The organism is Streptomyces sp. NPDC031210 (assembly GCF_055570395.1).
The window spans coordinates 90,047-202,850 of record NZ_JBVIHH010000014.1 but is presented as its reverse complement, the minus strand read 5'-3'; the positions used below and the strand labels follow the sequence as shown (position 1 = coordinate 202,850).

General features: G+C 69.5%; 104 protein-coding genes and 5 pseudogenes (2 of these 109 cut by a window edge). 57 read left to right on the top strand and 52 right to left on the bottom strand.

The window, feature by feature from the left end:
* A protein-coding gene (gene helR, locus ACZ45Z_RS25040; protein WP_468366414.1) for an RNA polymerase recycling motor ATPase HelR crosses the window boundary here: on the bottom strand, positions 1-418 show its 5' portion. 1,745 nt of this gene lie to the left of the window's left edge; the window shows 418 of its 2,163 coding nt (coding positions 1-418); the start codon lies at positions 416-418; its stop codon lies beyond the left edge, outside the window.
* Positions 419-734: 316 nt separating this feature from the next.
* The gene (locus ACZ45Z_RS25035) at positions 735-989 is read right to left on the bottom strand and encodes an ArsR/SmtB family transcription factor (RefSeq protein ID WP_468366527.1); all 255 of its coding nucleotides are present in this window, start codon (positions 987-989) and stop codon (positions 735-737) included.
* A 368-nt stretch (positions 990-1,357) separates the two neighbouring features.
* On the opposite strand from ACZ45Z_RS25035, the gene ACZ45Z_RS25030 reads away from it, so the two are divergent.
* Positions 1,358-2,458, top strand: a complete 1,101-nt coding sequence (locus ACZ45Z_RS25030; protein ID WP_468366412.1) for a M20 family metallopeptidase — start codon at positions 1,358-1,360, stop codon at positions 2,456-2,458.
* Between the two features lie 193 nt (positions 2,459-2,651).
* Here ACZ45Z_RS25030 and ACZ45Z_RS25025 read toward each other — a convergent pair whose 3' ends face one another.
* Positions 2,652-3,125, bottom strand: coding sequence for a carboxymuconolactone decarboxylase family protein (locus tag ACZ45Z_RS25025; protein WP_468366409.1), 474 nt, complete (start codon positions 3,123-3,125; stop codon positions 2,652-2,654).
* Positions 3,126-3,313: 188 nt separating this feature from the next.
* On the opposite strand from ACZ45Z_RS25025, the gene ACZ45Z_RS25020 reads away from it, so the two are divergent.
* On the top strand, positions 3,314-4,414 hold the full coding sequence (locus ACZ45Z_RS25020) for a phospholipid scramblase-related protein (protein ID WP_468366406.1): 1,101 nt from the start codon (positions 3,314-3,316) through the stop codon (positions 4,412-4,414).
* An 855-nt stretch (positions 4,415-5,269) separates the two neighbouring features.
* On the opposite strand, the gene ACZ45Z_RS25015 is transcribed toward ACZ45Z_RS25020, so the two are convergent.
* Entirely contained in the window at positions 5,270-6,646 is a 1,377-nt protein-coding gene (locus tag ACZ45Z_RS25015) for an LCP family protein (RefSeq protein WP_468366403.1), read from the bottom strand.
* Between the two features lie 398 nt (positions 6,647-7,044).
* Positions 7,045-9,054 carry a bifunctional polysaccharide deacetylase/glycosyltransferase family 2 protein gene (locus ACZ45Z_RS25010; RefSeq protein WP_468366524.1) on the bottom strand — a complete coding sequence of 670 codons (2,010 nt, stop codon included), beginning with the start codon at positions 9,052-9,054 and terminating at the stop codon, positions 7,045-7,047.
* Positions 9,055-10,163: 1,109 nt separating this feature from the next.
* Here ACZ45Z_RS25010 and ACZ45Z_RS25005 point away from each other — a divergent pair.
* On the top strand, positions 10,164-10,859 hold the full coding sequence (locus tag ACZ45Z_RS25005) for a hypothetical protein (protein ID WP_468366399.1): 696 nt from the start codon (positions 10,164-10,166) through the stop codon (positions 10,857-10,859).
* Positions 10,860-11,093: 234 nt separating this feature from the next.
* Here the strand turns inward: ACZ45Z_RS25005 and ACZ45Z_RS25000 are convergent, their stop codons facing one another.
* The 3 genes from ACZ45Z_RS25000 to ACZ45Z_RS24990 form a co-directional block, all read right to left on the bottom strand.
* Positions 11,094-11,789 carry a hypothetical protein gene (locus ACZ45Z_RS25000; protein WP_468366397.1) on the bottom strand — a complete coding sequence of 232 codons (696 nt, stop codon included), beginning with the start codon at positions 11,787-11,789 and terminating at the stop codon, positions 11,094-11,096.
* Positions 11,790-11,925: 136 nt separating this feature from the next.
* Positions 11,926-13,008 carry a WD40 repeat domain-containing protein gene (locus tag ACZ45Z_RS24995; RefSeq protein ID WP_468366394.1) on the bottom strand — a complete coding sequence of 361 codons (1,083 nt, stop codon included), beginning with the start codon at positions 13,006-13,008 and terminating at the stop codon, positions 11,926-11,928.
* Between the two features lie 273 nt (positions 13,009-13,281).
* Positions 13,282-14,565, bottom strand: coding sequence for a vanadium-dependent haloperoxidase (locus tag ACZ45Z_RS24990; protein WP_468366391.1), 1,284 nt, complete (start codon positions 14,563-14,565; stop codon positions 13,282-13,284).
* Positions 14,566-15,290: 725 nt separating this feature from the next.
* Here ACZ45Z_RS24990 and ACZ45Z_RS24985 point away from each other — a divergent pair.
* Entirely contained in the window at positions 15,291-15,587 is a 297-nt protein-coding gene (locus ACZ45Z_RS24985; protein WP_468366389.1) for a hypothetical protein, read from the top strand.
* Between the two features lie 284 nt (positions 15,588-15,871).
* Here the strand turns inward: ACZ45Z_RS24985 and ACZ45Z_RS24980 are convergent, their stop codons facing one another.
* A complete protein-coding gene (locus tag ACZ45Z_RS24980) occupies positions 15,872-17,374 on the bottom strand; it encodes a SulP family inorganic anion transporter (RefSeq protein WP_468366387.1) in 1,503 nt (500 codons plus the stop codon).
* 436 nt (positions 17,375-17,810) lie between these two features.
* Between ACZ45Z_RS24980 and ACZ45Z_RS24975 the strand changes: the two genes are divergently transcribed.
* Complete coding sequence (locus ACZ45Z_RS24975) at positions 17,811-18,224, top strand: MerR family transcriptional regulator (RefSeq protein ID WP_468366384.1); 414 nt, start codon at positions 17,811-17,813, stop codon at positions 18,222-18,224.
* 176 nt (positions 18,225-18,400) lie between these two features.
* Here ACZ45Z_RS24975 and ACZ45Z_RS24970 read toward each other — a convergent pair whose 3' ends face one another.
* Positions 18,401-18,868: a DUF2690 domain-containing protein gene (locus ACZ45Z_RS24970; RefSeq protein WP_468366381.1), complete on the bottom strand. Its 468-nt coding sequence runs from the start codon at positions 18,866-18,868 to the stop codon at positions 18,401-18,403.
* Between the two features lie 242 nt (positions 18,869-19,110).
* Between ACZ45Z_RS24970 and ACZ45Z_RS24965 the strand changes: the two genes are divergently transcribed.
* From ACZ45Z_RS24965 to ACZ45Z_RS24915, 11 genes are all read left to right on the top strand, one after another.
* The gene (locus ACZ45Z_RS24965) at positions 19,111-19,284 is read left to right on the top strand and encodes an ABC transporter substrate-binding protein (RefSeq protein ID WP_468366378.1); all 174 of its coding nucleotides are present in this window, start codon (positions 19,111-19,113) and stop codon (positions 19,282-19,284) included.
* Position 19,285: 1 nt separating this feature from the next.
* The gene (locus ACZ45Z_RS24960; RefSeq protein WP_468366522.1) at positions 19,286-19,867 is read left to right on the top strand and encodes an ABC transporter substrate-binding protein; all 582 of its coding nucleotides are present in this window, start codon (positions 19,286-19,288) and stop codon (positions 19,865-19,867) included.
* 1,171 nt (positions 19,868-21,038) lie between these two features.
* On the top strand, positions 21,039-21,281 hold the full coding sequence (locus tag ACZ45Z_RS24955; protein ID WP_468366519.1) for a tyrosine-type recombinase/integrase: 243 nt from the start codon (positions 21,039-21,041) through the stop codon (positions 21,279-21,281).
* Positions 21,282-21,364: 83 nt separating this feature from the next.
* Positions 21,365-22,552, top strand: a complete 1,188-nt coding sequence (locus tag ACZ45Z_RS24950; protein WP_468366375.1) for a hypothetical protein — start codon at positions 21,365-21,367, stop codon at positions 22,550-22,552.
* Positions 22,516-23,076 (top strand): hypothetical protein, encoded by a 561-nt coding sequence (locus tag ACZ45Z_RS24945; protein ID WP_468366538.1) that lies wholly within the window; start codon positions 22,516-22,518, stop codon positions 23,074-23,076. The genes ACZ45Z_RS24950 and ACZ45Z_RS24945 overlap by 37 nt, the downstream gene beginning before the upstream one ends.
* Positions 22,962-23,291, top strand: coding sequence for a tyrosine-type recombinase/integrase (locus ACZ45Z_RS24940; protein ID WP_468366373.1), 330 nt, complete (start codon positions 22,962-22,964; stop codon positions 23,289-23,291). Before ACZ45Z_RS24945 ends, ACZ45Z_RS24940 begins: the two co-directional genes overlap by 115 nt.
* Before the next feature lie 875 nt (positions 23,292-24,166).
* Positions 24,167-24,328 carry a lasso RiPP family leader peptide-containing protein gene (locus ACZ45Z_RS24935; protein WP_468366370.1) on the top strand — a complete coding sequence of 54 codons (162 nt, stop codon included), beginning with the start codon at positions 24,167-24,169 and terminating at the stop codon, positions 24,326-24,328.
* Positions 24,329-24,383: 55 nt separating this feature from the next.
* Positions 24,384-26,276, top strand: coding sequence for an asparagine synthase-related protein (locus ACZ45Z_RS24930; RefSeq protein WP_468366367.1), 1,893 nt, complete (start codon positions 24,384-24,386; stop codon positions 26,274-26,276).
* Positions 26,273-26,584 (top strand): lasso peptide biosynthesis PqqD family chaperone, encoded by a 312-nt coding sequence (locus ACZ45Z_RS24925; RefSeq protein WP_468366365.1) that lies wholly within the window; start codon positions 26,273-26,275, stop codon positions 26,582-26,584. Before ACZ45Z_RS24930 ends, ACZ45Z_RS24925 begins: the two co-directional genes overlap by 4 nt.
* On the top strand, positions 26,581-27,012 hold the full coding sequence (locus tag ACZ45Z_RS24920) for a lasso peptide biosynthesis B2 protein (protein ID WP_468366362.1): 432 nt from the start codon (positions 26,581-26,583) through the stop codon (positions 27,010-27,012). Before ACZ45Z_RS24925 ends, ACZ45Z_RS24920 begins: the two co-directional genes overlap by 4 nt.
* Positions 27,009-28,811, top strand: a complete 1,803-nt coding sequence (locus ACZ45Z_RS24915) for an ABC transporter ATP-binding protein (RefSeq protein WP_468366359.1) — start codon at positions 27,009-27,011, stop codon at positions 28,809-28,811. The genes ACZ45Z_RS24920 and ACZ45Z_RS24915 overlap by 4 nt, the downstream gene beginning before the upstream one ends.
* Positions 28,812-29,108: 297 nt before the next feature.
* Here the strand turns inward: ACZ45Z_RS24915 and ACZ45Z_RS24910 are convergent, their stop codons facing one another.
* Positions 29,109-29,315: a hypothetical protein gene (locus ACZ45Z_RS24910; protein ID WP_468366357.1), complete on the bottom strand. Its 207-nt coding sequence runs from the start codon at positions 29,313-29,315 to the stop codon at positions 29,109-29,111.
* A 428-nt stretch (positions 29,316-29,743) separates the two neighbouring features.
* Here ACZ45Z_RS24910 and ACZ45Z_RS24905 point away from each other — a divergent pair, with 428 nt between their 5' ends.
* The 4 genes from ACZ45Z_RS24905 to ACZ45Z_RS24890 all read left to right on the top strand — a co-directional run bounded on the left by ACZ45Z_RS24905 (position 29,744) and on the right by ACZ45Z_RS24890 (position 34,413).
* Positions 29,744-30,937 (top strand): methyltransferase domain-containing protein, encoded by a 1,194-nt coding sequence (locus ACZ45Z_RS24905; protein WP_468366355.1) that lies wholly within the window; start codon positions 29,744-29,746, stop codon positions 30,935-30,937.
* Positions 30,938-31,262: 325 nt separating this feature from the next.
* The gene (locus ACZ45Z_RS24900; RefSeq protein WP_468366353.1) at positions 31,263-32,444 is read left to right on the top strand and encodes an aminotransferase class I/II-fold pyridoxal phosphate-dependent enzyme; all 1,182 of its coding nucleotides are present in this window, start codon (positions 31,263-31,265) and stop codon (positions 32,442-32,444) included.
* Positions 32,441-33,403, top strand: coding sequence for a formyltransferase family protein (locus ACZ45Z_RS24895; protein ID WP_468366350.1), 963 nt, complete (start codon positions 32,441-32,443; stop codon positions 33,401-33,403). Before ACZ45Z_RS24900 ends, ACZ45Z_RS24895 begins: the two co-directional genes overlap by 4 nt.
* Complete coding sequence (locus ACZ45Z_RS24890) at positions 33,400-34,413, top strand: bifunctional UDP-4-keto-pentose/UDP-xylose synthase (RefSeq protein WP_468366347.1); 1,014 nt, start codon at positions 33,400-33,402, stop codon at positions 34,411-34,413. Before ACZ45Z_RS24895 ends, ACZ45Z_RS24890 begins: the two co-directional genes overlap by 4 nt.
* A 339-nt stretch (positions 34,414-34,752) precedes the next feature.
* Here the strand turns inward: ACZ45Z_RS24890 and ACZ45Z_RS24885 are convergent, their stop codons facing one another.
* Positions 34,753-35,259: a GNAT family N-acetyltransferase gene (locus ACZ45Z_RS24885; RefSeq protein ID WP_468366345.1), complete on the bottom strand. Its 507-nt coding sequence runs from the start codon at positions 35,257-35,259 to the stop codon at positions 34,753-34,755.
* 326 nt (positions 35,260-35,585) lie between these two features.
* Between ACZ45Z_RS24885 and ACZ45Z_RS24880 the strand changes: the two genes are divergently transcribed.
* From ACZ45Z_RS24880 to ACZ45Z_RS24870, 3 genes are all read left to right on the top strand, one after another.
* Entirely contained in the window at positions 35,586-35,795 is a 210-nt protein-coding gene (locus tag ACZ45Z_RS24880) for a hypothetical protein (protein WP_468366343.1), read from the top strand.
* Between the two features lie 198 nt (positions 35,796-35,993).
* Positions 35,994-36,278: a hypothetical protein gene (locus tag ACZ45Z_RS24875; protein ID WP_468366341.1), complete on the top strand. Its 285-nt coding sequence runs from the start codon at positions 35,994-35,996 to the stop codon at positions 36,276-36,278.
* 76 nt (positions 36,279-36,354) lie between these two features.
* Positions 36,355-36,840, top strand: a complete 486-nt coding sequence (locus ACZ45Z_RS24870; protein WP_468366338.1) for a GNAT family N-acetyltransferase — start codon at positions 36,355-36,357, stop codon at positions 36,838-36,840.
* Between the two features lie 32 nt (positions 36,841-36,872).
* Here ACZ45Z_RS24870 and ACZ45Z_RS24865 read toward each other — a convergent pair whose 3' ends face one another.
* On the bottom strand, positions 36,873-37,031 hold the full coding sequence (locus ACZ45Z_RS24865; protein ID WP_468366335.1) for a hypothetical protein: 159 nt from the start codon (positions 37,029-37,031) through the stop codon (positions 36,873-36,875).
* A 250-nt stretch (positions 37,032-37,281) separates the two neighbouring features.
* Here ACZ45Z_RS24865 and ACZ45Z_RS24860 point away from each other — a divergent pair, with 250 nt between their 5' ends.
* Positions 37,282-37,812 carry a hypothetical protein gene (locus tag ACZ45Z_RS24860; RefSeq protein ID WP_468366333.1) on the top strand — a complete coding sequence of 177 codons (531 nt, stop codon included), beginning with the start codon at positions 37,282-37,284 and terminating at the stop codon, positions 37,810-37,812.
* A 55-nt stretch (positions 37,813-37,867) separates the two neighbouring features.
* Positions 37,868-38,530: pseudogene (locus tag ACZ45Z_RS24855) on the top strand (short-chain fatty acyl-CoA regulator family protein); the annotation flags it as partial.
* On the opposite strand, the gene ACZ45Z_RS24850 reads toward ACZ45Z_RS24855, so the two are convergent.
* On the bottom strand, positions 38,516-39,958 hold the full coding sequence (locus ACZ45Z_RS24850) for an oxygenase MpaB family protein (RefSeq protein WP_468366329.1): 1,443 nt from the start codon (positions 39,956-39,958) through the stop codon (positions 38,516-38,518). The pseudogene ACZ45Z_RS24855 and the gene ACZ45Z_RS24850 sit on opposite strands and share 15 nt — an antisense overlap.
* Positions 39,959-40,418: 460 nt before the next feature.
* Here ACZ45Z_RS24850 and ACZ45Z_RS24845 point away from each other — a divergent pair, with 460 nt between their 5' ends.
* A complete protein-coding gene (locus ACZ45Z_RS24845; RefSeq protein ID WP_468366326.1) occupies positions 40,419-41,012 on the top strand; it encodes a hypothetical protein in 594 nt (197 codons plus the stop codon).
* A gap of 170 nt (positions 41,013-41,182) precedes the next feature.
* Positions 41,183-42,682, top strand: a complete 1,500-nt coding sequence (locus ACZ45Z_RS24840; RefSeq protein ID WP_468366324.1) for a PepSY-associated TM helix domain-containing protein — start codon at positions 41,183-41,185, stop codon at positions 42,680-42,682.
* 349 nt (positions 42,683-43,031) lie between these two features.
* On the opposite strand, the gene ACZ45Z_RS24835 is transcribed toward ACZ45Z_RS24840, so the two are convergent.
* Together ACZ45Z_RS24835 and ACZ45Z_RS24830 are read right to left on the bottom strand one after the other, a co-directional pair.
* Entirely contained in the window at positions 43,032-43,766 is a 735-nt protein-coding gene (locus ACZ45Z_RS24835) for a DUF2470 domain-containing protein (protein ID WP_468366322.1), read from the bottom strand.
* Positions 43,767-43,929: 163 nt separating this feature from the next.
* Positions 43,930-44,795: pseudogene (locus tag ACZ45Z_RS24830) on the bottom strand (AraC family transcriptional regulator).
* A gap of 571 nt (positions 44,796-45,366) precedes the next feature.
* On the opposite strand from ACZ45Z_RS24830, the gene ACZ45Z_RS24825 reads away from it, so the two are divergent.
* Both ACZ45Z_RS24825 and ACZ45Z_RS24820 read left to right on the top strand, forming a co-directional pair.
* Complete coding sequence (locus ACZ45Z_RS24825; protein ID WP_468366320.1) at positions 45,367-46,887, top strand: serine/threonine-protein kinase; 1,521 nt, start codon at positions 45,367-45,369, stop codon at positions 46,885-46,887.
* 342 nt (positions 46,888-47,229) lie between these two features.
* Positions 47,230-47,721, top strand: a pseudogene (locus ACZ45Z_RS24820) (SCO2400 family protein); the annotation flags it as partial.
* 161 nt (positions 47,722-47,882) lie between these two features.
* On the opposite strand, the gene ACZ45Z_RS24815 reads toward ACZ45Z_RS24820, so the two are convergent.
* Positions 47,883-48,071, bottom strand: a complete 189-nt coding sequence (locus ACZ45Z_RS24815; protein WP_468366535.1) for a hypothetical protein — start codon at positions 48,069-48,071, stop codon at positions 47,883-47,885.
* Positions 48,072-48,546: 475 nt separating this feature from the next.
* Between ACZ45Z_RS24815 and ACZ45Z_RS24810 the strand changes: the two genes are divergently transcribed.
* Positions 48,547-49,050 (top strand): type II toxin-antitoxin system HicB family antitoxin, encoded by a 504-nt coding sequence (locus ACZ45Z_RS24810; protein ID WP_468366317.1) that lies wholly within the window; start codon positions 48,547-48,549, stop codon positions 49,048-49,050.
* Between the two features lie 34 nt (positions 49,051-49,084).
* Here ACZ45Z_RS24810 and ACZ45Z_RS24805 read toward each other — a convergent pair whose 3' ends face one another.
* The 8 genes from ACZ45Z_RS24805 to ACZ45Z_RS24770 form a co-directional block, all read right to left on the bottom strand.
* The gene (locus ACZ45Z_RS24805) at positions 49,085-50,065 is read right to left on the bottom strand and encodes an ATP-grasp domain-containing protein (protein ID WP_468366315.1); all 981 of its coding nucleotides are present in this window, start codon (positions 50,063-50,065) and stop codon (positions 49,085-49,087) included.
* A gap of 259 nt (positions 50,066-50,324) precedes the next feature.
* Entirely contained in the window at positions 50,325-51,707 is a 1,383-nt protein-coding gene (locus ACZ45Z_RS24800; protein ID WP_468366312.1) for a SufS family cysteine desulfurase, read from the bottom strand.
* A 157-nt stretch (positions 51,708-51,864) separates the two neighbouring features.
* Positions 51,865-53,250, bottom strand: coding sequence for a family 2B encapsulin nanocompartment shell protein (locus ACZ45Z_RS24795; protein WP_468366310.1), 1,386 nt, complete (start codon positions 53,248-53,250; stop codon positions 51,865-51,867).
* A 1,177-nt stretch (positions 53,251-54,427) separates the two neighbouring features.
* Positions 54,428-55,414, bottom strand: coding sequence for a hypothetical protein (locus ACZ45Z_RS24790; RefSeq protein WP_468366308.1), 987 nt, complete (start codon positions 55,412-55,414; stop codon positions 54,428-54,430).
* Positions 55,415-55,435: 21 nt separating this feature from the next.
* Positions 55,436-56,038, bottom strand: a complete 603-nt coding sequence (locus ACZ45Z_RS24785; RefSeq protein ID WP_468366305.1) for a PadR family transcriptional regulator — start codon at positions 56,036-56,038, stop codon at positions 55,436-55,438.
* A 234-nt stretch (positions 56,039-56,272) separates the two neighbouring features.
* Positions 56,273-56,806, bottom strand: a complete 534-nt coding sequence (locus ACZ45Z_RS24780; protein WP_468366302.1) for a DUF4396 domain-containing protein — start codon at positions 56,804-56,806, stop codon at positions 56,273-56,275.
* Positions 56,807-57,501: 695 nt separating this feature from the next.
* On the bottom strand, positions 57,502-58,368 hold the full coding sequence (locus tag ACZ45Z_RS24775; protein WP_468366299.1) for a dienelactone hydrolase family protein: 867 nt from the start codon (positions 58,366-58,368) through the stop codon (positions 57,502-57,504).
* 943 nt (positions 58,369-59,311) lie between these two features.
* Entirely contained in the window at positions 59,312-59,725 is a 414-nt protein-coding gene (locus ACZ45Z_RS24770; RefSeq protein WP_468366297.1) for a hypothetical protein, read from the bottom strand.
* A gap of 398 nt (positions 59,726-60,123) precedes the next feature.
* On the opposite strand from ACZ45Z_RS24770, the gene ACZ45Z_RS24765 reads away from it, so the two are divergent.
* Together ACZ45Z_RS24765 and ACZ45Z_RS24760 are read left to right on the top strand one after the other, a co-directional pair.
* Positions 60,124-60,750 (top strand): hypothetical protein, encoded by a 627-nt coding sequence (locus ACZ45Z_RS24765; RefSeq protein ID WP_468366295.1) that lies wholly within the window; start codon positions 60,124-60,126, stop codon positions 60,748-60,750.
* Between the two features lie 30 nt (positions 60,751-60,780).
* Positions 60,781-61,056 carry an NUDIX hydrolase gene (locus ACZ45Z_RS24760; RefSeq protein ID WP_468366516.1) on the top strand — a complete coding sequence of 92 codons (276 nt, stop codon included), beginning with the start codon at positions 60,781-60,783 and terminating at the stop codon, positions 61,054-61,056.
* Positions 61,057-61,282: 226 nt separating this feature from the next.
* Here ACZ45Z_RS24760 and ACZ45Z_RS24755 read toward each other — a convergent pair whose 3' ends face one another.
* Positions 61,283-61,549, bottom strand: a complete 267-nt coding sequence (locus tag ACZ45Z_RS24755) for a hypothetical protein (RefSeq protein WP_468366292.1) — start codon at positions 61,547-61,549, stop codon at positions 61,283-61,285.
* A gap of 31 nt (positions 61,550-61,580) precedes the next feature.
* The gene (locus ACZ45Z_RS24750) at positions 61,581-61,901 is read right to left on the bottom strand and encodes a hypothetical protein (RefSeq protein WP_468366290.1); all 321 of its coding nucleotides are present in this window, start codon (positions 61,899-61,901) and stop codon (positions 61,581-61,583) included.
* Between the two features lie 507 nt (positions 61,902-62,408).
* Here ACZ45Z_RS24750 and ACZ45Z_RS24745 point away from each other — a divergent pair.
* Together ACZ45Z_RS24745 and ACZ45Z_RS24740 are read left to right on the top strand one after the other, a co-directional pair.
* Positions 62,409-63,416, top strand: a complete 1,008-nt coding sequence (locus tag ACZ45Z_RS24745) for a GNAT family N-acetyltransferase (protein WP_468366287.1) — start codon at positions 62,409-62,411, stop codon at positions 63,414-63,416.
* 326 nt (positions 63,417-63,742) lie between these two features.
* Positions 63,743-64,192 carry a hypothetical protein gene (locus ACZ45Z_RS24740; protein ID WP_468366284.1) on the top strand — a complete coding sequence of 150 codons (450 nt, stop codon included), beginning with the start codon at positions 63,743-63,745 and terminating at the stop codon, positions 64,190-64,192.
* Between the two features lie 203 nt (positions 64,193-64,395).
* On the opposite strand, the gene ACZ45Z_RS24735 is transcribed toward ACZ45Z_RS24740, so the two are convergent.
* A complete protein-coding gene (locus ACZ45Z_RS24735; protein WP_468366512.1) occupies positions 64,396-64,815 on the bottom strand; it encodes an arsenate reductase ArsC in 420 nt (139 codons plus the stop codon).
* Between the two features lie 75 nt (positions 64,816-64,890).
* Between ACZ45Z_RS24735 and ACZ45Z_RS24730 the strand changes: the two genes are divergently transcribed.
* From ACZ45Z_RS24730 to ACZ45Z_RS24720, 3 genes and pseudogenes are all read left to right on the top strand, one after another.
* Positions 64,891-65,199 (top strand): ArsR/SmtB family transcription factor, encoded by a 309-nt coding sequence (locus ACZ45Z_RS24730; RefSeq protein ID WP_468366281.1) that lies wholly within the window; start codon positions 64,891-64,893, stop codon positions 65,197-65,199.
* Complete coding sequence (arsB, locus tag ACZ45Z_RS24725; protein WP_468366278.1) at positions 65,196-66,317, top strand: ACR3 family arsenite efflux transporter; 1,122 nt, start codon at positions 65,196-65,198, stop codon at positions 66,315-66,317. Before ACZ45Z_RS24730 ends, arsB begins: the two co-directional genes overlap by 4 nt.
* Before the next feature lie 58 nt (positions 66,318-66,375).
* Positions 66,376-66,576 (top strand): annotated as a pseudogene (locus ACZ45Z_RS24720) (NAD(P)-binding domain-containing protein); the annotation flags it as partial.
* 96 nt (positions 66,577-66,672) lie between these two features.
* On the opposite strand, the gene ACZ45Z_RS24715 reads toward ACZ45Z_RS24720, so the two are convergent.
* Positions 66,673-67,032: an ArsR/SmtB family transcription factor gene (locus ACZ45Z_RS24715; RefSeq protein WP_468366274.1), complete on the bottom strand. Its 360-nt coding sequence runs from the start codon at positions 67,030-67,032 to the stop codon at positions 66,673-66,675.
* 197 nt (positions 67,033-67,229) lie between these two features.
* Between ACZ45Z_RS24715 and ACZ45Z_RS24710 the strand changes: the two genes are divergently transcribed.
* Both ACZ45Z_RS24710 and ACZ45Z_RS24705 read left to right on the top strand, forming a co-directional pair.
* A complete protein-coding gene (locus ACZ45Z_RS24710) occupies positions 67,230-68,591 on the top strand; it encodes an NAD(P)-binding domain-containing protein (RefSeq protein WP_468366271.1) in 1,362 nt (453 codons plus the stop codon).
* A 5-nt stretch (positions 68,592-68,596) separates the two neighbouring features.
* On the top strand, positions 68,597-69,817 hold the full coding sequence (locus ACZ45Z_RS24705; protein ID WP_468366268.1) for an MFS transporter: 1,221 nt from the start codon (positions 68,597-68,599) through the stop codon (positions 69,815-69,817).
* A gap of 231 nt (positions 69,818-70,048) precedes the next feature.
* Here ACZ45Z_RS24705 and ACZ45Z_RS24700 read toward each other — a convergent pair whose 3' ends face one another.
* Complete coding sequence (locus ACZ45Z_RS24700) at positions 70,049-72,988, bottom strand: AfsR/SARP family transcriptional regulator (protein ID WP_468366265.1); 2,940 nt, start codon at positions 72,986-72,988, stop codon at positions 70,049-70,051.
* A 303-nt stretch (positions 72,989-73,291) separates the two neighbouring features.
* On the opposite strand from ACZ45Z_RS24700, the gene ACZ45Z_RS24695 reads away from it, so the two are divergent.
* Positions 73,292-74,278: an alpha/beta hydrolase gene (locus ACZ45Z_RS24695; RefSeq protein ID WP_468366263.1), complete on the top strand. Its 987-nt coding sequence runs from the start codon at positions 73,292-73,294 to the stop codon at positions 74,276-74,278.
* A gap of 173 nt (positions 74,279-74,451) precedes the next feature.
* Here the strand turns inward: ACZ45Z_RS24695 and ACZ45Z_RS24690 are convergent, their stop codons facing one another.
* The gene (locus ACZ45Z_RS24690; RefSeq protein ID WP_468366260.1) at positions 74,452-75,408 is read right to left on the bottom strand and encodes a LysR family transcriptional regulator; all 957 of its coding nucleotides are present in this window, start codon (positions 75,406-75,408) and stop codon (positions 74,452-74,454) included.
* Between the two features lie 88 nt (positions 75,409-75,496).
* Between ACZ45Z_RS24690 and ACZ45Z_RS24685 the strand changes: the two genes are divergently transcribed.
* A complete protein-coding gene (locus tag ACZ45Z_RS24685) occupies positions 75,497-75,934 on the top strand; it encodes a tautomerase family protein (RefSeq protein WP_468366257.1) in 438 nt (145 codons plus the stop codon).
* 80 nt (positions 75,935-76,014) lie between these two features.
* On the opposite strand, the gene ACZ45Z_RS24680 is transcribed toward ACZ45Z_RS24685, so the two are convergent.
* The 3 genes from ACZ45Z_RS24680 to ACZ45Z_RS24670 all read right to left on the bottom strand — a co-directional run bounded on the left by ACZ45Z_RS24680 (position 76,015) and on the right by ACZ45Z_RS24670 (position 78,319).
* Entirely contained in the window at positions 76,015-76,725 is a 711-nt protein-coding gene (locus ACZ45Z_RS24680; protein ID WP_468366255.1) for a hypothetical protein, read from the bottom strand.
* A 251-nt stretch (positions 76,726-76,976) separates the two neighbouring features.
* The gene (locus tag ACZ45Z_RS24675; protein WP_468366252.1) at positions 76,977-77,417 is read right to left on the bottom strand and encodes a hypothetical protein; all 441 of its coding nucleotides are present in this window, start codon (positions 77,415-77,417) and stop codon (positions 76,977-76,979) included.
* Positions 77,418-77,644: 227 nt separating this feature from the next.
* Entirely contained in the window at positions 77,645-78,319 is a 675-nt protein-coding gene (locus ACZ45Z_RS24670) for a hypothetical protein (RefSeq protein WP_468366249.1), read from the bottom strand.
* A gap of 671 nt (positions 78,320-78,990) precedes the next feature.
* Between ACZ45Z_RS24670 and ACZ45Z_RS24665 the strand changes: the two are divergent.
* The 3 genes and pseudogenes from ACZ45Z_RS24665 to ACZ45Z_RS24655 form a co-directional block, all read left to right on the top strand.
* Positions 78,991-79,326, top strand: a pseudogene (locus tag ACZ45Z_RS24665) (GTP-binding protein); the annotation flags it as partial.
* A gap of 41 nt (positions 79,327-79,367) precedes the next feature.
* Positions 79,368-79,667 carry a GTP-binding protein gene (locus tag ACZ45Z_RS24660; protein WP_468366247.1) on the top strand — a complete coding sequence of 100 codons (300 nt, stop codon included), beginning with the start codon at positions 79,368-79,370 and terminating at the stop codon, positions 79,665-79,667.
* 243 nt (positions 79,668-79,910) lie between these two features.
* Positions 79,911-80,222 carry a 4a-hydroxytetrahydrobiopterin dehydratase gene (locus ACZ45Z_RS24655; protein ID WP_468366244.1) on the top strand — a complete coding sequence of 104 codons (312 nt, stop codon included), beginning with the start codon at positions 79,911-79,913 and terminating at the stop codon, positions 80,220-80,222.
* Between the two features lie 138 nt (positions 80,223-80,360).
* Here the strand turns inward: ACZ45Z_RS24655 and ACZ45Z_RS24650 are convergent, their stop codons facing one another.
* The 6 genes from ACZ45Z_RS24650 to map all read right to left on the bottom strand — a co-directional run bounded on the left by ACZ45Z_RS24650 (position 80,361) and on the right by map (position 85,957).
* A complete protein-coding gene (locus ACZ45Z_RS24650; RefSeq protein WP_468366241.1) occupies positions 80,361-81,026 on the bottom strand; it encodes a potassium-transporting ATPase subunit C in 666 nt (221 codons plus the stop codon).
* Between the two features lie 7 nt (positions 81,027-81,033).
* Positions 81,034-83,154 (bottom strand): potassium-transporting ATPase subunit KdpB, encoded by a 2,121-nt coding sequence (gene kdpB / locus ACZ45Z_RS24645; protein ID WP_468366509.1) that lies wholly within the window; start codon positions 83,152-83,154, stop codon positions 81,034-81,036.
* Between the two features lie 32 nt (positions 83,155-83,186).
* On the bottom strand, positions 83,187-84,851 hold the full coding sequence (kdpA, locus tag ACZ45Z_RS24640; protein WP_468366506.1) for a potassium-transporting ATPase subunit KdpA: 1,665 nt from the start codon (positions 84,849-84,851) through the stop codon (positions 83,187-83,189).
* A gap of 7 nt (positions 84,852-84,858) precedes the next feature.
* Positions 84,859-84,948: a K(+)-transporting ATPase subunit F gene (gene kdpF / locus ACZ45Z_RS24635; RefSeq protein ID WP_468366238.1), complete on the bottom strand. Its 90-nt coding sequence runs from the start codon at positions 84,946-84,948 to the stop codon at positions 84,859-84,861.
* Positions 84,945-85,100, bottom strand: a complete 156-nt coding sequence (locus ACZ45Z_RS24630) for a hypothetical protein (protein WP_468366235.1) — start codon at positions 85,098-85,100, stop codon at positions 84,945-84,947. The genes kdpF and ACZ45Z_RS24630 overlap by 4 nt, the downstream gene beginning before the upstream one ends.
* Before the next feature lie 89 nt (positions 85,101-85,189).
* A complete protein-coding gene (map, locus tag ACZ45Z_RS24625; RefSeq protein ID WP_468366232.1) occupies positions 85,190-85,957 on the bottom strand; it encodes a type I methionyl aminopeptidase in 768 nt (255 codons plus the stop codon).
* A 63-nt stretch (positions 85,958-86,020) separates the two neighbouring features.
* Here map and ACZ45Z_RS24620 point away from each other — a divergent pair, with 63 nt between their 5' ends.
* Together ACZ45Z_RS24620 and ACZ45Z_RS24615 are read left to right on the top strand one after the other, a co-directional pair.
* Positions 86,021-86,296, top strand: a complete 276-nt coding sequence (locus ACZ45Z_RS24620) for a helix-turn-helix domain-containing protein (RefSeq protein ID WP_468366229.1) — start codon at positions 86,021-86,023, stop codon at positions 86,294-86,296.
* 214 nt (positions 86,297-86,510) lie between these two features.
* Positions 86,511-87,629, top strand: a complete 1,119-nt coding sequence (locus tag ACZ45Z_RS24615; RefSeq protein WP_468366226.1) for an amidinotransferase — start codon at positions 86,511-86,513, stop codon at positions 87,627-87,629.
* 83 nt (positions 87,630-87,712) lie between these two features.
* Here the strand turns inward: ACZ45Z_RS24615 and ACZ45Z_RS24610 are convergent, their stop codons facing one another.
* Both ACZ45Z_RS24610 and ACZ45Z_RS24605 read right to left on the bottom strand, forming a co-directional pair.
* On the bottom strand, positions 87,713-89,062 hold the full coding sequence (locus ACZ45Z_RS24610) for an FAD-dependent oxidoreductase (RefSeq protein WP_468366223.1): 1,350 nt from the start codon (positions 89,060-89,062) through the stop codon (positions 87,713-87,715).
* Positions 89,063-89,371: 309 nt separating this feature from the next.
* On the bottom strand, positions 89,372-90,088 hold the full coding sequence (locus tag ACZ45Z_RS24605) for a TetR/AcrR family transcriptional regulator C-terminal domain-containing protein (RefSeq protein ID WP_468366221.1): 717 nt from the start codon (positions 90,086-90,088) through the stop codon (positions 89,372-89,374).
* Positions 90,089-90,325: 237 nt separating this feature from the next.
* On the opposite strand from ACZ45Z_RS24605, the gene ACZ45Z_RS24600 reads away from it, so the two are divergent.
* The gene (locus ACZ45Z_RS24600; protein ID WP_468366503.1) at positions 90,326-92,005 is read left to right on the top strand and encodes a CocE/NonD family hydrolase; all 1,680 of its coding nucleotides are present in this window, start codon (positions 90,326-90,328) and stop codon (positions 92,003-92,005) included.
* Here the strand turns inward: ACZ45Z_RS24600 and ACZ45Z_RS24595 are convergent.
* Positions 91,984-92,484, bottom strand: coding sequence for a hypothetical protein (locus tag ACZ45Z_RS24595; protein ID WP_468366218.1), 501 nt, complete (start codon positions 92,482-92,484; stop codon positions 91,984-91,986). The two genes, ACZ45Z_RS24600 and ACZ45Z_RS24595, sit on opposite strands and share 22 nt — an antisense overlap.
* Before the next feature lie 263 nt (positions 92,485-92,747).
* Between ACZ45Z_RS24595 and ACZ45Z_RS24590 the strand changes: the two genes are divergently transcribed.
* The 3 genes from ACZ45Z_RS24590 (at position 92,748) to ACZ45Z_RS24580 (ending at position 96,417) form a co-directional block, all read left to right on the top strand.
* Positions 92,748-93,242, top strand: a complete 495-nt coding sequence (locus tag ACZ45Z_RS24590) for a hypothetical protein (protein ID WP_468366215.1) — start codon at positions 92,748-92,750, stop codon at positions 93,240-93,242.
* A 767-nt stretch (positions 93,243-94,009) separates the two neighbouring features.
* Positions 94,010-95,122 (top strand): PLP-dependent cysteine synthase family protein, encoded by a 1,113-nt coding sequence (locus ACZ45Z_RS24585; protein WP_468366212.1) that lies wholly within the window; start codon positions 94,010-94,012, stop codon positions 95,120-95,122.
* Entirely contained in the window at positions 95,119-96,417 is a 1,299-nt protein-coding gene (locus ACZ45Z_RS24580) for an MDR family MFS transporter (protein WP_468366209.1), read from the top strand. Before ACZ45Z_RS24585 ends, ACZ45Z_RS24580 begins: the two co-directional genes overlap by 4 nt.
* A gap of 138 nt (positions 96,418-96,555) precedes the next feature.
* Here ACZ45Z_RS24580 and ACZ45Z_RS24575 read toward each other — a convergent pair whose 3' ends face one another.
* A complete protein-coding gene (locus tag ACZ45Z_RS24575; RefSeq protein ID WP_262928305.1) occupies positions 96,556-96,684 on the bottom strand; it encodes an LPFR motif small protein in 129 nt (42 codons plus the stop codon).
* Between the two features lie 587 nt (positions 96,685-97,271).
* Here ACZ45Z_RS24575 and ACZ45Z_RS24570 point away from each other — a divergent pair.
* The 3 genes from ACZ45Z_RS24570 to ACZ45Z_RS24560 all read left to right on the top strand — a co-directional run bounded on the left by ACZ45Z_RS24570 (position 97,272) and on the right by ACZ45Z_RS24560 (position 99,487).
* Entirely contained in the window at positions 97,272-98,126 is an 855-nt protein-coding gene (locus ACZ45Z_RS24570) for a caspase family protein (protein ID WP_468366205.1), read from the top strand.
* 379 nt (positions 98,127-98,505) lie between these two features.
* Complete coding sequence (locus ACZ45Z_RS24565; protein ID WP_468366202.1) at positions 98,506-98,985, top strand: peptidoglycan-binding protein; 480 nt, start codon at positions 98,506-98,508, stop codon at positions 98,983-98,985.
* 115 nt (positions 98,986-99,100) lie between these two features.
* Positions 99,101-99,487, top strand: a complete 387-nt coding sequence (locus ACZ45Z_RS24560) for a UBP-type zinc finger domain-containing protein (RefSeq protein WP_468366199.1) — start codon at positions 99,101-99,103, stop codon at positions 99,485-99,487.
* Between the two features lie 63 nt (positions 99,488-99,550).
* On the opposite strand, the gene ACZ45Z_RS24555 is transcribed toward ACZ45Z_RS24560, so the two are convergent.
* Positions 99,551-101,809 (bottom strand): endonuclease, encoded by a 2,259-nt coding sequence (locus tag ACZ45Z_RS24555; RefSeq protein WP_468366197.1) that lies wholly within the window; start codon positions 101,807-101,809, stop codon positions 99,551-99,553.
* A 419-nt stretch (positions 101,810-102,228) separates the two neighbouring features.
* Here ACZ45Z_RS24555 and ACZ45Z_RS24550 point away from each other — a divergent pair, with 419 nt between their 5' ends.
* Positions 102,229-102,438, top strand: coding sequence for a hypothetical protein (locus tag ACZ45Z_RS24550; RefSeq protein WP_468366195.1), 210 nt, complete (start codon positions 102,229-102,231; stop codon positions 102,436-102,438).
* 1,545 nt (positions 102,439-103,983) lie between these two features.
* The gene (locus ACZ45Z_RS24545) at positions 103,984-104,832 is read left to right on the top strand and encodes a PucR family transcriptional regulator (RefSeq protein WP_468366192.1); all 849 of its coding nucleotides are present in this window, start codon (positions 103,984-103,986) and stop codon (positions 104,830-104,832) included.
* A gap of 69 nt (positions 104,833-104,901) precedes the next feature.
* Here the strand turns inward: ACZ45Z_RS24545 and ACZ45Z_RS24540 are convergent, their stop codons facing one another.
* Complete coding sequence (locus ACZ45Z_RS24540) at positions 104,902-105,294, bottom strand: hypothetical protein (RefSeq protein WP_468366189.1); 393 nt, start codon at positions 105,292-105,294, stop codon at positions 104,902-104,904.
* 419 nt (positions 105,295-105,713) lie between these two features.
* Here ACZ45Z_RS24540 and ACZ45Z_RS24535 point away from each other — a divergent pair, with 419 nt between their 5' ends.
* Complete coding sequence (locus ACZ45Z_RS24535) at positions 105,714-106,211, top strand: AAA family ATPase (RefSeq protein WP_468366186.1); 498 nt, start codon at positions 105,714-105,716, stop codon at positions 106,209-106,211.
* A gap of 281 nt (positions 106,212-106,492) precedes the next feature.
* Complete coding sequence (locus tag ACZ45Z_RS24530; protein ID WP_468366183.1) at positions 106,493-107,470, top strand: SDR family oxidoreductase; 978 nt, start codon at positions 106,493-106,495, stop codon at positions 107,468-107,470.
* Positions 107,471-107,589: 119 nt separating this feature from the next.
* Here ACZ45Z_RS24530 and ACZ45Z_RS24525 read toward each other — a convergent pair whose 3' ends face one another.
* The 6 genes from ACZ45Z_RS24525 to ACZ45Z_RS24500 all read right to left on the bottom strand — a co-directional run.
* Entirely contained in the window at positions 107,590-107,718 is a 129-nt protein-coding gene (locus ACZ45Z_RS24525) for a hypothetical protein (RefSeq protein ID WP_468366180.1), read from the bottom strand.
* Between the two features lie 219 nt (positions 107,719-107,937).
* The gene (locus tag ACZ45Z_RS24520) at positions 107,938-108,666 is read right to left on the bottom strand and encodes a DUF2267 domain-containing protein (protein ID WP_468366177.1); all 729 of its coding nucleotides are present in this window, start codon (positions 108,664-108,666) and stop codon (positions 107,938-107,940) included.
* A gap of 59 nt (positions 108,667-108,725) precedes the next feature.
* Positions 108,726-109,571, bottom strand: a complete 846-nt coding sequence (locus tag ACZ45Z_RS24515) for an alpha/beta fold hydrolase (protein ID WP_468366174.1) — start codon at positions 109,569-109,571, stop codon at positions 108,726-108,728.
* 18 nt (positions 109,572-109,589) lie between these two features.
* Positions 109,590-111,014, bottom strand: coding sequence for a hypothetical protein (locus ACZ45Z_RS24510; RefSeq protein WP_468366172.1), 1,425 nt, complete (start codon positions 111,012-111,014; stop codon positions 109,590-109,592).
* 199 nt (positions 111,015-111,213) lie between these two features.
* Positions 111,214-112,056, bottom strand: a complete 843-nt coding sequence (locus ACZ45Z_RS24505) for an SMP-30/gluconolactonase/LRE family protein (protein WP_468366169.1) — start codon at positions 112,054-112,056, stop codon at positions 111,214-111,216.
* Positions 112,053-112,804, bottom strand: the 3' portion of a protein-coding gene (locus ACZ45Z_RS24500) for an IclR family transcriptional regulator (RefSeq protein ID WP_468366166.1). It continues 19 nt past the right edge of the window; the window shows 752 of its 771 coding nt (coding positions 20-771); its start codon lies beyond the right edge, outside the window; it ends in the stop codon at positions 112,053-112,055. Before ACZ45Z_RS24500 ends, ACZ45Z_RS24505 begins: the two co-directional genes overlap by 4 nt.

Here is a 112,804-nt window from a genome sequence, read left to right as displayed (position 1 = left end):
CCAGGCCCATGGGGTTGGCGTGGGTCGCCGCGAAGAACGGCTCGGCCGCGGGGGAACGCCAGTCGAGCAGCAGCCGACGCCCCGCGCTGTCGGTGAGGCCAAGGCGCCCGATGTACACGGGCTCGGAGCCGTCCGTACGGACGATGTGTCCCAGGCACAGGTCCAGGCCGAAGCGACGCAAGGCGCGCAGGCGGCCGGTCAGGCGGTGGATTTCCGTATCCCGGTCCATCGCCGCCCGGCCGACGCCGCCGGGTGCCCGGCGTTCGGCATCCAGACGGTCGGACAGTTCGGCGATCGCCTGTTCCAGGCTCTCCGCGATGGCCGCGAAGTGCCGCTCGTCGCCGTCGATCAGCGCCGGGTCGGCTTTGGGAGAGAGGTGGTCGGGAAGGTCGAACGCGCTGGTGGTCAGGGGGTTCATGTCCTCAGCTCCGGTCCGCGGTCGCTGCCGCGACGTCCGCCGGCGCGCACATCCGCATCTCGGTGCCGAGCGCCCGCACCCGCGGTGCGCGTCCCACCACGGGCTCGACGTCATCGCACGACCCATAAACCGACAGCAAAACACGCACTTCGTGAATCTCCCGTTTCCGCAGGTTCCGGCGTAGGCCAGCGATTCTGCGGCACGACCGGGGCCTTGCCGCAAGCCCCCCAGTGCGCTATAAGTTGAAAGTGGCAAGGAGTGGGTAGACCTCTTTTGCCCTTACCGTCCAGCGTTCCCTATACGACGGTCTGTACGTCTACGGCGGTCTGTACGTCGGTCTATACGTCGGTTCCGTCGCCCCAGGAGCATCTCGCAGGGCCTCCATGCGGCCGCGGCTGCGGAACGAGCGCTTCTCGTACCCCGCAGTGGTCAAGATCTTCAAATGCCGGCTGACGGCGGACTGGCTCAAGGCCAGACAGTCGGTGAGGTCGCATACGCACGCCTCACCTTCGGGAGCCTGGCGTATGAGGTGCAATATCTGTAGTCGCGTCGGGTCGGCGATGGACTTCACTCTGGCGGCGAGCTGATCGACCGCATCGCGATCGATCAGCTGGAGGCTGAACTTGGGCTGCACGAAGCCTTGTTGGTGTTCTCCGGTGGTAGTCCAGTTGGTAGCGCAGTCGTTGCAATGGCCGTTCGCACACACTACGGTCCGCCAACTCCGGCCCGTAAAAGGTCAAGGCTTTCCTCGGCCAGCTCTTCGCCGCTCGTTCCCCTACCCCGGACCACCGACCCGGCGACGGCGACCACGCATGCCAAGATTCACGCGCCACGCTTCGTTCCACCGCCCACTCCACCGCGTGGAAAAACGCGATGGACCCGGGGCAGGCAAACTCTCGAACTCCATAGCCGCCACCGGGCACCAAGTACCCTTGCGACATGACCATGCGCAAGACCGTCGATGTGAGCGTCGACGCGATGCTTGAGGACTTGAGGACACTCGTCGAAATCGAGTCTCCCTCGCGTGATCTCGACGCCTTGAGGGCCTCGGCCAAAGCCGTCGCCGCCGTCATCGAGAACCGCCTTGGCGGGCAGGCCGTCCTCGTTGAGAGTGACGGCGGGCCGCACGTCCACTGGTCAGCCGGTGGCGATCCCAAAGTGCTGATTCTCGGTCACCATGACACCGTGTTTCCGCTCGGCACCCTTGAGCGGCGCCCGTTCATGGTCGCAGACGGGCATGCAACCGGCCCCGGGGTCTTCGACATGCTGGGCGGTCTGGTACAGGCCGTTCACGGCCTGGCGACGCTCGAGGACCGGTCAGGCGTCGAAATCCTGATGACCGCCGACGAAGAGGTCGGCTCCCGCTCCTCTCGCGCTCTCCTCGAAGAACGCGCCCTTGCCTGCGGCGCCGTGCTCGTGCTGGAGGGCGCCGCTGACGGCGGAGCACTGAAGACCGGCCGTAAAGGCTGCGGCTCGTTCCAGGTCTCCATCGCGGGCCGGGCGTCACACGCCGGCCTTGAGCCCGCAGCCGGCGTCAACGCCCTGATCGAAGCCTCACATCAGGTACTGGATATCGCAGCGCTCGGCCGACCCGAGATCGGCACGACTGTCACCCCGACCGTCGCGTCCGCAGGCACCCTGGAGAACGTCGTTCCCGCAGAGGCGACCGTCATCGTCGACGTCCGGGTCGAGTCGGCCGACGAGAAGGAACGCGTCGAGTCCGCGTTCGCGACATTGGCTCCCCATCTCGATGAGGCGGCGATCACGGTTCAGGGCACTGTCGGCCGTCCCCCGATGCCTGAGTCCGCGTCGACCGAGCTTTTCGCGGTGGCGCGGCAGTTGCTTCCCGACCTCGAAGGCAAGGCGGTCGGCGGCGGAAGCGACGGCAACTTCACGGCCGCACTGGGGGTGCCCACACTCGATGGTCTTGGAGCGGTCGGCGGCGGCGCCCACGCCGACCACGAGTACGTGGTGATCGAAGCCATGGCGGAGCGGGCGAAGCTTGTCGCTGGACTGGTGAACGCGATCCAGAAAGAGTAGGGCGGCGGGTTGGGGGGGGCCGGTGGCGGCAAGGGTCCGACCCACTCACCTGCACCGCACTTCTCAGTCCGCCGTGCGCGGCCTTCGGCAGGCGGCCGGGGCCCGCGAACAGGCCCCGGCCGACGAGCCGGCCGATGACGATCACGCCCTCGGCCGGTCCCGGCCTTCCCGGCCAGGCACTCCTCGCTCCCCGTTATCCGAACTGGCCGATCTGGTAGTCCCCGGCGGGCTGCTGAACGATGACGTTCATACGGTTGAAGGCGTTGATGACAGCGATGAGCGACACCAAGGCGGCGAGCTGGTCCTCGTCATAGTGCTTGGCGGCATTCGCCCACGCCTCGTCCGTGACACCGCCGGCCGCGTCGGCGATGCGCGTGCCCTGCTCCGCCAACTCCAGCGCAGCACGCTCGGCATCGCTGAACACCGTGGCCTCCCGCCAAACCGCGACCAAGTTGAGGCGGGTGGAGGTCTCACCGGCGTGCGCGGCTTCCTTGGTGTGCATGTCGGTGCAGAATCCACAGCCATTGATCTGACTGGCGCGGATCTTCACCAGCTCCTGCGTCGCAGCCGGCAGCGACGCGTCCGACACCACCTTGCCCGCCGAGACGAGGTGCCTCAGGAACTTGGCCGCGACCGGGCTACCGAAGAGATTCAAGCGAGCGTCCATCGTGCACTCCTTGCCGTTGTTCGTGTGCGTGGTTACACCTCCTTGACGGAACAGCTCGGCACGATGCGACAGCCGCGAATGTGATGTGCGTCTCCCCTCCCCCGCAATGACCCCGCCTTCTTCTCCGCGTCGAGCCGCACCCCCACCCTCGCCTCGATGTTCGCGAGAGGGGTGGCTAGGGTTGCGGAGTGACGCAGAACATGGTTCCCCAAGGCTGGTACCAGGATCCTTACGGCACACCGGTTTTGCGCTGGTGGGACGGATATCGCTGGACCGAGCACACACAGCCGACTCCCGCCCAGGCGGCCCCCGCTCCCGCCCCGGCCCACCCGCCGGCGCCGCAGCCCCAGGCGTATCCGCAGGCGCCGCAGCAGCAGGGCTACCCACAGGCACCGGCTCAACAGGGCTACTCGCAGGCTCCGGCCCAGCAGGGCTACTCACAGGCTCCGGCCCAGCAGGGCTACTCGCAGGCTCCGACCCAGCAGGGCTACTCGCAGGCGCCGCAACAGCAGCAGCCCGCTCAGCCGTACCCGCAGGCCCAGCAGCCGTACCCGCCGCAGGCCCAAACTCCGGCCCAGCAGCCGTACCCGCCGCAAGCCCAAACCCCGGCCCAGCAGCCCTACCTCCCGGCCCAACAGCATCAGCCGCAGCACCAGTTCCAGCCCCCTCAGCAGATGGGCGGCGGGCCCGAGGCGGTGCTCTCTGCCGACCTGCTGCTGGTCGAGCAGGACTTCAAGTGGGTCGACATCACCACCAGTTATGGAGTGCGGGACCGCAACGGAACCGAAGTAGGCTCAGTCGCCGAGACCGGCCAGAACGCAGCACGCAAGGCCCTGCGGTTCGTCAGCACCATGGACCGATACCTCTCGCGGCGCTTCGAGATCCGCGATCCCGCCGGTGTGCCCTTCCTGGTACTACGCCGGGGCACGAAGGTGATCAAGGCCCGGGTGAACGTCGAGCGCCCGGACGGGACACCGGTCGGCGAGATCGTCCAGGACTCGGTGATCGGCCACGTCAGCTTCGACCTGATCGCGGGCGGCCAGACGCTTGGGCAGATCAAGGCGGAGGGCTGGTACGCCTTCACCTTCACGATCACCGACCACACCGGCGCCGAGGTGGCCCGGATCGGCCGGGGCGTGCTGGATCTCGTCCTGGACATCATCGGCGGTTCGGACTTCTACCATCTCCGGGTCCTGCGCCCGCTTCCGGAGCCCCTGCGCACCCTCGTCGTAGCGGCCGCGCTCACCGTGAACACCATGCTGCGCCCGGACAAGGACGGGAACGCCTGAGGGCAGCGATCCCGTGGGCCCGTCCTCGGCGCGAACCCTCGCCAGTTCTTCGGCGCGCTTCTCCTGGCCGCACCGGGCAAGGAGAAGGGAGCGCCGCTCCAGGGCGCCCCAGGCCTCTTGGCCGCCGGCCTCTTGCAGGGCGTACCGAAGGGTGCGCATCGTGTCCCAGTCACCCGCCTCCGCGGCGGCGAGGCACTGCTTCGTCAGCCGTTGCACGGCCCTGTCCGGATCCCACTCGTCCAGCAGGCGGACCGCGTCCTCGCTGCCCTCGCGCGCCGCCTCATGCAGCAGGGCCTCCGCTTCGTGCGGTCGGCGCACTGGCCGGGTTGGCGGTGCTGTTCGAGGCGTGGCACCGGCGCGGCGCCCGGAAGTAACCGCGTGCGGATGGTGAGCCGCGCTGCTCCTACGGGGTGTACGGGACCAGCGTCACGCGCGTTGCTCTCCCCAAACCGCAGCGGGTGGCTTCGACGCCATCATAGGCGCCGAAGTCGCCTGCTTTCGGGAGGTGCCACCAACGGGAGGGCACCGCCAAGTACGCAAGGAAAAGCCCCGTTCAGGACCGGCGGTGTGTCCTGCGACGGCGTCAACGGGTTCGGCCGGGTGTGGCCATGCTTGGATCTCTCTGCTCGTGGCGGCCCCGGCTGTGCCGAGGCCGCCGGTTTGGTCATGACGACCGCGTGTCGGTGCGCGCGCCGTGCGACAGTCCGCTGGGCGGTCTGCTCCAGCAGACGCCACGTTCCCACGACCGTCTCAGACGGTTCGCCCGCCAGCCCTCACCTTCCTCGCCGGACGATGGACCGGCTGACCACACCAGGCAGACAGGAAGGTAGTCAGGCTCGGCTCTTCCGGCTCCGATCAGGGCTTGGCGGGGATCGTTACCGGCTGGTCGTCGCGCAGTTCGTTGAAGAGCTTCTTCGCCTGGCGCAGGTTCCACTTCACGGCGCTGCCCTTGGAGGTCTGGAAGGCGGTGTCGGACACCGGGACGTTGAGGCGCTTGCCGTTGCCCGACGTGACGTTCTTCATGGCTTCGAAGAGCGACGTCAGGTTCCGCAGGCCCATGTCCTTGTCCACGATGAGCGTGTCCAGTCCCGCGCTCATCGTCGGGTAGACCGTGGACGGGTCGAGCAGCACGCCCGGGGTGGCGGCCTTCTCCGCGAGGGCGGCCAGAAACTTCTGCTGGTTCTGGCTGCGGCCCAGGTCGCCCTCGGCCTCCTGGTGGCGCTGGCGGACGAACGCCAGCGCCGTGCGGCCGTCGAGCGTGTGGCAACCCTTCTTCAGGTCCGCACCCGACTTCTCGTCCTTGACATCCTTGTCGAGGCACATCCGCACACCGCCGACGGCATCGACGAGGCCCACGAAACCGGCGAACCCGATCTCGGTGTAGTGGTCGAGGCGCAGGCCCGTGTTGTGCTCGATGGTCCGCACGAGGAGGTCGGGGCCGCCGAGCGAGAACGCCGCGTTGAGTTTGTTCTTCGACGCGGCGTAATGCTTGCCGGTCTCGGGACGGATGTACGGCGGGATGGTCACCCAGGAGTCGCGGGGCAGGCTCGTCATCGTGGTGCCGTGGGCGCCGGTGTGCAGCAGGATCATCGAGTCGGTGCGGCGGCCGGCGTCGGCCGAGCCGCCGGCGTGCAGGTCCTTCTTGGCCTTTTCGGAGAGGCCCGCACGGCTGTCGGAGCCCACGATCAGGTAGTTGGTTCCCGCGCCCGGCGCCGGGCGGCCCGCGATGTCCGTGAGGTCGACCTCGCGGTTGAGCTTCGTGTCAGCCCAGACATACGTGCCACCGGAAGCGACGAGGAGCACGCCGACCACGAGGATCGCTGCCCGCGTGAGCCGGCGGCGTCGGCTGGGGCGGGCGGGGGCGGAGCGCCGCCTGGGGGTGCGGCGACCTGTGCCCGGGCCGCCGCCCGCTCCCCTCACCGGGCGTATGGATTTGTCTCGGCCTACGTGACCGTCTTCGCCTATGTGACCGTCGAGTTGGGCCGGGAAGCCCGGGGCGTACGCATCGACGCCGAGCGGAGCGCTCTGGGCAGAACCGGGCGGAAGGTTGTGGGCAGAGCCCGGCGGAAGGTTGTGGGCAGAGCCGGGCGGAGAGTTGTGCGGTGACTGCGGCGGCGGACCCGGGTGAGACGGGTACGCGGCCTGGCTCCACCGCTGCCCGGTGCTGACGTGCGCCGTCTCCTCGTCGCCTCGCCGGTCCCCGTTGGGCGACCCCTCCAGCCAAAAAGTCATGGGCGGCAGTCTGCATGCTCACGCCCTGTTCACCAAACAGTCCCTAGTCCTGCACCAGGAGAAATGCCCGGTGAAGGCGGTTCGGGGCGACCTACGGTGATCCAGTTCACTTCCGCGGCCGCCCCGTACGCCACGGAGTGAGGGCGGGCCTTCGCGTAGGGCGAGGCGGCCGTCCGACGAACGCCGTCCCGGCGCGCGCCCGTTCGGGTGTGCCCGGCACAACGACGAGGACGCCCACCGAGCCCGGCAGGCTCGGCAGGCGCCCCGTAGGTGAGCGGCTCAGTCTTCCACTGAGTCTTCCACTGCATCTTCCAGTCGGTCGTCCGCTCGTTCGTCCACTCGGTCTTCCACTCGGTCTTCCACTCGGTCTTCCACTCGGTCTTCCGCTCCGCCTTCCGTCACCGCGAGGACAGGCTCTCGTACGCGACCGGTTGCCCGATTTCCTGGGCGGCGGTGCCGGAGCGGTGCATGCGGTGCCACTTCAACCGGGTGCCGAGCAGGAAGGCCACCACGGACTGAATGACCACCAGGTACATCAACTGCCGGTAGACGAAGAGCTGGAACGGCATGGCCCACAGCGCCCCCACCCGCTCCCCGTCGAGCCGCAACGCGTAACCGGCGGCGGCCAGTTGGAGGACGAGGAAGCCGACCCACACGCCGGCCGACAGCACCGGCCCGCGGAAGAGTGCCCCGTACAGGGCGAAGACGTCGACGATCGGCGCCAGCAGCGGCAGGGCGACCTGGAAGAGCGCGAGATAACTCAGGCCACGGCGGCCGAAGCGACCGGCCGGCCCTACCTCGACAGCGGCGTGGCGGTGCTTCCACATGGCCTGGAGCGTGCCGTAGCACCAGCGGTAGCGCTGCCGCCAGAGCTGGCTGAGCGAGGTCGGCACCTCGGTCCAGGCGACGGCGGTCTCCTCGTAGACCACCCGCCAGCCCGCCTGCCACAGGGCCATCGTCAGGTCGGTGTCCTCCGCGAGGGTGTCCTCGCTGACCCCGCCGACGCCCATCAACGCGTCCCGGCGGAAGGCGCCGATGGCTCCGGGGACCGTCGGCATGCACTCCAGCACCTCGAACATCCGGCGGTCGAGATTGAAACCGAAGACGTATTCGAGATGCTGCCACCGGCCCAGGAGGCGGCGCCGGTTGCCGACCTTGGTGTTGCCGCTGACCGCGCCCACGGCCGGGTGGGAGAGCGGCTGGACGAGCCGGTAGATGGCGTCCGGCTCGAAGACCGTGTCGGCGTCGACCATCACCACGATGTCGTGCCTGGCGTTCGCCAGACCGGTGTTGAGGGCGGCGGCTTTGCCCGCGTTGGCCTGCCGGATGACCACGACCCGGGGGTCGTCGATCCTGGTGGCGATGTCCGCCGTGCGGTCCGTGGACCCGTCGTCGATCACGATGACCTGCAGGTGCGGGTGCGTGGAGGCGAGCAGCGAGCGAACGGTGGACTCGATACCGGCTTCCTCGTTGTACGCGGGTACGAGGACGGTCACCGGGTCGAGGACCTCCCGCAGCCACGGCGCGCGGGGGCGGACCCGCGTCAGACGCCGGACGTGGGCACGGGCGAAGAAGATCAGCAGCACCAGCCGCAGCACACCCAGCCCGCCGGCGATCCCCAGCACCCAGGTCATACCGCGTACGAACGCGTGCCCGAGGGCCTTGACCCAGATCAGGGCCGTGCCCTCCCATCGCTCGAAGGTCGAGACCGGCTCGTTGGTCGAGGGCACCCCGATGCCGGAAGTGACGGTCGTGAACTTGTCGACATGCCGGTTGTTGAGCAGCTTTTCCGTCTCTTTGTAGGCGGTGTCGGTCTGGCTGTACTGCCGGATCGCGCCCAACCACGGCTTGCGGAACCACTGATCGGCGGCAACCAGCGTGTAGCCCTGCGCGGCGGCGTGCCGCGCGGCCCGCCACTCGGCGCCGCACATGGTGTCCGCCGTGGTCGTCTGCGGCATCCGGAGCAGCCCGGTGTGGACTCCCGCGGAGCCCGCCAGCGCCTTCTGAGTGAGCGCCAGCTCCAGCCGGGTGCGGACCCCCGACGACGAGCCCATGGAGGCTCCCGTGTAGGTGTTCGACCCGATCTCATGGCCCTCGGCCCGGATCCGCCGCACCAAATCCGGATATCTGGCCGCTTCGGCGCCGTGGAGGAAGAAGGTGGCGTGCGCGTGGTGCTTGCGCAGCAGGTCCAGCAGACGCGGCGTCCATACCGGGTTGGGCCCACCGTCGTAGGTCAGCGCCACGGTCCGGGCCGGCATCCTGGCGGAGCGCACCCGGCCCTCGTTGATGTTCAGCACCGGGCCGCCCTCTTCCACCGCCTTGGGCACCGGGGTGGTGCAGTCCTGCCGCGTCTTCGCGGCATCGACCTCATGGGTGGTCCAGCCCTCGAAGAGCAGGGCTCCGAACATCACGGGGAGCACGAGGACCAACAGCAACCAGTGCCCGCGAGGGTCCCGGGACTGCGCGTGCCGTCCTCGGTTCGCGCGGCGCCTCACGTCACCACCGCGGTGTCATCGGCGACGGCTGACGGATTGTGTCTTGGAGGGGAGGCGGAGGCGGGGCCGGAGGCGGGGGTCGTCGCGGCGGCGGTGGCGTACACCGTGCCGGGGGGCGGGGCGGTGGCGTAACCCGCGCCGAGGGTGGAGCTGCTCAGGACCCTTCTGCGCCGACCCGAAGCGTCGACACATAACTGATGAACGCGTATTTTCTGCCGTTTTCTGATCCGGCTGGCCTCACACATGGTGGGCGAGTGTACCCATCGTCGAATCGAGGTAGACGCCGCCGACGAGAAGCAGCCGGCCTTCGCACACGTCGACGACGAGGCTCCGCCGCCGGGCCGCACCGATGCACTCCCGCCACGTTTGTGCAGGTGAGAGAGCCAGTCGAGCAAGGATACGCTCTCGACGCCCGGCTTCGCGCCGCGACGTTCGGGAGACGTTCCGGTCGAGGGCCGATGCGGGAGTTGTCACGCCGGACCGGATTTCGGCGCAGCGACGAGTAGCGGAGAGTGCACGGTGTGGGGACGGCCCCCACACCGCCCTACGACCTGTCAATCTCCCGTCGACCCGTCAATCGTCGACCTGTCAATCTCCCATGGCCGGGTACCCGTATGGACCCTGCCGAATCGCGCGTGAAGCGCCATGCCCGTAGGTTCGCTGTTGCGGCCTGATCGGCTCGTGCACGGCTGCGGCGCACCGCCTAGGACGGAGGTGCGCCGCAGCCCATTGAGCAACCAGGGTGCAGGTGCCCACGCAGTCACGCCGCCCGGCACGTCACTGACGCATGCGTTCCGCACAGACCACCCGTCGTACAAGCTTCCGACGCAATGTCTTCAGCGCGACATTGAACCGCACGCTTGAGCTTCCACATATGCCTGAATCACTTCCGAACTCCGACTCATCAGGGCCGTGAACGTGCGCAGCCGAAAGACTGTGTCCCCTCGTCCCCTGCCTGGCGGCTGACGAAGACGGTACGGTGACTGGCAACCACCACCTTCGCTGTGAGGTTAGGAAAGCCCATGACTGACTCCCTTCTCCACCAGACCATCGAAAACCTCGAAAGCGCCCTTCCCGAACTCGAGGATCAGGAAAGGCGGTTGCGCGGAGAACTGGAAGAGGTGGTCCAACGCGTTACTTCCGCCCGCCACGCCCTGGAGCACCTGCGCGTCCTGACCGGCGCCGCCGCTGCCCACGGATCGTCCCCGGCTCCCGCCGCAGCGACGACGGAACCGTCGTCCGCGGGGTCTGAAACAGTCGCGGCAGCAGATGTCAGCGCAGGCCAGGACTCCCCCAAGCCGGAAGCCCCCGCCGCTCCCGTGGCAACCGCCGCGCCGGAACGAGCGGCGGCCGCGGTGCCGCAGCCGCGGGCGGCAGCGTCTTCACGCGCCAAGGCCGGTACGGCGAAGAGGCGCGCCGGCACGAAGACCGCGGAGAAGAAGACCGCTGCGCCCGCGAGGCCGAAGGCGAAGAAGGCGGCCTCGAAACGAGCCGCTGCCGCGCAGCCGACGGCCAAGGACACCGGAAAGCTCATCGATGCCGCGCTTGACGTCCTCAAGAACGCCGGCACGCCGATGCGCGCCCAAGAGGTCAACGCCGCCCTGGGCCGGGAGGCCACGCCGGGACAGATCGAATCTGTGCGCAACACCCTCGACCGTGTGGCGAAGCAGAACAAGCTGGTGACACGTCCCGGGCGAGGCACCTACGCCGCGCTCTGACTGAGGTCACGCAGCCGCAGGCCGGCTTGCGGAAGGCTTTCCTGCACGTCGTCGCGGATCTCCCAGCGGATCCGCGGACGACGGCATTTCTCCAAGTCGTAGCCACGGCCGACGAACAGGCCCGTTTGGGGGGCGCCCCGACGGGGCTGCTCCGATGGCGAAACCGGTGGCCGGCTGAAGCGGATGGGTCCAACTCCCGTCCGCGTCCCGACGGACACGCCCCAGGCCCCCGCGCTACCGCCAGATCGCCGTACGCCAGCGGAGGCCGGGGGTGAGGTGTTTCAGGTAGCGGGCGTCGGTCACCGTGAATCTGATGTCTGCGTACGGGCGCTCCTCGAAGGGGCGGTTGTTGATCAACTCCCAGCCCTCGTCGTACAGGTCCACCTCCCCCTCCTCGAACTCTTCCTGTGCCAGTTCCGCGTCGGTCAGCGGATCCCCGTCGTTGAACCGGACGACCTCGCTGGCCAGCGGCACATTCAGCAGCGGGCCGACCTCGTAGGAAGTGACGATCGAGGGAGCGTGATGGACGAGGTCCTCCTCCGGGACTTCCACGGAAAAGTACTTGGAGATCCCGTCTCGCCCGGAGGAGCTGCGGTTGCCGGGCACGGTCTCGGCGTGCCGGCGTGGTTCCAGCAGGGTCTGACCGTCGTCCGAAAGGACGTAGCCGTCCTCGTTGACGCGTATCTTCCGCCGGCAGTAGATCATCGCCTCCATCTCGGGGCGCTGCGCGGTGACGAAGGGGTCCTCGTCACCGAGTTGGGCGGTGCTGGGCGCCTCGTCGTCCTCCGGGAACCAGGTCTCGAAGATCAAGGACACGGGGAAAGTACGGCCCTTGGGGACGGAGGCGGCGTCGGGATTGATGATGTGGACCCGCCCGCGGAGGGTTGTGCCCTCCACCGCGTCGACGGAGATGGTGAAAAGATCAGTCACGGGGTGCGCTTTCTCTTGTGAACGGCCGCCTGTGGAGCGGGAGTTGCGGATAAGGGTGCTGCCCGTCATGTTCTCGGCGGCGCGAGAGGCAGCCGGGGTGTGGCGGTTGTCTGTCCGATGACAGGTGACTGACAGGTCAGTGGACGGCGCGCGTGAGATCCCACAGGCGGACATCGTCATCGTCCGACGAGGTCACGGCGACCGGGGTTCCCGCGATCTCGGTGACGGCTTCGAGAGAGCCGGGAAGCGGGAGACCGAGTTGTTCGCCACGCGCCAGATCCCATATCCGACTGGTGCCGTCGTCGCTGCCGGTGACCGCGATCGCGCGTCCGGCGATCCGTGCGGTTCCCATCGTGGAAATGGTCTGGGTGTGGCCGGTCAGAGGCTCTCCCAGCGCCTTTCCGCTGTCCAGGTCCCACCGGTGGAGGACATGCCCGTCTCCCCCTGCCGCCACCAGTTTCCGGCCGTCGCCCTCCGCTACCGCGAGAGCTCTGACGGCAGGCTCGATACCGGTCAGTGTCTGTCCTACCTGCTGACCGTCCATGAGGTCCCAGACCTGTACGAAGTCGTCGTGTCCGCCGGTGACGGCGACGGGACGGCCGGCGAGGAGACCCGCTCCCATGCCCCCGTTGTAGCTGGCGTCCAGCGCCGTCACGCGTTCACCGCGCGTCAGGTTCCAGGCCCGCAGCCTCCCCTCCTCACAACAGCTCACCGCGAGCACCCCCGAGTCGCTCGTCACTGTGGTGAGCGAGGCGACGCCGAGGCCATGACCGGTGAGCGTCTTCCCGATCTTGCGACCGGTGCGCAGATCCCAGACCCGCACCGCCCCGCCCACGGTCCCCAGGTCCGGGCCGGACAGATCGAAACGTCCGCCGCCGGTGATGACCACGGGCCGGCAGCCCAGACGCGCAACCGCAACCTCGGAAGCGATCTCCCAGGCATCCACCTGACACCGGGGGCGCTCTCCCTCTCCGTCCTCCTCGGTGGCGTCGTCGTCCCATTCACCGACCTCGTAGTACCACTCGTCGTCGGGGCCGGCGGCGTCGAGTTCAAGGGGACGCCGGGTGCACGTCCCGTTGAGAAGGTCGCACACCCACAGCGTCGCGTCAGCGTCGACGCTGACAGTGGCGGGAGCGCCCTCCACCTCCATGACGGGGGTGCTGTCGTGGCGGGCATGGGTGTGGCCGCGAAAGCGCGCGATCTTTCGATCATCAGTCATGGCGGGAGCCTAACTTCGCCCACTGACAGTCGAGTTGTCGCCCCAAGCTGCCAGGCAGGGCAGCTTCACGAGTGGATCCGTGCGGTTCCCGCGCGCAAGCACCGCGACCGCTGTCCGCCGGTCACCGATGTGCCCATACGGAACGACCGGAGTCTCCGACCACGTTTGCGAAGCCGGCGCCGCGACCTGTCAGGGAACCTGCCACTGGCGTCAATCGTGTGGAGTTGGGCCCCCTCGCCCGATGGGTCGTTCGGGCGAGGGGACCTCATGTGCTCACAGGTCGCCGAACAGCCGCCCCGCGTTGCGCAGCGCGTGGGCGGCGACGCGATTGCCGAGGGTGAGGCCGGCCTGGTCCGCGGAGCGGGTGTGGATGCCCGAGAAGACTCGGGCGTCCTCGTTCTCCCTGGAGAGGCTGCGCCAGGCCGTGTACGTACGGGTCACTCCGGGCGCTGTGGGACTCGTCAGCTCGAACGGGGCGGTGCGAGGCCCGGCCAGCGCCGAGAGAACGACTTCCGCGGCCCCCGAGTAGGTGTTGTGGCCGCTGGGGTAGTCGGGGTGGGCCGGCGTGGCGTGCAGCGGCGCCCACGACGGGTCCGGGTCGACCGTGCCCGTGCCGGTGCGGATGGCGGTGACCGGGCGCCAGCACTGATACGCGTACTTGCTGTCGGAGGTGGCGATCTGCGTGTCCACCTCTGCCACGTGGAACAGCGCCACCAGCCTCGCCCGTTCGGCGAGGGACTGCGGCGACCTCGACAGGGCGACCCGCAGCGGTGCGGTGTACAGCGTCAGCGAGGAACCCAACCAGAAGTTGGCGGTCTCGGTCTGGTGCGCCGTGCGCACCGCGCTGTTCACGGCCCCGTACGCACGCACCTCGGCCAGATCAGAGCGGTAGCGCGCGGAGTCCAGGGCGGGCGGCCTGGGAAGCCGGTACTGGTCGGCGCTGCTCAGCAGGAAGGGTCTGGCCAGCCGGTTTCCGTACTGCGTAGCCGGGGCGTAGGCGGGCGGAGTAGGCCGCCACACTCCTGGGGCCGTCGGCCCCAGGGTGAACGGCGCGTTCACCGAAGCCGGGTCGAGGCCGTCGCCCTCACGGGACGCGCGCACCAGCCGGGCCTGGCGGGCGCCGGTCGCCACGCCCCTCGACTCGGCAGGTCCGTCCGGGATGCGGTCGAGGGTCGTGCGCAGCGCGGCGTCCAGCGCCCCGGTGCGAGACGGGACGAGAGCCACGAGGGAGTCGTGGACGGCGGATGCGAGGGCCGCGTCCTGGAAGTCGCTTCGGTCGACGGCCGACGGCACGCTCCGCACGGCACGCGCTGCCGCGAGCCAACTGATGGCCCAGGCCCGGGAGTCGGTGATCTGGGTCGTAGCACCTCCCTTCGCTACGGTCTCGGCTGTCGCGTCGTACCAGTCGAGTGCCACGGACGCGCCAGCCTGCCGCGTCCCCGCCGCGGCCGTGGCTGACGGGAGGGTGACGGAGCCGGCCACGAGGGCGACCGAGCCCAGCGCCACCAGCGCGGTGCGGAGGGGATGGACGGTGCGGCGGGTTCTGAGCGGATTCATGCGTACTCCTTCGCGGGGGCTGCCTGATACGTGTGGTAGAGGTACGCCGCACGCGCAGCGTGGGCACAGGCACAGGCACGATCGACGGTTCGCATCAGGTCGACGGTTCGCCGCTGCGTGAACCGCGGGAGAGGGAGATCCAGAGGGCGGCGAAGCTCTCTACGCACCGATTCCCGTTCCCTGGAGGGGAGTTGGAAGACACGCATCCGCAACGACGGTTTCGCACCGCCGCCATGTGACCGTTACGGAACCGTCGCCGGTCGCACCGATGAATGCCTGCGCTGTTCGTCCCTGTAGTCGCCATGCCGTCCTCAAGCACCGGGGGCCTCAGTGTGGCTGGCGCCGCACCGCAACAAATGTGACCAGCAGCATTCTGGATGACGGTTCTCACCATCCCGGGAAGCATCGCCGGGCGTTGTCCGCATCTGTGAAGCTCCGTCGCCGTCCAGAGCCAATGGAGCTCCTTCAGGCACATCAGTCCCTCAGGCGCATCAGGCGCGACCCTTCCGGCGCCCGCAACGCGTAGAGCGAGGCCGATGAAAGGGTGTCGGCGAGTGGGTGGATGCCGGGAAGGAAGCCGTGATGATCACGGTACGCAGCCGCGAGGCTGTGCTGGTGCGCAGCGCGCGGTAACTCAAACGGCGGCGCTCTCCGCGCCTCCCCTTGCGGACGCTGGTCGACTGAACGGCGAGGAACCGGCAGTCGACGAGAGAGAAGAATCCACCATGGCGGTCATCATTGTGCATGAGCTTCCGGGAGCCACTCAGGCGCAGTACGAGCAGGTCACGAACGGCGTGACGGGTGGGCGCGGCCTGGTGAGGGCCAGCTCCGACTGGCCGGTACCGGGCCTGATCTCGCATGTCGCGGGGCCCACTCCCAACGGCTGGCTGGTGGTGGACGTCTGGGAATCCGCGCAGGCGTTCCAGCAGTTCGCGGAGACGCTTATGCCGATCGCGCGGGAGGCCGGGTTCCCAGACGTCGAGCCGAGGGTGTACGAGGCCTTCAACCTGGTGACCAGCTAAATCCGCTCGGTCACAGCCACTCACCCGGTCGAGGCACCCTCGGTCGGGTGACTTGCGCGGCGGGGAGCCGCAGGACGCCGGACACCCTCGCCAGCGTCCGCGCTGCCTGCGGCCTGCGGCCTGCGGCGCAGGGGCCACCGGCTCACGACCTCCGCCGGATCGTCGCCCTTCGCGCGACAGCGGATGCGCCGCGACAGCGGATGGGCCGTAACAGCGGATCGGCGATCCCGAACGACGAAGGACCCCGGCCGGCGGCCGGGGTCCTGTCGTGTTCCTCAGGGCCGTCAGTGGCTGGCGAGTTCGCCGCTGAGCTTGCCGTGCAGGTCGGCGCTCGGGTCGTTCAGGCCGATGATCTCGACCGTCTTGCCGCGTTGGGCGTACTTGGTCTCGATGGCATCCAGTGCGGCCACCGAGGAGGCGTCCCAGATGTGCGCGGCACTCAGGTCGATGACGACCTTGTCCGGGTCGCTCGCGTAGTCGAACTGGCCGACGAGGTCGTTGGACGAGGCGAAGAACAGCTCACCGGTCACGGAGTACACCACGGTGGCGTGGTCCGGGTCGGTGACGGCGGTGACGTGGGCGAGGTGGGCCACGCGCTTGGCGAAGATGACCATGGCGGTGATGGAGCCGACGACCACGCCGATGGCGAGGTTGCCGGTGGCGACCACGACCACGACGGTGATCGCCATGACGGTGATCTCGCCGGTGGGCATCCGCCTGAGGGTCTTGGGCGCGATGGAATGCCAGTCGAACGTCGCGAACGACACCATCACCATCACCGCGACCAGGGCGGCCATGGGGATGTCGGAGACGACCGACCCGAAGACGATGCACAGCACCATCAGGAACGCGCCCGCCAGGAAGGTGGACAGGCGGGTGCGGGCGCCGGACACCTTCACATTGATCATCGTCTGGCCGATCACGGCGCAGCCGCCCATGCCGCCGAAGAAGCCGGTGACAATGTTCGCGATGCCCTGACCGATGGACTCCCGCGTCTTGGAGGAGTGGGTGTCGGTGATGTCATCGACGAGCTTGGCGGTCATCAACGACTCCATCAGCCCGACCAGCGCCATGGCGAGCGCGTACGGAGCGACGGTGGTCAGGGTGTCCACGGTGAAGGGCACGTCGGGCAGGCCCGGCACCGGCAGGGAGGACGGCAGGTCACCCTTGTCGCCGACGGTCGGCACCGCTATCCCGGCCGCCACCGTGATGACGGTGAGGATGACGATGGAGACCAACGGCGCCGGGATCACCTTGGTGATCTTCGGGAAGAACACCATCAGCGCCAGGCCCGCGGCGATCAGCGGATAGACCGCCCACGGCACGTCGTGCATCTCCGGCACCTGCGCCATGAAGACCAGAATGGCGAGGGAGTTGACGAAGCCGACCATCACCGACCGGGGCACGAACCGCATCAGCTTGGCGACGCCGAGCGCGCCGAGGAGGATCTGAATGACTCCGGCCAGGATCACGGCGGCGACGAGATATCCGAAACCGTGCTCACGGTTCAGGGGTGCGATCACGAGCGCGACGGCGCCGGTCGCCGCCGAGATCATCGCGCGGCGTCCGCCGACGAGGGAAATGGTCACGGCCATGGTGAAGGAGGCGAACAGGCCGATCGCCGGGTCCACACCGGCGATGATCGAGAACGAGATCGCCTCGGGGATCAGCGCGAGCGCGACCACCAGGCCGGCCAGCACCTCGGTGCGCCACACCTTCGGATCGGACAGCCAGTCGGGGCGCAGGCCGCGCAGCCGAGCGGCGGGAGTCACTGCGGGAGAAGACAAGGAAACGGGAACCTGTCGTGCTCGGGCACACTCCGCTCCGGCAGGCCAGGAGTGTGCGGGAGGACGCGGAAGGGCCGGGCCGGCACCCCGCGGACGACCCGCGCGGGGCGGGCCGGAAGTCGAGGAAGGACGGAAGACCCGGGGCCTGCGCGCTGGCGCGGCCGGGTCAGCTCACGTCCGGGGGCGAAGCGTCACGGCGGGGAGGTGGCGGCGATCGGCGTCATGGGCTCGCGCACGCGCTTTCTCCCGCCCCTTCCGCCTTCCGCCTCTTCCGCAAGATCGGATCCTCGCCGGGGCGTCATCGGCCCGGACACATCGATGGCGGGGCAGCGGCAGGCCGCCCTCACCATCAGCAACTCTACCCTAACGTTAGGGTAGAGACGGGTGGGGTCGCATGGGACGCGGCCCGCCATGACGAGAAGGGCCGGGACGCGGCGTGGACGACAAGCACATGCAGATCGGCGAAGTCGCCGCGCGGACCGAACTGTCCCTGCGCACCATCCGCCACTACGAGGAGACGGGACTGGTCACCCCTTCGGCCCGTTCCCACGGCGGCTTCCGCCTCTACACCGAAACCGACGTCGCCCGCCTCATGGTCATCCGCCGCATGAAGCCGCTCGGCTTCACCCTCGACCAGATGCGCGACCTGCTCGACGCCACCGATCGCCTCGACAACGACGACGCGCTCGACGACGCCGACCGCGAGGCCCTGCTGAAGCGCGTACGCGAGTACGAGCGGGCCGCCACCGAACAGGTCGAGAAGCTCCGCGCCCAGCTCTCCCGCGCCGAGGACTTCGCCGCCACGCTGGGCGCTCGCCTGGAGCGGAAAGCCCCTGCCGCGCGCCCCTGAACCCGCGACGTCATGCCGGAGCGGGGCTGCCCCGTCCCGCGAGCTACCCGGACCGGGCACCCTCGCCGCCATGGCCGTCATCACCGCCATGGCCGCCATGGCCGTCATCGCTGCCATGGCCGTCGTCGCGGTCGCCCGGCCACTTCACGGCATCCGGGCTTCCTTGCGCCCGTCGGTCAGTAGTTTCCGGTCCGGCCCTTGTAGACCAGGACGCTGCCGTCATACCAGCCATACGCATAGCTGGTGACGTTGTGGTCGCCGACCATCGCCGTGTAGCAAGAGCCCCCGTTGTACGGCACGGTGCACTTGTACGACCGGCCGTCACTGTTACGGATGATCTTCGTGTACGGGGCCGCCGCGTTGTTCACGTCGTAGCTCCCCTTCGACATGCGCGACCAGATGGCCTCACACGACGGCGAATACCGCATCTCCACCAACCGGTAGCCGCTGCCCGACGGCAGCGAGAAACTGTCCACCGTGCGGGCGTCCCCCTGACAGTAGGCCGCCGGGTCCTTGCCATCACACCCGGTGTGCCAGCAACCGCCCGTTGCTCCGGCGGGCGCCGCCTGCGCTGAGGGCGCCAGTACCAGCGTGCCGGTTGTCAGGGCCAGGGCCCCCGCCACAGCGGCGATCTTCCGTTTCATGATCCCCTCCGTTTCCCTTCAGGCATGACTGCCTTCAGGAGTCCGGCGCCGCGCTACCCAACTCCGCATCTCCCTATGCTCCTGTTGCACACCACAGGCGCACATCATCCTAAGAATGGCGAAATCGGGGCTATAGCACGGCATTACATCCCAACCGAGCAGGACCCCCGTGTGCGCTCGGGGATGCGGGGGGCTCACCGAGGGCCTGGGCGACGTCCTGTGGGTGCGTCAGCCGGGGCCAGTTGGGCCCAAACTCGCGTCCGCTGATTACCTACGAGACCGAAGCGCCCGACAAGCTGCGCGAGGGCGTCAAGTGGGAGGACGGCTCAACCGTGACGTCCCAGGACGTCAAGTACGGCATCGAGCGGCTCTGGGCGCACGACGTCGGCCCGGGCGGCCCCCGCCTCCCTCCGTAGCCTGCTCGACCCCCATGGTGAATACCGTGGCCCGGACAAAGACACCTCGAAGCGCGGCCTTGCGTCCATCGAGACGCCCGACGACCGGACCATCGCGTTCACCTTGCCCAAGGCGCACCCTGACTTCGAACAACTGCTGGCCACGCCCGCCGCATCGCCCGCGAAACGGTCTCACCACAGCAGGTCCGCACCGGGTGATCCACCGCTGTCCAACGGCCTGTACGAGTTCCTGTCCTACCGTCCGGGAAAGTCGGTGGAGCTCCGGCGCAACATCCACTGGGCGGAGGAAACCGACCCGATCCGTGCGGCCCTGCCCGACAAAATCGCCGTGCGCGTCGACTACCTCAGCGGGCAGAGCTATTGGAAGCCGCTAGTCGACGGCCGCGCCCTCGCACCGAGGGGGAACGTCAATATCGCCGAGGTCGACTCCGCGCCGTCAACAAGCTCCTCGACCAAGCCGCCGAAGCCGATCCGACGGCCGCGGCATTGCTCTACTGGCAGGTCAACCGCAAAGTCGCGGAAGGCGCCCACTATCTGCCGATCCTCAACGAGGACATCGTCAGTTGGCGCGGCCCACGCCTGACCAATGTGTCCGTCTCGCCTGTGTACGGCGGCTACGACTTCGTGTCGCTGGGGATCAGACACGCGTGCAGGTGGCGAAGCCCTGTCCATCGGGTGGGGTAGGACGGGAAGCCAGTCGAGGTCGCGCCTCGCTCCGGAGACCCGGCGCCACGTCGTCACCGAGGACAAGCGGGAGCGGCAGGCCGGCCTCGGAGCCGCGTGAAGGGGGGTGGGAGATACGTTGGCTCCCACCCCGCTTCGCGCTCATCCGAGGGCTTGCGTCAATCGTCCCAGCGCAGGCACTGCCCGGCTACCCAACTCCTGATGCCGGCGAGGTGGGCCCAGTCCCTGCCGCCACCGCAATTGCTGAAGTGGCCGCCCTTCTTGATCTTGTTGATGCAGACCCGCTTTCCCTTCGCCAGCCAGCCGTTGAAGTGATAATGCCGCGACGGACCACTGCGCTTGGCCAGCTTGATCTTCGTCCTGTGGTGGTAGCACCTAGAAGTTACGTGGAATGACTTGAGAGGCTGACTCCCCTCAAATGGGAGGCATTGGGCTGAAGGGATCTGCGGGACAGCATGGTGGTGTTGAGGGAGAAGTGGCCGATACTCGGGCGCCATGAGCAGGCGGTCGCTTGGCTCCAGATCTGGCAGGACTTGGGGAGAGCGCCTCGGACGATCGACGCGTACGCGGGGGGGGGGCTGGCCTAGTACTTGGAGTTGTGCGAGGGCGATGCCGTCGATCCGGTAGCCGCCACTCGGGCCCATATCGCCCTATACGTACGGGAGTTGCGGTCGCGTCCGAGTCGGCGCGGTGGCAATGTGGTGGCGTTGGACTCCGGCGTGGGCTTGTCCAATGCGACCCTGCAGCAGCGTCTGGTGTCGGTAGCGGTTGTGGTTGTTCTACGACTTCCTGGTCGAGGAGGGGGAACGCGAGACCAACCCGGTCGGCCGGGGCCGGTACACACCCGGATCGCGCTTTGGTGGCCAGCAGCGTGGACTGGTACCGCGACTGACGAAGCTGCCGTGGATCCCCAGCGAAGAGCAGTGGCGCAGGCTGTTGGTGGTAGCCGCGACGGAGCCGGTACGAAATCGGGTCATGCTGGCACTGGCTTACGACGCAGCACTCCGGCGAGAGGAGTTGTGCTCGCTGCGAACCGATGACCTGGATCCGGCGCGGCGGCTGGTGCGGGACTGGATCGCTTCTCCACCCACACGACCCGGCATCTGTGCCTTACCGACCTGGCGCGGATGGGCTGGGAGGTGCACGCCATCGCGACGTTCGCCGGTCATCGGCACACCGATTCGACCATGCGCTACATCCACCTGTCCGGACGGGACCTGGCCGACAAACTCACACGCGGGATGGAGCACATTCACGCCCAGCGGATCGCGCTGCTGACCGCTGTTGCCGACAGCATCGGGGGTGCCAGGTGACCGGGCCGGCCGCTACCGCACCCGAGCCGTCACCGAGGTGGTCTTGGCCGCTGCCCAACTCGCGCTGGGACCGTGACCCACGGTTGAGCCGTGCGGAGCGCGAAACGTTGCGGCAGGCAGGTGCTCGGCTGTTGCAGCCCTGGCGATTGACGCGTGTGGAGCGAGGTGAGCTGCGGCGCCTGCTGAGGCCACTTGAGGAGGTGCGGTCCTGCCTGTGCTTCCCGGACACGCCGGGACACCATCGGTGGGTCGAGTACCAGACCCTCGGCCTGTTGCTGACACAATCTGCCGAGCTCGGATCGGCGTGCTGGGGCTGGGACCGGGCCGAATGGACCCGCCTGATCGACGCCGAGGCGCGGGACTGGAGCCAGCAGTGGCCGCCGCAGACGTCGACGTCATGCCGCCCCCGGCTGCTGGCCTTCGGATATCTTCTGGACGCTCCCATGGACGAGGCCCTGCTGCGGGGCTTCGATTGCCTCACGCTGGCGCGCCGGATTTTTGGCCCCGAGATCGTGGACAGTGAGATCGCCAGAGTGCGCGGGTTGCTGAGCGGCTGGGGCTATCACCTGACGGATCCGGCTCACCGCGCGTTGCCGACTGTGACCGCGCACGCGATGCTGATCAACCGAAGCCCTCTGCTCGCGGACATGGACGACCATCTGCTCGCGCGCCTGCGGGAGGCCACCACCTCGACCAGGACCACATCCGGTGGCGTTCACTCGCTGCAGCGGTCGCTGGCTTCGCTGGGGCTCTGCCAGCCACCCGTCCCGCGTAATTACGCCGTCCTCAGCGACCACACGTCCCAGAAGTGGACGGATGTGCCCGCAGCGTGGGCCGAGGTGGTTCGGCGTTGGTTCGACACCTCCACGCTGAGCCGCAATGTCCGGCTGGCCTATCGTCAGGACCTGGCCCGCATCGGCCGATGGTTGGCCGTCGAGCTTCCTCACGTCACCGAGCCGGCGCACTGGAGTAGGGCCACCTGCGCGGCCTGGGTGGCGACTGTGGACCGGCTGCGGATCGGTGACTACGTCGAACGGTCCTCCGCTCGCGGGGTGTTCGGCGATCCGATGTCCGCCTCCACCAAGCACGGCGCGCTGACCGCGCCCGCGCGTTCTTCCGCGATCTGCAGGAATGGGAGTGGATCCCGCGCCGGTTCGATCCCGGGCGTGCGCTGGAGACGCCCCGCAGCATCCGTGCGTTGCTGGGGCCGAGCCCACGGGTCATCGCCGATGGCGTGTGGGCCAAGCTGCTGTGGGCCGGCATCAATCTGACCGCTGATGACTTGCCCACGCCGAGGGGTGGCTCGCGCTATCCGCTCGAACTCTCCCGCGCCGTGGCGCTGACCTGGCTGTTCAGCGGCCAGCGCAGCGATGAGATCTGGCGTCTGCGCACCGGATGCGTGCGCTGGCAGCATGGCGGGGCATTCGTCAGTGCTGACGCATCCGATGTACTGGCGAGCGACGCCGTCTGCCTGCTGGACGTGCCGACTCACAAGACCGGCACGAGCTTCACCAAGCCGGTCGACCCGCTGCTCGGCCAGGCGATCGAGATCTGGCAGGCCATCCGCCCCGAGCAGCCCCCGATGCTCGACGCGAAAACCAGCGAGCGGGTCGACTTCCTGTTCGCCTACCGGGCCGGCGCGTCTCCAAGCACTACATCAACCGGACGATCATCCCGTCGTTGTGCACGAAGGCAGGGGTTCCCACCAGTGACGTCCGCGGAAAGATCACAAGCCACCGCGCGCGGAGCACCATCGCCAGTCAGCTCTACAACGCCAAGGAGCCGATGCCCCTGATCGAGCTGCAGGCGTGGCTTGGCCATCGCTCGCCGAGCTCCACCCAGCACTACGCCAAGATCAGCCCGAACACGTTGACCAAGGCATACACGGAAGCCGGCTACTTCGCGCGAAACGTCCGCTCCATCGAGGTCCTCGTCGACCGCGATGCGGTGACCTCCGGTGCGGCGGCCAACGGCGAGCCGTGGCAATACTTCGATCTCGGACACGGCTGATGCACCTACAGCTTCTTCGAACAGTGTCAGCACCGGATGGCCTGCGCCCGGTGCGACTTCTACGCCCCGAAGGGCTCCAGCAAAGCCCAACTCCTCGAAGCAAAAGAGAATTTGCAGCGCATGCTCGCCTCCAATCCCCTTACCGATGACGAACGCTCGCAGTTGACGACGGCCAGGCTGCCGTCGACGCTCTCCTCGAACGGCTCGCAGACGTCCCCACCCCTGCCGGCCCAACGCCACGAGACCTCGGCCTCCCCGCCACCTCCACCATGCTGCCCATCGTGGAGGTCCGCCAGGGTGGCTCATAGGCGAGAAGTGAGACTATTCGGACGGTCGAATTGAACGCCGCGATCCGTCGCAACGCGCGGGACGAGGGGCGGTCCTGCTGGCCAGGCGGTCGGGGACGGCACAGGTCAGTTCGTGGAACTCCGCCTGTCGCTCGTCCTGGTGCAGTTCGTACCAGTAGCCGTGGGGCCGCTGTGCTGCCGCGGTCGGCCGACGGCGAAGGAGCCAGTCGCTGCCGATGAGGGCTGCCCGGCGCCGACAGGACCGGCGTTCCTGTCGGCGCCGCCGGGCCCCGGCCCTCACCGCGTCCCTCGCAGGAGTGACATCCGGACTGCGCGGCCTTCCGGCCGGTCAGCCACCGTCCGGAAGGCCGCTGCGGCAGTGGTTCGTTACCCCACGGCGATGCCGCAGCAGCGTCCGGGCCGACGGCCGGCAGGAAGGCCACACGGGTGACGGCCGCATGAACAGGCCTAACCGGACCCACCTCAAGGACGGCCCGGGGAGTACATCCAAGGCACCACACGTGGTAGTTATGTGATCACCGAAAGCGATCTTCGGTGGCGATCAACCTTTCCCTTCTGGAGGCAGAGATGCAGCACGAGTTCGAGAACGTCCACATGGAGGAGCCGGCCGTGGAGCCGGTGACCGCGTCGTACGAGCCGCCGATGGTGACGGAGGCCGGTGCCTTCGCCGAGGTGACCCGCGGCGGCAGCGGCCAGTACAGGGAAGCCGGGGTTGGCCGCTTCCTGTGAGGGGTGCTCCGCACTGATCTGACCGCCCGCATCACCCGCCCGTCGTGAGGACAGTATGTATTGGTTCGTCACCCTGCCGGACAGCCCTCCGTCTCAGCTGATCCTGGAGGAGCTGGGGGGCAACCGTGTGCTGATCGCCAACCATGCCTCGGGATACCCGTGGCTCGTGGGTTGGCTTCCGGTGACTTGGGTGCGAGTCTTCACGGCGGGCGCCGTGCGGCTGGCGGTTTTGGGAAGGACAGCGGAGGTCAACGCCTGTGTCCCCAACGCGACGCGCGCTGGGGACACAGGGGCCCCGCAAGGCGCCTCCACACCACTGCTGACAGGGCTTGCCCGGGTCCGTGATCTGCCGGACCTCAACGACCTCGACACGCTCGCGGCCTTGGCCCGCGGCAGCTTTCATCTGGCGCTCTCCGCGTACGGCAAGAGCCGGGCGCAGGGGACCGCGTCAGGTCTGCGCAGGCTTTACCAGGCCCCGCATCATGGCGTGACCGTCGTCGCCGACCGTGCCGATGTGCTGGCGCGGCTCACCGGGGCCTCTGTGGAAACGCGGGCATTGGCCGCTCATCTGCTCGTGGGAGGGCTCCCCGCGCCGTTGGACGAGTTGTCCTGCTGGAGCGGGGTCGAGGCGGTGCCGAGCGGCAGCGCGGTCACCGTCGACCACCAAGGCCGCCCGCGCCTTCGGCCCTGGTGGCATGGCCCGGCAGCCGAGGTTCCTTTGAAGCAGGGAGCACTCGCGGTGGGCGGAGCGCTTTCCGCTGCGGTCGAGGACCGCATGCGTGCCGAGAAGAGCCAGGAACGCCTTGTGGGCTGTGACCTGTCCGGCGGACTCGATTCCACGTCCCTCGCCTTTCTCGCTGCCCCGTCCAGCGCCCTGGGGACCTTGACTGTCCAGTTCGCCGACGCCGCCAACGATGACCCGATCTGGGCCGCGCGCGCTCGGGAGCTGCTGCCCAGCCTTGGCGGACCGGCGCTCTCCCTAGCAGGCGACCAGGTGCCAGCCCAGTACGCCTCCGCCGCCTCCGCTCCACGCCCGACCGACGCTCCCTCACCGCTGCTGCGCGGCAGGGCCGTCTTGGATGCCGGCGCAGCGGCCTACGCCAAGCACGGCATCAGCTTGCATCTGGCGGGGCATGGCGGCGATGAAGTGCTTCAGGCCACCCCCGGCTATCTGCACGGGCTCGTGCGCCGCCATCCTGTGCAGGCCATCCGGGATGTGCGCGGATACCGCTCGCGCAGACGCTGGCCGCTGGGCCCCACGATGCGGGCTCTCACCGACAGCCGGCCGTACGGGAAATGGCTCGCTGACGAGGCAAGGCTGCTGAGGGCCCCCGAGCAGGTGAGCTCGCCGTTCGGCTGGGGAGAGCCGCTGCGGTTGGCGCCCTGGGCCACCCCGGAGGCCGAAGCGCTCGTTGCCGGTCTGCTGAAGGAAGCGGCCGACGGTGTCGAGCCGCTCTCCCCTGACCGGGGACAGCATCACAGCTTGCACCGCGTCCGGTCAGCAGCGCAGGTCTACCGGCTGATGCGCCAGGAATTGCACACCCCCTGGATCTCCCTGCCCTTCCTGGACGACAGGGTGGTCGAAGCGTGCCTGGCGGTACGCCCGATTCACCGCGGCACCCCGTTCGCCTACAAACAGGTGCTCACCACCGCCATGCGAGACGTCGTCCCGGACGAGCTGCTGGCCAGGACCACCAAGGGCAGCACGGACACCGATTTCTACGACGGCCTTCGCACCCACCGCCGCGCGCTCATCGACATCGTGGAGCGGTCCGAACTGGCTGCGCACGGCCTGATCGAAACGGCCGCTCTGCACACCGCGCTGCTCGTCCCGACGCCGCACACCTCCACGGCGCTGGAGGACACCCTCGCCTGCGAACACTGGCTATTGCACCGCGCCCCGGCACCACTGTCCACCGACCTGTACCAGACCGAGGAATACGCGTGACCGTACGACTGCAGCCGCATGTCTCCACCGCCGTCACCGACAACGGCATGGCCGTGCTGGAGGAGACCACCGGCAGGTTCTTCGAACTCAACGCCACCGGAGCGACAGTCCTGACGGCGTTGCTGGACGGAGCTCATCCCCAGGAGCTCGCCCAGCGCCTCTCCAAGGGAACGGATACCGGTGTCGAGCGTGTCAGCGCGGACATCGCGGCTTTCGTGACATGCCTGACGGAACAGGGGCTGGCCGAGGCCGACATGGAAGCCGACCACGGCCCTGACGCCCGTACCCTCCGCGGAGATGTGACATGAGCGTCTCCACCGCCCTGCCCGCCGAGACCCGTCCCGCACTCTGGCGTCGGCCCCCGGTCCGGGTCGCCATCGTCCTCGCCTGGCTGCTGGCGAAGCAGCCGCCACACCGCATCCGTGCCGTGCTCAGCCGGATCCGACGCGGTGCTCGCCCCGCCACCTTCGCCGAGGCACGCCGGGCCCGCGTCAGTGTCGTCGCGCTCAGCGTGTTCTGCGCGGGCGAGGGCTGCTTGCAACGCTCCCTCGCCACCGCACTGCTGTGCCGGATGCGTGGCAGCTGGCCCACTTGGTGTACCGGAGTGCGCACCCAGCCGTTCGCCGCCCACGCCTGGGTAGAGGCCGAAGGGCAACCCGTCGACGAGCCGCATCCGGCAGACCACTACCGGACCATCATGGCTGTCGGGGCCCACGTACCGCAGACCACGACGTGAGCGACGTCGTACCAGAAAGCATGCTCAGGCTTCGTATGCTGGTCCGGTTGACCCGCGGCCATCGCAAGGTTCTGGCCCTGTGCATTGTGCTGACGCTCTGCACTCTGGGTCTTGGCTTGTCCCAGCCGCTGTTGGTGAGCCATGTCGTCGATGCGGCCGGGCGCCACGGTCCACCTCCGTGGCCCGCCGTCGGGGCCCTGACCGCCCTCATCACAGCCCAGGCACTTCTCCAGACCGCCAGCGGCTACGTGCTGGGACGAACCGGTGAGGACATCGTCCTGCAGCTTCGAACCACTCTCATCGGCCACCTTCTGCGGCTGCCGGCCCGCGACTACCAACGCCACCGCCTGGGTGATCTGCTCTCCCGCGCGAGCACCGACACCACAGCCCTGCGCGATGCCCTCACCACGGGCTGTACCGACGCCGTGACGGGAGTCATCGGCCTGCTGGGCGCCCTCGCACTGATGGCATGGCTCGACCCGTGGCTGCTGGCGACCGCCGTGACCGTCGTCGCCGTGATCGCCCTAACGGTGCTGCCCGCCGTGCACCGCATGCGCCCGGCCTCCGAGGCCAACCAGCGGATGCTGGGCAATATGAGCGCCGATCTGGAGCGCGCGCTCAGCGCGATCCGCACGGTGCGCATGAGCGGCGCCACTCAGCGCGAGACCGACCGCATCACCGCTCACGCCCGCCAAGCCCGCGCCGCCGGAATCCGAATGGCGCGGCTGAACGCGGGTCTCATGCCGGCCAGCGAACTCGCCCTCCACACCGCGCTGACCGCTACGGTCGTGGTCGGAGCAGTCCGCACCTCTCAGGGCACTGCCTCGATCGCTGACCTGGCCGCGTTCCTGCTCTATCTCAACTATCTCTCCGTTCCCCTCACCGCCCTCGTCAGCGCCGCCGCCCTGCTGCAACAGGCCAGCGGCGCTGCCGGCCGCATCGCCGAAACCCTCGCCCAGCCGCAGGAAGCCGACAGCAGCCGCGAAGCGCAGCCAGCACCAGCCGGCGCCACCCACAGCACCCCGGCCCCCTCGCCCGGCACGCCCGTACTGGAGTTTCAAGACGTCTGGTACAGCCACGAACGGGAGCGCATGGTGCTACGGGGAGCAAGCTTCCAGTTGCCGCCGCGCGGAGTCACCGCACTGTTCGGCGACTCCGGCTCAGGCAAGACAACCGTGCTCAACCTCGCCGCCCGTCTCCACACACCAGACAGCGGGCGCGTCCTCTTTCAGGGCACTGACGTGATGCGATTGCCCGTGGCGGGGTACCGACGTGTGGTCGGCCTCGTAGAACAGCACAGCCCCCTCCTGCACGGTTCCATCCGCGACAACCTCGCCTACGCCGCACCCGAGGCCACCGACGAGGAACTGTGGGCCCTCCTGGAACTTACCGGGTTGGCAACCCATGTCCGCACACTGCCCGACGGCCTGGACACCATGGTCGGTGAACACGGCACGGCCCTGTCCGGAGGCCAACGGCAGCGCATCGCCATCGCCCGAGCCCTCGCGGCACGCCCTGCGCTGGTCCTTCTCGATGAACCAACCGCCCACTTGGACCCCGCCGCCGAGGAATCCGTACTCGCGGCCCTGCAGCACATCGGACAGCACTGCGCACTGCTGGTGGTCACACACCGCGAAACCGTCCTGCCAGGCACCACCAGCCGTCTCCTGCTCGACAACGGGGTCGCGCGCAGCTCTTGTGATGGCCCTCCCACGGGGCATGTGCCAACTCAGGAAGGCGGCGAAGGAGCCGTACCCGCTCCATACCCGAGCCTGCCGAAACGGTTGAACGGCTCGTAGCGGCACCCTCTTTCATGCCTCCAGCACAGCAAGATCACCTGACCAGGAACCCTGTTCGATCAGAAGCAAAACGTTGATCGATAGGAGAACGGCTTCTCAGATGGAGCCGGTCCGCTCAAGCCGTCGGGTCCGCGAGACAAGCCGCCGCCCAGACCGTCCGAATACTCCGCCCCGCGGGCGTTCAATGTGGAGTCGCTTCCAATATTCAGATCTTGGCCCTGAGGCCCTTGGCCCTGAGGCCCTGAACGCAGCCAGAACTGACCTACCGATGGAGTCAGTTGTCACTGACGCAGTCAGTCAGGCGAACGCATCCAGACCTTGACAATTCTGATTCCACATAATCTGCAACTGCTCGCTCTGCCCGCCTGAGGCGACCGGTCCAGGTTTGGCCGACGATGCCGAGGACGGCAACGCGGCGGCACCCGCCGCCGGTGCACCGGCACCTGCGAGCAGCACGAGCGCGGCGAGCGTTCCCGTTAACCGCGCGGGAGTCTTGCTGGGCATTTTCTCCCCTTTGTTGACCACTCAGGCCCATCCGCCTGATCGACGCTGGTGCTGGTGCCCGTCGTCCGGGCGGAGAAACCCCCGCACTGTGACTGACGGCCCGTCCAAGGAGTCGCCGATGGGCGGTGCGGATCGCCCCCGCGCGTGGATCGAGGCCCTCGCCGGTCCGAGGCCCGTAACCGTGCCCTCGCGGTGGGTTCGTCCACCGACTTCCCGCGCCCGCCCCGCCGCCAGGTGCTCTACAAACCACTGCCCATCTTCTCTACCGTGGGCACAGGAATCCGCACGAAGACACCCGGAGGCTCCATGGACGACGCATTACACGCCAAGCACCGCAGTCCCATCGGCGACGACGGCCATCAACCCAACCGGCCCGTACCTCCACCGCCGCCCCCGCCGCCCGCTCCGGACCAGAAGTAGCCCGGACCGTGAGCGCACCCCCCGCGGCTACGGCCGCCCAGGCCAAGCGTCTGCTGGCCCAGGTCAGCCAGTTTCTCGACCGCCCCGTGCCGCCCGCCTTCGAACGGGCGCTGCGCACGGTGCCGCGGCACCTGTTTCTCCCCGACCGTATCTGGCACCGCGACGGCCAAGGCGGCTACGACCTCTGCGACCGCACCACGGCCCCGGAGCGCTGGCTGGAAACGGCCTACTGCGACACACCCCTGGTCACGCAGTTCACCGACGGCCTGCCCACCTCCTCGGCATCCATGCCCTCCATGGTGCTGCGCACCCTCCTGCTCGCCGGCCTCGACAGCCTCCCAGGCCCGCGCAACGTCATGGAGTTGGGCACCGGCACTGGATTCAACGCGGCCTTGCTCTGCGCTCTGCTCGGCGACCAGGCCGTCACCACCATGGAGCTGGACCCGGCGCTCGCCGCACAAGGGGAGCGGAACCTCAAGGCCGCCGGCTACGCCCCGGCAGTGGTCCACGGGGACGCTGCGACCGGGTGGCCGGCCGCAGCACCCTACGAGCTGGTCGTGGCGACGTTCTCGGTCGACCGGCTTCCTCCGGCATGGTGCAGTCAGCTCGCACCCGGCGGACGCATCGTCACACCGTGGACCTCGGCCTGGTGTCGCTACGGCACCCTGAAACTGACCAGGCGTCAGGATGGGAGTGCTCGGGGGCGGTTCCATGCATTCGCGGCCTTCATGCCCATGCGCCACGCCCAGCCCAGCGCCCACTCACCCCTTCACGCTATGGGCCCAACCGCCGCTGACGGCGCCCCGCACAAGGGGACCACGTCCCTGTCACCGTGGGCAGTCGCCGGCGGAGACCTGGACGCCGAATTCCACATCGGCCTCGCCGCCCCAGGTGCGTCCTTCGCCTGGGACACCAGCGGCGTCCACGCTTCGGTGCGCCTGGAGGTGGCCGACGACACGAGCCCGTCCTGGGCCACCGTCGACTACGACGGGCGCCACAGCGACCGGTTCACGGTCGCCCAGGCCGGACCCCGGCGGTTGTGGGACGAGATCACCGCTGCCTACACCCGCTGGCAGACACTCGGCCGCCCGACCGTTGACCAATACGGCCTCACGGTGGATGCCGCAGGCGAGCACGTTCCATGGGTGGAAGCGGCGGGACGACAGGAGAGGGTTTCTTCGGCTCCCGGCAGTAGCGAGTAGTCGCCATGACTCGATCACTCGCGGGCAGTCCTCGGTCCGGTGGGCGCGGCACCTGACGTCCACAAGGCCCCCAAGCCCGGCGCGGCCGATCACGCCTCCGCCTCCGGTCCCCCACCTCCCACCTCCCACATGGGCGCCTCCCCGCGCTCATTGGCATGTGGAGCCGATCCGGTTCACCGGTTCACCGGTTCACCGGTTCACCGAGTCACCATGCCCCGCAGGCACCAGTTTCAGCCAGATTCAGGTGTTCCACGTCGTGGCGATCGTGACGCCGGAGCCTACGATCGGACGATCGTTGCCCATACGAGACTCAGGGAGAGGGCGCGTGCGACTTCGGGTGCCGTTGTGCAGGCCGACCATTGAGGACGACGAGGTCGCCGCGGTGGTGGAGGTGTTGCGTTCGGGCTGGCTGGCATCTGGCCCGAAGGCCGCCGCGTTTGAGGAGGCGTTCGGCCGACACGTCGGTGCGCCCCACGCGATCGCCGTGGAGTCCGGGACGGCCGGCCTGCATCTGGTGCTCGCCGCCCTGGGAATCGGCCCGGGGGACGAGGTGATCACCCCGTCCATGACCTGGCCCGCCACCGCCAATGTCGTCGAACTGCTCGGCGCGCGGGCGGTGTTCGCCGATGTGCTGCCAGACACCTTGCTGCTCGACCCCGCCGACGTCGCGCGCCGGATCACCAGCCGTACCCGGGCCGTGATTCCCGTCCACTACGCCGGAGCGCCAGTGGATCTCGCGGAACTGCGGGCGGTGCTGGACGGCGGGGACATCACCCTCGTTCACGACGCGGCACACGCGGCCGGTACGCGCCACCGGGGCGAGCCGATCGGCGGTGGAACGGAGCCCGCCGTCTTCAGCTTCCACCCGATCAAGAACATCACCACGGGCGAGGGCGGGATGGTCACCCTCGCCGACGACCGGCTAGCCGAACGGATCAGGCTCCTGCGTTTCCACGGCATCACCAAGGACGCCTGGTCACGTCATCACGGCAGTGGCGCGGTGCGGTACGAGGTGATGGAGCCGGGGTGGAAGTACGCCATGTCCGATCTGCACGCCGCGCTCGGTCTCGTACAGCTCACGAAGCTGGAACGCTTCAACGCCCGCAGAGGGCAGCTTGCCGACCGCTACAACCTGCTGCTGCGCGGCCTCGACACCATCGCGCTCCCCCAGGCCCCGTCCTACCCCCACACCCACGCCTGGCACCTGTATGTCGTACGACTGGAACTGAGCCGGCTGGGCATCGACCGGGACCGTTTCATGGCAGAGCTGGGCGAGCTGGGCATCGGAGCAGGGCTGCACTTCACTCCCGTCCACCTGCATCACCACTACCGGCGCGATGGCCGGAACAACCCTGGGGATCTGCCCGTGACCGAGGCCGCCGGCGAAACGATCCTCTCCCTGCCGCTGTATCCGGACCTCTCCGATGAGGAACAGGACCGCGTCGTCGCCGCGGTCCGTACCGTGGCCGAGGCCCACCGCCTGCCCGCCGGGGACGGTGTGCGATGACAGTCGTCTTGTTCGCCTACCAGGAAGTCGGCTGCCGTACCGCGGAGGTGCTCACCGAGCTCGGCGTGGAGATCGCCTGCGTCTACACCCATGAGGACGACCCCGGGGAGAGGCGCTGGTACCGCTCGACGGCCAAGGTAGCCGCCTCGTTGGGCATCGAGGTACGTCACACCGATCCACGTACGCCGAGTGAACAGGCATACCTGCGCGCGTTGGCGCCCCGCGCCGTGTTCAGCGCCTACTGGCGGCGGTTGCTCCCACCGGAGGTGCTCGCTCTCGCCCCCGTGGCCGTCAACCTGCACGGCAGCCTGCTGCCCCGCTACCGCGGCCGCGCACCGGTCAACTGGCAAATCCTCAACGGGGAGCGGGAGGGCGGCGTTTCCCTGCACCACATGACCACCCGCGCGGACGCGGGCGATCTCATCGACCAGGAAGCCTTCCCCATCGGTCCCGACGACACTCCGCTGGACGTCTACCGCAAACTGGTCCCCGCCGCCGCGACCGTGCTGCGCCGCAGCGCCCTGGACGTGATCGGCGGACGCGCCCGCCGCTGGCCCCAACTCGCCTCCAAGGCAAGCGCCTTCGGCGCCAGGACGCCCGCCGACGGCCTGATCGACTTCCGGTACGCGGCCGAGGACGTCCGCAACCTCATCCGCGCCGTCACCAACCCCTACCCCGGCGCTTTCTGCCACACCGGCCCGTACAGACTCACCATCTGGCGGGCCTCCCACGCGCCGTTACCCTCTCCCCGCTCGTCGGCACCTCCGCCCCGGACAGCCGCAGACCGACCGGGGACGGTCCACACCGGCCCCGACGGCGTATTCGTCGTCTGCGGCGACGGTCGTCGACTGCGCCTGGAAGACGTCGAATTCCAGGGAACGCGCGGTGATCCCCGCCGCTTCCCGCACCTTCTGCGTCACGGAACGCTCCTCGACGCTCGCGAGGAGCCGACCCTGTGAAGCTGCTCATCCTCGGCGCCGCGGGCTTCATCGGCAGTCACCTGACCCGCGCGGTCCTCGAACGCACCGACTGGCACATCCGCGCCCTCGACCTGCGCTGCGCGCGCCTCACCGACCTCCGGGATCATCCCCGCCTGGACCTGGCCCAGGGGGACGTCTTCACGCACACCGACTGGATCGAGCGCCAACTGCGCTGGGCGGATGTCTGCCTGCCGCTCGCGGCCATCGCCACCCCCGCCACATACGTCAGCGATCCGCTGGCCACCTTCGACCTCGACTTCCAACACAATCTCCACGTCGTCCGCCGCTGCGCGGCCACCGGCACCCGCGTCGTCTTCCCCTCCAGCTCCGAGGTCTACGGCATGAGCGAGGACGACGAGTTCGACGAATACACCAGCACCCTGGTGTACGGGCCCACCGACAAGTCCCGGTGGATCTACGCGGCCTCCAAACAACTGCTGGACCGCGTCATCCACGCCCTGGGCACACAGGAAGGGCTGCGCTACACCCTCTTCCGCCCCTTCAACTGGACCGGCCCCGGCCTGGACGACCCGCAGTGCGCCACCCCCGGATCCTCGCGCCTGATACCTCAGATGATCGGCCACCTCATCCGCCGCGAACCGATCACACTCGTCGACGGCGGATCGCAGCGCCGCTGCTTCACCCACATCGACGACGGCATCGACGGCCTCATGCGCATCCTGGCGAATCCGCACGGAGCCGCCGACGGGCAGGTCTTCAACCTCGGCCACCCCGGCAACGAACGCACCGTCCGCGAAGTCGCCCTCGCCCTCATCCGTCTCGTCGGCGAGATCCCCGGATACCAGGACGTCCCCACCACCGCCCGGATCGTGGAACAGCCTGGCCACACCTACTACGGCCCGGGCTACCAGGACATCGCACGACGCGTGCCGGCCATCCACCGCGCACGCCAACTCCTCGGCTGGACCCCCGCCATCGGATTCGACGAACTCCTCAAATCCACCGTCCAACACTGCCTGGCCCCTTGAGCAGCGCGCCGAAGCGAACAACCACAACACTGCCCGCCGAGACGAGACGCTGCCCAGGCCCCTCCGCGAAGCCCTGCGCCGTGCTGCTGCTGTACCCGGGAGTCAGACACGAGGCGTTGACGTTCGGTCCACCGGCACGCCACCGTGCGCTCGGCCTGGTGGAGCAGTCGTCGGCCTCCGAGGTCCGGCGGTAGCCTGCCGCCCAAGAGCCAGCCGAGCGGGTACGGGCATACGGGGACGCTCCTCTCCGTGCTGCGGTGAGGTCGCCGGATTTCAGTCAGCAACTAGCGGCAGGGCTGTTCTGGCTGTCCACCGAAACGAATGAAGGAGGAAGGAGCATCACAAGTCCCGGCGCATGCAGACCCGCGGCCATCGGTCCAGACCGTGAGCCGCTTCCTGTCGACGGATTTCCCGCAGGCCGGGACCGATGCCGCTGTCGTCAAGCAATTGGAAGCCGCAACGTGCGTAGTAGGGCGCGTTCCACGGAACATCGGTGAACGTGGTGAGCGTCAGGGCAGGCATCCCGCCCCCCGCTGCCTGATCCGCCAGATGGTTCAGGAGCGACCGGCCGATGCCGCGGCGCGCACTGTCGGGGTGTACGGAAACCTGCTCGACGTGGAGGTTGCCGTCGACTTGTTCCGCGATGAGGTAGGCCACCGGAGTGTCGGCCTGGTCGACCGCGACCCAGGCCATGTCGGCCTGCCGGTAGAGCGCGAGTTCACTGAGCGCGAGTGGCTCGTCTTCGGCGATCTCCGGCATGCCTATCTCGCGAAAGCACCGCCCAGCGGCTCTCTCGATGTCCTGAAGCAGGGGCAGTTCTTCGATGTGGGGTGCTCGGATACGCATTGACTCATTGTGCTGGCACATAGGTCCGGAGGGGATTCTTCCGGCGGTGCCGCTGCAATGCGGCGCCTGGTCCGAAAAAACTGGAACTTTGACCAAGGTCGCCGTCGAGCTGCGAGAGAGGCGCTCGCAGGGCGCCGTTCGTGCCCGGTACCTCCAGTGGCGGCGCTCTCCGTGCCTCGCCTTGCGGATGCTGGTCGACTGGGTGGCGGGAACGGCAGTCAACCGAGAGAGAGCCCACCATGGCGGTCATTATTGTGCACGAGCTCCCGGGAGCAACGCAGGCCCAGTATGAGCAGGTCACAAACTCTCTGACCGGTGGGCGCGGCATGGTGAGGGCCAGCTCCGACTGGCCGGTACCCGGCTTGCTCTCCCACGTCGCCGGGCCCACTCCCAACGGGTGGATCGTGGTGGACGCATGGGAATCCGAGCAGGCATACCAACGGTTCGCGGAAACACTCATGCCGTTGGCACGTGAGGCCGGGATTCCGGAGGCCGAGCCGAAGGTGTACGAGGCCGTCAACGTCGTGACCGCGTAGACCGAAGCAGTCCCCACTTCCAGCGGGATCGTCGAAAGCGGTCCCGCGACGCAGCCGACGAGCCCGATCAGGCGTACTCCTCCAGCTTTCCTCGGATGCCGCCCCTGAGCGGGCACGGTGCCGGCCGACCGTGGGCACAGGCCGCCATGGGCCCGCGGGAGGGCGCCGCAACCCAACCACACGAAAAGAGTCTCAATCATGGCGATCTTCATGCACGCCGTGCTGCCGGGAGTCACCACGGACCAGTACGACGCGTTCAACGCGAAGCTCCAGCAGCGGCCCGGCATCTTCGAGGGCTGCCTGTCGCACATCTGCGTACCGACGGCCACAGGACTGGAGATCTACGATCTGTGGGAGTCCGAGGCCCACATGACCCGGTTCGCGGAAAAGATCATGCCCATCGCCGTGGAGAACGGGTTCCCGGCGACGGGAGAGCCGCCGAAGGCCTCCCCAGTCCACAACTACTGGACACCGGGCGCATAAGCGCCCACCCGGCGTGGCGCGAACGCCGGCTTCCGCGCCGCGAAAATCACTTGATGCACCGGCTTATGGTTCCCGCATGACGTCCACGCTCCGCCTGGAGAAGATCACTGCCGACAACTTCGACGCCGCGATCGGCCTGAAGGTGCGCCCCGACCAGGAGCACCTTGTCGCGCCGGTCGTGAAGTCGCTCGCCGAGGCGTACGTCCACCCCGGCACAGCCTGGCCCCGCCTCATCTTGGACGCCGAACGGCCCGTCGGATTCCTCATGGCCTTTTTCGACATCGCCTTCGCCGGCGACGGCCAGAACACCGACATCCGCTCGGGCCTCTGGCGCCTCAACATCGCGTCAGGTGAGCAGGGCCGCGGCTACGGCCGTTTCGCGGTCAAGTCGGTGGCCACCGAAATCCGCCGCCGCGGCGGCACCCGACTGGCCACGACTTGGCACCCAGGCAAGGACGGCCCCGAGGGCTTCTATCTCGGTCTCGGATTCCGGCCGACGGGAGAGCTGAGCGGGGACCAAAAGGTAGGAGAGTTGGAACTGCGCCAGACGTTGTCCGTCTGATCCTCGGACGTCGCGGTGACCGGATAGTCACCTCACGCACCCAGCCCCCGACGCTCCCACACCGCTGCCTGCGGCATCGCCAACAACTCGGTCGACAACTCGGCCTCGGCCGTGGCCTGCCCCTCGATCTGATTGTCGAGGACCAAAGCCGGGTCACCGGCTGCCTGCTTCAGAGCTGGCCATCGCGTCACAGCTCGGCTCACGCCGCGTGACTCGGGGCGTCGGGCCGGGCTCAGCCGAGCCCCGACCGGACTCGTGCGCCGGTCCGATCCAGTCGGAAGCAGCAGTGCGGCGGACGGACAGTCTGCGGCCCTGCGCAGCTCGCGACGTCGTGACCGGGTCGGCCGTGGCCGCAGGCGTGACCATCGTCTCGCATGCCGTCGCTCGAAGACTCATCGGGGCCGGGTAATACGCCGGTAAACTCGGGCGTACGCTGCGGACATGATCGAGCGAAGAGCGCTACTACGGCGCATACGCGTGTGGCTGGTCGTCTTCATCGTCTGCCTGGTGCTGAGCGGGCTCACGGCCTTTCCTCTCGTCACCGAGGTGCACCTCGTCCATGACGCGCTAACGTCCTGGGCGGCACCTGTTGCCGACGCCCTTCCGGCACTTATGGAGTGGATTGAGCGGGTCCGCGACGGCCTCGACGCCACCCATGCGCAGTACCCCTTCGTGCTGTACGGCACCGACTGGTTGGCCTTCGCCCACCTCGTCATCGCCGTCGCCTTCTACGGGCCGTACCGCGATCCCGTACGCAATATCTGGGTCATCGAGTTCGGCGTGATCGCCTGCGCCGGGATCATCCCGCTTGCGCTCATCTGCGGCCCGCTCAGGGGAATCCCCTTTTGGTGGTTGGTCATCGACATGTCGTTCGGCCTGTTCGGCGTGATCCCGCTGCTGGTCGTTCGCCGCATGATCAAGCGGCTGGAGGCGCTGGGCAGGACTCCCGCCGAGGAGCCCGTCCCCGCGTGAGGCTGTAACCGAAGATCCACCAGGTAGGCCGTAACTGCCGCCCGGTCACCAGCCCGGCCGCCCGCACCACTACGACCCGCAGGGCCGCACACGGCACCTCTCGCCCCGCCTGCGCCCCGGCCGGCAGGCATTCCGTCTGGCCATCCAACCGGCCCTGCTGGAATGCGGCGACGACCTGTCCCGGCGTTCCTCCGAGGACCACGACGAAGGCTCCACCACGTGGCAGACGGCGCGGAGCGGGGTGGCCAAACTGCTTCGCCGCCGGGCCCCCGCCTGGGCGGAGTGCCCGTCTCCTTCGTCCGCGTGGACCGCGCGGGCAACATGTCCAAGCGCCGGTCCGCGACCGGCTTCCGCTTCTCCCGCGACGGCGGCACCTGCCCTCGGTGGAATGCACGCTACGAGGTGTTCACCGCACCCGGCCGCCTCCACGTCCAGATCGCCGCCATGCCTGACGGGCAGCGGTGTCTGTGGACCGCCCGTACCGTCACCCTCAGCCGCGGTGGCTGGGGAGAACCTGGCAAGACCTTCGCCATCGGCTGGGCCGCGAGGTCCAGTACGCCGCACGGCTCGTCTGCTCCGACGGATCCGACGGACTGGACCTCCACAACTCCTCCGCCGCCGCCCCGATCGGGATCGGCATGGGCTACCGGTCTATGAACGGCTCAACTGCGCCCAGCGGGCGGTGATCACCAAACAGGGCCCACTACGGGCGTCCGAGGAGCTGGCTGCCGGCCGCGTTGTTGGTGCGGGCCGTGAAGTAGTCGGTGAAAGCCTCGACGAACTCGTCCTCGGTGATGCGGCCGTCTCCGTCGATGTCGAGCTGGCGAAAGCCGTGGTTGAGTTCGGCGGGGTGGACCCGTGAACCGCCGAAGATGGTGCGGTACTCGTCAGCGCACAGATGCCCACTGCCGTCGCGGTCCGCGGCGTGGAAGATCGCACGGACAGCGACGTGCAGACCCTGCTCCAGGTAGACGGGGTCGCGGTCGATACCGGCGAGCATGGCGGTGACGAACTCCTCGCAGGTCACGTGCCCGTCGTTGTCGGTGTCCATGGTGGCCCGCAGGTGCTGCCACCAGGTCTCCAGGGCCGCGTAGACCTGCGCCTCGCGTTCGGCAGTGAGCTCCAGGGGCCAACACACGTTGTGTGCCATGGCCTGCAGGTCGGCCGTGCCGATGCGGCCGTCACCGGTCTGGTCCAGCACCTGGCGGAAGAACGTACGCAGGCGTTCGGGACGGCTGTCGCCGGCCTTGCGTCGACGCGGTGCGGGAAGTCGTACCCGGCCGGCAACGGGCTCGGACCCGCGAGCCCCACTGGCGACGGGTGGCTGCGTCGCGGGGACGCCGTCCAGCGGGGTGCGGTAACGCCGGTGCTCGGGCAGCCGGTTCATCAGGACCCGCATGCCGCGGTGCAACGTGAAGGACAACAGGGCCGCGCGGCGGGTGCGTGGGAGGCTGAAGCGCTCGCGGAAGGCTTCCGGCAGGTCCGCGAGGGTCAGCGACCGCAGCACGTGGGCGGCCACCGCGCGCACGAGCGGCCAGGCAGGCGTGAGGACACCCAGGCGGCGGGGCGCGGGGGCTTCACGAAGCATGTCGAACAGCAGGTAGTGCACCGCGTCGCTGTATTCGAGCCGCTCACGGATGGTGCGGTTCATGTAGTTGGGCACGTCTGCGGCTGTGGGCGGGAACAGCTCGTCGGCCAGGCCGAACTCCGCGCAGACGGCGCGGAATTCGCCGTACATCTGCTGTTGTTCCTCGTCGGTCAGAGGATGCCCGGACAGTTCCCGCATGGCCGTCATGGACTCGTACAGGGTCACCAAGACCCATACGCGCACCGTGGGGTCGAGTGCGGTGAAGGGCCTGCCCTCCTGGTCGGTGCCGCTGATACGGCGGTGCGTGCGCTCCAGGCGTGCGATCTCGCTGCGCAGCCCCTCGCGGTCGGAGAAGAACAGGCGCTTGCCGCTGTCCATGGTGTGCTCGATTCGCCGCCAGGGATGGGCCCGGTAGGTGGAGAACTGAGCCGCGCCGGCGGCAACCGCCGGATCGGCGTTCTGCAGCACCAACAGCCGCCATGCCACCAACGCGATGCGCCACTCCCCCAGGGTGCGGCGCAGCAGCGAATCGGGACCAGGGAGATTGACGGTTGACAAGGAGGTCTCCTAAGAGGCGATAGGCGCGCGGAGTCGTGGTCGTCGAGGACCGACGAAGGTCGAGGACCGCCGAAGACGGATGATCCGGCTATCCGCTCGGCTCAACGCGAGCGCCAGGGGCAGGGAGCGGCCGAGGTCGCTGATTTCACTCGTCCGGGATACGACGGTTGCGACACCCCGGCGAACACCGTGATCTGCGTCACGGGGAGAGGCTCCGCTCATCGCCCTAGGCGGCCTTGCTCCCGGATCGGCGGTGCGACAATTTCCGGCAGTTGGCAGGCTGGTGACTTGGCGTCAGCTAGTCAGTCGCCCAACCGTCGGCTCCGCAGCCTTTTTCCCTGCTCGCGCCGGCCCCCGCGTGGACGTTGGATAAGTTGTGGCGGTGCGCGGACGGAGAGGCTGGCTGAGGCGGACCGGGCGGGGGCTGCTCAGCGCCTCCGCCTGTCTGATCCTGGGAGCCGTGAGCCACGTCGCAGCCGGTGGCCGACTGCCGGGCGCGGGCACGATGGGCCTTCTGTTCGCCGCGCTGACCGTGCAGGGCGCTGTGCTCTTCGGCGGCGGTCGGCGCCGCTTCGACGTGGTGACGCTGGTGCTGGGCGGCACGCAGTTCGCACTCCACCTTGCCTTCCACCATCTCTCGCCGCATCTTTCGCCGCCTGCACCCGGCGGCCGCATCATGTCTGCGGGGCACGCGGCACACCACATGGCCGGGTACATGTCCGGGCACCTGTCCGGCGGGCACACGGGCATGGCCCCGGTGGGAATGGCGGGCGCCGGTGGCGGGCACGGCGCCGGAAACTCCATGGTCACCGCCATGACGCTGGCACACGCCGTCGCGACGCTCGGGACCGCGCTGTGTGTCATCCACGGCGAACGGATCCTGCGGCGACTGGCCGCCCTGGCCGTGCCGGACATCTGCTTCCGCTCGCCCCTTCCCCTTCCTTTCACGCCGCGTCTTCGGCCGATGCCCCCGGTGGTTGCGCGTATCCGATTCGGGGCGCTGCTCGCTCGTTCGCGGCCGAGGCGCGGCCCTCCCCTGGCGGTCCCGGTCTGACGGGCCACCCGTGCCGTTCCCCCGCGCCACCGGCGCGAGTGGGACAGGCGTAGGGCGGAGTCGGGCCGGGCTGCGATCACCGCACACCGCCACTCCGGCGGAATCCCATCACCGACTTCGCTCGCACCCTCGGCTCGTCCGGCGGGTGCCCGCGCCGTGAGGAAATTGCCATGCCGTCCAGAATCGAAGAACCACCACGAAGCGACCACGAGCCGCTCGACGCCCCGTCGGCCGACGGGGCGAGGGCGGTCGCCATCGAGGCCCCCGCCTCCCCTGAGCCGGACACCGCGCGACCGGGCCGCTCCTGGCGGGACGTACGGGCCCTGCTGGTCCGTCTGCACTTCTACGCCGGCGTGTTCGTCGCCCCGTTCCTGCTCGTGGCCGCCCTGACCGGGCTCGCGTACACCTTCACACCGCAGCTCGACCAACTCGTCTACGGCGATCAGTTGCGCGTCGAGCGGGTGGGCGACGCGCCGCGGCCGCTGGCGGAGCAGATAGCCGCCGCACGGGCCGCCCACCCGGAAGGCAGCCTGGCGTCCGTCATCACACCGCCCGGCCCGGACGACACAACACGCGTGGTGCTGTCTGTGCCGGAACTCGGCGAGAAACAGCGCACGGTGTTCGTCGACCCCTACACAGCCAAGGTGCGGGGCGCGCTGACCACCTCGTGGGGATCGACGCCGCTGACCACCTGGCTCGACGACCTGCACCGGAATCTGCACCTGGGCGAGACCGGCCGCCTCTACGCGGAGGTCGCCGCGAGCTGGCTCTGGGTGCTCGTTGTCGGCGGTCTGGTGCTCTGGCTCGGGCGCGCCAAGGGGCAGCGCGCCAAGTCCACGCGCGGCGTTCTGCTGCCCGACCGGTCCGCGCGGGGCGTGCGCCGCACCCGCGGCCGGCACGCGGCCACAGGTGTCTGGCTGGCGCTCGGCCTGTTGTTCCTGAGTGCCACCGGCCTTACCTGGTCCCACTACGCGGGTGAGCGGTTCGGGCAGTTGTTGGACGCGGTCAAGGGCCGTGCACCGGAACTGGACACCGCGCTTCCCGGCGCGGAGCCGCCCGCCAAGGAAGCGGGCGGGGAGCATGCCGGGCACGGCGCCTCCGGGAAATCCGCCGCCGCGGAACCGGCGGACTTCGACGCGGCCCTGGCGATCGCGCGGCAGGCCGGGCTGGTTGGCAAGGTGACCGTCACACCTCCCGCTGACCCCGGCAGCGCGTGGGTCGTGGCGCAGAGCGACAACGTCTGGCCGGTGCACTACGACCAGGTCGCCGTGGACACCAAGAAGGGCGCGGTCACCTCCCACAGCCGATGGGCGGACTATCCGCTCCTGGCCAAGCTCAGCAAGCTCGGTGTGCAGGGGCACATGGGTGCGCTGTTCGGGATCGTCAACCAGATCGTACTGGCGGTGCTCGCCCTCGGTCTGTCCGTCGTGATCCTCTGGGGCTACCGCATGTGGTGGCAGCGCCGTCCGACCCGCGAGGGCGGCAAAGCGGTGCTCGGCAAGGCCCCGGCCCGCGGCGCATGGCGCCGACTGCCGCTGCCCGCGCTGTTCCTGGGCATCCCGGCCGTGGCTGCCGTGGGCTGGGCGCTACCGGTCCTGGGGGTCACCCTGCTCGGGTTCCTCGTCGTGGACGTGATGGTCGGACTCGTCCGGCGGGTCCGCACGGCCTAGCGACGCAGGGAGGGCGCACGAGGTGTGCCCTCCCTGCTCGCGCGGGGCGAACGGGGCGCGGAGGGCGGCCGCCGCTGCCGGCAGCGTGGCCGGCAAACGTCACGGTCTCGCTCCCGCCCGGCCGCGGCCCGTTGCTCGGGTCAGTGTTCTGCTGGGCGTCCGGATTGTTGATCCGACTGGGGAGGCACCCGCCGGGAGTGCGTGGCGGGTCGCAGGTCCGAGGGCAGCACAGGGGCGCCGGGTTCATGGGCTGGCGGCGTGTAGAGGGCGGCGGCCAGCGGTGCCGCGCGGATGATCGCAGCGACCTGATCTCGCGCGCTGGGCCGGGGAGGCGGTGCGGGGTCTGGCTTCACGGCCGGATGCGCCGTCGACGCCGGTGGGGGCAGGCGTGGGCGGCGGCGAGGAGTGTCTGAATCCGGTCTCCGAAGTCGGCCGCCTCGCGGAGCGGAGCGGTGAAGGGCAGGCGAACGTCGCGGTGGGTACGAGCGTGTTCGAGGCGCAGGGTGATCCCGTACCGGTCGAGGCTCAGTGGCGTCACACGGTGAACGCCGTGCAGATGCCGCGGGTCGACCAATCGCGTGAGCTGCGCCACCGAGTCGGAGTGGTCGTCGGCCAGGTGGATGAGCAGTCTCGCTTCAAGTGCTGCCAGCGGATCCGTCTCGGTCAGGAAGAGTTCGTCGAGGCCGACGCCGACGACGCCTCCCCCTGTGTCCACGGTGGCGCGCACGGGGTCCAACCTCAGCCCGGCACCGGATTCTTCGGTCTGCGAGCCGACCTGCGTCAGCCGGCCCGAGAGCGTCACTCGGCCACGCACCCGGTCCCGGACGGCCGTGGGGGCGACATCGGTGAACTCCAGCAGGGCGGCCAGGCCGCCGCCCGGGGCGCGGTTGACCGCGGCGGCCAGGCGGCGGTCGGCCGGTTGGCGCAGCGTCAACCGGCCCCGGTCATCCAGGGCGGGCGCGCCGATCAGGTCGCAGCGGTATCCGTCGTCGGTGGTCACCGTCAGCGAACGTGCGGCGGCGAGCACGGAACGGAGCCGTTCCGCGCCGGTCGGCCCGTTTGCCCGGACATCCGTCTCACTCATCATCCACGGCCTCCTTAAGTTAGCCTAACCTAACTTAGACGAGCCGCCGCGTTGGCGACCAGCCCGCAGGAGACTTCGGCGCAGAATCAGGCCCCGTGCAGGCTGGACAGCGCGAGCGTCGGTCTGCTGAGGGGCGGCGACCCAAGGCCGCCGCCCGCCACGCTCAGACCGCTGTCCGCTCCACCGGGATCCACAGTTCCGCGTCCGCCTGTGCCGCGTCCGGCGACAACCGCGTGCGCAGGATCTCGGGCCCCGGCCGGCTCCGGTAGGGATTGGACGGGAACCACTGCGTGAACACGTCCCGCCACAGGCACTGAAGTGTCTGGGGAAACGGTCCGGAGCTCTCGAAGACGGCCCACGTCCCGGCCGGGACGGTGAGCGCGTCCATACCCTCGGGCACGGCGGCGCGGGTCACCGCCCCGTGGTAGTAGTCGAGTTCGGTCCCCTCGGCCCGACTCTCGTCCAGATCGTCACTCACCGAGACGATCCCCGCCGGCTCCTGATCGGACAGACCCTCGATGCGCCGCAGCGTCTCCTGGCCGATCCCCCGTATAAAGGCGGCGATGGCAGGGTTCACCCCCTCATACACGAGGGGCACCCGCGCCTTCCTGCCGACCACACGGAATTCCTCCTTCTCCACAACCCGGTATCGCATGCTGCTACTCCCTTCGACGGTGAGGCGGAAGGACATCCGTGGCTGGGACTGCAGACTCGCGCCGGCCCGCCTGGCTTCGCCGGGACCGACGCCGTGCATCACGCGGAACGCCCGCGCGAACGCCTCCCCGAGCTGTAGCCGTACCGCACCGCGACCTCCAACAGCGTCCGCTCACCGGCCAGCACCTCGGCACCCGCGACCGTCAGCCGTCTGCGCCGGACGTACTCCGACAGCGGAATTCCCGCCAGCGCGGAGAACAGCCGCCGCAAGTGGTACTCCGACGTCACCGCGATCCGCGCCAGGTCGGCCACCTCGATCCGCTGATCAAGGTGGCACTCGATGTGCTCCATGGCCTGGTTCAGCCGCTCCAGCACCCCGGCCTCCTTCCCTTTCGCTCACTCACGTTAGGAAGGCCCCACCCTGCCGGACCCGACATCCTGTGCCCGGTCCGGTCGGGTCACATCACAACGAGGAGCGCCGGGCCCCCGGAACCGGTCGACCAAGGGGGCGTTGAATTTGCCCGCCACAATTCGCGGTGCGCACGCATCCACTCCGCCGGCTATTTCGCTGTGCCTTCCGACCCTCCTCCTGGTCAGCGATAGCTTCCTATCGCCTCGAGGTTCTCTCCGTTGAGTTGAAACGCAGCGGGCAACCGAAACGAGGAGACCAGATGCCGAGCGAGCCGCCCCGGACACAGAGCTCCAGCCGGAGACGTTTCGTGTGCATAAGGGCGTGCAGTCGGAATTGGGACGACGAGGGCCGGCATCGCAGCCATTATCCGCTTAATCGGCCGACCCAGGAGCGACGTTGACCGTAGTCGCGGGCGTCATGCATTCCTGATCATCCGTCAGGCATTAACCGGCAGGCATCGGCTGTGATTTCCTTGGGTTATCGTGCCTTTCCGACTGCTCAGGGATGGGGCAGCTAAGAGGGAGAGATTTCACGGTGTCTGATCTGGGGCGGCTCGTCGCCGACCGGTACCTGCTGGTGGAGCGGCTGGGCAGCGGCGGCATGGGCACTGTGTGGCGCGCGGAGGACAAGCTGCTCGGCCGCCACGTCGCCGTGAAGAAGCTGCACATACCGCCACACCTGCACGACGACCAGGTCCAGACACTCCACGAACGCACCCGCCGCGAGGCCCGTAGCGCCGCCCGGATCGCGCACCCCAACGTGATCGTCGTGCATGACGTCGTCGACGACGAGGGCCTGCCGTGCATCGTCATGGAGTACATAAACTCCGTCACACTCGGCGACGTCCTGAAGGAGCGCGGGGCGCTGCCACCCGCCGAAGCGGCTCGGGTCGGCCGTGCCATGGCCGCCGCTCTGCGCGCCGCTCATGTCGCCGGGGTTCTGCACCGGGACGTCAAACCCGCCAACGTTCTGCTGGGAAACGACGGACGGATCGTCCTCACCGACTTCGGAATCGCCGTGGAGTCGGGAACGCCCTCACTGACCCGGACCGGCGAGCTGATCGGTTCCATCCAGTACCTCGCGCCCGAACGCCTCAGGAGCGGGATGGAGCCCGGTCCCGCCTGCGATCTGTGGTCCCTCGGGGCAACGCTCTATCAGGCCGTCGAGGGGCGGCACCCGTTCAGCCGGGACACCGCGATCGAGATCGCTTACGCCATCGCGGCCGATCCACACGAGCCCCCGCGCAACGCCGGGGACCTGACGGCGGTGATCGAGGGCCTGCTCATCAAGGATCCCGAGCAGCGCATGGCCGTACCCGAGGTCGAACGTCTCCTGAGTCATGAGGCTCTACGACAGACCGCTCCCGGCGATGCCTCCACGCAGCCACACCATGCCGGCGCCTCCCCGGCCCCTGTACCAGGAGGCAAGGGCAACCGCCGAGTTGTGGTGCGGTCCGTCGCGGCGGCGGCACTCGCCGCCTGCCTGGCAGGCGGCGCGCTCTGGTGGGTCAAGGGCAGTGCCGATGCGTCGAGTACCCAGTCGAGCACCCACAAGTCCCGGACCACCGCCTCCGCCACCCCTTCGGGCGGCACCTCCTCTCCGCCGCCTCCGCTCCCCGCCGGATACCACCTCGAAGAGCAGACCCTCGGCTTCTCCGTCCCCGTACAGAACGGCTGGACCCGCAAGCCGGTGCCCGGCGGTGAGGTCGCCTACGTGGATCCGTCCGGCTTGGTGGGCCTGAGGGTCAACGTCGTCCAGTTCGCGGGTTCCGATCCGCTGCGGCACTGGCGTGAGACCGAAGAGGAACAGACCCGTCGGGACAACCCGAATTATGAGCGGGTCAGAATGGCCGCCACCAAGTTCCGAGGACGCCCCGCCGGGTACTGGGAATTCACATTCGACGGCCAAGCGAGGAAGTTCAGGGCGTCGGAGCTGGCTTTCGCCGGCTCCGACGGCACCCAGTACCTGGTCTACCTCTCCGCCCCTGACGCGCAATGGAATCAGTACCGGCCGGTCTTCACCACCGCCGTCGAGGGAATCCGCCTGAGCGAATGACGCGGTACGGGCCCGGTCGGCCGGCCCCTTCCGGACGTCCGGGCGAGGGGATCAGCGTGATCTTCTCCGCCCGGCACGCCCGGAACGCATGGAACGCCGGGAACGCCCGGAACGCCCCGCCGAGTCTCACCGCCAGCGCCCCCGGTGTCCCTCCAGCCGGCCCGGACAGGCAGAGATTTCGGAGTCCGAGGGCCCCCGCCATGAAATCTGCACGGAAGCGTCACAACGTGTGCGCGCCGCCTTCGGCAGGTGCCGTTAGCGTTGCGTGCTGTTCGACCCTCCGTACGAACGTGAACAGGCCGCCTGAATCCCTGGCGGCGCGGTCAGCACAGAAAGATCCAGATGGACTACTGCTCGTCGTGCCGCAGGCATCTCAATGGGGCATTCACGTGTCCCGGGTGCGGCGATTACGCTCCGGACATAGCCCCGCCTGCCCACCGCCGCCCCGATGCGACCGCTGTCGCGATGACGTGGGATGCCTGGGGCACGGGAGAGGCACTCCCCACTCCGGGGTTCCTTCCCGACCCCCAGCTCTCCGATGCCGCGCCGATAGGCGGTGGCACGCCCGCAGCGCCGATCGGCAATGGCACGTCCGCAGAGCTGATCGGTAGTGGCACCTCCGCAGACACGACGGCGAACGCACGGGGCCATGGCTCGACCGGCGGCTCTCAAGGTCGTTCCGCCACCGGGCAGGGCCGGGCGGCTCGGCGTCGCCAACTGGCACGTTGGAAGAAGCACCGGCGGCGGGCCGCGGCCGCAGCGGCCTTCGCTATCGCCGGTGGGGCACTGACCGCCGCTCTGCTGCCGAACCGGACTTCGGCCGGCCACACACAAGCGGCTTCAGTATCCGATCCGGAACCCGCGTCCACGCTCCCGACCTCCACCAGCGCGCCACCGTCGGAGCAGCCGGAGCCGGACACGCGGGCTTCGCGGCATCCGGGCACTCGCCCACCCCTGCCGGCCAGTCGGCAGCAGAGCACCACCGTTGCCACGCCTCACACGGCCGCGCCCGGCACCGCGACGCCGAGCCGGCGCCCCGAGGCCGCCAGCACGACCGGCCCCTCCACGCCCACGAACGTGACCCCGTACGCCGCACCCGAATCGGCCAAGGGCACGAACCCCGACAACACCGACGCCGCAACCCCGGAGACGACCGCGCCCACCTCCGCCGAACGCTCCGACACAGGCACTTCGGCTGTGCGCCCTGCGCCGACAACGCCGACGGCCGAGCAGACGTCACCGACGCAGGTGTGCCTGCTGGGAGTTGTGTGCCTCGACTGATGGCCCCATTGCCATCGGATCCCGCCGTCCGCTCGCACTGAGGGGAGGGGTGACCTCCAGGGGCGCCCTCCCCCCTCAGCGACTGCGCGACCGGCCGAGTGGTGCTCGAGCAGGCCCCGGCACACCGGCGCGTCCGCGAAATGCCCGCCGTATGCGGTGAGCAGGTACGCGGGTGACAGGTACGCGGGTGACAGGTATGCGGGTACGCGGACAAGCGGGCTCCCGCCGGTGGTCTGCCTAGGGGGGCACCGGGCTGTCGTCATCAAGCAGGCCCCTGGCCGCAGAAGGCGGCTCCCCCGCAACCCCGAGCAACGTGAGACAGCCGAATTCCACCGCCGAGACGACATCAAGTACGAGATGCAAGGAGGCCGAGTCCCCGTGAGCGTTCACTACGAAGCCCGGCTCCACAGAATGGGCCGGTGGTGGGCAGTCGACATTCCGGAATTCGCCATCCAGACACAGTGCCGCACCCTCGACGAGGCTGAGGACATGGCGCGCGACGCCATCGTCGACGCACTTGGCATTCAGCCAGAGGCCATCACCTTGGAACTGGTGGTCCCTGAGGTCGCGCCGCTGCTGCAGAGCGTGGTGAAGGCACGAACGCAACGTGTCGCAGCCGATACCGCAGAACAGCAGGCACTCGCCGAGGCTGCTCGCACGCTGTCCCAGGACCTGCGCGTAAGCCAGGGCGATGCCTGCCGCCTGCTCGGTCTCTCTCCCGAGGAGATGTCCCACTTCTCCCGGGCCGGCGGCTCCGCCACCTCACCTCCACTTCCCCTTGCCCCGCCCGACGCTGACGCCGGCGGCGGGACCGCCCGGAGACAACACCGCCAGGCACCACCGCTCCGCCCGAGCTGGGCGATCGCGGACGACGGCGCCTGACGGCCGGTGCCTCGTCGTCAGCCACGCTTTGTCGTCAGCCCCGCTTCGTCACATGAGTGAGGAGGGCCTCGACGGTGTCAGGAGCACGGTCCGGCAGGCCGAGCGCGAGGCGTTCGTCGAGGCCACCCGGGTTGACCACGTTGAATTCGAAGACGTACGGGTAAGCGAGGTCGAGCCCGGCGAAGCGGATGCCGTGTTCCAGCAGCCGTTCACCGATGCGCAGACACAGGGCGTGTTCCTCGGGCGTGAGCGTGGTGTCGGTGCAGCGGGCCCGGTGGGCGGTGTTGCCCCGGTGTTCGTCGGATGCGAGCCGGTGTGCCTGCTGGGCCACAGGACGGCCGGCCGCGAGAATCACGCGTTTCTCCTCACGATGTGGCACGAACTCCTGCAGGGCGCAGTAGCGGTTGCCGAATCCCGCCAGACCGCCTTTGGTGAGCAGCTCTGTCACTGCGGTGTTGCCGGTCATGGACTGCAGGAGGACCCGGTTGTTCGTCGAGCCCGGCTCCAGTAGGTAGATGTCCGCGCCGGCGTCGTCGTCCGTCGGTTTGACCAGCCATACGGATTCCGGATCCGTGCTGTAGGCAGCCCAGAGGTCATCGAAGGAGTTGGAAATCAAGGTGCGGGGAAGATGTTCGGGAGGCACGATCACCGAGAGGTTGGTCTTGTTGCCCAGCATCATGATTCCGGTGACATCGTTGACGAACGGGACGCGCTGATTCAGCCGCCACAGAAGCTGCCACGCCTCTGTCTGAACCGAAGGCTGTGGATAGTTGAGAACCCACACGGCCTCCATGTCGGTGAGCGAGCGCTCCTCGGGCAGCCCTGGGAACGGAGCGTGCGCCTTGACCAGTCCCTCCACGCGGCCGGCGGTCGTACGGACGTCGGCGTCGTGCGCGGACAGGTGGTTGATCGAGCCGATCCACACTTCGTGCCCGCCCGCGGCCAGGGCGTTGGCGTACAGGGAGTGGCAGCTATCGAGCTCAGCCAGTGAGCCGATCAATAAGGCCACACGCACAAGGGGCTCCTCACACTGTCGGGTGACGTACCGGGCAGCCGAATACTGTCCAGCCGGACCACCGGCTATGCGAGGCGGCCCGCTGCCGGCCCCGCGCGGTCGCGCGAAGCAGTAGCAGTACGCAGTGGCGCACGCCGAGACCCCGAGCTTCCGGCGCCGACGAGGTCGTGGCCGGAAGCTCGGGGTCTCGGGGTCTCGGGGTGCGGATTGCCGCCTGAACCGGCCGGGTGCCGACACCCGGCCGGTTCAGGCAGCCGATTCAGGCAGCCGTCTGTTGCAACCGCCGTAGGGATTCCGTCAGTTGGTCCACCTCCTGTGAGGTGTTGTAGAGGGCGAAGGAGGCTCGTGCCGCGCTCTCCAGGCCGTAGTGGCGCAGCGCGGGCTGGGCGCAGTGGTGGCCGGCTCGGATGGCGATCCCGTCCTGGTCGAGCCAGTCGGCGATCTCCGCCGGGTCGTGACCGGCGAGTGTGAAGGTCAGGACGGCGACCCTGCCGGGCGCCGCGCCCAGGATTTCCATACCCGGGAGGGTGGCCAGTGCCTGCTGGGCGTAGGCGACCAGGTCCGTCTCGTAGCGGGCGATGGCCTCCCGGTCGAAGGAGGTCAACCAGTTCAGGGCGGACAGCAGACCGACGACTCCGCCGATGTGGCCGGTACCGGCTTCGAAACGGTGCGGAACCGGCGCGTAGCTGGTCTGTCCGAAGTCCACCGAGTCGATCATGTTGCCGCCGCCCTGCCACGGCCGCATGCCTTCCAAGATCTCCGGCTTGGCGTACAGCGCCCCGATTCCGGTCGGGGCGAACACCTTGTGCCCGGAGAACGTGTAGAAGTCGGCGTCCAGGTCCTGGACGTCGACCGGGAAGTGGGCGACCGCCTGAGCGCCGTCCACCAGGACCTTGGCCCCGTACCGGTGTGCCAGCGCCGTCATCTCCCGCACCGGGGGCACCGTGCCCAGGACGTTCGAGGCATGGCTGAGAGCAACCAGTTGGGTCCGGAAGGAGAGCAGGTCGGCGAAGGCGGCCTGGTCGATCTGCCCGTCCGGCAGGAGCGGGATGGGCACCACCCTGGCCCGTCGCTCCTTGGCGATCTGCTGCCATGGAACGATGTTGGAGTGGTGCTCCAGGACCGGGACCAGGATCTCGTCGCCGGGGCCGAGGTTGTCCCGCCCCCAGCTCTGTGCCACGAGGTTGATCGCCTCGGTGGTACCGCGGACGAAGACGATGCTGTCCGGTCCGGGCGCCCCCAGCAGGTCGGCGACCGCGGCGCGGCCTTGTTCGTATACGTCGGTGGCTTCCCGCGCCATGGAGTGCGCACCGCGGTGGATGTTGGAGTTGGCGGTGGCGTAGTAGGCGGTCAGCGCCTCGATGACCTGGCGCGGCTTTTGTGTGGTGGCGCCGTTGTCCAGCCAGACCAGCGGATGACCGTTGACCGTACGGTGCAGGACGGGGATGTCCTGCCGCGCCATTTCCGGCTCGAAGGTGCCGTGCCGGCCGCGGGCCGCGGTCTGTTGCCCCGCAGGCATGTGGGTCGCGGGAGCCTGACCCGCCCAGGCGGCCGGGTCGGTCTGCGGGGTGGGGGCCGTGGGAATCGCCTGCTGCGTGGGGACGGCCGAGGCCGTACGCGCCATGGGGTCGGCGCCGGTCATCCGCCCCCCAGAGGCGGCCGGGGCTGCTGGGGCAGCCGACGGGGTCGGAGCGGCCGGAGCGGCCGAGTCTGCCAGACCCGTTGGGATCAACTGCCCGGTGGGGGCCACCGGAACCGCTTGCGCCCCGGGACTCCTGGGAGCGTTGCGCCCCGCGAGATCAGGAGTAGTCATGGTACTTGGACACCTCGACGTTCTGCAGTACGGCGGTGGCGTCCTCCACCAGCACAGCCGCGTTGAAGTAGGCCGTCATCAGGTAGGAGCTGATGCCCTTTTGGTCCATGCCCATGTTCCGCATGGCCAGGCCCGGCTCCACCTCGTCGGTCACCTTTGACGGGCGCAGTCCCACCACGCCCTGCTCGGCCTCCCCCACCCGCATCAGCAGGATCTCGGTGGTGCCCGCGCCGGCCCGCCCGTTGAAACGCACCTTGTCCGAGGGCAGCAGCGGCACACCGCGCCAGGTCAGCAGCGGGCTGCCGAACCGGTTATCCATCAACGGGGGCACACCCCGGCGCGTACACTCCCGCGCGAACGCGGCGATCGCACGGGGATGGGCGACGAAGTACGCCGGGTGCTTCCACACCTTGGACAGCAGTTCGTCCAGGTCATCGGGGGTGGGCGCGCCGGTGCGCGTCTGCACGCGCTGGCCGGGGGCGACATTGTGGAACAGGCCGAACTCCGGGTGGTTCAGCATCATCGCCTCCTGGCGCTCGCGCAGCGCCTGGATGGTCAGATCGGCCTGGGACCGCGTCTGGTCCATCGGTTCGTTATAGAGGTCGGCGACGCGGCTGTGTACGCGCAGCACGGTCTGCGCCAGGCTCATGTGGTATTCGCGCGGCGTGTCCTCGTACTCGACGTACGTCCCCGGCAGATCCGGCTCACCCACGTGGCCCGAGGCGAGATCCACCGGAACCTCGGAGCCCGGCTCGGGCGCGCCGTCAGCGGTGTAGGCGTCCAGCGCCTCCCGCAGTTGCCCGTCGCGGTCGGCGAGGCGCGACAGCTCACCGCGGCCGATACACAGCGCCACACCCCGCGTCAGCGCCTTGACGTGGTGGGGCATCGGCGCGCCGCGGGTCCAGGAGGCGAGGTCGAAGAACTGGCCGTCACCGATGACCTCCAGGACGGCGTCCTCCCCGTAGGGGCCGGTGACCCGCTTCTCCGCCTTGCCCTGCACGAGCACCCAGAGGTGATCGCACTCTTCATCCTCCGTGGCCAGAACCTGCCCGGGCTCGAAGGTCACAGCGGTGAACGAGCCGGCCAGCTCGGTGAGCAGGGCCGAGTCGGCCTCCCGCAGGTAGGGCACCTCCCGCAGATCCTCGGCGATGACGCGGTGGGAGCCGTTGTCGCTGTAGGTGCTGATTCGGTCGTCGCCCAGTACGAAAGTCCGGCGGCGGTTGACCCGGTAGACGCCGGACTCGATGTCCACCCACGGCAGCGCACGCAGCAGGTACCGCGGGGTGATCGCCCGCATCTGCGGCCGGGTCTTGGTGGTCGTGGCCAACTGCCGTGCGGCATCGGGGCTAAGAGTGAGCTGGTTGTCGTTCATCGTGACCTCCTGGTCGGAGTGCGGGAGCCGTGCCCCGTCACGATCACGCTCGCGATCATCCGCCACAACCGGGCATGTGCCTCCGGCAGTCTTGAACTCTTCGAACGCTGAACGGACATGCCCGGCCCCGCGCGCACATCCACCCTTCGCCTTTCCTTCTGACCACCGGCCGATCAGGACGGCCGCCCACCAAAAGAGCAACGGGAAAAGGCCCTCCGCGCGGGCACCCCGACCGCACACAAACGACCAGAAACAACCCACTCCATAGGTGGGCAATTTCTTTAGTGCGACTTACGGACGGCACTGACAAACGGCGGAGTCGTCTGCGCCACCATCGCGTCGGCCACCCACGTGCAGAAGCGGCTCGCGCGCGCCCGCCTGCCCGCGCGCCCGCCCGCGCCCGCCCGCGCCCGCCCGCGCCCGCCCGCGCGGACAATCGCATCACCGAAGCCCGGCGGGCTGGTCACGGACGCCCTGGGCTGGCGCGTCGTCTTCAGCGGTGACGGCCACTGGAGGCCGCTCTCGGCTCTTTCACTCGGGGCCGGAGGTCGGCCTCGACGTCGGGATCGGGATCGGGATCGGGATACCCGTGCCCCTTGCCCTGGCCGACGGCAGACGGCAGACGGCAGACGGCAGACGTACAAACACGGCAAGTGGCTGACCGACTGACCGTACGCCGAAGGCCCGCCCTTCACCGCCCCCTACGGTGACGCTGACGGGCATTCCGGAGGAAGTCCCGCAGCACCGAACTGGCCGCAGGGTGACGGGAAATGCCGTCAAAGCCGGCGATCCCCACGCGGTAGTTGACGACGCCCGGCGGGGAACCCCCGGGTCACCAGGACCACGGGGGCCACCGGGCCCGCCAGGCTGGGGTTCCCGCTTGCCCGACGACGCTGCGGGGGCCGCTGACCGCCTGATTCCCCCATGCCGCTCATGCGCATCCTGACGGTCTTCCCCGGCACGGCCCCCGCGGTTGCGCGTCCGCGCGTCGTGATCCGGAGGTCCTTAATCGACTGGCCAGCCACAAACCGGCCAAGAGATTCCATGAACGCGTTCGTCGTTTTTTGCGGAAATATCGAAGGCGTCCGTTTGAAGGCCGTCGATCAACGACTCTCGCCGCGGGCTTCTCGCGTACGCAGTCATGCGAAGTGGACGCGGTCCATTGAGACGGGTTCTTTCAGGCGCTGAAGCGTTCGACGAGCATCTTCATGGTGTCGAAGGCGGGCTTGGGAGCGTAGTCATCGGTGGTGAGCCCGAATTGGTGGAACAGTCCCGTCTTCGCGCTGTCGGCGTCGCGCAGCGCGAAGTGGGTGTAGCCGCTCAGGTGGAGTGGCTTCGATTGGGCGGCGATGACCCGTACGACGGTCTCGATGACGTCAGCCTGCCGGTGCGGGGACCGGTCGGGTCCGGTGGGCCAGCCGTGCTCGGTGATGTGCAGCGGCAGGGACCCCAGTCCGGCGGGGGTCAGCACCGAGTCACGGTGATGGCGTAGCAGTCCCTCGACGGCCTGCGCGAGGTCGGATGGGGCGACAGGCTGGAAGACGTCGGGGAAGAAGTCCAGGCCCACGTAGTCCAGATCGGCGATGAAGTCCTCCCCTCCGCGGTTGGTCAGGTCGGTGACGAAGGCGGTGGCCGGGCCGAAGAGAGGGGTCGTGTTGAATCCGACCTGTAGGTGTGGGTACCCGAGTTCGCGTGCTCGCGCTTTGACGGCGGACACCCCACGGACGATCGCCTCGCGCACCCCCGGGTAGTAGCCGTCCAGCGTCGGGTTCGACGTGATGTTGGGCTCTTCTGTTACCTGCAAGGTGCCTGTGACGGCGCCGTACTGCTCGACGAGTTCGCGCAGGAATGCACAGTAGCCGTCGATGTTTCCGGCGAGCGACTGATACTGCGCCACCAGGTCCAGGCGGCGCCCTCGGACGGCGTATTGGGCTGCGGCGGTCGGCGCCGCGGTGGCGTGTGGAGCGCCGAGCCGAGTGGCGTCGTCGAAGCCTGTGTAGGCGCGTACCAGGAACGGGCGGCCTGGTCGGCCCTGGAGGTGGTCGAGTGCGCTACACACGCGGGCCGCGTCATCGGGCGGGCCGCCGGCCAGGCCCCCGGTGTCATCACCGGCGACTCCGCCCGGGTAGATCCCGAAGAGCATGCCGTCATGTGCTGTGAGCATTCCGCGTTCGATCCTCTCAGTTCAGTGGTCCTGGGGTGTGGGAGTTGTCGCCGCGACGGCCGGCCAGGTCAGTGAACCGGCGCGGATGTCGTCGATGACCGAAGCGATCCATGCCATCTCGGCGCGAGCGAGGCACAACGCGTATTCGGCCTCGATGACGTGCAGGCGAGGTACGCCGGCGGCCAGGACGTCCGCGAGGCGCTCCTCGTCGGCGGCTGTGCGCTGTTGGAGGCGTCGGGCGCGCTCGGTCAGGGCCTCCAGCGCGCCGCTCGATCCGAGGGCGCCGAGGTAGGTGACTGCGCCAAGGAACTGCGAGAACTCCCGCTGGGGGTTGCGGACCTGGGAGTCCAAGCGCCGTACCAGTTCCTCTCGGCCCGCTTGCGTAAGGGCGTAGACGGTCCTCTCTGGACGGTTTCCCGAGCGCTCCCGGCCCTGCGAGGCCACCCATCCCGCCTCGGCCAGGGCGGCAACGGTGTTGTAGAGCGTGCCTCGCGTGATCGCGGCCGCGTGGTGGTCACTGCGTTCTCGCATTTCGGCGAGCATCTGGTGCGGATGCGAGGGCCGTTCCAGCAGGAGGCCCAGCACTGCCAGAACGATCGGGTTGTCGAGAGCGCGGCGTGGCATGGTCGAACTCTATCAGTCTAAATAAACTATTGCTGTTGTGGTCATGACTGGCGGCCATCGAGACTTGCCCGGCCACCCCCTCTCCTCCCCTTCTTCATCCCTGTTGCGGACCAGGCGAGGCACAGGCCCAGGAGGACCAGAAGCCCCAGCAGCCCCAGCAGCCCTTCAGCGCGAAGCGCCCGGACTGCCACCTCTACAAGCGGCAGTCCGGGCGCTTCGAGTGGGTGCGGGAGATCAGTGATAGGCGTGGACGACGGCGTGGCCCTTTCCGCGGCCGATCATCCACTTGTTGACCGGGGTGGTGAGCAGGAAGGCGACGACGAAGCCGCCCAGCAGCGAAGTCCAGAACAGGGCGTCGGCCAGGTGGGCGTCCATCGCGCCCGGAACCAGGGCGATGATGCCGTTGTCGACGAGCTCCATCACCGCGATCGAGAGCGTGTCCGCCGCCAGCGCCACCTTGACGGCGGTCTTGAAGTCCAGGCCGGCCCGGCGGACGGCGAACAGGGTGAAGGAGTAGCCGAACACGAACGCCAGGGCGATCGCGAGGACCATGGTGGGCACGTTGCCCCAGATCAAAGCGGTGCCGATGACCATTCCGAGGATCTCGCCGATCGCACATCCGGTCAGGCAGTGCAACGTCGCCTTGGCCGCGGCACCCCAGGACGCGCCCCCGTGCAGGTGCCCGCCGTGACCGCCGGCCGCTTGGTGTGCGGCGTGGTCGTGAGCGGCGTCAGTGTGGTGTGCGGTGTGATGCGCCGTGTGGTCCATGACCGTCATCCCCATTCAGGTCCAGTGTGGTCCGTTCCTTCGACTCACACCAGAAGCATATACCCCCCTGGGGTATTCCGCGAAGGTGGAAGTGGGCGTGGACGTGGAGGTGGAAGTACAAGGAGGCAGAGGGCTGCGGGCGCCGACCAAGACCCAGAAGGGCCCATCTGTACACAGCACGCCACCGGCCTGGCACTCGCCCCGGTACGTCGGACCCGTTCGGCGACGGCCGTCCGCCGGAGCTGCCCGTCAAGGAGTGCGCAGTCCTGGAGGCGCTACCGTCCTGGACGCGCTACTGCGCGCAGTCGGGCCTCGTGAGCGCCGAGGACCTCCTGGGACAGGTCCGGGGACGAGAACGCCGGACCCTTCACCAACACGGCGCCCCTCACCGTCGGCCGGCTGCGCCGCAAGCTGGGCAACCCGCCGGCCATCGGGCGCGGGCGCTCTCCGCGGCGCTCCCGGGCCCAGACCGTCACCTGCCACGGGACCTCATCAGCACGTAGTTGGCAAGGACGTCGCCCCCTTGGCCATCCAGCCGTGCGCCGCGCCCCGCCACCGCTGGCTGGCTGGCTGGCTGGCTGGCTGGCTGGCGGAGCCTCGGCCGCACGGCGCGGGCCCTCCGCCCGTCATGTCCTGGAGGCCAAGAACACCGCCTGGCCGTAGGGCTTCTAACTGGACCTTTCAGCGTTCCTGGATTAGCCCTCTTCAGGTGCGGTCGGCGTTTCCGCAGGCGTACCGGAGTGCTGCTCAAGCAAGCGGCTCCGGAACAGGTCGAGCACCTCGTCCAGCGCCGCGCGGGTCGGCTGGCCCGGTTCGTCGATGAGGTGCTCGGTCAGTACGGAGTGCGGCGGGAGTCCCGTATCGGGGTTCGCGGCGCTGTCGTCGAGTTCGACGGCTACGAACGCGTCGCCGAGTTCGCGGCGTAGAAAGGCGAACCGGTCACCAGGTACCAATCGGTCCCCGCGGAAGCGCAGTCCCATGACCTGAAGGCCGTCGCGTTCGCAGCGGGTGCGGACGGTGGCGAGATCTTCGGCGGAGATGTCGATGCCGGCGGCCCTGTTCCTGGTGAGGGCCAGCGGCAGGGAAGGCTGGGACAGGACGGGGGCTACGAGGCGCTCATCGGCGGCCATTGCCAGGGCGAAGCCGCCGGTCAGGCACATGCCGACAGCTCCGACGCCAGGGCCTCCGCAACGCTCGTGCTCGTGTGCGGCCAGGGCCCGCAGCCAGGTCACCACGGGGGATGATTTCCCGGTGGCCAGCATCGTGAATTCCCGGCTCACGCACACCTTTCCCAGCGACGAGGCCAGGTAGAGCCCGGACTTGATCCAGCCTTCGACCGCGGGGGTGGCGCCTCGGCCGGGTGTGCCGAAGAGCACCGGGAGCACGGCGGTGCAGCCGATTGCGGCCACCCTTTCCGCGAACTCCAGCACCTTGGGCGTTATCCCGGGGATTTCCGCCATCACGATCACCGCGGGCCCCGTACCGCGCCGCAGGATTTCGCGGGCGGTTCCGTCGTGGGTGAAGGTGTCGCGGTCGAAACCGCTCAGGTCATGATCTGCCATGGAGTACCACCATCCTGGTCGGGTGCTGTTCGAGAGCGGGTCGCGTGCTGCTCTGTGCGCCTGGGTGAGAGCGGTGGGGACCGTGTCCGCGCGGGGTGTGGGGAATGGGGAATGGGGAGTGCGGAATGGTCTGGGTGGGCATCGGTGAGGGCGGCCACGACTCGACGCGGGTGCCGTCACCTTACGTACCGCAGTTCGGGGGGTCAGCAGGTCCCGTCCCCCTCAGCAGCGCCCGTGCACACCCCAGTTCAGGCGTCACGCCTGGTGGGACCGCTTGATGGCGGAGCGGATGTTCCATCCGGCCACGCCGAGGAACAGCAATCCCGTGCCGCCCGGCAGCAGCCATCCGCTGGCGTCGTCCCGCACGGCCGTGGTCGAGGTCGGCTCGTCGACGAGTGCGGCGGGCCGGTGGGTCTTTGACTGAACACCGTGTCCACCTCGACGTGGGCGAGCCGGAAACTGTGGTCGTCGGCCTGGAAGGTTCCGCTGCACATCCACTCGTCGTCACCGTGCCGGGAATGCGAGACCTCGCAACGCTCGGCACGAAACACGCCCGCCAGACCCGTCAGTTGGGTATCCGCACGCAGCACGCTCGCACCCAGGAGGAAGACGCCCCCGCCCAGCCCCAACACCGTGGTCCATATGCGTCTCGGCCCCATGCGCGCCTTGCGTTCCTTGTGCCCCATATTTGTCCCCCTGATTGGCCGTGCAGCCCCTGAGCGATGACCGGCGCGCAGCATATTGGATCACGCCTGTACTGGTGCGGAGATTTCCGGCACATGCCTGATTCGGATCACCGGCAGGCCGGGGATGCCTGACTGCCTTGTGACCGATTGCGTGCGGCGGGGAGCCGGTTGGGCGCGGGGCGACGGCAGTTGTGCCGGGCGGACGCCTGAAGGACCAGCCCTTAGGGCCTGTCCGATGGGTCAGGGGCGGACAGACCCTAGCCGGCTGCCGTCCGCAGATGCTGGCGGAACTGCTCCGGCGTCACGATCCCCGGCGATGGGTGCCCGGACGGGTAGAACACACCCTGGCAGGTGTAGCAGAAGCGGGCCTCGGCGGTGAGTGCGGCCGCACGGGCCGCTCCGCCTTGAGCCCGCCGTGCGTCCCGGGTCTCGCCACGGACGATGGCGATCGTGGCCACGAGGATGAGCACCGCGACGACGACGCCAACGGCCGTGAGCCACGGCAGGTGCCGTTCGTCGGCAAAATACTTCCCGGCGAGGCCGGCCACCACGGCGAGCACGATGCCCTCGACGACGTGCATGCAGCCGCTATCGGTGCCCTCCGATGCCGACGCGAGGTCGATCGTCAGGTCCTCGCGCCGTTCGCCGTCGTGTGTACGCGCCTCGGCCACTGGCACGTTCTCCCACGTCGGGCATGCGGGACACGCCACCGGGCGGTTCGCCTCTTCGTTCCTCATGCCCCCATGATCGCGCCTCAGGAAGTGTCCACGTCAATTGGGGTGGCCGTTGGACGGCGGCCTGGGCACTGCCCGATGGGTCCATCACCGAGCCGCCTCAGTCTGCGGTCTTGGGTGCGAAGTTTCCCCGGGGGCCAGGGCGTAGACGGTGCTGGGGTGAGTGAGTGACGGTCTCTGCGGACTCCGCGACGTCCTTCCGCCAGCCGTGGCGAACCGTCACCAATCCCGCCTGGCGCAGCGCACCGAGTCTGCGCTGGGCCCACCCGGTACTCAGCTCACTCTGAGTACCGGAGCTCAGGGATGCCGGGGCCGCGCTGCCTACCATGATCGCTATGGGAGTAGACGCGGCGGCCACCGACAGTGGCGACAGAACGGATCCGGTGTGGCACAAGGGCTGCCTGATGTCGCTGCTCGCGTTCACCTGCATCGGAATTCTGGCGCTGTGGGGCCTCAACAACCTGGAAAAGAGAATGGACGGATATCCGCGTCAACTGGAGGAGAATCCCAACGGCTCCTCCGGAAGTGTGGCCGACCCATTGGAGCCCGGAGTCACCGCTGATTATGAGGACGGACTCAGGGTGACCGTCAGCGAGCCGCGCCGGGAGCCGGGCGGTCGGGTCCACAGCTTCACCGTGACGTATGAGAACGGGACGGATGAGACCCTGAAACCCGGTGGCAGGTCAGCCGAGGAGAGCGTCTCGGAGTATGAGGGTGCGCCCCTTGTCATTCGCGCCGGTGAGCCCCTCGACAACACCGGGCCCGACGACGGAAGCACGAGCAACTGGCTGAACCGCGAGCAAGCAGCCCAGAAACTCCTGCGGCCGCTCGGTGCCGGCGAAAGCGTCAGCGTGCCTGTGCGCGTGACCGGGAGCAAGCGGGGGATGCCCCTCACGGTGGAGGTAACGCCTTCTGATTACGCGGATCGGGATCACGCGTACTGGAAACTCGTGCTTGGCTGAGAGGCCGGCCGGGTACGGGCGCGCGAGGGCATACATCGGGCAGGTCTGCCGGCGGCACTGGTTGCCCTCTGGCACGCCGGCCGCGTCCTCATGGTCTTCGATCGGTTCCGCCAGTCCTGGGAACTCCCGGGTGGGGGTATCGAGGAAGGCGAATCCCCTCGTCAGGCGGCCACGCGCGAGCTGCTGGAGGAGACCCGGGCAGGCACCGGACGGACTGCCGGCACCGGCCCCGCGACCAGGCTCGCGCTGCGGGACGGTGGCCTCCACCGCCCCCTCCCCCGGCACCTGCGCCGCGAGGCGGCGTAGCTGCTGGACGAGGGGGGCGACGACGTAGCGGCGGCTGAGGGTCCACGACACATGGGCGGGTCGCTGAGGGTGCACGACACATGGGCGGGCTGGGCCCAGCGCTCACCACGACGGCCAGGGCCAGGCGCAGCAGCCCGGTGGATCGTTGCCGGCAGCCGGGCGGGCCGACCGGGGGCCGCGGCAAGAGCCAGAACCCTCGGATCGGCTACCGCGTCAGGCGGGTCGGCTAAACCCTCCAGTAGTCCTGCCAGGCATCCAAGAGGGACTGCCTGACGCTCTGATCAGCGTGATTCGCGGCCTCGTTGAACGTACCGGTATTGCCGTAGTAGTAATAGAGGCCATCGTTTGTCGCCATATGGTCTTCGTTGTGATTCTCAACGTGGCGACTCATGTGGATATTCATGAAGGCGTTGACGGCGGTGCAAACGTAATACACCCAGTTTCCCGTCAAGTTCTCCATGGCGTTCGCGGGACGCCAGTCCTGCATGGGCATTATGCTCTCCCTCTTTCGACCCGTCTCCGGCTCAGACCTCGGAGAGGCTGATGTCACCTGTGCCGCTGACCGTCATCTTGTAGTCCTGCGGGCTGTGTTGAACGTTGGCGAAGACGAACTCCCCCTTGCCGTCGTCCCACTCGCCCTTGACCTTCCAGTCGTCATCCCAGATGATGCAGCGGCCGCGGCCGGTCTGGACGCTCAGCGGCTTCTCCTTGTGCTGCGAGATCCACGCGTATGCGTCGCTGTGCGACCTCGGGCTCACAGACTCGCTGTCCCCGGCATGCTCTTCGTTGAGAAAAGAAACATACGAATTCGACTGATTGTCGCAGCCTTTGATTCCAGTGGTCATGCGGGTTTCCTTCCCTGAGCCGGGTTCCCCCGGGCCGCGTAGGACCAAAATCCTTTGCGGGCTTCATCTCCGACTGACCCCATTAGGTGTGGCCAGTACGGTCGATGCCTTGTGCGGGCATCTGGTCTGCTCACAGCATCCGTCCCTGCCCTGACGTGGCGCTGACGTTCCGCTGACGCTCTGCTGATCTGGGGGCTACTCGCCCCTGAGTTGGGGCGCACAGTCGGCGGCGCCATCTTGGGAACGTGCCGATAGGAACAGCCCGGCCCGTTGTTCCCGCCCAGCCGCGATGCGCGCTCGGGCCGGCGGGCCGGCGGGCCGCGGCGCATCACTGCCATCACGTTGTGTGACGGCTAGAGGGTGTGCGTAGTCGTCTGAAGGACGGGCAGGGGACCGCGATGGCCGGTGACGCCGGGCTGGCTTCCCACGGCGGTTCCCGGCGGGCCTTCGCTTCGCCCGCGGCGCGCAAGCGTGGTGCGATGGAAGAGGGGCGGGAAGGAGAGAGCGATGAGCCCCTCGGCAGCGGAGCGCAAGAGTGGCGCGTCCCGGGTGTCAGTCCGCCCGCTCGGTGAGGCGGACCTGGATCGGGCCGATGAGATCTTCCGGGTCGCCTTCGGGACGTTCCTCGGGACCCCCGAGCCCGAGACGTTCTTCGGGACCGCCGAGCCCGAGACGTTCTTCGGGACCGCCGACTACGTCCGTACCCGCTGGGCGGCCGATCCGCAGGCGGCCTTCGCCGCGACGGTCGAGGGCGAGGTCGTGGGGTCGAATTTCGCCGCCAACTGGGGCAGCGTCGGGTACTTCGGCCCGCTGACGGTACGTCCGGACCTGTGGGACCAGGGCGTCGGCAGGCGCCTCATGGAGCCGGTCATGGACTGCTTCGGCAGTTGGGAGAACCGCCACCTCGGCCTGTTCACCTTCTCGCACAGTCCCAAGCACCTTGAGCTCTACCGCCGGTACGGTTTCTGGCCCCGATTCCTCACAGCCGTCATGAAGAAGCAGGTCGCAGGCGCTGCCGCGGTCCCCGGCCGACTGCTGTACGGCGAGCTGCCGGCCGCCGAGCGGTCCGACGCACTGAGCCGCTGCCGTGCCTTGACCGAGGCCGTGTACGAGGGCCTGAGTCTGGAACGGGAGATCGTGGCCGCGCACGCTCAGGGACTCGGTGACACCATCCTGCTCCAGGGCGACGGCTCCGAGCTCGATGGCTTGGCCGTCTGCCACTGTGGAACAGGGTCGGAGGCTGGGGAGGACGTGTGCTTCGTCAAATTCGGCGCCGTACGCCCTGGTCCGGAGGCCGCCGATCGGTTTGAACGACTGCTCAACGCGTGTGAAGGGCTGGCCGTTGAGCGCGGGCTGGGGCAACTGGACGCCGGAGTGAACCTGGGCCGCCCGGATGCCTACCGACAGATGATCGATCGCGGTTTCCGCACCCAGTTGCTGGGCGTGACCATGCACAGGCCCAACGAACCCGGCTACAGCCACCCCGACGCCTACGTGATCGACGACTGGCGCTGAGACCACCGCCACTCGGCCGGCGGGCCAGGGAAGGCCCACTCCCCCCGCCCGCCTCGCGCACGTATCAACGGAAGGCACCCATACGATCGTTGGGCTGATCGCTTGCCACCGGAGGGGAACAGTTGCGAGCCAAGAGGACAGCCCAGGGTCTATGCCTGATTGCGACGGCCATCTCCCTTTTCGGGTGCGGCTCCGGTACCGGGGCCGGACCCGGAGCCGGGTCCGCGCCCGGTGCTGAGGAGCACGGCTCGCACCAGGACGACACGCCTCCCGGTCGAACCGCCAGAGTCCTGGGGAAGGGACAAGTACGGGCGGTGTTGCCTGACTTGGGCGATGTGCCTCCGGGCTGGCGGGAATCCGGCACGCCTCGTGTCGAGGGTGCCCACGCCGAAGACGGCATGGTGGCCTCCGGCACTCAGGGTTACGCTGCGACCGATCTGGAAGCCGTGGTCGGATTCGGTATCCAGACCTTCCGGACCCGCGCACAGGCCATTGGCAGATATACGACGAAGAAGGCCCAGATGGCGGGCGCTCACATCGGAGCTGCGCACCTCCCGGACGTCGACGCGGCGTTCACGGCTTCCTACTGCATCGGCAAGAACTACTGCAGCACGTCGATCAGCCTCCGCGTGGAGTCCGTCCACGCCTACGTGAACATCAACACGGATGCTCCACCCGCGGCCGACCCCAAGATCCTGAACTCTGTCACCCGCATGTTCGTCGCGCGCATCCAGCAGGCGCAGCACGGGCGGTCGCCCTCGGCAAAAGCGGCGTGAGGCGGCAGCAGGCGTTCGAGCGTCGTCCTGTCGAGGTCCCCAGACACCCGCACCGCCGTCGTGACGGCGACGGCGACGCGCAACGGCGGCGCGCGACGGGCACAGAGGCGTCCCCTATTCAGTCACCCCGCGCAAGTCACCCTCGCCGGGCACCCCTCGCCGGTCCCCCTCACCAGTCCCCTCGCCCGTCACCCCCGCATCGTTCACTTCCCCGCCTCGGCGTCGATCTCGGCGATCAGCGCCTCGATGCGGGTCTTGATCTCGTCGCGGATCGGCCGGACGGACTCGACGCCCTTGCCCGCGGGGTCTTCGAGTGCCCAGTCGAGGTACTTCTTGCCGGGGAAGATCGGGCAGGCGTCGCCGCAGCCCATGGTGATGACGTAGTCGGATGCCCGGACTGCTTCGGTGGTCAGCACCTTCGGCGACTGGTCGGCGATGTCGATGCCGACCTCCTTCATCGCCTCGACCGCGGACGGGTTGACCCGCTCGGCGGGCACGGAGCCGGCGGACCGGACCTCGATGCGGTCGCCCGCGAGGTGGGAGAGGAATCCGGCGGCCATCTGCGAGCGCCCGGCGTTGTGGATGCAGACGAACAGCACGGACGCGGCAGTGGTGGGGGACATCATGAACCCTTTCTACGGGCCCTACGGTTCAGCCCTGACTGGTATCAGCGTCGGATGATGTGACAGTATCAGCCCATGATGACGTCAGTCGACGCTGACCTGATCCGGGTGCTGGCCGACCCGCTCAGGCTTCGGATCGTGACCCTGCTCGCCCACGAGACGCTGTGCACCACGCACCTGGTCGAGGAGACCGGCGCCAAGCAGACCAACCTTTCCAACCACCTCAGAGTGCTGCGCGAGGCGGGTGTGGTGGAGACCGAGCCGTGCGGCCGGTTCACCTACTACAAGCTGCGGCCCGACGTCATCGCCGCCCTCGCCGGGCAGTTCACCGAGCTGGCCGAGCACGCCCGTACCGCCGCCGAACAGAAGAGGTCCTGCCCGTGACCCGCACGGAAGCCGCCGCGCAGACAGCGCCCGCGACGACGGAAGAAGCGTCCGTCGTCGCCAAGCTGTCCACCCTCGACCGCTTCCTCGCGGTGTGGATCCTCCTCGCCATGGGGCTGGGCCTAGGACTGGGTCGCGTCATCCCCGGCCTGAACGACGCCCTGGCCAAGGTCGAGATCGGCGGCATCTCTCTGCCCATCGCCGTCGGCCTGCTGATCATGATGTACCCGGTGCTGTCCAAGGTCCGCTACGACAAGCTCGACGCGGTCACCGGCGACCGCAGGCTGATGGTCTCCTCACTGGTCATCAACTGGATCCTGGGGCCCGCGGTGATGTTCGCACTGGCCTGGATCTTCCTGCCGGACCTGCCCGAGTACCGCACCGGCCTGATCATCGTCGGCCTGGCCCGCTGTATCGCGATGGTCATCATCTGGAACGATCTGGCTTGCGGCGACCGGGAGGCGGCGGCCGTACTGGTCGCCCTGAACTCCGTCTTCCAGGTCATCGCCTTCGGCCTGCTCGGCTGGCTCTACCTGGACCTGCTGCCGGGCTGGCTGGGCCTGGGCGACGGCCGGCACCTCGACATCTCCACGGGGAAGATCGCCCTCAACGTAGTGATCTTCCTGGGCATCCCGCTGCTCGCCGGTTTCCTCACCCGCCGCCTCGGCGAGCGCAAGCTCGGCCGCGAGAGGTACGAGTCCGGCTTCCTGCCCAAGATCGGCCCGTTCGCCCTCTACGGCCTGCTGTTCACGATCGTCATCCTCTTCGCGCTCCAGGGGAAGACGATCACCTCCCAGCCGATGGACGTCGCCCGGATCGCGCTGCCGCTGCTGGCCTACTTCACCCTCATGTGGTTCGGCACCTTCGCCCTCGGCAAGGGCCTCGGCCTCGCCTACGAACGCACCGCCACCCTGGCGTTCACCGCTGCCGGCAACAACTTCGAGTTGGCGATCGCCGTCGCCATCGCCACCTTCGGCGTCACCTCCGGCCAGGCCCTCTCCGGCGTCGTCGGCCCGCTGATCGAGGTGCCGGTCCTGGTCGCCCTCGTCTACGTGTCGCTGGCGTGGCGCAAGACGTTCGGTGCCCGGACGCCGACCGTCCGGGCCCAGGAGGGCTGACGTGCGGGCGGCCGGGGCACGCGCCTCATGACGCGAGCGATCGACGTGGTGGTGGCACTACCTGACCGACTACGAGCGCCGCTACGAACTGCCCGTCATCCGGCCCGCCACCGTGCGCAGCGTGCACCGTGACGGCGAGCGGTTGCGGGTGGAGAGCGACGCCGACACCTGGCGCGCGCGGTTCGTGATCAGTGCGACCGGCACCTGGTGGCGACCGTTCCTGCCCGCCGTCCCGGGACGCGACGTCTTCGGCGGCCGGTGTGGGACGACGGGAGCAGCGTCGCGGCCGACGCGGTCATCTGGTGCACCGGCTTCCGCCCCGCCCTCTCCCACCTGGCGACCCGGCGGTGTCCGCTCAGGCGGCGCACTCCTCCAGCATCTTCCCCATGGCGGCCACCACCGAGGGCGCGACCCGGTAGTAGACCCAGGTGCCACGCCGCTCGGAGGTCAGCAGGCCCGCGTCCTTCAGCTTCTTGAGGTGGTGGGAGACGGTGGGCTGGGAGACCCCGACATCGGAGATGTCGCACACGCACGCTTCGCCGCCCTCGTGGGAGGCGACCAGCGAGAACAACCGCAGCCGCACCGGGTCGCCGAGCGCCTTGAACATCGCGGCCGTGCGAACCGCCTCCTCCGCCGTGAGGGGGCGTTCGTTCAGCGGCGGGCAGCACGGCTCGGCATCCGGTTCCAGTAGCGGCAACACCTTCGCGTTCGACATGTGTCTATGTTGACATACGTCGAACCAAGGAGCGGCAGGCGCCGACCGACCTCGCATGCAGGCGGCATCGAGACGCCTCACGGACCTCTCGCACTCCTCCTTGAATTCGATGTATGTCTATGTTGACGTCCATCGAAGTAAGTGCCATCCTGGCGGCACAAGCCATCGACAAACGTCGAATCAAGAGGGAAGTCGCCATGAACGCGCCCACTGCCGCCCTGCCCACCGTGGTGATCGGAGCCGGTCCGATCGGCCTGGCATCCGCCGCCCACCTCATCGAGCGCGGCATCGAACCGCTCGTCCTGGAAGCCGGCCCCCACGCGGGCGGCGCCGTACGGGAGTGGGGCCACGTGCGGCTCTTCTCCCCCTGGGCCGAGATCGTCGACCCGGCCGCCGAGAAGCTCCTCGCCCCGACCGGCTGGACGCGGCCCGACGACGCCGCCTACCCCTCGGGCGCCGACTGGGCGGAGCGGTATCTGCAGCCGCTGGCCGACACCCTCGGCGACCGGGTCCGCTTCGGCGCCCGCGTCTCCGGTGTCTCACGCGCCGGGCGCGACCGCGTCGTGGACTCCGGCCGCGAGGACCAGCCCTTCACCGTGTACGTACGGAACACCGACGGCACCGAGGAGCGCCTCACGGCCCGCGCCGTCATCGACGCCTCCGGCACCTGGACCTCCCCCGGCCCGCTGGGCGGCGACGGCCTCCCCGCCCTCGGCGAGCACGCCGCCGCCGACCGCGTCTCCTACCGCGTCCCCGACCTCAAGGACCCGGCCGTGCGCGCCCGTTACGCCGGCAGGCGCACCGCCGTCATCGGCTCCGGCGCCTCCGCGTTCACCGCCCTGGCCTACCTCGCCGACCTCGCCGAGGACGCCCCCGGCACGCACGCCGTCTGGATCCTGCGCCGCGGCATCAGCGGCACCACCTTCGGCGGCGGCGAGGCCGACCAGCTCCCCGCCCGTGGCGCCCTGGGCCTCGCCGCCAAGGCCGCCGTCGACGACGGCTACGCCGACGCCGTCACCGGCTTCCGCACGACCGCCGTCGAGAAGGCCGGCGACCAGCTCGTCCTCGTCGCCGAGGACGGCCGCCGCCTGGACCCGGTCGACGAGGTCATCGCGCTCACCGGCTTCCGCCCCGACCTCTCCGTCCTGGCCGAACTCCGTCTCGGCCTGGACGAGCGCCTGGAGGCCCCGGTGAAGCTCGCGCCGCTGATCGACCCCAACGTCCACTCCTGCGGCACCGTCTACCCCCACGGCGCGAAGGAGCTCGCCCACCCCGAGCAGGACGTGTACGTCGTCGGCATGAAGAGCTACGGCCGCGCCCCGACCTTCCTGGCCATGACCGGCTACGAGCAGGTCCGTTCCCTCGCCGCCGCCCTCGCCGGTGACCACGAGGCCGCCGGACGCGTCGAGTTGACCCTGCCGGAGACCGGCGTGTGCGGCGGCGCGGGCCTCTTCGACGAACCTGAGGCAGGCCAGAGCGACGGCGGAGGCTGCTGCGCCGCCCCGGCCACCCTCCGGATCGGCGTCGGCGCCCCGGCCGCCTCCTCCGGCGGCTGCTGACCGCGATGGCCCAACCGCACGCCCGTCAGGCCGGGACCGGTACGGGGGACCGGCCCCGGCCCCGCGCCGTTCTGCCCGCCCTGTGCGCCACCCAGATCACCAGTTGGGGCATCGTCTACTACGCGTTCCCCGTGCTGCTCCCGCACCTGACCGCCGACACCGGCTGGTCCGCGGGCGCCGCCACCGCCGCGTTCTCCGCCGCACTCCTCATCTCGGCCGCCGCGGGCATCCCCGTCGGCCGCGTCCTCGACCGGCACGGCCCCCGCGCCGTGATGACCGCCGGTTCCGTCCTCGCGGTGCTCTGCGTGCTCACCCTCGCCTACGCGCCCAACCTCGCGGTCTTCACCGGCGCCTGGATGTTCGCCGGCCTGGCCATGGCCGCCACGTTCTACCAACCCGCCTTCGCCGCCGTCACCCGTTGGTGGGGCCCCGACCGCATCCGCGCCCTCACCGTCGTCACCCTCGCCGGCGGCCTCGCCAGTACCGTCTTCGCGCCCCTGACCGCCACCCTCGCCGAACAACTCGGCTGGCGCGCCGCCTACGCCGTCCTGGCCGTGATCCTCGCCGCGATCACCATCCCGGCACACGCCCTCGCCCTCCGCGCCCCGTGGCCGCCGGCACCACCGGCGGCCGGGCTCACGAGCGACCGCGCACCACTCGCCCGCAGCCGCCCCTTCCTCCTCCTGGCCGCCGCCTTCACCCTCTCCGGCTTCGCCCTGCACGCCGTCGTCTTCGGCCTGGTCCCCCTGCTGATCCAACGCGGCGCGGACGCGACAACGGCCGCCTGGGCTCTCGGACTCGGCGGCGCCGGCCAGACCCTCGGCCGTACGCTCTACGCCACCCTGGCCGCCCGCACCTCGACGACGGCCCGCACCGCCCTCCTCATCGCCGCGGGCGGTGCCACCACCGCGGCCCTCGCCCTCCTTCCCGGCCCGATCCCGCTGCTGATCCTCATGGCCCTTCTCGCCGGCGTCGTCCGCGGCAACCTCACCCTCCTCCAGGCCACCGCTGTCGCGGACCGCTGGGGGCCCACCCACTACGGCCGCCTCTCCGGGCTCCTCGCCGCGCCGGCCACCGTCGCCGCGGCCCTCGCTCCCTGGGCCGGAGCGTCCCTCGCCGGGCCCCTGGGCGGATACCCGCACCTTTTCGCCGCCCTGGCCGCTTCCTCGTTCGTCGCCGCCGCGTTGGCGGCCTGGACCGGTCTGCCCAGGAGGAACCCGTTCTGAGGGAGGCGATCAGGCCAGTGACAGCGGACTGAAGTACGCCTCACCTCCGCCGGTGACGGCCCTCGCGATCGGGACCGCGCCACCGCTTTCGCCCGCCCGATGTGGCGGGTATCCGCCGCCGGGGCGTCGGCCGCGCCGCGCGACGACGTCTTCAGGGCCGAGTCGCTCCAGGAGCGGGGGCGGCCTCTCGGGCACCCGACTCGGCGTCCCGAAACCGCCCGTGACAAGCACTCAGGGGTCCTTGCACTCCTTGAGTCCCTCGATGGCCCACGCGCGTTCCTCGGCGTGCTCGTCGGCTCCGGGCAGGGCGAGCGCGGTACGGAACTGCTCGCGGGCCTCGGCGACCCGACCCGCCGCGGAGTAGGTGCGCCCGAGCCGGTAGCGGATGTGCATCTCCAGCCGGTCGCGGTTCGGTTCGGTGAGGGGGGACATCGCCTGGTGCCGGGAGAGAGCCTGGTATTGGAGGTCCTCGGCGGCACTCAGGTTTCCCTCACCGTGCTCGGCCGCGCCCAGCCGGGTCAGGACGAGCGCGTGCAGGAGGGCGTCCCCGACCCGCTGAGCCAGCTCGGCCGCGTGACGGTAGAGGGTCTTGGCCTCACCGTAATGGCCGAGGTCGAGGTGGACGTCGCCGGCGCAGGTCAGGACTCTGCCGAGCGTGCGACGTCCGCCGTTCTTCTCGGCGTGGACGAGGGCGGCGGAGAAGGAGGTCAGCGCCTCCTCGCAGCGCTCCTGGGCGTGGTGGGCGGCGCCGAGCACGCAGAGCGCCATCGCGGCGAGCCCGTTGTCATCGAGCCGCTGAGCCAGCTCCACCGCGGCGGTGGCAGGGGAGAGCGCCGGCTCGGCCCGGCCCACGGTGAGCCCGGCCGCGCCCAGCCCGCACAGGGCCCGGCCCTCCTCGTGCCGATCCGCGTGGCGGCGGCTGAGGTGCAGTGCCTCGGTGAACCAGGCGCGCGCTTGGGGGTAGCGGGCCTGGACGAGGTCGGTCATGCCCATGCGGTTCCGCAGAGCGGGGGCCATTCGCCGGTCGGTGGCCCGCTCGGCGTGCGCGAGCGCGATCTCAAGGGCTGCCCGGCACTCGTGGTACCGGCCCCGGCGTTCGAAGAAGTCGCTCAGGGCCTCGGCGATCCAGCACGCGTGGTCGACTTCGCCCAGTGCCGCGGCGTGCCCCACGACGTCGACGAGTTCGGAGCCGGCCGCCTCCAGCCAACCGTCCGCGTCCTCCCAGTCCGCGAACGGCGCCGCAGCGGGTCGCGGCCCGGTGGGGAAACCGGCCGGGCCCCCGTCGCTGGTGATGCGGCCCGCGTCCAGGTAGAGGCGGAGTGCGGCGGTGCGGACCCGGCCGGCCTCGGCGGGTGCGGCTTCCGCGAGCCGCCGCGCGTGCACCCGCACCAGGTCGTGCAAGCGGTAGCGGCCCGGGCGGGGTTGCTGGAGCAGACTCGCGTCGACCAGGCTTTCCAGGATCTGTTCGGCGTCGCGGGACGACCAGCCCAGCATGGCCGCTGGTGTCAGCGGGTCGAACTCGACCGTCGGTGACAGGCCCAGGGTGCGGAAGCCCAACTGCTGCTTCGGCGTGAGCTGGTCGTACGACAGACGGAAGGCGGCCTCCACGCTGCGATCCCCGGCACTCAGCTCACCGAGGCGGCGCTCGTCGCCCACCATCCGGTCCACGAGGTACGCCAGCGTCCAGGCCGGACGGGTCTGCAGCCGCGCCCCGGCGATGCGCAAGGCCAGCGGCAGCCCGTCGCACAGCCGGACCAGCGCACGCGTCGCCTCCGGCTCCCGGTCCGCCCGCTCCTCCCCCACGATGTGCCGGAGCAGCGACAGCCCGTCGCCGGCCGCCAGGGGCTCCAGGGTGACCCGCCGATCGGCGTCCAGTCCGGCCAGCCGCCGTCGGCCGGCCACCATCAGTGTGCTGCCCGGCCCGGCGGGCAGCAGCGGCCGTATCTGTTCCGCGCTCAGGACATCGTCCAGCACGAGGAGCAGTCGCAGTGAGCTGGTCGCGGCCCGCCAGGCCGAGGCGAGTTCGTCGAGGTCGTCCGGCACCTCGCTGTCGGCCGCGCCGACCGAGCGCAGCAGCCTCCGCAGCACGCGCTGCGGTGCGAGCCTCCGCCGTCCCGTGCTGTGCGCGCGCAGGTCCACGAACAGGCAGCCGTCCGGGTAGCGGCCGCGGAGCACACCGGCGGCGTGGACGACGAGCGCGGTCTTGCCGACTCCGGCCGTACCGTCCACCGCCACGATCGATACGGATTCGGGAGGCGAGGGCGCGGTCAGCAGGGCCAGTTCGCGCTCCCGCCCGATGAGGTGGCCGGTGTCGCCCGGCAGTTCGTTGACCGCGCGGCGCACCTGCGGCTGAGCGGGAAGAGCGGGGGTGGGCGCCGGCGCCGGAACGAGGAGCCGCTCGTCGTCCCGTCGCAGCACCGCCTGGTGCGTCCGGCGCAGTTCCTCGCCGGGATCGATGCCCAGCTCGTCGCGCAGCCGCGCGCGCATGTCCTGATAGGCGCTCAGCGCCGCGACCTGGTGTCCGCTCCCGTACAGGGCACGCATCCGCAGCGCGGTCAGCGACTCGTCGTACGGATCGGACGCGGCGAGAGCGGCGAGGTCGTCCAGGGCATCGGCCGGCCGGCCGAGAAGGACCAGGCACTGGAGCCTCTCCTGCTGGAGCGTGCGCTCCCGCTGCGCCAGCCGGCGCCGCGCGCCCTGCGCGAACGGTCCCGGCAGCCCGGCCAGGGGCTCACCTCGGAAGAGGGCGAGCGCCTCGGTGATCCGGTCCATGGCGGTGGCCGGGTCACCGGCCGCCCTCGCGCACTGGGCCTCACCGACCCGCACCGCCAACTCCGCCGCGTCGACCCGTACTCCGTCGTCGGCGAAGCGGTATCCGCCCCGGGCACCGCGGATCACCGACCCCGCCGGTCCGGCGCCTTCCGCATCCAGCGCCTTCCGCAACGGGTAGACGTAGCTCGGCAGCACCCGGCGACCGGATCCCGGCGGGTGCGCGTCCCAGACGTCGACGAGCAACTGGTCGTGGCTGACCAGCGTGCCGGGACGCAGCACCAGCGCGGCCAGCACCGCCTGCCGCCGAACCGGCCCCAGATCCAGCGGCGCCCCGTCGCGCCGGGCCCGTACCGGCCCGAGCAGCTCGATCCGAAGCCGCTGAGGAGTTCCCCCGTCCATCCCGACGCCTCCACTCTCGCCCCGCGACGCCGTCGGCGTCATCGGGATTTCATCGGCATTTCAGCGCCTGCCGCAAGGGTTTGCAAGTCGGCGTCGAGAACGGCACCGAGAACGGCTGCGAAGCAAGGGGAACGGCGGGAGAGGGAAGGCACCGGGCGCGGCGTGCGTCTGACGCCCCATGGCGCCCCGGGCGTCGCACCACTCCTCCGACGGAGGTCGCCGCGCCGGCCGGCGGGCGGGGCTCGCGGCCGGGTCTCCGCGCCAAGCCAACCGTTCGACCCACTTCCCGACCAGGAGGTCATCTTGAGCGAGCACAGCTCCACCCGCAGAAGCGTCCTGAAGGCCGTCGGCGGACTCTCCGCCGCGATGGCACTCGGCGGCGCGAACATCCTCGCGGCGGCGTCACCGGCCAGTGCGGCCGGCAACGGCTCGGGGCTGCGCATCGTGGACCGCAAGGAAGACGATCCCCGCATGTGGTACTACCGGTTCGCGACCGACGCGATCGGCTGGGAACCCGCCGTCAACGTCCTGCTCCCCGACGACTACCACAGCAGCGGACGCACCTACCCCGTCCTCTACCTGTTCCACGGCGGCGGTACCGACCAGGACTTCATGGCCTGGGACCGCGCGGGCATCCGCGCCCTGACCGCGGGCAAGCCGATCATCGTCGTCATGCCCGACGGCGGACACGCGGGCTGGTACTCCAACCCGGTCAACTCCAACACCGGTCCCCGGAACTGGGAGACCTTCCACATCGCCCAGTTGCTCCCGTGGGTCGAGGAGAACTTCCGGACGTACGCCGAGTACGACGGCCGCGCCGTCGCCGGGTTCTCCATGGGCGGCTTCGGCGCGCTGAAGTACGCGGCCAAGTACTACGGCCACTTCGCCTCGGTGAGCGCCCACTCCGGCCCGCCCAGCCTGCGCCGCGACTTCGGCGCGGTCGCCCACTGGGCCAACGTGTCCTCCGCGGCCCTGGACCTGGCCGGCGGCACGATCTACGGCGAGCCGTTCGACGAGGCCAGGGTCAGCGCCGACAACCCGATGGAGCACATCGAGAGCTACCGCAACAAGCGGATCTTCCTCGTCGCCGGTACCAGCCCCAATCCGGTCGACCCGTTCGACCTGCTCAACGAGACCGAGGTGCTCGCCGGCCAGCGAGAGTTCCGAGCCGAACTCGACAAGGCCGGCCTCCCGCACGAGTGGCACGAGGAGCCCGGCGGACACTTCATCCGCCCCGAGTTGTTCACCCGCGACCTCGACGGCATCATCGCCCGACTGCGCCAGGCGTAGCCGAGACACAAGCCCGGCATACAGGCCCAGGGGCGGTGACCGGGGCGCACGCGTCGCACGTGGCCGGGTGACGGAAATCCGTCACCCGGCTGCGCGAGGCTCGCCGAGGGACGGCTCCACATGAAGAGTTGAGGGCCGGTGGCGGGCCGAGCGCTGCCCCTCCCCGTCGCGGTTCATGGTGTGCGCTGTGGCACCGGTCGTTCCGGTCCTTCCGCTGGCGCGGGCAACCGGGAAGCGGTCCGGGCCAGGTGCCCGGCGGCCGACTCCGCCAAGGTGCGGACTGCCGGGTGCCAGGGGCGACGTGGGGGCCCGGTCAGTACGAGGCGGCGCGAGGTTTGCGGCTCAAGCGGCAGCAGAACCAGGTCGGACGGGATGAGCGAGCGGGAGACCTCGGACAGGATGGTCACGCCGATCCCGGCCTGCACCATGCTGATCAACGTCGCCAGGTCCCGAACCCGCTGAGTGGGCGTGAAACGCAGCCCGGCCCGGCTGTGGATCGTTCGGATGCGGGCTTCGCAGCCGTTGGGTGAGATCAGGAACGGGTCGTCCTCCAGGTCGCGGATGTCGACGAGGGGCTCGCCCGCCAGGGGGTGGTCCCGGGGCAGCAAGACCCGGTAGTGGTCCATGGCGAGCTGGACGCCGGGGCCGGACCGGGGATGCCTCCCGGCGGTGGCCGGGGGTGGATCGATCAGTACGGCGGCGTCGGCCGTCCCGTCCTCCAGCCAGAGCGAGACCTCGGCGCTGTCGCCCTCGAAGACCCGCACGGTGACCCGTGGCTGCTCCTCGCGCCAGTGCCGGAGCAGGCCGGGTATCAACCCCTGGCAGACCGTGGGTGTGGCGGCCAGCCGCACCGTCCCGGTCATGGTCTCGTTGGCGTCGGCCGCGATCCGCTCCACGGACCGGGCCGCCGACACCGCGATTCGGGCCTGCGGCAGGATCCGCTCTCCGAGCACCGTCGTCCGCACCGGACCGGCACGGACCAGCAGCGGACCGGTCAACTCCCTTTCCAGGGAGGCGACGGCATGCGACACCGCCGATTGACTTATGCCCAGCTCGGCGGCGGCCGCGCTGAAGCCGCCCGCGTCGACAACGGCGAGGAAGGCCCTGAGCTGGGGAAGGTTCACGGTCATGCGTCGGCCTCATATACCTATGACACGTATGCGTTGGATCTATGGTGCCAGGTCGGTGACGCTTGCTCCGTGCCGCCAACTCCGGCGGATGCATGCCAAGCCCACCGAGGAGAGCCGAGCCATGCCGTACTTCCGGGTCACCGTCACCGATCCCGACCTGCCCGCCGACGACCAACGCGCTCTCGCCGAGGGACTGACCCGGCTGGCGGTCTCGGTCCTGCGCAAGTCCAGCGCGAGAACCATCGTCCACATCAACCTCGTTCCGGCCACCTGCTACTACATCGACGGCAAGCCGCTGGCCAAGGGCCGCGACGCACACCTTGAAGCCAGCCTCACCCTGGGCACGAACAGCGCCGCGGAAAAGGCCGCCTTCATCGCCAAGGCCGGCGAACTGCTGTCGGACGTTCTCGGCCCCCTCCCCCGGTCCGGCGTCGCGCTGCACGAACTACACCCCGAGAGCTACGGCTACAACGGCGTGACGCAATTCGACTACTACCGACGACCCGTTGACCCGTCGGTGGCATGAGGTGCCGGCGAATTCCTCGCGGTGATGTCGCGCCGGCAGTGGACGGCGTGGCCGCGCGCGAACGAAGCACCGCCGCGGTCTCATCCGCGTTCGAGAACCCGGCGGGCGGCCTTGAGCCACTGGTCCTTCTCGGCCTTCAGCACCCGGAATTCCTTTGAGTGGCGACGAATGGCGTCGTTCTGCATCCGGGTCTCCACGCCGGCCCAGACGGAAACGAGAGCGGTTCTCTCCTTGCATCCAACGTCCGCCCGCGCCACGTCGATTTCCCGCCGAGAGGGTCGGGTCGACTTCCCCCACCGGGCGTCACCGGTGGCTTTGAGGGGACCCGAGTAGCGGAAGCCGTGCTTCTTCATGCACGCACTCCACTCGCGAAAGACGTGTACGACCGCGCTGTGGCGTTTGGAGGCGGCGAATTCCTCACCGATGCGCTGGTTGAACAGGGACTGGTCGGATTGCCGGATCCCTCGCAGCAGGCTTCCGTGCGCCTGCTTCCAGCACCCGCCCTCGCCCTTCTCGCCGAAGGCGGCCCGCTGTTCCCGGTCCGGCAGCTCCTTCCGTTCGTCCCATGCCGCTTCGCGGCGGGTCAACTCCTGCGGGGCCGGGGGCAGGTGGTAGCCGAAGCGGGCGGCGATGCCGGGTTCGATGAGGCCGTAACGTCGCCGGTTCGGCGGGTCCTGGTCCACGCCGCTCGGTCGGGGCAGAGCCTTCCACCCCATTCCCTTGTCACGCATGCAGTCACGGATCAGGAGATCTTCGGCGGCCTCGATGGTATGGATCTGGGGAGTGGACATCGCGTACGCGTCGAAAGGCAGGACCAGCCGTCGCGCCTCCCCGCCGACGGCGGGAACGACGGGAACGTCAACTTCCTTCCGTGACGACGGCTCCGCTGTCTCCGACGAACACCCGGCGGCCAGAACAAGGAGGGAAAGGAGAGTAATCAGAGCCGGGGCGGCAATCGCGGAACGAGATGACATGGCGAACCTCTGGCGGTCATGAGTCAGGGTGGGGCGCCGGCGAACCGACGCCCCACCCCAACGCGCTCCTACCGGAACCGAACGCAACTGGCCTTGTTGTCGAAGTGGTTGTTCGTCAGGTCGGAGTCCTTGCTGTTCGGGCGGCTGGAGTATTTGGCGCCACCGCAGCCGTGCCCGTCCTCGGCATCGTTGTACAGATCGACCCAGCGGTCCGTGGTGTTCTTGACCGAGCTCGTGCCGTTGTTGATCGTCCTACCGTTGTGGGCGCCCCCGATCCACTTGTTGTTCGCCAGGTTCCCGTCGGACCGGGCGAAGGGGTAGTACCCGTTCTTGAAGTTGTCGTCCTTGTAGACATAGAACTTGCCCGCCCGGAGGCCGACTTCAGCGGAAGCCGCCGACGGCGCGGAACCCTTGGAAGGCGCGGCTCCAGCGGTCGCCGTTCCAAGTCCGAGCAGGGTCACCGCGCTCAGCGACGCGGCGCTGAGCGTGCGGATGAGCTTGTGCTTCATATGTCGTCTCCCCCATGAGGTCATGGCCTCTGTCGGTACGGCAGGGCTGGTCGCCCAGGCCCCCTGGTCCCGGGGGCCTCGCCGTGTGACGGGAACGATTCAAGTACTCGGCAGATCGCACGTACAGGTGTTTCGAGGAGACTCGAATGACGGTGCATACGCTGATGCTTCGGTTGCTCGACGCCTGGCATGAGCGCTACCGGTCCGGCCCGCGGCCGGTACCGCGTCTATGACCTGGGGGCGCCGTACCAGCGCCACGTGGTCAGACGCGGGTGGCCGGGCAGCTCGGCGCGTCCGGTGGCCCACAACAGAGTGGGCCAGGGGTCCGTCGTCTGCGGGGCATCCGGAAACAGCCTGGCGAGCACCCGCGCGCAGAGGTCGGCGGGCGGCGCCCAGGCGAGCCCGAGTCCCTCGGCCAGATCGTGGGTGTGCACCAGGGTCTCCACGACCCCCATCGCGGCGAAGCCTTCCGGGTCCGACACTCCGTGACTGTGGTAGGCGCGGACCCCCGACGGCGTTGTGCGCACCATGGCGACCAGCAGCGCGCCGGTCGCCTCCAGCACCTGCAACAGTCCGGCCGGCCCCGCCGCGCGGTTCGCATGGACGGCGTTCGCGGGGCCGCCGGGTCGCCGGCTTTCCCACACGAAGGGCACCTCGCCCTCCAACGGCGGTGTCCTCGGGCCCAGTTGGACCGCGTACGCGAAGAGGTCGTCACTCAAATGCTCGACCGTCTCCCAGCAGTCCCACTCCAGGGAGCCGGCCTTACCTTCCCAGGCCGCCGGGGACGCCTCTCGGAGGGTGACAACCGCAAGCCGGACGGCACGATCGAGATCGTCCGCAGTCACGTGAGACGGGGACGGGGACTGGGACTGGTACGGGCCAACTTCAATTGATCGGGACATGGCATGACCGTATCCCGAAGAGCGGCCCGCACAGGCGCCCGTCCCGCACTCCCCTACGGCCGAGGTCGAGGCAGCTCTCAGCAAGACAGTCATGGAAACCATTTTCATTTAGGTTAGGGTGAGGGGCGCCGGGCGACGGGTGCGGCCGAGCGCCGCCGGTGTGTCCAGGTCGGCAGAACAATTGACGGCGGTATACGCACCGGCCGCATAGACGGTGTTCAGAGGAGGTGGAGACGTGCCTGCGGTGTTGATCTGGGCGCGCAGGACCGCTCACGACTTCGTGGCGGCGATCGCGCGGGTGGGAGAGTGACGGTCGGCAGCCGCCGGGAGCGGGGCTTGTTGGGGGTGGTGTGCGGCAACACCCCGGAGGCAGGTGCCCTTGTGCTGGACAGGCTGCTCGACACACTGCCGGACGCAGTGGTGCTGTCGGTCTCGGTGCACAGCGGCGAGGGCGCGCGAACGTGGAGGCATCGCCGGTTCTGGTGGACTTGTGGCGGACCCCGCTCGGCAGGACACCCTTGGCGCACTACTACGACGTGGCGCCGATCGTCGTCGGCGTCGACCCGGAGCGTTTCCTGAGTGACCTGCGCTGTGTTCACCGAACCGTCCCGGGACCGCGCCATGGCGCCCACACGGACCCGGTCACGATCGCCGAGGTGACGGCCAGGCGTATGGAGGCCGCGGGAACGGTGGTCCTCGCGGACGGCCGCCTGGTCGGGGGCGGCAGACGTGAGGGCGCCCGTGCTGTGCTGGCGCACCTGAACCCTTCCGCGGAGATTCGTTCCGATGCCGCGGCCCTCACCGACGACGACCTGGCGGCTCTGGCGGAGCCCGATCCCCGGTGGGTCTCGTCAGGGCCGGGCGACCGGCTCGAACCCGTCACGATGCCCCTGCTCCGGCGCGGTGTCGACCACGGCGTGCGGTCGGTGCTGTGGCGGTCCCGTCGGCCACCGCACCCCGAGCGACTGGCGGACAGCCTCGCCACGGTCATGTCCGACGTCGTGCGCAGCCGCGGCCACCTGTGGCTGCCCACCCGCCGGAGAACGTCGTGGCCTGGCGCTCGGCGGGCGGCCATCTGGAGATGCGCGAGGCCGGCCGCTGGCTCGATGGCGGCGACACGAGTGCCTGGCGCGATGCGTCTCCGCAGCGCCGGACGCTGGCATCGTGGTTCTGGGACGCCTACTACGGGGAGCGGCGCAACGAGGTCGTCTTCACCGGTGTCGACCTGGACCCGGACCGCCTCCGCTCCGCCCTGGACGCCGCGCTGCTGGACGACGACGAGCTGGCACGGGGGAGGGAGGGCTGGGCCGACCTCGCCGATCCGCTCCTTGGCGGCGGGCGGTCGTAGTCGTTCCGGCTGTCGGACGCCGAGGTCCCTGCGTCGCACGCGGCGAACCCGAGCGCGCCGTCACTCTCTCGGCCCCATCCCGGCGCAGAGATCGCAGCGGGGACCGGCTCGGCGCTCCCCCGCAAGGTGCCGCATGGGCTGCGCACCGGCATGGCTCGATGGGCGAACGACGAGTTCGGGGACAGACTTGATGACGTCCTCGCGACCGAACGCCGCCGAACACCGATACCGAAGGAGAACCACGTGCCCACAACCCCGCTGAACGGTGCCGACCTCGACAAGGCCCTGGGCGATCTGCCCGGTTGGCAGGTGAAGGACGGCAACCTCACCGCAGCGTTCAAGACGGACCGCTCGAACCTGCCGGGCTTCTACATGGCCGTCGCCGCCGCCGAGGACGAGGCCAACCATCACGCCGACATCCACATCCTCTACGGCACGATCTCCTTCGCGCTGAACACCCATGACGCCGGCGGGGCGATCACGGCGAAGGACACCGCTCTCGCCGCCCGCATCACCGCCCTCGCCTCCGAACACCAGGCCCGTCCCGCCGACTGAGCACCGTCACCGCTCCAGCCACGGGAGCGGCCTCGCCGACATGGGAGCAACCTCGCTGAGCTGGAACCAGGGCCCGGACCGGCGGGCCCGGGATTGTCCCCGGGCCCGCCGGCTCCCGCGTAGGGCTGCCGAAAGCCATCAGCTCCTGGTCAGTTCCTTGAGGGCGATGTTGAGCTTGAGGACGTTGACGCGCGGCTCGCCGATGAAGCCGGCCAGCCGTCCGTCGGTGTGCTCGTCGACCAGTTGGCGGACCCGTGCGACGTCGAGGTGGTTGGTCTCGGCGACGCGGTGTACCTGGAGCTGGGCGTACCGCGGGGAGATGTGCGGGTCGAGGCCGGAGCCGGAGGAGGTGACGGCGTCGGCCGGTACGTCCGAGGGCCTGACCGTGAAGTCGGCGGTGGAGTTGTCCTTGACGACGGCGGCCTTGGCGTCCTCGACCCACTGGATCAGATCGGCGTTGTCGCCTGACCGGTTGGTCGCACCCGACACGATCAGCTTGTACCGGGTGTTGACGGAGTTGGCGCCGAGGCCGTTGGACGGGCGCGGCTGGAACCACTTGAGGTCCGGCGCCGGCGTGTCCTCGCCGTGCTTCAGCGGCAGGTCGTAGCGCTGGCCGATCAGTTCGGAGCCGACGACCTTGCCGTCGCTCCTGATCTCCGAGCCGTTGGCCTTGTTGTTGAAGAGTGCCTGCGCGACGCCGGTGACGGCGAGCGGGTAGGCGACGCCGCAGAGGACGGTCAGTGCGAGGAGAGCCCGGAGGCCGGCCCCGATCAACCGTGCGGTGTTTCCGACGGAGTTGTTCATGGTGTCGTCACCCGATGCCAGGGATGAGGGAGAGGAGCAGGTCGATGAGCTTGATGCCGATGAAGGGGGCGATGAGGCCGCCGAGGCCGTAGATCCCCAGGTTGCGCCGGAGCATCTTGTCCGCGGTCATGGGCCGGTAGGGGACGCCCTTCAGGGCGAGCGGTACGAGGGCGATGATGACCAGCGCGTTGAAGATGACGGCGGACAGGATCGCCGACTGGGGCGAGGCCAGCCCCATGATGTTGATCTTGTCCAGGCCCGGATACACCACCGCGAACATCGCGGGGATGATCGCGAAGTACTTCGCCACGTCGTTGGCGATCGAGAAGGTCGTCAACGCGCCCCGGGTGATCAGGAGTTGCTTGCCGATCTCGACGATCTCGATGAGCTTGGTCGGGTTGGAGTCCAGGTCCACCATGTTCCCGGCCTCCTTGGCGGCCGCGGTGCCGGTGTTCATCGCCACGCCGACATCCGCCTGCGCGAGGGCGGGGGCGTCGTTCGTACCGTCGCCGGTCATCGCGACGAGCTTGCCGCCGGCCTGCTCCCGCTTGATGAGCGCCATCTTCTCCTCGGGAGTGGCCTCGGCGAGGAAGTCGTCGACGCCGGCCTCCTCGGCGATGGCGCGGGCGGTCAGCGGGTTGTCGCCCGTGATCATGACGGTCTTGATGCCCATCCGGCGCAGCTCGGCGAACCGTTCCCGCATGCCTTCCTTGACCACGTCCTTGAGGTGGATGACGCCCAGCACGCGGGGCCCCTTGGCGTCGTCGACCGCCACGAGGAGCGGGGTGCCGCCCGCTTCGGAGAGGGCGGCGCCGATCGTGTCCGCGTCGTCGGGGACGCGGCCGCCGCGTTCCTCCACCCACGCGACGACGGAGGCCGTCGCGCCCTTGCGGACCTTCCGCGCCTCACCGTCTTCCGACAGGTCGACGCCCGACATCCGGGTCTGGGCGGTGAACGCGACCCACTCGGCATGCGCCAGTTCGCCTTGGTGGCGCTCGCGCAGGCCGTACGTCTCCTTGGCGAGCACGACGATCGAGCGGCCCTCGGGCGTCTCGTCGGCGAGTGAGGAGAGCTGGGCGGCGTCGGCCAGTTCGGCGGCCGTGGTGCCCTGGACGGGGACGAACTCGGCGGCCCGGCGGTTGCCGAGGGTGATCGTGCCCGTCTTGTCGAGCAGCAGCGTGGACACGTCGCCGGCGGCTTCGACCGCCCGGCCCGACATGGCCAGGACGTTGCGCTGGACGAGCCGGTCCATGCCGGCGATGCCGATGGCGGAGAGCAGCGCGCCGATGGTGGTCGGGATCAGGCAGACCAGCAGTGCCGTCAGCACGATCATCGACTGCTCGGCGCCCGCGTAGCGCGCGAACGGCTGGAGCGTGACGACGGCGAGGAGGAAGACGAGGGTCAGCGAGGCGAGCAGGATGTTCAGCGCGATCTCGTTGGGCGTCTTCTGGCGGGCCGCCCCCTCCACCAGGTTGATCATCCGGTCGATGAACGTCTCCCCCGGCCTGGTCGTGATCTTCACGACGATCCGGTCGGACAGCACCTTCGTACCGCCTGTTACGGCGCTTCGGTCGCCCCCGGACTCGCGGATCACCGGTGCCGACTCGCCCGTGATGGCCGATTCGTCGACGGACGCGATGCCCTCGACGACGTCACCGTCGCCGGGAATGATGTCGCCGGCCTCGCAGACCACCAGGTCACCGATCCGCAGGGCGGTACCGGGCACCCGCTCCTGGCCCGTGCCGTCCTGGGTCAGACGGCGGGCGACGGTGTCGGTTTTGGCCTTGCGCAGGGTGTCGGCCTGCGCCTTCCCGCGGCCTTCGGCCACCGCCTCGGCCAGGTTGGCGAAAAGAGTGGTGAGCCACAGCCACACGGCGATGGCCCAACCGAACCAGTCGCCCGGATCCTTCAGGGCCAGCACGGTGGTGACGACCGAGCCGACCAGCACCACGAACATCACCGGAGACTTGATCATCACCCGGGGATCGAGCTTGCGGAAGGCGTCCGGCAGCGACATGACGAGCTGCTTCGGGTCGAACAGGCCCCCGCCGACCCGCCCGTTGTCGGGCTTGCGGCCGGTGGGCACGTCCTGGTGCGGAGCGTGGGTCGTAGTGGTGGAGGTGGACATGGCGTCCTCTTGCTTCGTTACGTCGGTGGTGGTCATGACGCCAGTCCCTCGGCGAGCGGACCCAGCGCGAGCGCCGGGAAGTACGTCAGACCGGTGATGATCATGATCGAACCCACCAGCAGACCGGTGAACAGCGGCTTCTCGGTGCGCAGCGTGCCCGCGGTCCGAGGTACGGGCGATTGCTCGGCGAGCGCGCCGGCCAGCGCGAGCACGAACACCATCGGCAGGAACCGGCCGAGCAGCATCGCCAGTCCGAGGGTGGTGTTGAACCATGGGGTGTCCGCGTTCAGACCGGCGAAGGCGGAGCCGTTGTTGTTGGCGCCCGAGGTGTAGGCGTACAGGATCTCGGAGAATCCGTGGGCGCCCGAGTTGGTCATCGAATGGGCCGGGGTGTCCAGGGCCATCGCCGCGGCGGTGAAGCACAGCACCAGCGCCGGGGTGATGAGGATGTAGCACGCCGCCAGCTTGATCTCGCGCGTGCCGATCTTCTTGCCCAGGTACTCCGGCGTACGGCCGACCATCAGTCCCGCGAGGAACACCGCGATGATCGCCATGATCAGCATGCCGTACAGCCCCGAGCCGACACCGCCGGGCGCGATCTCGCCGAGCTGCATGCCCAGCATGGTGATGCCGCCGCCGAAGCCGGTGAAGGAGGAGTGGAAGGAGTTGACCGCGCCGGTCGACGTCAAGGTGGTGGCCACGGCGAAGATCGACGAGCCGCCGACGCCGAACCGGGTCTCCTTGCCCTCCATGGCGCCGCCCGCGAGCTCGAACGCCGGGCCGCCGTGGTGGAACTCGGTCCACATCATCAGGGCGGTGAAGCCGAGCCAGATGGTCGCCATCGTGGCGAGGATCGCGTACCCCTGCCGGATGCTGCCGACCATCCGCCCGAAGGTGCGGGTCAGGGCGAAGGGGATCAGCAGGATCAGGAAGATCTCGAAGAGGTTCGAGAGCGGGTTGGGATTCTCGAAGGGGTGGGCGGAGTTGGCGTTGAAGAGGCCGCCGCCGTTCGTGCCCAGCTCCTTGATGACCTCCTGGGAGGCGACCGCGCCGCCGTTCCACTGCCGCGTCCCGCCCGTGAACTGGCCGACCTCATGGATGCCGGAGAAGTTCTGGATCGCACCGCAGGCGACCAGCACGATCGCGCCGAGGACGGAGACCGGCAGCAGGACGCGTACGACGCCGCGTACCAAGTCCGCCCAGAAGTTGCCCAGTTCACCCGTACGCGAGCGCGCGAAGCCCCGCACCAGCGCGACCGCCACGGCTGTGCCGACTGCCGCGGAGACGAAGTTCTGCACGGCCAGGCCGCCGGTCTGGACGACGTGACCCATGGCTTGCTCGCCGGCGTACGACTGCCAGTTGGTGTTGGCGACGAAGGACGCGGCGGTGTTGAACGCCTGGTCCGGGTCGATGGAGACGAAGCCGAGCGAGCCGGGCAGGCTGCCCTGGAGCCGCTGAAGGGCGTAGAGGAAGAGGACGCCCACCGCGGAGAAGGCCAGGACACCGCGCAGATAGGCGGGCCAGCGCATCTCGGCGTCGGGGTTGGCGCCGATGGCCCGGTAGATCCACTTCTCCACGCGCAGATGCTTCGTGGAGCCGTAGACCCTGGCCATGTGGTCGCCGAGCGGCCGGTATGCCAGCGCGAGCGCCGCGATCAGCGCGAGCAGTTGGAGCACACCGGCGAGGACGGGGCTGATCACGTACTCAGAACCTCTCCGGGTTGACGAGGGCGAGGACGAGATAGCCCAGCAGGGCGACGGCCACGATCAGGCCGACGATGTTCTCGACAGTCACAGCTTCGCCACCCCCTTGGCGACAGCGGCCAGCAGCGCGAAGACCGCGAGCGTGGTGACGACGAAGGCCACGTCGGCCATCGTGAGCTCCTGAAGGAAAGGAAGAGGAAGAGACGAGCATCGGTGGTCTCTCGGACTGATCGAGAAGACCACTCCTCCGCCGCCCCTCGGCCGCCCTTGACGGGTCCCATACGGCCCTGGCCTCGCTCTTTACGAGTCCTGTACGCCCGCGCCAGGAGAGGTCAGGGCAGGGTGAGGACGCGGGGGCCGTCCCGGGTGATGGCGATGGTGTGTTCGATGTGGGCGGCTCGGCTGCCGTCGGTCGTCCGCAGGGTCCATCCGTCCGGATCGGTGCGGTAGTCGCCCCGTCCGCCGGCCATGAGCATGGGTTCGATGGCGAGGGCGAGGCCGTGGCGCAGGGGAAAGCCGCGTCCCGGACGTCCGTGGTTGGGGACGTGGGGGTCCTCGTGCATCCGGCGGCCGATGCCGTGGCCGCCGAAGTCGGCCGGCATGCCGCAGTCGGCGGCGCGGGCGACCGTGCCGATGGCATGGGAGATGTCCCCGACGCGGTGCCCGACGGTGGCCGCGGCGATGCCGGCGTCCAGGGCGCGCTGGGTGGCGGCGATGAGTTCCAGGTCGGCGGGACGGGCGGTGCCGACGGTGAAGCTGATGGCGGCGTCTCCGGTCCAGCCGTCGAGTTCCGCTCCGCAGTCGATGCTGATCAGGTCTCCGTCGCGCAGGCGGTAGCCGTCGGGGATGCCGTGCACGAGGGCATCGTTGACGGAGGCGCAGATCACGGCGGGGAAGGGGCGGGGCGCGAAGGAGGGCTGATAGCCCAGGAACGGAGAGCGCGCCCCGGCCTCGGTCAGGACGGTGCGGGCGGCTTCGTCCAGCTCGCGCAGGCGAACTCCCACGGCCGCCGTTCGGCGCACGGCCGCGAGCGCCTGCGCCACGACGCGTCCCGCTTCACGCATCGCCTCCAGTGCCGTATCGGTCTTGATCTCCACCATGTGCCGTGACTCCCCGCGATCCGCAAGCTACCCAATACTTATACCGGTATTAGTATCACGGGTATGGTGAGAACTCCTTTGACTCCGCAAGAGCGGCAACGCGGAGAGCGCTTCGGGGCCCTGCTCCGTCAGGCCCGCGGTGACCGCAGCATGGTGGACGTCGCGGCGGCGGCCGGGGTGTCCGCGGAAACCCTCCGCAAGATCGAGACCGGCCGGGCCCCGACCCCCGCCTTCTTCACCGTGGCGGCCCTGGCCCACGCACTGGACCTCTCGCTGGACGACCTGGCCGCCGCCTGCGCGGAGGATGCCGACCTGGGCCGACGGGCCATGTCGGCCTGACCGCCGGACGGACACCCCCTGGAAGCGCCCGCCTCGAACCATGCGGAAACCGGCCGATTGATCACTTCTCGTATCGCTCAGGCCCCGCATCGGCGGGGGCTGTGGCCGTCAAGGTGGCATTTCCGGCCAACCCCCCGACGAAACTTGATCATTGGGTCGACCGTCCTCTTGAATCGCATGTGCCAAGGGCACATGCGCCACCAAGGAGTACGACGTGACGACCGACGCACGAGAAGCCGGCGAGCTTCTGACGTTCCCTCGACCCATCCCGCCGACCGGTCCCGTGTGTTCCTACACGGAATGGGATCCGCTGGAGGAAGTGATCGTCGGGATCGTCGACGGAGCGAGCTTCCCGACCTGGCACCTGGCCTTACCTCCCGTGCTGCCCGCCGATCAGCACGACGTCTTCCGTCAGCAGGCGGGGCGCCCGTTCCCCGCCGAACAGGTGGAAGCCGCCCGCCGGGACCTCGAGGAGTTCGTGCACATCCTCGAAGGCGAGGGCGTCACGGTCCGCCGCCCTGAACCGATCCCCCAGCGCACGGAGTACAGCACGCTGGAGTGGACCAGCACCGGCATGTACGCGGCGATGCCCCGCGACGCGCTTCTCGTGGTCGGCGACGACATCATCGAGTGCCCGATGGCCTGGCGGTCTCGCTACCACGAGTCCCTCGCCTACCGGCCGCTGCTGAAGGAGTACTTCCGGGGCGGTGCGAAGTGGAGCGCCGGCCCGAAACCGGAGCTGAGCGACGCCCAGTTCGACCAGGAGTGGAGCGACCCGGGAGAGGACGGGCCGCAGCGGCTGGTGGTGACCGAGTTCGAGCCGACCTTCGACGCGGCCGACTTCACCCGCTGCGGGCGCGACATCATCGCGCAGAAGAGCCACGTCACCAACGACTTCGGTATCGAGTGGCTGCGCCGGCACCTGGGCGACGAGTACCGCGTCCACGTGTTCGAGTTCAACGACTCGCACCCGATGCACATCGACGCGACCTTCGTACCGATGGCGCCGGGAAAGCTGCTCGTCCATCCCGAGCGGGTGCCGAACGTGCCGAAGCTGTTCAAGGGCTGGGACGTGATGGCCGCGCCGGCCCCGGTGATCCCGGACTCCCACCCGCTGTACATGACCAGCAAGTGGCTGAACATGAACATCCTCATGCTGGACGAGGAGCGGGTCATCGTCGAGCGGCAGGACGAGCCGATGATCTCGGCCATGAAGAAATTCGGCTTCACGCCGATTCCGTGCAACTTCCGGAACTTCAACAGCTTCGGCGGTTCGTTCCACTGCGCGACCCTGGACGTGCGCCGGCGAGGGACCCTGCAGTCGTACCTGTAGGGAAGCCGGCTACCCCCACCGAGTGGTGCCGCGGAGATCATCTGTCCGGATCCTCCGGGTCGTGGGCATCGACTCGGCGTGAGCTACGCCCTGGTCGCCCGGCGGCCGCCGGTGCGGCCGAAGAGGGAGGGAAACAGCACGCCGGGCCTGAGCAGGGTGCTGGACGGGGCGCTCAGCGACATGACGTCGATGAAGCGTTCGGCGACCTTCTCGTCGTGGTTCGCCCGGGCCAGCACCCGCAGCAAATAGCGGTTCTGGAGGTCGAGCAGGATCCCGGAGGGGCCACCGATGGTGGTCGGCCATTGCGCGTCCTGACTGGCCGTCATGGCCCATGCCTGGGAGGCGGTCTTCGCCACCGCGCGCTGTACGCGCCGGCCGTCCGCGAGGTCGGCGTCGCGCAGCGCCAGAGCCCCGAAAGCCGCGACGGACATTCCCTGGGCGTACGCCGGGTTGAACGTACAGGTGGCGTCCCCGAGCGCGAGCAGCCCGGCCGGAAGCCGACCGTCGTCGTAGCGGCGGCGCCGGTCGGCGCCGGGGCGGAAGCCGTGCACCGGGCCGAGCGGTTCGGCCTGGGCGAGTACGCGGCTGAGGATGGGATCGCGCAGTTGGCCGAGGTAGTCGGTGAACCCGGCCTCGTCGGTGGGTGGTTCGCTGCCGCGCATACCGGCGACGCTGACCAGCCAGCGGTCGCCCTCGATCGGGGCGAGGGCTCCCACTTTCGGGGCGGAGGGCGGCCGCCCCTGGATCTGTACGGCCTTGAAGTCCCAGGGCGATTCGGCCGCGCGATGGTAGAGGCGGGAGGCGTAGGCGATACCGGAATCCACCCGTTCCTCGGCGATCGGCGAGCCGCCCAGTTCGGCGAGCCAGGCGGGCGTCGCGGAGCCTCGCCCGGAGGCGTCGACCACGAGGTCGGCTTCGATCTCGGAGTGCGCGGGCGCTTCGCCCGAGCTTCGGCCGGGACGTGTCCGCACCCGGACTCCCGTGACCGTCTTGGAGTTACCGAGCAGCCCGGTCACTTCCGTACGGTCGCGGAACTCGACCTCGGCGTCGTGCTGGACCCGCTCGCGGACGGCCCAGTCGATCAGCGGGCGGGTGCAGACGAGGATGCCGCGCTTGCCCTCGTAGCGGGGCATCCAGCCCACCGGGGTGAGCCAGTGGATGTCCTGCGGCAGGGTCAGCCGTAGTGCGCCCCTGGCACGGAGTTGGGCGCCGAGCCCGGGCAGCAGGCGCTCCATCGCGCGCAGGCCACCGTCCAGGAGCAGATGCGCGTGGCGGGACTGCGGGACACCGGCCCGGAACACCGCGCCTTCGGGCAGGTGGTCCCGCTCCACGACCACCACGCGCATCCCGTGGTGGCGCAGCGCCAGCGTCGCCAGGCAGCCGGCCAGGCCGCCCCCGACCACCACGGCGGTTCGGCCGGTCGCTCGGCTCATCGGGCATCTCCGTTCGTCGGTCCGGGGTCAGTACCGGGCTACCAGGTCAGTACCGGGTCACTACCGGGTAAGTACGGGGCCATGCGGTGCCCTGCGGCGCCGGCGGCGGCTCGGTGTCTTCGATGTCCCACACGGGCGGTCGCACACCTCCAGGGTTGATCGCCGAGGGTCATCGTAGAGGTACGTTGAGCGGCAGTGGGGGCGTTCCTCAGCCGAGCTTCCGGATACCACCGGTGAGGAGAGACGAGACCCGGCAGGGTGTCGAACTCCCGGATGCGGTACGGCTGTTAGCTGTTGACCGGCGGCGGGTCAGTCGGTGTCGAGGCCGTCGATCAGGCGGTCGAGGAACCGGGTGAAGGTGGCCTCGGGGTCGAGGGGGCGTCCGGGGGCGGCGAGGACCTCGGCGAGTTCCGGGTGGTGGCCGTCGGCGGCGACGGTGGCGAGGTAGCGGGCTTCGGCCGCGGCCCGGTCGGGGTGGTCCGCGGCCGCGGACTGGGCGATCTCGTAGCCGACGTGCCCGGCGACGAAGCCCGTGAGCAGGCTGAAGACCTCCAGCTTCGCGGCGCCGTCCAGGCGGGTGGGCCGCAGCGCGGCGAGAGCGCGTTCCAGGAAGGCCAGGGTGTGCGGGCCGAGTGTGCGGCGAGCGGACAGCGCGGCGGGCAGCCAGGTGTGACGGAGCATCAGGGAGCGCTGGAGGTGACCGATGGACTTGAGATCGGTACGCCAGTCGCCGGTCAGCGGGCCCGTCGTCGGGAGTTCGGCGCTGACGTGGTCGACCATCAGCTCCAACAGCGTCTCCTTGTCGGGGGCGTAGCTGTAGAGGGACATGACGCCGGCTCCGACCTCGGAGGCGACTCGCCGCATGGTGACCGCCTCCAGCCCTTCGGCGTCGGCGAGGGCGACGGCTGCCGCCGTGATCGCGCTGCGGCTGTAGGCCGGTTTGCGGCCCCTGGCGGGCCGGCCGGGGCTCAGCCAGAGCTGTTGTGGGTCGACGCCTGTGGCGCCGGCCCCGTCACCGCGGGTCACGTTCTCGTCCGTCCTCTTCCGGATCGCCGGGCGTTGCGAAGCAACATCCAAGCACGCACTCAGGCATCCAAGCACCCGACAAGCGGCCCTGAGCAGTCACCAGCGCGGGCGACGCTCGTGGGCTATTCTCGTACAACGTACGAGAATACTTGAGGGGAAACCATGCCGCACACGCACGACGTCCCGCCGAGGCCCGACTGGACCGCACCCAGCGGCAAACCGCCGTTGTCCGCACGGATGACGCGGGCGACCTGGCGCGCCCTTCCGGCCAAGCGGCACGACGTCGGCTGGGAACCGGGGCTCGTCGCGCCGGCCGCCGACGGCAGCCCCTTGGTCACGGATCACTACTTCCCCCGCACCCGGGGCGACTTCCCCACCCTCCTCGTGCGCTCGCCGTACGGCAGGGGCCTGCCGTGGTCTCCCATGTACGGCGTCCTCTTCGCCGAACAGGGCTTCCACGTGGTCCTGCAAAGCTGCCGCGGGACCGGCGGCTCAGGCGGCCGGTTCGACCTGTGGCGCAACGAGGCGGCCGACGGCCGGGCCGCGGTGTCCTGGCTGCGCGAGCAGCCCTGGTTCAACGGAACGCTGGGCACCGTCGGCCCCAGCTACCTGGGCTATGTGCAGTGGGCACTCGCCCTGGATCCGCCACCGGAACTCAAGGCGATGGCGATACAGGTCGGCCTGCACGATCCGCACGCCCTCTTCCACGCGGGCGGCGCGCTCCAGTTGGAGAACGCCCTCGCCGTGGGCGCCGGCATGACCTACCAGCACCAGGGGATACCGGCCTTGCTGAGGGCGACGTTGCGCCTGCGGCGCCGGTTGCGCGAGATCACCACCGCGCGGCCGCTACGCGGGGCCTACGTCTCCGCGCTGGGAGAAGTCCCCTGGCTGGACGACGTGATGACCCATCCGGACGCCGACGACCCGTACTGGGACGGCGCGGCCCTGGGGGAGGCGGCGGAGCGGCTGAGCGTACCCACCGGCCTCATCACCGGGTGGCACGACGCACTGGCCGACCAGACCTTCGAGCAGTACGGCCGGCTGCGTGCGGCCGGCTGCGAGGCCGCCCTGCTCGTCGGCCCATGGACGCACACCTCGGCGCTCCAGCAGGGCTGGCCCGAGGTGTTCGCCGAGAGCCTGGCGTGGCTGCGCGCGCACCTGTGCGACGACTCCACCGGCCTGCGCCCCACCCCGGTGCGGGTGCACGTCGGCGGCGCAGGCGGATGGCGGGACCTGGACGAGTGGCCGCCGACCGCCGCCGGGGACGTCTGGTTCCCTGCCGCCGACGGGACGCTCAACCAGCAGGCGCCCGTGGCATCCACACCTCTTACGTCCTTCGCCTACGACCCGGCCGACCCCACCCCGTCCCTGGGCGGGCGCCTGCTCTCCCGCGGCGCCGGCGCCCGCGACAACGGCCCCCTGGAAGCACGGGAGGACGTCGTGACGTTCACCGGCCCGCCGCTGACCGAGCCCGTCGACGCCGTCGGCCCGGTCTCCGCACGACTGCGGATCTCCACGGACACCGGTCACGCCGACGTCTTCGCCCGCCTGTGCGACGTGGACGCACAGGGCCGTTCCACCAACGTCTGCGATGGGCTCGTCCGGCTGCGGACCGCCGGGCAGGCCCCCTCGGAGGTCACCGTCCCGATGAGCTCCACGGCCCACCGCTTCGCCGCCGGCCACCGTGTGCGCCTCCAGATCAGCGGAGGCGCCCACCCGCGCTTCGCCCGCAGTCCCGGCACCGGCGAGACGTCGGCCGACGCCACCGGCCTCAGGCCGGTGCGCATCACGCTGCACGCGGGCTCAGCGCTGGCTCTTGGGCGGGCGGCGCGGAAGCCCGAAGCCGCCGGGTCCGCCCACGACGATCGAGGTCCGCACGGATCCACCGACGGACGTCAGTCGACATCCTCCGCGTAGTCGGTCGTGGTGCATCCGTCGATCGCGCCCTCTTCGGCCACGCTGCCCGACGGCGCCGTGAAGTTCGGGGTGCAATTGAGGAACAGCAGCCCGGCGTTGAGGAGCGTCCGCCGCTGCTCGTCGCTGCTCGGGTCGACGGCGAAGTCGTCGCCGACCATGAGGTCGTCCTGCTCGTCCTCGTCCCCCCGGACGGCGGTCTGGAACGCCTCCATGTCCTCGATGGTGAGGAAGTCGACGTCACCGCCGCCGCCCGCCGGGTCCTCGCACTCGCCGCCGCCGTTGACGCCCGTCATCCCCATGGCCCGCACCCGCTGCACCTCACCGGGCGAGGCGATGTCGATGCTCTCGCAGTTGAGCGTCGACTTGAGGAAGTCCCCGGCTTCGGAGGGCGAACCCGCGGAGGGCAGGCCGCCGCACGCGGAAACCGATGCCAAGGCGAGAACCGTGCCGGCGATGGCGAGTGTTCGGTGGAAACGCATGACGTTCCTTTGCAGATGTGGCTTCGAGCCGGGCGCGCCGACCGGATGCGGCGGCGCGCCGGCTGCGGGGGTGAAGAAAGCCGCTCTCCCCCGTTTCCCCCGCCATGATGAGTTGACCGGGACATGGTAAGCGGAACCGGCGACCTGCTCGCGCGCTCCGGCGAACTCCTCAAGGCCCGGCCCGTACGGTCTCCGTGTCTTGTTCCCACCAGGTCTCGCCCACGCGAGGTGTCACCGGGGCGGAACCGGGCTACGCTCACGGCGTGATCACGGCCTGGTTACCCTCCGGCGCACACCGGCTTCGCTCCTCGGCGAAGCCGCTCCGCGTGCTGGTGCTGGGCCTGTTCCTCTTCGGCCTGCTGTATTCGCACGCCGTAAGTCCCGATGCCACGCTGAGCCATCTCCCCTCCGGCGGTGGCGTATCGGCGTCCGCGATGCACCTGGAGCCCCCCGGCCAGCCCGATGCGGTTGTCGGTGCTCCGCACGGTAAGCACGGTGCGTACGGCACGCACGGAGTCTTCGGGGCCGAGGTGCCGGGTGGCCCGCACGGTGATCACGGGCAGCGGCACGATCAGGACGAATGCGCGCTGGGCCAGCTTCCGCAGAGTCCTGGGGCGGGAATGCCCGGCATGCCCCTGCCGGGCTCGGTGCGGGACGACGGCGTCCCGCCCGTCCGGACGGGCGTCCGCCCCGCCCTGGAACGGGACTTCGCCGTTCTCATGCCGCACGCGGCCCAACCCACCGTTCTACGCATTTAGGTCGGCGCCTTCCCGACCGGTGGATGTTCTCCTACGGACCGCCGGCCCGGCCCCCGGCCGAGGTCGTCCGTCCCGCACTCGACCGGTTCGCGACGTCTGACCTCCCACGCTCGCCGTCGCAAGCACGGCGCGGGGGCGGTCGACGGCTTCCGGCCCCCACCCCTCTCTGCCCGCGCCGTGAGTATTCCGGCGAGCGCAGCAGCCGCACGGAGGTTGTGTGCTGCCCTGCCCTTTGACTCCTCCTCTCACTCGTCCCCCAGGGGCCGGCCGTCCCGGGAATCGCCACCTCGTCCGGGCCGTGCTGAGCGCCCTCCTGATCGCGATGTTGGGATGTTCCGCCGGCCACGCGCCGCTGCACGCGGCGGAATCGGCGTCCGGCTCCGTGGCCGCGGTGTCGCGTGCGTTCGCCGAGCGGTCGGACCACGATGCGCAGCGGACCGCCGAGTCATACGAAGGACGGGAAGGCTGCCACGGGATCCCTCCCGCCACGGTCACCGCCACGACCCAGCCCGCCCGGGTCCAACCACCCGCCACCACAGGTGCGGTGGCGACGCACCAGGACGGCACGGGCGGCCCCCAACGCCTCACCGTCGTCCGAAGCCGGGGGCCGAGCGGTGGTCGAGCCGTCCGCACCGCCTTGTGCAGGTGGCGCATATAGGCGGCGCACGCGTCGGCCGCCGCCGACGCACCGCGCGCCGGGCCCGCTCAGGGCACGCCCGCGGAACGAGCGCCCGCCCCCTGCCCGTCACCGAACGAGAGCGAAAACCATGCACTCTCCGACCACGAGTGACTTCACCCCCGCCGGCTCTTCCCTTTCCGGGCTCGTCGGCAACACCCCGCTGCTGCGGGTCTCCCGGCCCTTCACCCCACCCGACCGTGGCTTCTGGGCCAAGTTGGAGGGCTTCAACCCCGGCGGCATCAAGGACCGCCCCGGCCTGCACATGGTCGAACGGGCCCGCGCGCGCGGCGAGTTGCTGCCGGGATGCCCGATCGTCGAATCGACCAGCGGCACGCTCGGCCTGGGCCTCGCCCTTGCCGGCATGGTCCACGGCCACCCCGTCACCCTCGTCACCGACCCGGGGCTGGAAGGGTCCATGACGCGACTCCTCGCCGCGTACGGCGCGACCGTCGACATCGTCACCGAGCCCCATCCGACCGGTGGCTGGCAGCAGGCGCGCCGCGACCGCGTCGCCGAACTGCTGGCCGCACTCCCCGGGGCCTGGTGCCCCGACCAGTACAGCAACCCCGACAACGTGGCCGCCTACACACCCCTGGCCCTCGAACTCGCCGCCCAGATGGGCCATATCGACGTGCTCGTCTGCAGCGTCGGCACCGGCGGCCACTCGGCGGGCATCTCCCGTGTGCTGCGCCAGCTCTACCCCGACCTGCGGCTGGTCGGCGTGGACACCGTCGGATCGACCATCTTCGGCCAACCCGCGCGCCCGCGGCTCATGCGCGGCCTCGGCTCCAGCATCTACCCCCGCAATGTCGCGTACCAGAACTTCAGCGAGGTGCACTGGGTCGCCCCTGGCGAATCCGTCTGGGCCTGCCGGCAGTTGGCCGCCTCGCACTACGCGACCGGCGGCTGGAGCGTCGGCGCCGTCGCGCTGGTGGCGGGCTGGCTCGCACGTACGCTCCCGCGCGACACCCGCATGGTCGCGGTCTTCCCCGACGGACCCCAGCGCTATCTGGAGACCGTCTACGACGACGTGTACTGCGCCGAACACGGACTGCTGGGCGTCGAACCAGCTCCCGAGCCGGAGCTGGTGGGCCGCCCCGACGAGAAGGAAGTCACCCGCTGGAGCCGCTGCACAGACACCACCGACCCGCTCTCCCTGATAGCGGAGACGACCGGCCCCGAAGGTGAGGCGGCACGATGAAGACGACTCTCGCGCAGGTCCGCTCCTACGACCGCAGCGTCCAGCTCCTTCTGGTGAACCAGTTCACCATCAACCTCGGCTTCTACATGCTGATGCCGTACCTGGCCCAACACCTGTCCGGAACGCTCGGCCTGGCCGGCTGGCTGGTCGGACTCGTCCTGGGCGTACGGAACTTCAGCCAGCAGGGCATGTTCCTCATCGGCGGCACCCTCGCCGACCGGTTCGGCTACAAGCCGCTGATCGTCGCCGGCTGCGTGCTGCGAACCGTCGGCTTCGCCACGCTCGGGCTGGTCGACTCCGTCCCGGCACTGATCGCCGCCTCCGCGGCGACCGGCTTCGCGGGCGCGCTCTTCAACCCCGCCGTACGCGCCTACCTGGCGGCCGACGCCGGGGAGCGCCGCGTCGAGGCATTCGCGCTCTTCAACGTCTTCTACCAGGCGGGCATACTTCTCGGCCCGCTGGCGGGAATGCTGCTGACCGGCCTCGACTTCCGGGTCACCTGCCTGGTGTCGGCGGGGATCTTCGTCGTGCTGAGCATCGTGCAGATCCGGGCGCTTCCGGCGCGCAGGGCGAACGACGCCACCGGAGGCGGCGCCGGGGAGCGGGAGGGCTTCCTGTCCCAGTGGCGGACCGTCGTGACCAACCGGGCGTTCCTGCTCTTCGCCACGGCCATGATCGGCTCCTACGTCCTGACGTTCCAGGTCTATCTGGCGCTGCCGCTGGAGGTGCGGCGACTGGGCGGCGAGGGCGAGTTCGGCACCGTCGCCGTGGCCCTGCTGTTCGCGGCCTCCGGACTCACCACGATCGTCGGCCAGACCAAGGTGACCGCCTGGTGCAAGGAACGGCTCGCGCCCGGGCGGGCGCTCGTCCTGGGGTTGCTGGTCATGGGTGCCGCGTTCGCGCCGCTGCTCGCCGCCTCGGCGCTGCCGGTGCCCGAGGACGGCGTCGGCCGGTGGCTGCTCGCCGCCGTGCCGCCGACGCTGGCCGCGCTGTTGCTGGCCCTCGGCACGATGATCGCGTACCCCTTCGAGATGGAAACCATCGTCCAGCTCTCCGGTGACCGTCTCGTCGCCACGCACTATGGCCTCTACAACACCATCTGCGGCATCGGCATCACGCTGGGCAACCTGCTCACCGGCGCGGCCCTCGACGCGGCCCGCAAGGCCGGCATGTCCGCGGTGCCCTGGCTCGCCCTGCTCGCACTCGGCCTCGCCTGCTCCGGCGCCCTCTACGGCCTGCACCGGGCAGGCCGCCTGACACGACCGGCACCCGAGCCCGCACCCGCCGTGGCCTGACAACCGCGGCTGTGGGCGCGAGGGCGGGCGACCTGGCGACATTCGTGACGTCGTCGCCCGCCCCTCGTCGGCCGGAATGCGCCTATGCCCCTCTCAGTGATCTCTGTGGTCTCAGTGGTCTCAACGATTTCAATCGTCTCAGTGGCGTCCGTGGGCGGTGTCCGAGGCACCACCGAAGAGCCGGGCGACCGCCCGGAACGGAAGAGTGACGACGGTGGCAATGGCTCCGCCGATAGCCCGGAGAACATCTGCGATCGCCTTCAACATGAGCGAACCTCCGTCCTGGCTCCCGACGCGCACGCACGCCAGGCATGACTTGCCGCTGCACGGCCGTTCACCGATCGGGTTCCCGATGCCCGGCGAAGGAAACCGGCCATCAGCCGCCCGCCCCCCACACAACGCTCACGCCTCACACCCGCCCCTGTCCGTACCCCTGTCCCTTTCCTTATTCCGGTCTCCCTCTACTCCGTCACCTTCCATCTCGTTGAGATTTTGAGAATAAATAGCCCAATTCCACTTGAGCAGATCGTGAGAAGCGAGAAACGGAACGTTTCGCTTCGAGGTCACGGGTGCCTCCTGCGTGCTCAGGTTCTTCCCACCGTCTCCACGGCCCCGTGCCACCTCCACCTCCGGCTCTGCCCCCCATGCATCACGAGCTCTTGCTCCATACGAGCGTTTCGGCCTGCCGAACAGTCAGGAGACGGCGGAGTCCCGTCATCATCACCCCGAGGCTGGGGTCGCGTCATCGCCCGGCACGCCTCACCGACGGAATGAAGGGATACGAATGCGGCCTGGGCTCGTTTCCAGCGTCACCATGCCGCATACCGACCCCCCACACGCACCTAGGAGACACCATGGCAACCGGCCTCTCGATCCACATCGGACTCAATCAGGTCGACCCGTCCAAATACGACGGCTGGAGCGGCGACCTCAACGCCTGCGAACAGGACGCCAACGACATGGCCCAGCTCGCCGAGCAGGCCCAATTCACCGTGATCGATCCGCTGCTCACCACAGCCGCCACGGCCGACGCGGTCACCTCCGCGATGAACGCCGCCGCCGAGCAACTGGTCAGCGGCGACATCCTCTTCCTCACCTATTCCGGCCACGGCGGCCAGGTGCCCGACCTCAACCACGACGAGACCGGCGACCGCCTCGATGAGACATGGGTGCTCTACGACCGGCAATTGGTCGACGACGAGTTGTACGCGCTCTTCGGCAAGTTCGCCAAGGGCGTCCGCATCTGGATGCTGTCCGATAGCTGTCACAGCGGCAGCGTGGCCAAGGATCTCCCCCAGATCCTCAGCCCGAATGAGCTCGGCAAGCGGTTCAACACCGATAATCCGGAGGAGGTCGAGAAGAAGATCCGGGTTATGCCGTTGCCCGTCCAGAGCAAGGCCTACAAGCGGGACCGCACCGTCTACGACGAGATCCAGAAGACGCACACAGCCAAGGACCTGGCCCAGATCGATGCCAGTGTCCTGCTCATCTCCGGCTGCCAGGACAATCAGACCTCCGCCGACGGCCTCGTCAACGGGCTGTTCACCGGCACCTTCCTCGACATCTGGAACCTCGGCTCCTTCAAAGGCAGCTACCGCAAGTTCCACCGCGAGATCCTCAAGAAGATGCCCCCGGACCAGACCCCGAACCTGTTCCAGGCCGGCACCTCCGACACCTCCTTCACCCGCCAACGCCCCTTTACCATCTGACCTCGACGGCCGGCTCGCCACGTGAAGCGAAGTCGCAGAAACCGGCAATTCCCCGCGCCATCGCGCCACTCCCTCGGCAGTGGGTCTTTGATCGAAAAGGGCGAGCACTCCGGGGCAGGTAAAGATACGCGGGGAATGCTGGGGGCAACGGTCGGTAGGCCGGGCGCCGGCGCCCGCCATCAGTACGCCTGACGGTCGCCCGATCGCCCGGGCGCCCCCTCCGGTTCACTCACGTCGCGTTCACTCACGTCGCGCTTCCCCCGGCCCGCACAGTTGCTTGAATGGCAGTAAAATACGCCCAGCAGATTCAGCAACTCCCTTACAGCTTCTCGGCTTCGGAGAAGATGCGGGCGCCGGGTGAGCGTTCTAGTGTAAACGTATGAGTACACAACACAAGGCGACGCAGGAAACGTACTACACAGTGAAGCCGGGCGACACACTGTCCGCCATCGCGGCGCACTACCACACCAGCGTGAAACAGCTTCAGGTCTGGAACCACATCGCGGACGCGAACGTAATCAAGGTCGGACAGCGGATTCTCGTCTCGCAGACGGACCAGCCGGAACCTCCGGGGCCTTCTCAGCCGCCCCCAGGTTGCGTGCCGTTCCCTGGTAAGGCTTGGTTCGAGAGCTGGCCGACCAGCCCCATCATCGGCGAAATGGGGTATCGCCTGATCGAAGAAGGATGTTCCAGCTACAGCGGCAACACCGAGGGTATCGACCCTTCGTGGAATGACGAACACCGGCAATCCTACGCCATGTGGCAGCGCAAACTGGGCTACCACGGAGCGGACGCCGACGGCATGCCGGGGCCGACGTCTTGGAACCGGCTCCGCGTCCCCTCGCCGAGCGGAATGTAATTACCTTCCTCTCGGCGCCAATCTGCTGCCCCGCCCCTGACAGGGCCCGGGGCAGCAGTCGTCCGTTCTCCCACAGAGACCACAGAGATGAACAGGCCGCATAGATGAAGCAGAGATGAACGAGCCCATGCCCGATGGCAGGTCCGACTCCGACCACATCCCCGGCATCGATCCCACCGCACGGCCCAGCGGGAGCGGATGTGTGGAGTGCTTGGCGGGTGACGGGCCAGGATGGTGGTTCCACCTGCGGCGTTGCGCCGCCTGCGGGCACATCGGATGCTGCGACTCCTCACCCTCCCAGCACGGAACCAAGCACGCCCGCGAAGCGGGGCACCCCGTCCTGACCAGCTTCGAACCTGGAGAGAGCTGGTTCTGGAACGTCGAGACCGGAACGTACTACGAGGGGCCTCAACTGCCGCCGCCCACCTCGCACCCGGCCGCGCAACCGACTCCCGGTCCCCTGGGCAAGGTCCCCACGGACTGGCAACGGCACCTGCACTGAAGCGGCCGGCCGCGACGCGAAGTGAGGTACGGCGCGAAGTGAGGTACGGCTGGCGTATCCCGATCAGGTCCACACGCCGGAGAAGTCGATCTCCTGAGCCCATTCCGGGTGGTCTATCAGGGGGTTGCGATTTCCCTGTATCTCCGCGATGGCAGCGTTGCGGTGCAACTCGTACTCGGTCACCGGCTCCGCTCTGTGCCAGGAAAGGAGGAGGGGCAACCGCTCCTTGGGGAACTCCTTTTCGCTGTCGCCTACGAGTCCCGGGTAGCGCAGCAGGAAGTACATCGTGGCTCTGGCGACCGTTCCCTTGCCCTCCTCCGGCTCGAACCCCACGTCCTCGCGCATTCCACATTCATCGCGGACCGCTTCCTCGAATCCGGGGAAGTCGAAGTAGGGAAAGTTGCTGCGGAAACTGTTGCAGCCCACCTCGCATGCGAACAGATGGTGCAGGTCACCTCGCATGGGCTCCTTCGCGGTGAACCAGGACTGTGGGACGACGTGTTCGCAGTTGAAGGGCATCGACGCCTCAAGGGCATCGAATTCCGCTGCGAACTCGGCCGGCCCCGATGTGCCCTCCCGCAGGAGGAGTTCCTGCATGCGGGACAGGCGTGCGGCCTCGACGGCGGCATCGGCGCGTATGAGCTCCTCGGCACTGAACGTCTTACCGGAGTAGATGCTGCGGAGTTGACCGTCCTTGTGGAGGTCGACCCACGGGTAGACCATCCGCATCGGCTTGTAGGCGGGCCTGGGCGAGTGGGTCGCTTCCAGCAGGGCGGTCAGCGCCCGGCGAAGCCCGTCGCCGTCACCGGCACCGATTCCTGTGATCCCCGCGTAGTAACTCTGTTGGGCGGCGAGGTCGGCGGTCCGGTCGTAATAGGGCCTCTCCCGCCCTAGCCGGAGGTTGACCAGAGCCGCGTTCAGGTCCTTTTCGGCGGCGAAGCTGCCGTCTGGCTGCCCTGCCACGGGGAGCCGGTGCGGAGCGACGACCATCCCGTCCGCGTGGGGCGGGGGCGTCTGGGTGCCGGCCTGGCCCGCCGGCGGTGGGGCGGGTTCCTGGGACGCGGGCATGTCCACGGCGACGGTGATCCGCAGCGGGACCGTAACGCGCACGGCTCCGTCGGACACGAAGGCTCCGGCCCCGTCCGGGGACGAGCCGTTGTGCGAGGGCGCGGGCGAGGGCTCGGGCCCTTGCGACGCCGACGGCGGTGCTTGCAGTGCTTGCGGTGAGCCCTCCACCGGAAGCGGGGCAGCGGCCGGGGCCGTGAACACCTCATCCCGCAGCCGGGCGGCCTCGCCGGACAGCGCTACCTCACGCAGCGCCTGCAGAACACGACTGATCCGCACTCCCTCATTGGCTCTCCAGGCCAGCCGATCCTCGCCCATGTCCGGAGTCCACGGCGTTCCGTCGATGCTCAAGGGACGATCTTCGGCGTCGGTCTTCGGCACGCCCGAGTGGTGCAGCGCGACGACCTCCCACTGATCGTTGAAGACCGGGGAACCCGACGAACCTTGATCGGTGTCCGACTCGTAGTGCAGGAACCGATCCAGCACGTCCACGACCTGGTTCTCGCGCAGCGCGAGCTGCTTGGGCTCGCCCTTCGGATGCTGGATGATGTTGACGAATTCCCCCAGAATCACCTTGCCCTGCGCTCCGCTGAGGGGCAGCCAGCCGAACTCGGAAAGCGCCTCGCCCTGCGGGTTGCGCTCAGCCACGGCGACCAGACTGAAATCCAGATCCCGATGGGTCACGAAAAATCTCTGTGGCTCCAGCCGGAAGGCCACCGGAACGAGCGGAAAGCCATTGATTCCCGCCTGGAATCTGAAGGCGACGATGCTCCGGCTCGCCACCTCCGCGCTGCGCAGCACGTGGTTGTTGGTGAGCAGGAGAGAAGGGGACACCATGAAACCGGTGCCGTGGCCGCCTCCGGGTCCATCGATGGTGACCCGACCGACCGAGCGGGAAACCAGGTGGCCTTCCTCCAGGAACGCCACCGGTGTCAGGTTGTTGCGCCCTATGAGGCGTTCGAGCCCCAATACCTCACTGCCGAAACTCTCCGGGGGCATCGGCAGCGTGCTGCCTGCCGTGGTGAAGGGTTCCGTCGGCATCTGCTCGATCGCTCGGGCCAATGACCAGTCGACGCCGAGTCGTGCCAGTCGCTTGCTCACCCGCTCCGGATCGTCCGCGTAGAGCACTCCGCGCTGCTCGAGTACAGTTCGGGCGGCTTCCCGCGCGGCGGTCCGCTTCGCGTAGCGTTCCGCAGCCCTCTCCACATGCGACAAGTAACCTATTTCTGCCTCGGAAACATGCTCCGCTGTCGTCATGGGTTCGCCTCCTCACCTGCGCGCGACCGACGCACGCAGGGCCCGTTTTCACCCCTTATTCCATTATGTGCACACGATGCCGGGCGCCTCTTGTCCAGCCAGTCATTACCAATTCAAAAATGAAAGGGTCAACTAATCTTCTGTGGGGGCACGGGGATTGCCGGGTGTCGTTCCGGGTCTTCCGGGTTTCGTTCCGGGAGTTCCTCGAGGAGCTTCGCTACGAGATCACCTGAGCCGTTGGCAGCAGGCCGGCGACACCGGACGAGCCGCAGCCCGCACCCGAACCCACACCGGCACCCGCACCGGCACCCGCCCCTCATTTGAGGCGACTTCGCCTTCTAGAATCACGCAGCCAGCGCAGTGACTCCAGAGCAGCAAGCGTCCAAGCGCGGGGCGAGGGCCATCCCCGCACGCTGAGCGTGGCCGGCAACCTCGGCGCGGCGCCGCACCAGTTGGGGAAGCCTCGGGCGGCCAAGTCCCTGAACAAGGACACCCTGCGGCGACGCGAGCGGGCGCTGGACGAGGACACTCTGCGGCATCGCAGGCGCGTGCTGGGCGAGAACCACTCGGACACCCGCGCCACGGCCGACAGCCTGGCTCTCACTCTCCGCGCGCTCCACGCTTCTTGAGACCGGCCACGCCACGGGGAGGAGAGTCAGGGCAGGAGGCAAAGGCGCCCACCCACGTGCGCGTTGGCGCTCGTCAGGCGGGGATGAGTCGACCAGGACAACTCTCGGATCTGTCGGATCTATCGGTTCGTCAGCCCGGCACCGGCCCGCCGCTCCACCCCCAGGCCACCGTCCCGCCCGCCTCGGAGGCCGATTTGCACGTTCAGGCGGGGCTTTTTGACGCGAACGACCGGCAGTTGGCGTCAAGGGGCCGATGTGTCCGACGCGTGGATCGACCACGCCCCGCGTCGGCCGGGAGGTCGGCCTCTCGGCCCAACGACCCATGTTCGCTGCCCACTTCACGCTCGCGCCGCACCCGTACGGACAGTCGTGGAAGAGACCCGGTGTCGATACCGTGTTAACTGAACGCAAAGATCACATGCGTCGGCCTGCCTGACCCATGGGCCGCCTGCCCCCTCTCAGTCCTCTGACCGGCGGGTTTTAGGGAGCGTCAGGGTATGCCCGTCCCAAGCCGAGTTGAAACTTCTCGCAGCGGGACTCGCGTTCGGCGAGATGTTGCGCCCGCTCGTTGACGGCTTCGGTGTGGCGTGGGTTGCATAAGTGAATGCGAGATGTGTGTGGCATCGCACCGGCCCGCTCAAGCCGATTCGGCTCGGAAGCCTTGCCGGTTCCCCTCGGGAGGTGGCGCCCTGTGTTCCCCAGTCCGGCGAGGGAACCGTGCGGGTCTCCGAACACGCCTGGAAGCGCATCGGCGTGTCGAGGAGTCGGCAGGTCGGGACTGCCGGATCAATCTCCAACTGCCCTACCCGGCACGGCCGACTTCGAATCCTTCGATGTCGGCCGAACCCGTCCGCCCAGCGCTCTCAGGCTCACCCTCGCCGCTCGCACGAGGCCACCTGGGCGCGTGGGGCAGCAGCGTTGTCGCCCTACGCCCACGCCCACCGCTGCCCGGCCGCCTTCCTCACCCTCTCCCCCAAGACTGCCCTCTCCCCCAAGACTGTCCAGTCCGCCAAGGCCGTCCAGTCCCGCAAGGCCGTCCAGCGGCTCGGGTTTCAGGTCGACGTCCGACGCCCGGCGATAGGACGCCCAAAGGGCTGCGCGGCCGGGTGCGTCCAGCCCCGGCTCCGTGTCCCTCCCGGCCAAGGCGGATCCTCCCGGTCCGTCCAGTGCCGTCAGCCAAGCCCCGGCCCCCGGCGGGGCCTCCTCCGTCCCCCTCTGCGGAAGTAAGCCATGACCCCTCTTGTGAACACCGTCCGTCCGGAGCCTGCCCTTGACGCTCGGAGCTTCGGGTGCGGCGAGTTGCCGCCCCTCATGGCAGACGTGGTCCATACGTTGCAGGAAGGATTCCCCGATCTGGCCGGTCATTTGAACGGCCCCCTGGGCCAGGAACTACGGCGGGAGATGGTTCAGGGACTGCTCTCGGCGCTCGACGTGGTGGCGGCCGGCGGTTCAGCGCCGACGACGGCGTCGACGACAACGCGCGGCGGCCCGGCGAAGGCACCGGTGCGCGCGCAGGTGCGACAAACGGAGCAAACGGAGCAAACGGTGCGGGACCAGGACGAGGACCCCGCCCTCACGGACGACGCGTCCGCACCCGTGGCCGTCCGTCAGCGGCGTCAGCAGCTCTTCGACGCTCTGATCACCGGAGGCATGCCTCAGGAGGCCCTCGCCGACCTCGCCCGGCGCTGCCACTGGCCGTTGCCCACCACCTTCCAGGCAGTGGCTCTGAGCGCACAGCCGGAGGGATGCCACTGGGACGGGGACGGCGGACCGTTCCTCACCGGCAGCAGCCCGCAGGGGCCGGCGCTGCTCGTACCGGATCCCGGCCCGGACGCCCGGGCCCTGGTGCGCGCCGCGCTGCGCGGCCGTACCGCGGCCATGGGCCCTGTCGTACGGTGCTCCGAGATCGGCGACTCCCTGCGCTGGGCCCGCAGCCTCCTCGCGCTGGTCCCCACTTCTCGGTACGCGGGCCGGGTCCTCAACGTCGAGGACCACCTCGCCACCCTCCTGCTGTTGCAGGACGAGGCGCTGACGCGGACGTTGGCCGCCGTACGGCTGCGGTCCCTGGAGGGGCTCACTCCCCGGCAGAGCGAGCGCATCGAGACGACGCTGCTCGCGTGGCTGGAGGGCGGCGGCGCCCCGGAAGCGGCCAAGATGCTCCAGGTACACACGCAGACCGTTCGCTACCGCATGCGGACGATAGCCAAGCTCTTCGGCCCGGAGCTGCGTGATCCCCGCTCGCGCTTCGAGCTGGAGATGGCGCTGCGTGCCCGGCGGCTGCTGGGACAGATCCGGCTGCAGGACTCGGGGCCCTCTCCCAGGACGCCGGCGCGTCCCCGTACGGCGGCGAGGGCGCCGGAGACGGGACGGCAGGCGCGGGTCAACGGTCTGTGACCGACCGTCCGCGTGGGGAGGACCGACCGTCCGCGTGGGGAGAACGGCGCGCCCCTCGTGCCCGCCCGCTCACCCGGGCAGCGCGGCGACAGCGGCGGCGCGCAGGTCCCGCGGGTCGCTGAAGAGTCGTCCGGGCCGGGGGGCAACTCGCCAGTGCAGGCCCGGGCCTGCCACCGCGTGCACCGGGGGCCAGGTCACGTACGAGCCGCTGCCGCAGACCCGTGTGCGGGGCACGTTCCAATCGGGCAGGCTGCCGGCGGATACGAGGAAGTACATGGCGCCGCCATAAGGGTCCGCGATGACCGCCCCCGCGGCGTCGCCGAGTACGGCCAGTGCGCGCTCGGCGGCCTCGCGCGGGAGCTTGACCGCGTTCCATTGCCGACCGGCCAGCAGTGCCGTGGGATCGTGCGGGCAGCGGAACCAGTCCGGCAGTCGTTTCGATCCGGTCGCCGGCAGGCTCACGGGCAGTATCGCTTCGGTCTGTACCGCTCGGGCCGCCGGCTCGTGTGGGGCACGCGGGAGTGCGTGCGGTGACACGGCATCGCCGCGACCTACCGAGAGGTCAGGACCCTCCGCCAGTTCCAGCCGATCGTTGTCAGTGATCATCGCAACCACACTCCACAGGGGCTCGGTCACCTCGGAGATTCCTCCTCGGCAACGCCGAATAGCACATACCAAAACCCCTGGCGCGACCGGTGAGCAATAGCTCCGGGAATTACCCCGCGCACTTCCCGAAAGGCCACGTGAAGTCGATGACGATCATCCATTTCGGCCCGGAATTCCGGGCGAATCTCCCCAGCTCCGCCAGGTGAAGGCCGCGTTAACATCACATGGGGCAAAGGGGGGCGAAAAGGGAGAAATGACGCGACCGGCAGCAGGAGGTGAAGTCGCAGATGGCGCCGGACAGCGGGCTTGACGTGGCCGTGCTCGTCGGGTTGCAGGCGGCCGGGAAGTCGACCTTCTACGAGCTGTGCCTCTCCGGCCGGTATGCGCTGATCAGCAAGGACCTGTTTCCGCGCGCCGCACGCAACAAGCAGCGACGGCAGATGCGCCTGGTCGAAGAGGCGCTGACCGTCGGAAGAGCGGTCGCGGTCGACAACACGAACGCCTCCCCGGAGGAGTGGGGCCCCCTGGTGGAGCTGAGCCACGCCCACCGGGCCACTGCGACGGCCTATTGGTTCCCTCCGGACGTAGAAGGCTCCCTGCAGCGCAACGCCGCACGAGAGGGACGGGACCGCGTGCCGGACGTCGGGGTTTTCGCCACGCTCAAGCGGCTGCGCAAGCCCTCCCTCGCGGACGGGTTCGACACCGTTCTGGAGGTGCGGTTCGACGGCCATGGCGGATTCGAGGTGCGGCGGGCGGTCCCGGACGGTCAGTGATACCGATCGTCGGTGGATCGCGGATCGCGGATCGCGGGTCGCGGGTCGCGGGACGTGGGACGTGGGACGTCGGTGGCGGGTCGCTGGACGTGGGTGGCAGGACGTGGGACCGGTCAGCGGAGGTGGTCGGCGGAACCCGTCAGATCCGGGGACGGAACGCCCGGGCGAAGCCGTTCGCCGGCCGCGCGTACCCGGCGGTAACCGGGCAGGATGCCAGATATTCCGCTGAGCGGAACGGCGGTTCGGGCTTCGTACCAGGTTCGTAGCAGGAAGGAATCCTCATGCGAGTACACGGTTCGGTGGTCGTGATCACCGGAGCGTCGAGCGGCATCGGGCGGGCCACCGCCGTGGCGTTCGCCCGTAAGGGATGCGCGGTGGTCCTGGCCGCACGGCGGGAGAAGGCGTTGGAGGCGGTCCGGAAGGAGTGCGAGGGCCATCGTGGCGCGCGGGCTCTGGTCGTACCGACCGACGTGACGGACGCCAAGGCGGTCGAGGCCCTCGCGCAGCGTGCGGTGGAGCGGTTCGGCCGCATCGACGTATGGATCAACGGCGCGGCCGTGACCGTGTTCGGCGCCTTCCAGGAGGTGCCCCTGGAGGACATCCGCAAGGTCCTGGACGTGAACGTCATGGGTTACGTGCACGGTGCCCGGGCCGCGCTGCGGGTGATGCGCGAGCAGGGGCGCGGCACGCTGGTGAACGTCTCGTCCGTCGTCGGTGTGGTCAGTCAGCCGTACACCCACGCCTACGGCATGTCGAAGCACGCCATCCGGGCCCTGAGCGCGAGCCTGCGCCAGGAACTGCTGCTGGAGCGGGCGGAGCACATCCACGTGTGTACCGTGCTGCCCGCCAGCATCGACACACCGCTGTTCGAACACGCCGCGAACTACAGCGGTCGCAAGCCGGTCCCCATGCCGCCGGTCTACAGCCCCGAGCGGGTGGCCCGCACCATCGTGGACCTCGTGCGGGTGCCCCGGCGGGAGGTCGTCGCCGGGACGATGGGTCGTTCCATGGTGCTGGAGTCGAGATTCGTGCCCGGGCTGGCGGAGCGGACGATGGCCCGGCACGTCGACAAGACCCATCTGTCGCGGGAGGAGCCCGCCCCGGCCGGCCACGGCAACCTGCACGTTCCGGCGCCCGGTCCCGGGGCCGCCCACGGCGGGTGGGGCGGACGGCGCCGCACCGCGATGCGCCGACTCGGCGCCGCGACGGTGGTGGCGGGCGCGGCGGTGGCCGTCGCACGCCGGGCCCGGACTCCCTGAGCGGACCCTGAGACGCAACGGGGCCAACGTCCGGGGCCGACGTTTCGGGAGTCGCCGGTATCGGAGCGCGAACGCCGGGTACCCGAGCACCGGCCATCAGAGGCTGCCTGTCACCCCGCTCACTTGGCAGGGCGCGGTTGGTCCTGGCCCCGCCCCGCCTTCTTGGCGAGACGGCGTTGCTGCTTCAGCGTCAGTTCCTTGCGCCCGGTCTGCTGCAGGTAGGCGTCTTTCCGCTTGTCGTTGTCCATGGTTTCGCGCACTTCTCCGTCAAGCGGGCTCCGGTTTCCGGTGCCCGGGATGGGTTCTGACAGGTGGTCCCTCCGCCGGAATGGACCGGAAATGACCCGCCATACCGTCGGTTATCAGTCACGCACACCCCACGTTATGCGATGAGTGCGGGAGCGGCCCGCATTGCGGTGTCGGTCGGGAGAGGTCCGGGTATCCCTGATCAGTCCGGGTCTCCCTGATCAGCCGGGGCGGCCTCCGGATGCGACGGCGACGACCGCGTCATCGATACGGTCGGCCAGGGCGAGATCGAGGGCCGTGACGGCGTTGACCGACCGGGTGCGGAGGCGGAAGGTGATTCCCGCATCGCTGCGTCGGTGGTCGTAGTCGTGGTTGAGTTCGCGTGAGTCCTCGTCGACCTGGTTCAGCAGGGGCGCGATCCGGTCGCCGGGCAGGGCCACTGTGCGGACCAGATGGTGCGGGTCTCCGCTCCACTGCGGGCGCCGGCGTAGCTCCGCCTCCAGCTCCTCGTGGGTGAGCGGGGCGGGAGCGTCCGTGGCGACGTGCCCGCGCTCCGGATGCGGCTCCGGCTCCGGCTCCGGCTCCGAGAACAGGTCCGCGCAGTCGGCGGGCAGGCCGTCCCGCACCTCCTGCCCGAGCCCGGCGTCGGCCTGAGCGAGGCAGGACAGCACGCACCGGGCCAGGTACCGGGCGCGCTCGGGTGTGGTCTCCAGAGTGCGGCCGATCTCCTCGGTCAGCTCCGTGCTCCCGCCCCCGGAGGGCGGCACGATGGCATACACGGCGTCCCGCTCCGGCCCGGGCAGCGCCTCCCGCAGGCGTCGACGCAGCGGCATTTCCAGCCGGTGCGCCACGGCGGCGAGCGTGACCCTCGTCGCGCGGGCGCCGTCCTCGTTACCGGCCAGGCGCGCCCGGGAGGCGACCTCCGCCACCAGTTGTTCGTGGTTGATCATCGGACCTCCCGTAGAAGCGGGTGGGTGGACGGATATCTTTCGCCGTGTTCGTCGTTCGTCTACCTTTCGCCGTGTTCGTCGCGCGCGACGCTTTCGCCGTGTTCGTCGCGCGCGATGCTTTCGCCGGGTTCGTCGCGTGCGACGCGCGACGCCAGTCGGCGGACCGGTTCGGACCAGGCGTCCGGGTCGAGCCACGGGAAGCTGTGGGCTCCGGCTACCTCGATGTACGTCCCGTCGGCCACCAGCTCGCACAGTTGCCGGCCCCAGCGGCCCGTACCGACCAGGTCGTCCTTTCCCCTGATGACCAGCAGCGGCACCGAGAGCCGGGCCACCGAGTCCTCCAGGGCGTCGTCCAGGTGGACCCGGGCGGTGTGCAGGAGCCGGCGGGCGCCTGCCCGTTTCCACTCCGGGTGGTGTGACCGCGCCAGTCCCGGCGGCTCGTGCCGGGAGTCAAGTTGCCACCGCACCAGCAGTCGTGCCCAGCCGCGAGCCGCCGGGTCGACGGTGGGGCTGGCCAGGACCACGGCGGCCACGTCGGAGCGGCCGAGGGCCGCCCGGGCGGCGATCTGGGTGCCGCTGGAGTGGCCGGCGAGCACGACCCGCCCGAGATGCCGGGCGGAGAGCCAGTCGGCGATACAGCGGCCGAACTCCGGCACGTCCAGCTCGTGCGGTGGGTTGTCGCTGCCCGCGAATCCCGGCAGTTCCACCAGGTGGGCCCGGGTCCACCGGCCGAACGCCGCCAGCCCGGGCAGCAGGTAGTCGGCCACGGCCATCCCCTGGACGAGTACCACTTCGGGCATGCCTTGGTGGGCTTCTCCGATGGCGCGGCTGCGCATCGCGCCGAGCGGGCCGTCGTGGTAGGCGGTCACGCACCGCGCGTCGAGATCGGGCCGCCTGTCGTTCATCGGTGCCTCCGCGCCGGCTCACCCGGTGGCCGTGCTCAGCGTCTCCACGCGGACCGTCCGGCATGCGTCGCTGTCGTGCGCCTCGGCGAGGTAGGCGTCGAGGTCCTCGACGGTGGCCGGAGCCGGCATGGGGTAGCGGTGCGGCAGGGCGGCCAGCACGGGCCGGTAGCGCAGCGTGCTGCCGATGTCCTCGGGAAACGCCTCCTCGTCCACGCCGATCGTGCCACCCGTTTCGGTGGCGAACCGGGCCGCGATCCCGCGCCATTGCTCGACCGGGACGAGGCCGACCGAGCGGAGCCCGTTGGAGAACAGGTTGACGTCGATGCGCCGGTAGGGCGGCTCGGTGTGCAGCAGGTAGTGGTTGAGCCAGCGGTAGGAGGGCCGGGTCGTGAACTGCAGCCAGAAGGGAACGGCGCCCAGGCGCAGCGCCCAGTACGGCTCCCACTGGTTGTACGTCTCGACGAGCAGCCGGTCGGCGGGCAGGTCGCGGCGCCCGTACCACCAGCGGTAGAAGCCGGCGACCAGCGGGCTCAGGTGCTCGGGCTCGCCGAACGAGATCCGGCGGACCGGGTGGCCGCACCGGGCGGCGAGGGCGGTGATGTCGGGGGTCAGGGCGTCGTCGTAGCCCCATTCCGCCTCCGGATACGGCTCGTCCGGCGGCGGGGCGTCCCACTGCCGTACGGCCGAGCCCTGCTCGGCGAGGTGCTGGGCGATGCGTTCGCTGCCGTTGAGGTACTCGTCCGGGCCCATGCCGCCCAGGGCGCCGAACTGGAACCGGTGGCGTTCGCCCAGCACCGTCGTGGGCCAGGTCAGGGTCGAGTCAAGGAGGAAGATCGTCGCGCCGGGGGCGAGGCGCTGCGCCAGGAACGTCTCCAGCGTCCGGCCGAGCCGCAGCCGCTTGAACCGGAAGTACGCGAAGCGGACGATCATGGCGCGGTCCTGGCTGGGGTCGTGCATGTGGCACAGCGCGAGATCGGGGTTGGCCTCGACCATCTCCCGGCCGAGCGCACGGCCCGCGCGCATCGCGGTGCGCGGCTGGTCGGGATCGAGGCGCGCCCGTACCGGCACCAGGTACGTCTGCGGCAGGACGGGTGCGTGCAGCGCCGCGGCCAGGTGGACGGCCGCGCCGCTGCCCGCGCCGATGAACACGGCCGGGTACGGGCCGGGCCCGTACTGCTCGGCGGTCCACGCCGCCAGGTCCTCGCTGTCGAGTCCGCGTACCCGGGAGACGCGTGCGCCCTCCAGATGGCCCGCGAGCACGAAAGCCCGCCGCCGGGCGCGCGAGGGCAGGCGCGAGCCCAGATCGGCGAGGAAGGCGGAGCCGGGCCCGACGCCGAGCGCGGGAAAGTCCTGGCCCCGCAGAAACCGGCTCACCGCCCGTACCGCGGCGACGGAGGAGTCGAAGTCGCACAGGCAGGCGGCGGTTCTCGAACGCTGGCGCACCAGGTGCCTCCTTACTTCCCGGACCGCCGGCGACGAGCCGGCGCGCGAAGGTCGGATCAAGGTCCCTGTCGGCGCGGGTAGGGGGCGACCGGACGGGGCGCGGCCCCGCGCGGCTGCCGGCAGACGCGCTCGCACCCCCCGGGTGCCACCCGTGGGGTGCGGCCAAACGGATGCGCAAATGATCATTTGGCTCCGGCCGTCACCCGCCGAACGGCGTGCCCGGCAAGCCCTGCCCCGCGCCCGGGATCACCAGCAGGGAGCCCGCGAGCGGAGGGGGGCGGTGCAGGCCGGTGCGGGCGGTGGTGACGTACAGGTCGCGCAGGCCGGGGCCGCCGAACGCGCAGGCGGTGGGGCGGCGCACGGGCAGGGTGACGGTGCGGTCCAGGGTGCCGCGCGGGGTGTAGCGGCGCAGCCGCGCGCCGTCCCAGAGGGCGACCCAGACACAGCCCTCGGCATCGACGGTGAGGCCGTCGGGGTAGCCCGCCCCCGGTTCCACGGTCGCGAACGGGCGCCGGTCGACGGGCAGTTGACCGTCCAGGCGGCAGACGTCGATGCGGCGCGTGGCGCTGTCGATGTAGTACAGGAGTGTGCCGTCGGGGCTCCAGCCGGTGCCGTTGCTGACGGAAACGCCGCCGAACACCTCGTGCGTGGTGCCGTCGGGCGCGATGCGGGAGAGGTTTCCGCCGCCGGCGGTTTCGTCGTCGCGCATGGTGCCCGTCCACAGCGCCCCGTCGGGTGCGACGGCCGCGTCGTTGCCGCGTCGGCCGGCGACGGGGGCGCGGACCAGCCAGGAGAACGCGCCGTCCGCGTCGTACAGTCCGACGCCGTCGCGCAGGTTGACCACCAGGCCGCCGCCCGCTCGGGGCTTGGCGGCGCCGACGTGCTGCTCGGTGGCGGTGACCGTGCGCCGGCCGGTCGCCGGGTCCCAGGTGTGGATGCGGGAGCCGAGGATGTCGACCCAGATCAGGCGCTCGGCCGCCGCGTCCCAGGTGGGTCCCTCCCCCAGCTCGGCGTGCTCGCGTGCGGCGACCTCGGCCCTCACCGGGTGCCCCGGTGCCCCAGTCGCAGGGAGAGGTCGGCGGCGCCCTCGGCGGCCAGTGCGGCCAGCTCGCGCTCGCGCTCGTCGGTCCAGCGGATCACGGGCACGGAGATGGACAGGGCGGCGACGACGCGGCCCGCGCTGTCCCGTACGGGTGCGGCGACGCAGCTCACGTCCGGGTTGGATTCGCGGTGTTCGACGGCGATGCCGCGCTCGCGGATGGCGGCGAGGGTGTCGCGCAGCGCGTCGGGGTCGGTGATGCTGCGGGGGGTCATCGCGACAAGTTCGCGGCCGGCGAGGCGCGCGTCGAGTTCGCCGGCCGGCAGGGCGGCGAGCAGCATTTTGCCGACCGCGGTGCAGTGCGCCGGGAGCTTGCGGCCGGCGGCCGAGACCATCCGGACGGCGTGGGTGGAGTCGACCTTGGCGATGTAGATGACGTCGGCACCCTCCAGGACCGCGAGGTGGACGGTCTCGTCGCAGGTCTCCGCGACCTCGCGGGCCACCCGCTGCCCCTCGGCGGCGAGATCGAGCTGTTCGGCGTAGCGGCTGCCGAGCTGGTGGGTACGCACTCCGAGGCGGTAGCGGCCCGGCTGTTCGGGCGCGGGCACCAGATAGGAGCGGGCGGTGAGGGTGGCCAGCAGCTCGTGCACGGTGGTGCGGGGCAGTTGGAGCTTGCGGGTGATGTCGGGCGCGGAGAGGGTGCCGTCGCCTTCCAGGAAGAGTTCGAGGATGTCCAGTGCCCTGGTCACCG

What these genes read in the sequence shown, in the direction of transcription:
- ACZ45Z_RS24935 (WP_468366370.1), top strand. Translation starts at nt 24,167, where the DNA reads ATGCAGCACGAGTTCGAGAACGTCCACATGGAGGAGCCGGCCGTGGAG.
- ACZ45Z_RS24835 (WP_468366322.1), bottom strand. Translation starts at nt 43,766, where the DNA reads ATGAGTGAGACGGATGTCCGGGCAAACGGGCCGACCGGCGCGGAACGG.
- ACZ45Z_RS24555 (WP_468366197.1), bottom strand. Translation starts at nt 101,809, where the DNA reads ATGACGACAGCGGAGCATGTTTCCGAGGCAGAAATAGGTTACTTGTCG.
- ACZ45Z_RS24675 (WP_468366252.1), bottom strand. Translation starts at nt 77,417, where the DNA reads ATGAAGCACAAGCTCATCCGCACGCTCAGCGCCGCGTCGCTGAGCGCG.
- ACZ45Z_RS24700 (WP_468366265.1), bottom strand. Translation starts at nt 72,988, where the DNA reads ATGGACGGGGGAACTCCTCAGCGGCTTCGGATCGAGCTGCTCGGGCCG.
- ACZ45Z_RS24875 (WP_468366341.1), top strand. Translation starts at nt 35,994, where the DNA reads ATGGCGATCTTCATGCACGCCGTGCTGCCGGGAGTCACCACGGACCAG.
- ACZ45Z_RS24715 (WP_468366274.1), bottom strand. Translation starts at nt 67,032, where the DNA reads ATGTCGAACGCGAAGGTGTTGCCGCTACTGGAACCGGATGCCGAGCCG.
- ACZ45Z_RS24970 (WP_468366381.1), bottom strand. Translation starts at nt 18,868, where the DNA reads ATGAAACGGAAGATCGCCGCTGTGGCGGGGGCCCTGGCCCTGACAACC.
- ACZ45Z_RS24795 (WP_468366310.1), bottom strand. Translation starts at nt 53,250, where the DNA reads ATGAACGACAACCAGCTCACTCTTAGCCCCGATGCCGCACGGCAGTTG.
- ACZ45Z_RS24990 (WP_468366391.1), bottom strand. Translation starts at nt 14,565, where the DNA reads ATGAATCCGCTCAGAACCCGCCGCACCGTCCATCCCCTCCGCACCGCG.
- ACZ45Z_RS24790 (WP_468366308.1), bottom strand. Translation starts at nt 55,414, where the DNA reads ATGCTCACAGCACATGACGGCATGCTCTTCGGGATCTACCCGGGCGGA.
- kdpB (WP_468366509.1), bottom strand. Translation starts at nt 83,154, where the DNA reads ATGTCCACCTCCACCACTACGACCCACGCTCCGCACCAGGACGTGCCC.
- ACZ45Z_RS24910 (WP_468366357.1), bottom strand. Translation starts at nt 29,315, where the DNA reads ATGCCCAGCAAGACTCCCGCGCGGTTAACGGGAACGCTCGCCGCGCTC.
- ACZ45Z_RS24775 (WP_468366299.1), bottom strand. Translation starts at nt 58,368, where the DNA reads ATGGCAGATCATGACCTGAGCGGTTTCGACCGCGACACCTTCACCCAC.
- ACZ45Z_RS24755 (WP_468366292.1), bottom strand. Translation starts at nt 61,549, where the DNA reads ATGCCCATGCAGGACTGGCGTCCCGCGAACGCCATGGAGAACTTGACG.
- ACZ45Z_RS25025 (WP_468366409.1), bottom strand. Translation starts at nt 3,125, where the DNA reads ATGGACGCTCGCTTGAATCTCTTCGGTAGCCCGGTCGCGGCCAAGTTC.
- ACZ45Z_RS24860 (WP_468366333.1), top strand. Translation starts at nt 37,282, where the DNA reads ATGATCGAGCGAAGAGCGCTACTACGGCGCATACGCGTGTGGCTGGTC.
- ACZ45Z_RS24570 (WP_468366205.1), top strand. Translation starts at nt 97,272, where the DNA reads ATGGCAACCGGCCTCTCGATCCACATCGGACTCAATCAGGTCGACCCG.
- ACZ45Z_RS24735 (WP_468366512.1), bottom strand. Translation starts at nt 64,815, where the DNA reads ATGTCCCCCACCACTGCCGCGTCCGTGCTGTTCGTCTGCATCCACAAC.
- ACZ45Z_RS24745 (WP_468366287.1), top strand. Translation starts at nt 62,409, where the DNA reads ATGAGCCCCTCGGCAGCGGAGCGCAAGAGTGGCGCGTCCCGGGTGTCA.
- ACZ45Z_RS24895 (WP_468366350.1), top strand. Translation starts at nt 32,441, where the DNA reads ATGACAGTCGTCTTGTTCGCCTACCAGGAAGTCGGCTGCCGTACCGCG.
- ACZ45Z_RS24670 (WP_468366249.1), bottom strand. Translation starts at nt 78,319, where the DNA reads ATGTCCCGATCAATTGAAGTTGGCCCGTACCAGTCCCAGTCCCCGTCC.
- ACZ45Z_RS24985 (WP_468366389.1), top strand. Translation starts at nt 15,291, where the DNA reads ATGGCGGTCATCATTGTGCATGAGCTTCCGGGAGCCACTCAGGCGCAG.
- ACZ45Z_RS24560 (WP_468366199.1), top strand. Translation starts at nt 99,101, where the DNA reads ATGAACGAGCCCATGCCCGATGGCAGGTCCGACTCCGACCACATCCCC.
- ACZ45Z_RS24610 (WP_468366223.1), bottom strand. Translation starts at nt 89,062, where the DNA reads ATGAGCCGAGCGACCGGCCGAACCGCCGTGGTGGTCGGGGGCGGCCTG.
- ACZ45Z_RS24880 (WP_468366343.1), top strand. Translation starts at nt 35,586, where the DNA reads ATGGTGAGGGCCAGCTCCGACTGGCCGGTACCCGGCTTGCTCTCCCAC.
- ACZ45Z_RS24650 (WP_468366241.1), bottom strand. Translation starts at nt 81,026, where the DNA reads ATGAACAACTCCGTCGGAAACACCGCACGGTTGATCGGGGCCGGCCTC.
- ACZ45Z_RS24785 (WP_468366305.1), bottom strand. Translation starts at nt 56,038, where the DNA reads ATGCCACGCCGCGCTCTCGACAACCCGATCGTTCTGGCAGTGCTGGGC.
- map (WP_468366232.1), bottom strand. Translation starts at nt 85,957, where the DNA reads ATGGTGGAGATCAAGACCGATACGGCACTGGAGGCGATGCGTGAAGCG.
- ACZ45Z_RS24995 (WP_468366394.1), bottom strand. Translation starts at nt 13,008, where the DNA reads ATGACTGATGATCGAAAGATCGCGCGCTTTCGCGGCCACACCCATGCC.
- ACZ45Z_RS24710 (WP_468366271.1), top strand. Translation starts at nt 67,230, where the DNA reads ATGAACGCGCCCACTGCCGCCCTGCCCACCGTGGTGATCGGAGCCGGT.
- ACZ45Z_RS24520 (WP_468366177.1), bottom strand. Translation starts at nt 108,666, where the DNA reads ATGATCAACCACGAACAACTGGTGGCGGAGGTCGCCTCCCGGGCGCGC.
- ACZ45Z_RS25005 (WP_468366399.1), top strand. Translation starts at nt 10,164, where the DNA reads ATGACTGACTCCCTTCTCCACCAGACCATCGAAAACCTCGAAAGCGCC.
- ACZ45Z_RS24870 (WP_468366338.1), top strand. Translation starts at nt 36,355, where the DNA reads ATGACGTCCACGCTCCGCCTGGAGAAGATCACTGCCGACAACTTCGAC.
- ACZ45Z_RS24705 (WP_468366268.1), top strand. Translation starts at nt 68,597, where the DNA reads ATGGCCCAACCGCACGCCCGTCAGGCCGGGACCGGTACGGGGGACCGG.
- ACZ45Z_RS24685 (WP_468366257.1), top strand. Translation starts at nt 75,497, where the DNA reads ATGCATGCCAAGCCCACCGAGGAGAGCCGAGCCATGCCGTACTTCCGG.
- ACZ45Z_RS24620 (WP_468366229.1), top strand. Translation starts at nt 86,021, where the DNA reads ATGGTGAGAACTCCTTTGACTCCGCAAGAGCGGCAACGCGGAGAGCGC.
- ACZ45Z_RS24575 (WP_262928305.1), bottom strand. Translation starts at nt 96,684, where the DNA reads ATGTTGAAGGCGATCGCAGATGTTCTCCGGGCTATCGGCGGAGCCATT.
- ACZ45Z_RS24885 (WP_468366345.1), bottom strand. Translation starts at nt 35,259, where the DNA reads ATGCGTATCCGAGCACCCCACATCGAAGAACTGCCCCTGCTTCAGGAC.
- ACZ45Z_RS24840 (WP_468366324.1), top strand. Translation starts at nt 41,183, where the DNA reads ATGCCGTCCAGAATCGAAGAACCACCACGAAGCGACCACGAGCCGCTC.
- ACZ45Z_RS24595 (WP_468366218.1), bottom strand. Translation starts at nt 92,484, where the DNA reads ATGCGTTTCCACCGAACACTCGCCATCGCCGGCACGGTTCTCGCCTTG.
- ACZ45Z_RS24585 (WP_468366212.1), top strand. Translation starts at nt 94,010, where the DNA reads ATGCACTCTCCGACCACGAGTGACTTCACCCCCGCCGGCTCTTCCCTT.
- ACZ45Z_RS24750 (WP_468366290.1), bottom strand. Translation starts at nt 61,901, where the DNA reads ATGACCACTGGAATCAAAGGCTGCGACAATCAGTCGAATTCGTATGTT.
- ACZ45Z_RS24580 (WP_468366209.1), top strand. Translation starts at nt 95,119, where the DNA reads ATGAAGACGACTCTCGCGCAGGTCCGCTCCTACGACCGCAGCGTCCAG.
- ACZ45Z_RS24800 (WP_468366312.1), bottom strand. Translation starts at nt 51,707, where the DNA reads ATGACCGGCGCCGACCCCATGGCGCGTACGGCCTCGGCCGTCCCCACG.
- ACZ45Z_RS24930 (WP_468366367.1), top strand. Translation starts at nt 24,384, where the DNA reads ATGTATTGGTTCGTCACCCTGCCGGACAGCCCTCCGTCTCAGCTGATC.
- ACZ45Z_RS24530 (WP_468366183.1), top strand. Translation starts at nt 106,493, where the DNA reads ATGCGAGTACACGGTTCGGTGGTCGTGATCACCGGAGCGTCGAGCGGC.
- ACZ45Z_RS25010 (WP_468366524.1), bottom strand. Translation starts at nt 9,054, where the DNA reads ATGTTCGGAGCCCTGCTCTTCGAGGGCTGGACCACCCATGAGGTCGAT.
- ACZ45Z_RS24730 (WP_468366281.1), top strand. Translation starts at nt 64,891, where the DNA reads ATGATGACGTCAGTCGACGCTGACCTGATCCGGGTGCTGGCCGACCCG.
- ACZ45Z_RS24565 (WP_468366202.1), top strand. Translation starts at nt 98,506, where the DNA reads ATGAGTACACAACACAAGGCGACGCAGGAAACGTACTACACAGTGAAG.
- ACZ45Z_RS24690 (WP_468366260.1), bottom strand. Translation starts at nt 75,408, where the DNA reads ATGACCGTGAACCTTCCCCAGCTCAGGGCCTTCCTCGCCGTTGTCGAC.
- ACZ45Z_RS24680 (WP_468366255.1), bottom strand. Translation starts at nt 76,725, where the DNA reads ATGTCCACTCCCCAGATCCATACCATCGAGGCCGCCGAAGATCTCCTG.
- ACZ45Z_RS24780 (WP_468366302.1), bottom strand. Translation starts at nt 56,806, where the DNA reads ATGGACCACACGGCGCATCACACCGCACACCACACTGACGCCGCTCAC.
- ACZ45Z_RS25030 (WP_468366412.1), top strand. Translation starts at nt 1,358, where the DNA reads ATGACCATGCGCAAGACCGTCGATGTGAGCGTCGACGCGATGCTTGAG.
- ACZ45Z_RS24525 (WP_468366180.1), bottom strand. Translation starts at nt 107,718, where the DNA reads ATGGACAACGACAAGCGGAAAGACGCCTACCTGCAGCAGACCGGGCGC.
- ACZ45Z_RS24765 (WP_468366295.1), top strand. Translation starts at nt 60,124, where the DNA reads ATGGGAGTAGACGCGGCGGCCACCGACAGTGGCGACAGAACGGATCCG.
- ACZ45Z_RS24920 (WP_468366362.1), top strand. Translation starts at nt 26,581, where the DNA reads ATGAGCGTCTCCACCGCCCTGCCCGCCGAGACCCGTCCCGCACTCTGG.
- ACZ45Z_RS25015 (WP_468366403.1), bottom strand. Translation starts at nt 6,646, where the DNA reads ATGACTTTTTGGCTGGAGGGGTCGCCCAACGGGGACCGGCGAGGCGAC.
- ACZ45Z_RS24600 (WP_468366503.1), top strand. Translation starts at nt 90,326, where the DNA reads ATGACGCGGGCGACCTGGCGCGCCCTTCCGGCCAAGCGGCACGACGTC.
- ACZ45Z_RS24515 (WP_468366174.1), bottom strand. Translation starts at nt 109,571, where the DNA reads ATGAACGACAGGCGGCCCGATCTCGACGCGCGGTGCGTGACCGCCTAC.